The organism is Gillisia xinjiangensis (assembly GCF_046298265.1).
GTDB lineage: Bacteria > Bacteroidota > Bacteroidia > Flavobacteriales > Flavobacteriaceae > Gillisia > Gillisia xinjiangensis.
The window spans coordinates 1-115,343 of the sequence record NZ_JBKAHK010000002.1; the positions used below are offsets into that span (position 1 = coordinate 1).

99 protein-coding genes, 2 tRNA genes and 1 rRNA gene are annotated in these 115,343 nt (G+C 39.1%); 41 read left to right on the forward strand and 61 right to left on the reverse strand.

What is annotated here, in order from left to right; translation table 11 throughout:
* Positions 1 to 37 precede the first annotated feature (37 nt).
* From ACKGJN_RS01075 to ACKGJN_RS01115, 9 genes are all read right to left on the reverse strand, one after another.
* Positions 38 to 1,557, reverse strand: a 16S ribosomal RNA gene (locus tag ACKGJN_RS01075).
* A 1,135-nt stretch (positions 1,558 to 2,692) separates the two neighbouring features.
* Positions 2,693 to 4,612: a putative porin gene (locus ACKGJN_RS01080; RefSeq protein ID WP_409537565.1), complete on the reverse strand. Its 1,920-nt coding sequence runs from the start codon at positions 4,610 to 4,612 to the stop codon at positions 2,693 to 2,695.
* Positions 4,613 to 4,720: 108 nt separating this feature from the next.
* A complete protein-coding gene (locus tag ACKGJN_RS01085) occupies positions 4,721 to 4,969 on the reverse strand; it encodes a hypothetical protein (protein ID WP_409537566.1) in 249 nt (82 codons plus the stop codon).
* Between the two features lie 272 nt (positions 4,970 to 5,241).
* Entirely contained in the window at positions 5,242 to 5,388 is a 147-nt protein-coding gene (locus ACKGJN_RS01090; protein WP_409537567.1) for a hypothetical protein, read from the reverse strand.
* Positions 5,389 to 5,466: 78 nt separating this feature from the next.
* Complete coding sequence (locus ACKGJN_RS01095) at positions 5,467 to 6,972, reverse strand: RagB/SusD family nutrient uptake outer membrane protein (RefSeq protein WP_409537568.1); 1,506 nt, start codon at positions 6,970 to 6,972, stop codon at positions 5,467 to 5,469.
* A 10-nt stretch (positions 6,973 to 6,982) separates the two neighbouring features.
* Positions 6,983 to 10,228 carry a SusC/RagA family TonB-linked outer membrane protein gene (locus tag ACKGJN_RS01100; RefSeq protein ID WP_409537569.1) on the reverse strand — a complete coding sequence of 1,082 codons (3,246 nt, stop codon included), beginning with the start codon at positions 10,226 to 10,228 and terminating at the stop codon, positions 6,983 to 6,985.
* Positions 10,229 to 10,624: 396 nt separating this feature from the next.
* Positions 10,625 to 11,488: a hypothetical protein gene (locus ACKGJN_RS01105; protein WP_409537570.1), complete on the reverse strand. Its 864-nt coding sequence runs from the start codon at positions 11,486 to 11,488 to the stop codon at positions 10,625 to 10,627.
* Positions 11,489 to 11,508: 20 nt separating this feature from the next.
* Entirely contained in the window at positions 11,509 to 12,912 is a 1,404-nt protein-coding gene (locus tag ACKGJN_RS01110) for a SusD/RagB family nutrient-binding outer membrane lipoprotein (protein ID WP_409537571.1), read from the reverse strand.
* A gap of 21 nt (positions 12,913 to 12,933) precedes the next feature.
* Positions 12,934 to 16,140: a SusC/RagA family TonB-linked outer membrane protein gene (locus tag ACKGJN_RS01115; RefSeq protein ID WP_409537572.1), complete on the reverse strand. Its 3,207-nt coding sequence runs from the start codon at positions 16,138 to 16,140 to the stop codon at positions 12,934 to 12,936.
* Between the two features lie 550 nt (positions 16,141 to 16,690).
* Here ACKGJN_RS01115 and ACKGJN_RS01120 point away from each other — a divergent pair.
* A complete protein-coding gene (locus tag ACKGJN_RS01120) occupies positions 16,691 to 17,290 on the forward strand; it encodes a ribonuclease HII (protein ID WP_409537573.1) in 600 nt (199 codons plus the stop codon).
* Positions 17,291 to 17,368: 78 nt separating this feature from the next.
* The gene (locus ACKGJN_RS01125) at positions 17,369 to 19,819 is read left to right on the forward strand and encodes a hypothetical protein (protein WP_409537574.1); all 2,451 of its coding nucleotides are present in this window, start codon (positions 17,369 to 17,371) and stop codon (positions 19,817 to 19,819) included.
* 359 nt (positions 19,820 to 20,178) lie between these two features.
* On the opposite strand, the gene lipB is transcribed toward ACKGJN_RS01125, so the two are convergent.
* Both lipB and ACKGJN_RS01135 read right to left on the reverse strand, forming a co-directional pair.
* A complete protein-coding gene (lipB, locus tag ACKGJN_RS01130; protein ID WP_409537575.1) occupies positions 20,179 to 20,883 on the reverse strand; it encodes a lipoyl(octanoyl) transferase LipB in 705 nt (234 codons plus the stop codon).
* A 100-nt stretch (positions 20,884 to 20,983) separates the two neighbouring features.
* Positions 20,984 to 21,139, reverse strand: a complete 156-nt coding sequence (locus ACKGJN_RS01135) for a YqaE/Pmp3 family membrane protein (protein WP_409537576.1) — start codon at positions 21,137 to 21,139, stop codon at positions 20,984 to 20,986.
* A 178-nt stretch (positions 21,140 to 21,317) separates the two neighbouring features.
* On the opposite strand from ACKGJN_RS01135, the gene lysS reads away from it, so the two are divergent.
* Positions 21,318 to 23,015, forward strand: a complete 1,698-nt coding sequence (gene lysS / locus ACKGJN_RS01140; protein WP_409537577.1) for a lysine--tRNA ligase — start codon at positions 21,318 to 21,320, stop codon at positions 23,013 to 23,015.
* 60 nt (positions 23,016 to 23,075) lie between these two features.
* Here lysS and ACKGJN_RS01145 read toward each other — a convergent pair whose 3' ends face one another.
* Positions 23,076 to 23,282, reverse strand: coding sequence for a hypothetical protein (locus tag ACKGJN_RS01145; protein WP_409537578.1), 207 nt, complete (start codon positions 23,280 to 23,282; stop codon positions 23,076 to 23,078).
* A gap of 285 nt (positions 23,283 to 23,567) precedes the next feature.
* Between ACKGJN_RS01145 and ACKGJN_RS01150 the strand changes: the two genes are divergently transcribed.
* Together ACKGJN_RS01150 and ACKGJN_RS01155 are read left to right on the forward strand one after the other, a co-directional pair.
* On the forward strand, positions 23,568 to 26,054 hold the full coding sequence (locus tag ACKGJN_RS01150; RefSeq protein ID WP_409537579.1) for a zinc-dependent metalloprotease: 2,487 nt from the start codon (positions 23,568 to 23,570) through the stop codon (positions 26,052 to 26,054).
* A 337-nt stretch (positions 26,055 to 26,391) separates the two neighbouring features.
* Positions 26,392 to 26,826 carry a hypothetical protein gene (locus ACKGJN_RS01155; protein ID WP_409537580.1) on the forward strand — a complete coding sequence of 145 codons (435 nt, stop codon included), beginning with the start codon at positions 26,392 to 26,394 and terminating at the stop codon, positions 26,824 to 26,826.
* A 427-nt stretch (positions 26,827 to 27,253) separates the two neighbouring features.
* On the opposite strand, the gene ACKGJN_RS01160 is transcribed toward ACKGJN_RS01155, so the two are convergent.
* From ACKGJN_RS01160 to xrtF, 17 genes are all read right to left on the reverse strand, one after another.
* On the reverse strand, positions 27,254 to 30,058 hold the full coding sequence (locus ACKGJN_RS01160) for a heavy metal translocating P-type ATPase (protein WP_409538370.1): 2,805 nt from the start codon (positions 30,056 to 30,058) through the stop codon (positions 27,254 to 27,256).
* A gap of 142 nt (positions 30,059 to 30,200) precedes the next feature.
* Positions 30,201 to 30,521 carry a four-helix bundle copper-binding protein gene (locus ACKGJN_RS01165; RefSeq protein WP_409537581.1) on the reverse strand — a complete coding sequence of 107 codons (321 nt, stop codon included), beginning with the start codon at positions 30,519 to 30,521 and terminating at the stop codon, positions 30,201 to 30,203.
* A 93-nt stretch (positions 30,522 to 30,614) separates the two neighbouring features.
* Positions 30,615 to 31,184, reverse strand: coding sequence for a helix-turn-helix domain-containing protein (locus ACKGJN_RS01170; protein ID WP_409537582.1), 570 nt, complete (start codon positions 31,182 to 31,184; stop codon positions 30,615 to 30,617).
* A 56-nt stretch (positions 31,185 to 31,240) separates the two neighbouring features.
* The gene (locus tag ACKGJN_RS01175; RefSeq protein WP_409537583.1) at positions 31,241 to 31,834 is read right to left on the reverse strand and encodes a DUF3347 domain-containing protein; all 594 of its coding nucleotides are present in this window, start codon (positions 31,832 to 31,834) and stop codon (positions 31,241 to 31,243) included.
* Between the two features lie 90 nt (positions 31,835 to 31,924).
* Positions 31,925 to 32,467 (reverse strand): hypothetical protein, encoded by a 543-nt coding sequence (locus ACKGJN_RS01180; RefSeq protein ID WP_409537584.1) that lies wholly within the window; start codon positions 32,465 to 32,467, stop codon positions 31,925 to 31,927.
* A gap of 35 nt (positions 32,468 to 32,502) precedes the next feature.
* Complete coding sequence (locus ACKGJN_RS01185; protein ID WP_409538371.1) at positions 32,503 to 34,821, reverse strand: multicopper oxidase domain-containing protein; 2,319 nt, start codon at positions 34,819 to 34,821, stop codon at positions 32,503 to 32,505.
* 114 nt (positions 34,822 to 34,935) lie between these two features.
* On the reverse strand, positions 34,936 to 35,649 hold the full coding sequence (locus tag ACKGJN_RS01190; protein WP_409537585.1) for a PepSY domain-containing protein: 714 nt from the start codon (positions 35,647 to 35,649) through the stop codon (positions 34,936 to 34,938).
* Positions 35,650 to 35,719: 70 nt separating this feature from the next.
* A complete protein-coding gene (locus tag ACKGJN_RS01195) occupies positions 35,720 to 36,142 on the reverse strand; it encodes a DUF305 domain-containing protein (RefSeq protein ID WP_409537586.1) in 423 nt (140 codons plus the stop codon).
* A 91-nt stretch (positions 36,143 to 36,233) separates the two neighbouring features.
* Positions 36,234 to 36,824 (reverse strand): DUF2911 domain-containing protein, encoded by a 591-nt coding sequence (locus tag ACKGJN_RS01200; protein ID WP_409537587.1) that lies wholly within the window; start codon positions 36,822 to 36,824, stop codon positions 36,234 to 36,236.
* A gap of 64 nt (positions 36,825 to 36,888) precedes the next feature.
* On the reverse strand, positions 36,889 to 37,422 hold the full coding sequence (locus ACKGJN_RS01205) for a hypothetical protein (protein ID WP_409537588.1): 534 nt from the start codon (positions 37,420 to 37,422) through the stop codon (positions 36,889 to 36,891).
* 24 nt (positions 37,423 to 37,446) lie between these two features.
* A complete protein-coding gene (locus ACKGJN_RS01210) occupies positions 37,447 to 39,189 on the reverse strand; it encodes an efflux RND transporter periplasmic adaptor subunit (protein ID WP_409537589.1) in 1,743 nt (580 codons plus the stop codon).
* Between the two features lie 47 nt (positions 39,190 to 39,236).
* Positions 39,237 to 39,539: a four helix bundle protein gene (locus ACKGJN_RS01215; RefSeq protein WP_409537590.1), complete on the reverse strand. Its 303-nt coding sequence runs from the start codon at positions 39,537 to 39,539 to the stop codon at positions 39,237 to 39,239.
* Between the two features lie 32 nt (positions 39,540 to 39,571).
* The gene (locus ACKGJN_RS01220; RefSeq protein WP_409537591.1) at positions 39,572 to 40,789 is read right to left on the reverse strand and encodes a TolC family protein; all 1,218 of its coding nucleotides are present in this window, start codon (positions 40,787 to 40,789) and stop codon (positions 39,572 to 39,574) included.
* Positions 40,790 to 40,829: 40 nt separating this feature from the next.
* Entirely contained in the window at positions 40,830 to 44,699 is a 3,870-nt protein-coding gene (locus ACKGJN_RS01225; RefSeq protein WP_409537592.1) for an efflux RND transporter permease subunit, read from the reverse strand.
* 121 nt (positions 44,700 to 44,820) lie between these two features.
* The gene (locus ACKGJN_RS01230) at positions 44,821 to 45,222 is read right to left on the reverse strand and encodes an HYC_CC_PP family protein (RefSeq protein WP_409537593.1); all 402 of its coding nucleotides are present in this window, start codon (positions 45,220 to 45,222) and stop codon (positions 44,821 to 44,823) included.
* Positions 45,223 to 45,341: 119 nt separating this feature from the next.
* Entirely contained in the window at positions 45,342 to 45,794 is a 453-nt protein-coding gene (locus tag ACKGJN_RS01235) for an exosortase F system-associated membrane protein (protein WP_409537594.1), read from the reverse strand.
* Positions 45,778 to 46,335 carry an exosortase family protein XrtF gene (gene xrtF / locus ACKGJN_RS01240; RefSeq protein ID WP_409537595.1) on the reverse strand — a complete coding sequence of 186 codons (558 nt, stop codon included), beginning with the start codon at positions 46,333 to 46,335 and terminating at the stop codon, positions 45,778 to 45,780. Before xrtF ends, ACKGJN_RS01235 begins: the two co-directional genes overlap by 17 nt.
* An 86-nt stretch (positions 46,336 to 46,421) precedes the next feature.
* Here xrtF and ACKGJN_RS01245 point away from each other — a divergent pair, with 86 nt between their 5' ends.
* Positions 46,422 to 46,877, forward strand: coding sequence for a GAF domain-containing protein (locus tag ACKGJN_RS01245; RefSeq protein WP_409537596.1), 456 nt, complete (start codon positions 46,422 to 46,424; stop codon positions 46,875 to 46,877).
* Positions 46,878 to 47,140: 263 nt separating this feature from the next.
* Here the strand turns inward: ACKGJN_RS01245 and ACKGJN_RS01250 are convergent, their stop codons facing one another.
* Positions 47,141 to 48,394 carry an ABC transporter permease gene (locus ACKGJN_RS01250; protein WP_409537597.1) on the reverse strand — a complete coding sequence of 418 codons (1,254 nt, stop codon included), beginning with the start codon at positions 48,392 to 48,394 and terminating at the stop codon, positions 47,141 to 47,143.
* 142 nt (positions 48,395 to 48,536) lie between these two features.
* On the opposite strand from ACKGJN_RS01250, the gene purH reads away from it, so the two are divergent.
* From purH to rodA, 6 genes are read left to right on the forward strand one after another with little or no spacing between them, the layout of a single operon-like run.
* Positions 48,537 to 50,063, forward strand: a complete 1,527-nt coding sequence (gene purH, locus ACKGJN_RS01255; protein WP_409537598.1) for a bifunctional phosphoribosylaminoimidazolecarboxamide formyltransferase/IMP cyclohydrolase — start codon at positions 48,537 to 48,539, stop codon at positions 50,061 to 50,063.
* A gap of 35 nt (positions 50,064 to 50,098) precedes the next feature.
* On the forward strand, positions 50,099 to 51,127 hold the full coding sequence (locus ACKGJN_RS01260; protein ID WP_006988644.1) for a rod shape-determining protein: 1,029 nt from the start codon (positions 50,099 to 50,101) through the stop codon (positions 51,125 to 51,127).
* A 10-nt stretch (positions 51,128 to 51,137) separates the two neighbouring features.
* Complete coding sequence (mreC, locus tag ACKGJN_RS01265; RefSeq protein ID WP_409537599.1) at positions 51,138 to 51,959, forward strand: rod shape-determining protein MreC; 822 nt, start codon at positions 51,138 to 51,140, stop codon at positions 51,957 to 51,959.
* The gene (locus tag ACKGJN_RS01270; RefSeq protein WP_409537600.1) at positions 51,952 to 52,458 is read left to right on the forward strand and encodes a rod shape-determining protein MreD; all 507 of its coding nucleotides are present in this window, start codon (positions 51,952 to 51,954) and stop codon (positions 52,456 to 52,458) included. The genes mreC and ACKGJN_RS01270 overlap by 8 nt, the downstream gene beginning before the upstream one ends.
* Entirely contained in the window at positions 52,455 to 54,323 is a 1,869-nt protein-coding gene (gene mrdA / locus ACKGJN_RS01275; protein ID WP_409537602.1) for a penicillin-binding protein 2, read from the forward strand. The genes ACKGJN_RS01270 and mrdA overlap by 4 nt, the downstream gene beginning before the upstream one ends.
* Positions 54,323 to 55,573 carry a rod shape-determining protein RodA gene (gene rodA / locus ACKGJN_RS01280; protein ID WP_409537603.1) on the forward strand — a complete coding sequence of 417 codons (1,251 nt, stop codon included), beginning with the start codon at positions 54,323 to 54,325 and terminating at the stop codon, positions 55,571 to 55,573. Before mrdA ends, rodA begins: the two co-directional genes overlap by 1 nt.
* A 479-nt stretch (positions 55,574 to 56,052) precedes the next feature.
* On the opposite strand, the gene ACKGJN_RS01285 is transcribed toward rodA, so the two are convergent.
* Positions 56,053 to 58,188 carry a carboxy terminal-processing peptidase gene (locus ACKGJN_RS01285; protein ID WP_409537604.1) on the reverse strand — a complete coding sequence of 712 codons (2,136 nt, stop codon included), beginning with the start codon at positions 58,186 to 58,188 and terminating at the stop codon, positions 56,053 to 56,055.
* A 147-nt stretch (positions 58,189 to 58,335) separates the two neighbouring features.
* On the opposite strand from ACKGJN_RS01285, the gene surE reads away from it, so the two are divergent.
* From surE to ACKGJN_RS01310, 5 genes are all read left to right on the forward strand, one after another.
* Positions 58,336 to 59,118 (forward strand): 5'/3'-nucleotidase SurE, encoded by a 783-nt coding sequence (surE, locus tag ACKGJN_RS01290; RefSeq protein ID WP_409537605.1) that lies wholly within the window; start codon positions 58,336 to 58,338, stop codon positions 59,116 to 59,118.
* Positions 59,111 to 59,392 (forward strand): hypothetical protein, encoded by a 282-nt coding sequence (locus ACKGJN_RS01295; protein ID WP_409537606.1) that lies wholly within the window; start codon positions 59,111 to 59,113, stop codon positions 59,390 to 59,392. Before surE ends, ACKGJN_RS01295 begins: the two co-directional genes overlap by 8 nt.
* A gap of 96 nt (positions 59,393 to 59,488) precedes the next feature.
* On the forward strand, positions 59,489 to 60,604 hold the full coding sequence (lpxB, locus tag ACKGJN_RS01300) for a lipid-A-disaccharide synthase (RefSeq protein WP_409537607.1): 1,116 nt from the start codon (positions 59,489 to 59,491) through the stop codon (positions 60,602 to 60,604).
* 7 nt (positions 60,605 to 60,611) lie between these two features.
* Positions 60,612 to 61,181, forward strand: coding sequence for a C40 family peptidase (locus ACKGJN_RS01305; RefSeq protein WP_409537608.1), 570 nt, complete (start codon positions 60,612 to 60,614; stop codon positions 61,179 to 61,181).
* 43 nt (positions 61,182 to 61,224) lie between these two features.
* Entirely contained in the window at positions 61,225 to 63,297 is a 2,073-nt protein-coding gene (locus ACKGJN_RS01310) for a ComEC/Rec2 family competence protein (protein ID WP_409537609.1), read from the forward strand.
* A 26-nt stretch (positions 63,298 to 63,323) separates the two neighbouring features.
* Here the strand turns inward: ACKGJN_RS01310 and ACKGJN_RS01315 are convergent, their stop codons facing one another.
* The 3 genes from ACKGJN_RS01315 to ACKGJN_RS01325 all read right to left on the reverse strand — a co-directional run bounded on the left by ACKGJN_RS01315 (position 63,324) and on the right by ACKGJN_RS01325 (position 67,824).
* Positions 63,324 to 63,875: a thioredoxin family protein gene (locus ACKGJN_RS01315; protein WP_409537611.1), complete on the reverse strand. Its 552-nt coding sequence runs from the start codon at positions 63,873 to 63,875 to the stop codon at positions 63,324 to 63,326.
* Positions 63,876 to 64,049: 174 nt separating this feature from the next.
* A complete protein-coding gene (locus ACKGJN_RS01320) occupies positions 64,050 to 65,624 on the reverse strand; it encodes a peptide MFS transporter (protein ID WP_409537612.1) in 1,575 nt (524 codons plus the stop codon).
* 28 nt (positions 65,625 to 65,652) lie between these two features.
* Positions 65,653 to 67,824 (reverse strand): S9 family peptidase, encoded by a 2,172-nt coding sequence (locus ACKGJN_RS01325; protein ID WP_409537613.1) that lies wholly within the window; start codon positions 67,822 to 67,824, stop codon positions 65,653 to 65,655.
* 188 nt (positions 67,825 to 68,012) lie between these two features.
* Here ACKGJN_RS01325 and ACKGJN_RS01330 point away from each other — a divergent pair, with 188 nt between their 5' ends.
* Positions 68,013 to 69,344, forward strand: coding sequence for a hydroxymethylglutaryl-CoA reductase, degradative (locus tag ACKGJN_RS01330; protein ID WP_409537614.1), 1,332 nt, complete (start codon positions 68,013 to 68,015; stop codon positions 69,342 to 69,344).
* A gap of 52 nt (positions 69,345 to 69,396) precedes the next feature.
* Positions 69,397 to 70,326 carry a GYDIA family GHMP kinase gene (locus ACKGJN_RS01335; RefSeq protein ID WP_409537615.1) on the forward strand — a complete coding sequence of 310 codons (930 nt, stop codon included), beginning with the start codon at positions 69,397 to 69,399 and terminating at the stop codon, positions 70,324 to 70,326.
* Between the two features lie 375 nt (positions 70,327 to 70,701).
* Here the strand turns inward: ACKGJN_RS01335 and ACKGJN_RS01340 are convergent, their stop codons facing one another.
* The 6 genes from ACKGJN_RS01340 to ACKGJN_RS01365 all read right to left on the reverse strand — a co-directional run bounded on the left by ACKGJN_RS01340 (position 70,702) and on the right by ACKGJN_RS01365 (position 78,336).
* Positions 70,702 to 72,822 (reverse strand): peptidylprolyl isomerase, encoded by a 2,121-nt coding sequence (locus tag ACKGJN_RS01340; RefSeq protein ID WP_409537616.1) that lies wholly within the window; start codon positions 72,820 to 72,822, stop codon positions 70,702 to 70,704.
* A gap of 96 nt (positions 72,823 to 72,918) precedes the next feature.
* Positions 72,919 to 74,208, reverse strand: a complete 1,290-nt coding sequence (locus ACKGJN_RS01345; protein ID WP_409537617.1) for a hemolysin family protein — start codon at positions 74,206 to 74,208, stop codon at positions 72,919 to 72,921.
* A 194-nt stretch (positions 74,209 to 74,402) separates the two neighbouring features.
* Entirely contained in the window at positions 74,403 to 74,969 is a 567-nt protein-coding gene (lptC, locus tag ACKGJN_RS01350) for an LPS export ABC transporter periplasmic protein LptC (RefSeq protein WP_409537618.1), read from the reverse strand.
* Between the two features lie 4 nt (positions 74,970 to 74,973).
* A complete protein-coding gene (locus tag ACKGJN_RS01355; protein ID WP_409537619.1) occupies positions 74,974 to 76,341 on the reverse strand; it encodes a tetratricopeptide repeat protein in 1,368 nt (455 codons plus the stop codon).
* Positions 76,342 to 76,360: 19 nt separating this feature from the next.
* Positions 76,361 to 77,608, reverse strand: a complete 1,248-nt coding sequence (locus ACKGJN_RS01360) for a hypothetical protein (RefSeq protein WP_409537620.1) — start codon at positions 77,606 to 77,608, stop codon at positions 76,361 to 76,363.
* Positions 77,605 to 78,336 (reverse strand): type III pantothenate kinase, encoded by a 732-nt coding sequence (locus ACKGJN_RS01365; protein ID WP_409537621.1) that lies wholly within the window; start codon positions 78,334 to 78,336, stop codon positions 77,605 to 77,607. Before ACKGJN_RS01365 ends, ACKGJN_RS01360 begins: the two co-directional genes overlap by 4 nt.
* A gap of 119 nt (positions 78,337 to 78,455) precedes the next feature.
* Between ACKGJN_RS01365 and ACKGJN_RS01370 the strand changes: the two genes are divergently transcribed.
* Positions 78,456 to 78,528, forward strand: a tRNA-Phe gene (locus tag ACKGJN_RS01370).
* A gap of 107 nt (positions 78,529 to 78,635) precedes the next feature.
* Positions 78,636 to 78,917, forward strand: a complete 282-nt coding sequence (locus ACKGJN_RS01375; protein WP_409537622.1) for a GIY-YIG nuclease family protein — start codon at positions 78,636 to 78,638, stop codon at positions 78,915 to 78,917.
* Between the two features lie 114 nt (positions 78,918 to 79,031).
* Here ACKGJN_RS01375 and ACKGJN_RS01380 read toward each other — a convergent pair whose 3' ends face one another.
* From ACKGJN_RS01380 to ACKGJN_RS01390, 3 genes are all read right to left on the reverse strand, one after another.
* Positions 79,032 to 79,415, reverse strand: coding sequence for a response regulator (locus ACKGJN_RS01380; protein ID WP_409537623.1), 384 nt, complete (start codon positions 79,413 to 79,415; stop codon positions 79,032 to 79,034).
* Positions 79,412 to 81,385, reverse strand: a complete 1,974-nt coding sequence (locus ACKGJN_RS01385) for a sensor histidine kinase (RefSeq protein ID WP_409537624.1) — start codon at positions 81,383 to 81,385, stop codon at positions 79,412 to 79,414. The genes ACKGJN_RS01380 and ACKGJN_RS01385 overlap by 4 nt, the downstream gene beginning before the upstream one ends.
* A 206-nt stretch (positions 81,386 to 81,591) precedes the next feature.
* The gene (locus ACKGJN_RS01390) at positions 81,592 to 82,611 is read right to left on the reverse strand and encodes a helix-turn-helix domain-containing protein (protein ID WP_409537625.1); all 1,020 of its coding nucleotides are present in this window, start codon (positions 82,609 to 82,611) and stop codon (positions 81,592 to 81,594) included.
* A 1,040-nt stretch (positions 82,612 to 83,651) separates the two neighbouring features.
* Between ACKGJN_RS01390 and ACKGJN_RS01395 the strand changes: the two genes are divergently transcribed.
* From ACKGJN_RS01395 to arsM, 6 genes are all read left to right on the forward strand, one after another.
* Positions 83,652 to 83,987, forward strand: coding sequence for an arsenosugar biosynthesis-associated peroxidase-like protein (locus tag ACKGJN_RS01395; RefSeq protein WP_409537626.1), 336 nt, complete (start codon positions 83,652 to 83,654; stop codon positions 83,985 to 83,987).
* Positions 83,988 to 84,075: 88 nt separating this feature from the next.
* Positions 84,076 to 85,134, forward strand: coding sequence for an arsenosugar biosynthesis radical SAM (seleno)protein ArsS (arsS, locus tag ACKGJN_RS01400; protein ID WP_409537627.1), 1,059 nt, complete (start codon positions 84,076 to 84,078; stop codon positions 85,132 to 85,134).
* Between the two features lie 10 nt (positions 85,135 to 85,144).
* Positions 85,145 to 85,645, forward strand: a complete 501-nt coding sequence (locus ACKGJN_RS01405; protein ID WP_409537628.1) for a rhodanese-like domain-containing protein — start codon at positions 85,145 to 85,147, stop codon at positions 85,643 to 85,645.
* A 21-nt stretch (positions 85,646 to 85,666) separates the two neighbouring features.
* On the forward strand, positions 85,667 to 86,281 hold the full coding sequence (locus ACKGJN_RS01410) for a TIGR04282 family arsenosugar biosynthesis glycosyltransferase (protein ID WP_409537629.1): 615 nt from the start codon (positions 85,667 to 85,669) through the stop codon (positions 86,279 to 86,281).
* A 3-nt stretch (positions 86,282 to 86,284) separates the two neighbouring features.
* Positions 86,285 to 87,097 (forward strand): purine-nucleoside phosphorylase, encoded by an 813-nt coding sequence (locus ACKGJN_RS01415; RefSeq protein ID WP_409537630.1) that lies wholly within the window; start codon positions 86,285 to 86,287, stop codon positions 87,095 to 87,097.
* Positions 87,098 to 87,165: 68 nt separating this feature from the next.
* Positions 87,166 to 88,134, forward strand: a complete 969-nt coding sequence (gene arsM / locus ACKGJN_RS01420) for an arsenosugar biosynthesis arsenite methyltransferase ArsM (RefSeq protein WP_409537631.1) — start codon at positions 87,166 to 87,168, stop codon at positions 88,132 to 88,134.
* A gap of 109 nt (positions 88,135 to 88,243) precedes the next feature.
* On the opposite strand, the gene ACKGJN_RS01425 is transcribed toward arsM, so the two are convergent.
* On the reverse strand, positions 88,244 to 88,951 hold the full coding sequence (locus tag ACKGJN_RS01425; protein ID WP_409537632.1) for a DUF547 domain-containing protein: 708 nt from the start codon (positions 88,949 to 88,951) through the stop codon (positions 88,244 to 88,246).
* Between the two features lie 116 nt (positions 88,952 to 89,067).
* Between ACKGJN_RS01425 and ACKGJN_RS01430 the strand changes: the two genes are divergently transcribed.
* Complete coding sequence (locus ACKGJN_RS01430) at positions 89,068 to 90,360, forward strand: NAD(P)/FAD-dependent oxidoreductase (RefSeq protein WP_409537633.1); 1,293 nt, start codon at positions 89,068 to 89,070, stop codon at positions 90,358 to 90,360.
* Positions 90,357 to 91,934, forward strand: coding sequence for a 4Fe-4S binding protein (locus ACKGJN_RS01435; RefSeq protein WP_409537634.1), 1,578 nt, complete (start codon positions 90,357 to 90,359; stop codon positions 91,932 to 91,934). Before ACKGJN_RS01430 ends, ACKGJN_RS01435 begins: the two co-directional genes overlap by 4 nt.
* 59 nt (positions 91,935 to 91,993) lie before the next feature.
* Here the strand turns inward: ACKGJN_RS01435 and ACKGJN_RS01440 are convergent, their stop codons facing one another.
* Both ACKGJN_RS01440 and ACKGJN_RS01445 read right to left on the reverse strand, forming a co-directional pair.
* Positions 91,994 to 92,383 (reverse strand): DUF2784 domain-containing protein, encoded by a 390-nt coding sequence (locus ACKGJN_RS01440; RefSeq protein WP_409537635.1) that lies wholly within the window; start codon positions 92,381 to 92,383, stop codon positions 91,994 to 91,996.
* Positions 92,384 to 92,403: 20 nt separating this feature from the next.
* Entirely contained in the window at positions 92,404 to 92,643 is a 240-nt protein-coding gene (locus ACKGJN_RS01445; protein WP_409537636.1) for a hypothetical protein, read from the reverse strand.
* Positions 92,644 to 92,729: 86 nt separating this feature from the next.
* Between ACKGJN_RS01445 and ACKGJN_RS01450 the strand changes: the two genes are divergently transcribed.
* The 5 genes from ACKGJN_RS01450 (at position 92,730) to ACKGJN_RS01470 (ending at position 98,447) form a co-directional block, all read left to right on the forward strand.
* The gene (locus ACKGJN_RS01450) at positions 92,730 to 93,422 is read left to right on the forward strand and encodes a glycosyltransferase family 2 protein (RefSeq protein ID WP_409537637.1); all 693 of its coding nucleotides are present in this window, start codon (positions 92,730 to 92,732) and stop codon (positions 93,420 to 93,422) included.
* Complete coding sequence (locus tag ACKGJN_RS01455; RefSeq protein WP_409537638.1) at positions 93,422 to 94,894, forward strand: cellulose synthase family protein; 1,473 nt, start codon at positions 93,422 to 93,424, stop codon at positions 94,892 to 94,894. Before ACKGJN_RS01450 ends, ACKGJN_RS01455 begins: the two co-directional genes overlap by 1 nt.
* A 66-nt stretch (positions 94,895 to 94,960) precedes the next feature.
* Positions 94,961 to 95,962 carry a metal-dependent hydrolase gene (locus ACKGJN_RS01460; RefSeq protein WP_409537639.1) on the forward strand — a complete coding sequence of 334 codons (1,002 nt, stop codon included), beginning with the start codon at positions 94,961 to 94,963 and terminating at the stop codon, positions 95,960 to 95,962.
* Between the two features lie 97 nt (positions 95,963 to 96,059).
* Positions 96,060 to 97,784: a DUF885 domain-containing protein gene (locus ACKGJN_RS01465; protein WP_409537640.1), complete on the forward strand. Its 1,725-nt coding sequence runs from the start codon at positions 96,060 to 96,062 to the stop codon at positions 97,782 to 97,784.
* Positions 97,785 to 97,871: 87 nt separating this feature from the next.
* Complete coding sequence (locus tag ACKGJN_RS01470; RefSeq protein WP_409537641.1) at positions 97,872 to 98,447, forward strand: PhnA domain-containing protein; 576 nt, start codon at positions 97,872 to 97,874, stop codon at positions 98,445 to 98,447.
* 130 nt (positions 98,448 to 98,577) lie between these two features.
* Here ACKGJN_RS01470 and ACKGJN_RS01475 read toward each other — a convergent pair whose 3' ends face one another.
* Positions 98,578 to 99,972 carry a dipeptidase gene (locus ACKGJN_RS01475; protein ID WP_409537642.1) on the reverse strand — a complete coding sequence of 465 codons (1,395 nt, stop codon included), beginning with the start codon at positions 99,970 to 99,972 and terminating at the stop codon, positions 98,578 to 98,580.
* A 264-nt stretch (positions 99,973 to 100,236) separates the two neighbouring features.
* Between ACKGJN_RS01475 and ACKGJN_RS01480 the strand changes: the two genes are divergently transcribed.
* Together ACKGJN_RS01480 and ACKGJN_RS01485 are read left to right on the forward strand one after the other, a co-directional pair.
* Positions 100,237 to 100,318 (forward strand) — tRNA-Leu (locus ACKGJN_RS01480).
* Positions 100,319 to 100,443: 125 nt separating this feature from the next.
* The gene (locus ACKGJN_RS01485; protein WP_409537643.1) at positions 100,444 to 100,980 is read left to right on the forward strand and encodes an outer membrane beta-barrel protein; all 537 of its coding nucleotides are present in this window, start codon (positions 100,444 to 100,446) and stop codon (positions 100,978 to 100,980) included.
* A gap of 192 nt (positions 100,981 to 101,172) precedes the next feature.
* Here ACKGJN_RS01485 and ACKGJN_RS01490 read toward each other — a convergent pair whose 3' ends face one another.
* Entirely contained in the window at positions 101,173 to 102,378 is a 1,206-nt protein-coding gene (locus ACKGJN_RS01490) for a M20/M25/M40 family metallo-hydrolase (RefSeq protein ID WP_409537644.1), read from the reverse strand.
* 361 nt (positions 102,379 to 102,739) lie between these two features.
* On the opposite strand from ACKGJN_RS01490, the gene ACKGJN_RS01495 reads away from it, so the two are divergent.
* A complete protein-coding gene (locus ACKGJN_RS01495) occupies positions 102,740 to 103,471 on the forward strand; it encodes a flavodoxin family protein (protein WP_409537645.1) in 732 nt (243 codons plus the stop codon).
* A 66-nt stretch (positions 103,472 to 103,537) separates the two neighbouring features.
* Here the strand turns inward: ACKGJN_RS01495 and ACKGJN_RS01500 are convergent, their stop codons facing one another.
* The 3 genes from ACKGJN_RS01500 to ACKGJN_RS01510 form a co-directional block, all read right to left on the reverse strand.
* Positions 103,538 to 104,113, reverse strand: a complete 576-nt coding sequence (locus ACKGJN_RS01500) for a carboxymuconolactone decarboxylase family protein (RefSeq protein WP_409537647.1) — start codon at positions 104,111 to 104,113, stop codon at positions 103,538 to 103,540.
* A gap of 203 nt (positions 104,114 to 104,316) precedes the next feature.
* Complete coding sequence (locus ACKGJN_RS01505; RefSeq protein ID WP_409537648.1) at positions 104,317 to 105,081, reverse strand: haloacid dehalogenase type II; 765 nt, start codon at positions 105,079 to 105,081, stop codon at positions 104,317 to 104,319.
* A 139-nt stretch (positions 105,082 to 105,220) separates the two neighbouring features.
* Complete coding sequence (locus ACKGJN_RS01510; RefSeq protein WP_409537649.1) at positions 105,221 to 105,817, reverse strand: TetR/AcrR family transcriptional regulator; 597 nt, start codon at positions 105,815 to 105,817, stop codon at positions 105,221 to 105,223.
* 329 nt (positions 105,818 to 106,146) lie between these two features.
* Here ACKGJN_RS01510 and ACKGJN_RS01515 point away from each other — a divergent pair, with 329 nt between their 5' ends.
* Positions 106,147 to 106,494, forward strand: coding sequence for a hypothetical protein (locus ACKGJN_RS01515; RefSeq protein ID WP_409537650.1), 348 nt, complete (start codon positions 106,147 to 106,149; stop codon positions 106,492 to 106,494).
* Positions 106,495 to 106,567: 73 nt separating this feature from the next.
* Here ACKGJN_RS01515 and ACKGJN_RS01520 read toward each other — a convergent pair whose 3' ends face one another.
* Both ACKGJN_RS01520 and ACKGJN_RS01525 read right to left on the reverse strand, forming a co-directional pair.
* On the reverse strand, positions 106,568 to 107,302 hold the full coding sequence (locus ACKGJN_RS01520) for an LVIVD repeat-containing protein (protein ID WP_409537651.1): 735 nt from the start codon (positions 107,300 to 107,302) through the stop codon (positions 106,568 to 106,570).
* A 3-nt stretch (positions 107,303 to 107,305) separates the two neighbouring features.
* A complete protein-coding gene (locus ACKGJN_RS01525) occupies positions 107,306 to 107,812 on the reverse strand; it encodes a hypothetical protein (protein WP_409537652.1) in 507 nt (168 codons plus the stop codon).
* Positions 107,813 to 108,018: 206 nt separating this feature from the next.
* Between ACKGJN_RS01525 and ACKGJN_RS01530 the strand changes: the two genes are divergently transcribed.
* The 3 genes from ACKGJN_RS01530 (at position 108,019) to ACKGJN_RS01540 (ending at position 109,978) form a co-directional block, all read left to right on the forward strand.
* Positions 108,019 to 108,813 (forward strand): HipA family kinase, encoded by a 795-nt coding sequence (locus ACKGJN_RS01530; protein ID WP_409537653.1) that lies wholly within the window; start codon positions 108,019 to 108,021, stop codon positions 108,811 to 108,813.
* On the forward strand, positions 108,791 to 109,174 hold the full coding sequence (locus ACKGJN_RS01535) for a DUF3037 domain-containing protein (protein ID WP_409537654.1): 384 nt from the start codon (positions 108,791 to 108,793) through the stop codon (positions 109,172 to 109,174). Before ACKGJN_RS01530 ends, ACKGJN_RS01535 begins: the two co-directional genes overlap by 23 nt.
* Before the next feature lie 87 nt (positions 109,175 to 109,261).
* Entirely contained in the window at positions 109,262 to 109,978 is a 717-nt protein-coding gene (locus ACKGJN_RS01540; RefSeq protein ID WP_409537655.1) for a TerC family protein, read from the forward strand.
* Here the strand turns inward: ACKGJN_RS01540 and ACKGJN_RS01545 are convergent.
* The 8 genes from ACKGJN_RS01545 to ACKGJN_RS01580 all read right to left on the reverse strand — a co-directional run bounded on the left by ACKGJN_RS01545 (position 109,975) and on the right by ACKGJN_RS01580 (position 115,227).
* The gene (locus ACKGJN_RS01545; RefSeq protein WP_409537656.1) at positions 109,975 to 110,562 is read right to left on the reverse strand and encodes a DUF1989 domain-containing protein; all 588 of its coding nucleotides are present in this window, start codon (positions 110,560 to 110,562) and stop codon (positions 109,975 to 109,977) included. The two genes, ACKGJN_RS01540 and ACKGJN_RS01545, sit on opposite strands and share 4 nt — an antisense overlap.
* Before the next feature lie 87 nt (positions 110,563 to 110,649).
* Positions 110,650 to 111,348 carry a guanitoxin biosynthesis heme-dependent pre-guanitoxin N-hydroxylase GntA gene (gene gntA / locus ACKGJN_RS01550; RefSeq protein WP_409537657.1) on the reverse strand — a complete coding sequence of 233 codons (699 nt, stop codon included), beginning with the start codon at positions 111,346 to 111,348 and terminating at the stop codon, positions 110,650 to 110,652.
* A gap of 179 nt (positions 111,349 to 111,527) precedes the next feature.
* Positions 111,528 to 112,049, reverse strand: coding sequence for a DUF421 domain-containing protein (locus ACKGJN_RS01555; RefSeq protein WP_409537658.1), 522 nt, complete (start codon positions 112,047 to 112,049; stop codon positions 111,528 to 111,530).
* 60 nt (positions 112,050 to 112,109) lie between these two features.
* The gene (gene ligD, locus ACKGJN_RS01560; RefSeq protein WP_409537659.1) at positions 112,110 to 113,024 is read right to left on the reverse strand and encodes a non-homologous end-joining DNA ligase; all 915 of its coding nucleotides are present in this window, start codon (positions 113,022 to 113,024) and stop codon (positions 112,110 to 112,112) included.
* A 15-nt stretch (positions 113,025 to 113,039) separates the two neighbouring features.
* The gene (locus ACKGJN_RS01565) at positions 113,040 to 113,645 is read right to left on the reverse strand and encodes a DNA polymerase ligase N-terminal domain-containing protein (RefSeq protein ID WP_409537660.1); all 606 of its coding nucleotides are present in this window, start codon (positions 113,643 to 113,645) and stop codon (positions 113,040 to 113,042) included.
* 30 nt (positions 113,646 to 113,675) lie between these two features.
* Positions 113,676 to 113,855 (reverse strand): zinc finger domain-containing protein, encoded by a 180-nt coding sequence (locus ACKGJN_RS01570; protein ID WP_409537661.1) that lies wholly within the window; start codon positions 113,853 to 113,855, stop codon positions 113,676 to 113,678.
* 17 nt (positions 113,856 to 113,872) lie between these two features.
* On the reverse strand, positions 113,873 to 114,466 hold the full coding sequence (locus ACKGJN_RS01575) for an Fpg/Nei family DNA glycosylase (protein WP_409537662.1): 594 nt from the start codon (positions 114,464 to 114,466) through the stop codon (positions 113,873 to 113,875).
* Positions 114,467 to 114,609: 143 nt separating this feature from the next.
* On the reverse strand, positions 114,610 to 115,227 hold the full coding sequence (locus ACKGJN_RS01580; protein ID WP_409537663.1) for an FMN-binding negative transcriptional regulator: 618 nt from the start codon (positions 115,225 to 115,227) through the stop codon (positions 114,610 to 114,612).
* Positions 115,228 to 115,343 lie beyond the last annotated feature (116 nt).

Below are 115,343 nucleotides of genomic sequence, written 5' to 3' on the forward strand. Positions count from 1 at the left end.
AATTGCGAATGCCCTACTTAAAAAGGCAATTCTCTAGAAAGGAGGTGTTCCAGCCGCACCTTCCGGTACGGCTACCTTGTTACGACTTAGCCCCAGTTACCAGCTTCACCCTAGGCCGCTCCTTGCGGTGACGGACTTCAGGTGCTTCCAGCTTCCATGGCTTGACGGGCGGTGTGTACAAGGCCCGGGAACGTATTCACCGCATCATGGCTGATATGCGATTACTAGCGATTCCAGCTTCACGGAGTCGAGTTGCAGACTCCGATCCGAACTGAGATAGGGTTTATAGATTCGCTCCTGCTTGCGCAGTGGCTGCTCTCTGTCCCTACCATTGTAGCACGTGTGTGGCCCAGGACGTAAGGGCCGTGATGATTTGACGTCATCCCCACCTTCCTCACAGTTTGCACTGGCAGTCTTGTTAGAGTTCCCGACACTACTCGCTGGCAACTAACAACAGGGGTTGCGCTCGTTATAGGACTTAACCTGACACCTCACGGCACGAGCTGACGACAACCATGCAGCACCTTGTAATTTGTCTTGCGAAAGATCTGTTTCCAAATCGGTCAAACTACATTTAAGCCCTGGTAAGGTTCCTCGCGTATCATCGAATTAAACCACATGCTCCACCGCTTGTGCGGGCCCCCGTCAATTCCTTTGAGTTTCATTCTTGCGAACGTACTCCCCAGGTGGGTTACTTATCACTTTCGCTTAGCCACTCAGAATTGCTTCCGAACAGCTAGTAACCATCGTTTACGGCGTAGACTACCAGGGTATCTAATCCTGTTCGCTACCTACGCTTTCGTCCATCAGCGTCAATAAATTATTAGTGATCTGCCTTCGCAATCGGTGTTCTATGTAATATCTATGCATTTCACCGCTACACTACATATTCCAACCACTTCATAAGTATTCAAGAACAACAGTATCAATGGCAATTCTATGGTTGAGCCACAGACTTTCACCGCTGACTGATTGTCCCGCCTACGGACCCTTTAAACCCAATGATTCCGGATAACGCTTGGATCCTCCGTATTACCGCGGCTGCTGGCACGGAGTTAGCCGATCCTTATTCGCAGAGTACCGTCAAGCCCCGACACGTCGGGGGGTTTCTTCCTCTGTAAAAGCAGTTTACAACCCATAGGGCCGTCTTCCTGCACGCGGCATGGCTGGATCAGGCTCTCGCCCATTGTCCAATATTCCTCACTGCTGCCTCCCGTAGGAGTCTGGTCCGTGTCTCAGTACCAGTGTGGGGGATCTCCCTCTCAGGACCCCTACCTATCGCGGTCTTGGTAAGCCGTTACCTTACCAACTAACTAATAGGACGCATACTCATCTTATAGCCATAAATGTTTAATTATTAAATAATGCTATTCAATAATACTATGGGGCATTAATCCAAATTTCTCTGGGCTATTCCCCTCTATAAGGTAGATTGTATACGCGTTACGCACCCGTGCGCCGGTCGTCAGCGGTGCAAGCACCCTGTTACCCCTCGACTTGCATGTGTTAAGCCTGCCGCTAGCGTTCATCCTGAGCCAGGATCAAACTCTTCATCGTTAATCTTTAAATAATGTAACAATTACTAAGGTCGATTTTATAATAACAAATCCGAAGATCCATTATCAACTCAAAATTATTTTCTAGTCTTAATTCGTATTCTTTTGGTTTCTTCCTCATCCTTTCGAATGAGTTGAAACGCGCTGTCAATTCAATATATCAATGAACTTTTCCCATCTGCCTTCTCAGGCATATTCCCAAAGGAACATCTAATGGATTACTTGTCGAAATAAAAGGAGTCGAACCTCTTTTGCTTTGCACCCTGCCCCGGGATTTCTTTTCAGTATGTGTGTGTGAACTTCTTATTCTGTAAACGGCTGCAAATATACAACGCTTTTTCTTTAAACGCCAAACTTATTTTTAAGTTTTTTTTGATCCTTATTTCTTCCGAAATTTAAACCAAATCAGCAATCAAATCAACCTCTTTAAGAACGCCGCCTTCATCTCAAAGCGGCTGCAAATATACAACGCTTTTTTTAATCCCGGCAAAATTATTTGAAGTTTTTTTGAAGCGCTAAAATACGATGAAAACTATCCTACTTCAGCTGCAATCCCAACACTCAATGAACTTCCCTTAACAACTGCATCAACCAATATCCCTGCTAAGCGGGTGCAAATATACACTCCTTTATTTCCTTATGCCTAACATTATTCCGTGTTTTTTTAATAATTATTTTAACCACAGCTTAACACAATGAACACCTGCAGATTAGATTCTGAATTTTTTTTATTACAAAACTTAAATCCATCTCATTAAAATTAAATTTAAGGCAAAAGACCCCCTTAATTGGAAAAGCCCCACTTAAAAAAGCATCAACTCTTTTAAACTTCAAGACCGAAATCGCCCCTACCACAGGGGAGAAAACGAAAAAAGACCGGATTCATTAAAGGGTATTTAAGTCCACAAGTGAAATCAATGCAATCATAATTCAACCAGAACATTTAAAATTCCCCCAATAATCCTTGAAAACGTAAATAAACAAGTATGATGCAGAAATAAAAAGAAGCTTATTAAAACACTCTTATTGCAACAGGGAACTTAAACCACCGGTTAGATAAAGAAAATACGTTTTGAATATAGATAAGTGATCAATAAATCAGCACATATCCCGAACTATAAGATAGAAACATGGATTTAAAGAAAGAAATTCCAAACCAAACCAAAACGAACGAGAAAATCACGGTGAGGATAATCCGGAGCAACAAAATTATTATTCACATTGATAAGTGAATTCACATGTTCCAACTTAAAAAATATACGTGTTTGCCTGATCCTGGCATTTAAAAAGAAATCGACTACGGGATACCCGCCCAGCTCCTGCTCGTTTTGTACGTAAAATTCTGCTAAAACAGGATCATACCCATTCATTTCATAAGGGGTGAAATACTTCAGGGTGAAACCGGTTTGTAGAAAGAGTGCCTTTCGGAACAAATGATCACTAAAATAAAGGGAATTCCTGGTTACAAAAGCAGGAACTTTAAATACTTCGGCTCCGGAAGTGACCGTTTGATACATAAGCGTATTATCCAGCGAAAATTTGCCATAGCTAAATTCCCTTCCCGCTTTAAGCTTTATATAATTAACCGTAGCATCAAACTGGAAGGGTTTCACAGCCCCTTCTTCATTTCGGGAAAAATAGGCATATTGATCTATTTGGGAAATTGCGGCATCCAGCTGCAACAAGTTTTTTGAATCCAGCTTCAGCGTTAAACTACGAAGGCTTTGATTATCGAAATCAGTTTGCCAGTTATAATCAAAGTAATCGCTTTGATTCAACAGAAAATTAAAATTAGGAGCTCTTTCGTTGCTGTTGATCTCGGCTGAAAGGGAATTATTCTCATTTAAGCTATACCCTGCACCAGCGGTAAGGTAATGACCGCTAAAATCCCCCAGGAGGTTCACCATAGCATCACCATAAATTCCAAATCCGCCAAAATTATTGGTATAAGCGACTCCTGCAGAATAGTTTTCTCCTACCAATCGGTTTGTGATGACCTCATTTTCATCCAGAATCAGGATGGAATTATAGCCATAATTATAATAAGACATCCCGGCCTTGGCAGTCAATTTTCCCAAGGTGGAATTTTCATAAGAAACAGCCGCAGTATTATTAATATGTCTGTTTTTAACCTGATCCCTCAAATTTGAGCTTCGGAAAGTTTCGCCAAAAATATCAGAAGCAGCGGAAGACTGTCGGAAAATATATTTCTTATCACTAAAATCCAAAATATGGTGTAGCGTAATCCTGTTCTCTTCTCCTTTAACAAGGTCATATTCCTGATCAAGATAAAAACGTTTTCCAAAAAGCACATTTTCGGCATTTTCAAACTTCACCTCAAGCAGGGATCGATCCTCAAACTCTATCTCCTCATTCACATATTGCTGCAACGCCTGATCATTAAGCCCCCCGTTTTCCTGATTTAACAGATCCTGGGAAACAAAATGCGTTTTTAACCTGTATCGTTCATTAAGGGTATTATAACTTAAAGTTGCCCTAAAATTACCGGTGCTTGTTAATTGATGCTGATATTTCCCGAGAGATCTCAATCCTTTATAGGCCGCAGAAAAGTTAAGCCGGGGCGAAGTATTAATTGTAAAAAAGGCGTCCAGGGTTTGCCCCTGTTCCGGAACGGTTTTAAAATAAGCCTCGGTTAACGGAGTAGGAACTTCATAATAACTGATATCCTCCACCTCCATGAAACTATAGTGCCTGGCCCTGGCTCCAAATTCCGGGATCAAATCCTCACCCTTTATAGTATAAGCCAGGGAATTATAGGTTTGTCCTACATTTGAAAACGGAACCAATTCAAAATTATCTTTTCGCAGATAATTGAATTTATAATGCTTTTGAATAGTGAGAGAAGTATCAACGTAAGTGGTATCCCCCTTATGAGAAATAATTTTGTAGGCGGTGATTGGGGGTTTTTGCGCAGTATCCTGTTGAACATCCGCGCCTCTCCTGTCATCCGTACCACCAGTAAGGCCGACAGGTCTACCTTGTCCAAATGAACAGATTGAAAAAAATAAAAAAAATATTAAGATAAGTTTTCTCATGAAGATCATAATGTATGGCAAAAATAGGATAAATCCTTTAACACAGAGAATGTTTATTAAAACAAAAAACCACCCGGAGTGGGTGGTTTCTATTAGCTTATGAGATGGCTATAAACCTAGATTTATAATAGCTCTGCTCGTTTTTTCATAGGGATAACCCCTCCAGAAAAATCCTTCACCTTTATATTTCCAAACCACTTCCTTACTTTCAGTCACCTCCCAAAATCCAAAAGTTCCCTGGGTAATTAAAGTATTTCCATTAGGCAACCTATAGGCTCCAGATACTTTTGGTGAAAAAAGATCCTGATCATGGAAACTCCATTTAACAGCCAGTTTATTCTCCTGATTTGCTTTCAATTAAAATTTTTCAGGAATTTCCAATTCATAAACTGTAGAATGTAGGTCCTGTGCTGGAAGTCCGTTAGAAAATACAATTAAGGAATTACCACCAGGCACCAACCTAGAACAAAAAAAAGACTGCCATTGCTGGCAGCCTTTTAAAATTCATTTATTACAAATAATTTAGTAACCTGTATTTTGATCGATATTAGCATTTACATCAATTTCAGAAGTTGGAATTGGCATTTTATAGTTATATGCGCTATACTCCACTCCTGTATGTAATTGAATTAAATCGACACTTTGAACATCCATCCCTGTACATCCAAGGTCATGATTCTAAAGCCCTCAAAAGCAAGTTCCTTTCTTCTTTCCAATAAGATATTTTCTTTAGAGATGGCTCCTTCAGCGTCTGCAACTCTATTGGCAGGAATCATATTTACAGAGAGAGAGAGAATAAAAAAAACCGGACGATAAAATAATCGTCCGGTTTCTAAATTCTAACTATTTTGCAATTAATTCTGTCCTCCTAGATTCGAATTAAATAAAATCTCGTTTTGAGGAATTTCATATGTTAATTTCTCGTCGTTATGATCAAAAGACTGACCTGCAAAGTCTAACCAGTTAGCTCCTCTTGTTCTAGTCTCACGTCGTCTCTTCATAATAAAATAAGACTGGCCTTCTGCAAACAACTCCAATCTAGCCTGCAGGGCAGCTTCTTCAGCCAAACCATCATCTGGTAGAGCATCAATATAAGAACTATCATCCAACCTTAAATCTAGCACGGCCTTCAAACTGGTTCTAGCAGCATCAGAATTTCCATTTTCAGCGGCAGCTTCAGCATGCAAAAGATACATCTCGGCAACTCTCAAATAGTGAGAATCTGAATCTATATTCGACTGAGGTCCGGAAAAAAGGCGAAAGCCGTTATTTTGGGCACCTTTATAATAAAACTTACCCCTAGGTCTTAAGCTTGCATCAAATTGGTTTAGTCTAATATCATCTGCTCTGAATTTAGAATGCAAAGTCGCATCCATACCTTTAGCATTTCCTACCGCAGCATAACTATAGCTATAAGGATCCATAAAGCCCCACCAGGAAAATAAGGATGCTAGTCCCTGACCTTCCGGCGTGATGTCTATTCCCCAAATAACACCAGGAATGCTATTAATGTCATTAAATCCTCCTACACTACCATCTTCTCCAGGTAATAATGCAACTTCATCTGCAGTCATAATAGGATAGCCAGCGTCTACCACTTTCTTAGCATATTCTTCTGTTTTGGGCCAGTTGTTTAAAGCACCATAAGTTCTGGCCAACAAACCTCTTACCACATCCTGATTAATCTCAATTTTAGCTTCCCTGGCAAAACCCTCCAATAAAATTTCTGCATCTAAAAAATCTTTGATTGCAAAATCAAAAACTTCTTGCAGAGTGCTTTTTGGCAAATCTACGTCATTAGCACTTTTATAAAGTGGTAAAACCGGTTTTGATAAATTAGAAATATCATTAACATAAGTATGGGCTAGAAAATAATATGCATAACCTCTCAATGCTTTGGCCTGACCAACTGTAAACCTACCTGTCTCTGTTTCAGGCACAACATCATTTCCACCTGCTCCATCTATAACCAAATTAGATAGATTTATGATTCTGTAAAGAAACCTCCAGCCTCTATAATTGTAATCAGATGCAGGATCAATAGTTGCAGTTAATTCAGAGATGGCAACTTGTCTGTTATAACTCTTACCTAAATGAACCAAATCTGCTGAGAAAATATCCAACTGGATGTACTGTGTGGTTATCCCAAAATCTTCCTGACTATTAGTACCACCACTACCCCTACGGTATAAGTTCTCATATATCCCTAACAAGGTACCTTTTGCCACATTAGGATTAATTTCTGCAGCTTCAGACACTTGTTCTTGCGATAAAACTTCTGTTGGATATACCTCTAGAAATTCTTCACTACAGGAAACAAATAAGAGCATAACTCCTACATAAATAAATTTTCTTATCATTTTCATAATTTTATAAAGTTAAATTAACACCAAACACAATAGTAGAGAGTGGATTGTAACGGTAAAAATTAGATGCTCCCGTTACCGAAGTAGATGGATTAAAACCTTTTCTTGCTGACCAAAGCGCAAGGTTATCTCCTGTTACAGATATGCCTAAATTCTCAAGTCCAATATTTTCCGCAAAAGCCTTTGGCATTTCCCATCCTAAACGAATGTTGTTCAATGCTAAGTAATCTGCTTTTGTCAAAAATCTTGTTGAAGTAGAATTTTGCTGAATCTGAAATCTGGCATCTTGTCTCGGAATATCTGTAACATCTCCAGGTGCCATCCAACGATTTCTTATGTCTGTATGGAAATTATTTACTCCTGCATAATTATTGGCCATTAAAGATGCATAAGCCCCGTCATATGAATACCCTCCTATAGAATAGTTAAATAATGTGCTTAGTGAAAAACTACCATATCTTGCATTTAATCTAAAAGATCCACTTACATCAGGTATAGCTGTTTTATCGACAAATTTATCGGTTGCTTCTGAATACACTTCAGTTATGTCCTGAATAATATTGGCATCTGGATTGTCATTAACGTACCCGGTTAAAGATGTAATAATTATATCATCATCTCCAAATTCGCCATTATTATCAACATCATCATAATGCCGCTCCCATTGCGCAGCACCAGTATTTGAATTCACCCCAGCGTACACCGGCATATAAAAATCGTACAATGAACGACCAGCAGCCCGACCATAAATACCAGCCTCATCAAATAATTGTTCCCTTCCAGTTGTTGGGTCAATTGGTAAAGCTACGAGTTCGTTGTTTAACAAAGCCCCGTTAACACCAAAATTTAAACCGAATTTAGGCTTATTAACCAGCTTAAAATCCAAATCAAATTCAACACCTGAATTCAACATCTCACCATCATTTACCCGGTAATTAGCAAATCCGTTAGAAGGACCCACACTTCTAAGAAAGAACATATCTGTGGTGGTTTTCCTATAATATTCTACAGACCCCTCAACAAAATTACCTAATTCAAATTCTAAACCGGTATTAAATTGATTAGAGCTTTCCCAAGTAAGGTCAGGATTACCTCTTGTAGTAAAGGCTAAAGATATATTATTATTAAGGTTGCTTACAGAATATAAGTTATATCCTGGGTATAATCCTATTCCACCAGAATTACCAAGAACACCATAACTAGCTTTCAATTTTAAAAAGTCTATAAAATTTGAATTGTTTAAGAAATTTTCCTCAGACAATATCCATGCAGCTCCCACAGCATAGAAGTTACCCCATTTGTTATTTAAAAACCTTGAGGATGCATCTCTATTAAAAGTAGCGTTCAAGTAGTACTTGTTTAAAAAATCTAAAGTAACATTTCCAATATAACTTTCAGTCGTCTCCTCGTCTGTATAACCATTACTAGGATTATTAACAACACCGTTGGCAATATCTGTTCCAAAAGGAGTTACCAGGTTTGAGCGGTCTGCCAATAAAAAATTAAAGGTATTGGATGTAGCCACGTGTGAAACAAAAGAAGCTAATTTAACATCCCCAAAATTTTTGTTATATCGCAACCCTGTTCTAATTGAGTAATTTTTTGTTTCAGATCTTGATCTAATAATCCTTCCACCTTCTCCTTTTGAAGGACTGTAAAAAGGTTCACTTAAATCAGTATCATCACTCATAAAGTACTGATATGCAAAATTATTTTCTAAAGTTAACCCTTCAAATAAGGTTATTTTTAGGTCATTATTTACATTAACGGAATTGTCTTTAGAATTACTGATATTGATCTGGGAATCGGCAACACCGTTGGTCGCAAAACCGAATCCACGCCCATCTTCTATACCATAATCAAATAAAAACCCTCCATAAATTGGATCTGGAATTCTGTCTCCAGCAGCATCTCTTCTATATAAAGGGTATATTGGCGGCAAGTTATCTATCCACCAAAACTGTGAAGAAGAAGATTCACCGGTACCGTTATTATTAGACTCACTTTGTGAATAGTTTAAAGAAGTAGTCATGTCAACAAAATCCCTAAGTTTATTGTTCGCTGTTACACGTGCATTCACCCTTTGATAATCTGTATTACTAGCATAACCTATATCATCAATAAAACCAACAGATGTATAAATAGATGAATTTTTTCCACTATTGGACAGGGAAACATTAGCCTCTGATCTATTTGAAGATTGCAATGCAAAATCTTCCCAGTTTTCTGGCGTATATCTTCTGGTAACACCTGGTCTAACTGTTCCGGTATTAGGATCAATTAATTCAGATACCCCAAGGGCACCACTATCAGCAATATTCCACATGTTATAAACTGGGGATATATCAGAAACATCTTGATTACTACCTTCAAATAAATTTCTGTTTGCATAGTCAACGGCAGCGGCTTGATCACCATCATTTTCCAATAGGCCTCTTTGATATATTCCTTCCCACGAAGTTCCAATATATTCTTCAGGTGACCTTAAGGTTTCATATCTATCAACACCTTGATAATTTATACCGGTTTTAAAAGAAGCACTTAAACGATCTCCCTGACCTTTTTTAGTTGTGATAACAACCACACCATTAGCACCTCTTGCTCCATACAAAGAAGTTGCAGAAGCATCTTTAAGCACAGTTACAGACTTGATATCATTGGGGTTAATGTCGTTTAAACTGCCCCCAAACGGCGCATCGTCTACAACATACAAAGGCTCTTGGCTTCCATTTATTGAACCAAAACCTCTAATTCTAATTGTAGACACACTACCGGGCTGACCAGAGGTGTTAAACACCTGCACACCAGCTGCCTCCCCTGCTAACGCCTGTGAAACGTTAGTAAAAGATTTTTTAGAAATTAGCTCTCCTGAAACGACCTTTGCAGATCCTGTGTAGGCTGTTTTAGATACATTACCAAAACCTGTAACTATAACCTCCTCCAACGCAGCTGCATCTACAGCTAAAACCGCATCATAATTATTCCCAGCTCCAACAGTAACAATCTGTGTCGCAAATCCAACATAAGAAAAAACTAATCTTTCCCCTGTAGCGACCGAAATCGTGTAATTTCCATCAAAATCTGTTTGAGTACCTCTATTGGTGTTCTGCACCAATACATTCACCCCAGGAAGTGATAGCCCCTGAGAGTCAGTCACCGTACCGGTGACATCCTTTTGTTGTTGCGCAAAGGTTAATTGCACCATGAACACTAAGAATAGTGTTAGAATTCCATTTAATCTTTTTTTCATTATTTTGTTAATTTGAATTAGCCAGCGCCAAAAATGATAAAAATTTCTTAAAAATAAAAATTTAATATCGTACTTGAAGTGTTAAACTCTTAACACAACGCTATGACATAGATGCAGGATTTACTATATGGTTGCGTCAATTTTACATTAAATTGCTAAAAACTTATTATGTGAATAAATTCTTAAATTTAATTTTAAAATAAAAATTGAATCAAACGCGTTTATTTAATGGTTATTTTTTTGTTAAATCATTTACCTACAAGGCTTTAGGTTCATTTTCATGAAAACTCCTAACTTTATAAATAAAAAAACCTGTGAAGATTACTCCACAGGTTCATATCTTAATTATTAAAAAGCGTCAACTTATTTTAGGACGACTCAAAATGTAAAATCTATCTACTCAGAGGCTACTTCTTCCTCTTCTACACAAGCCTGAACGTCAATAGTACCTGCTACACCCTCGCCGGCATTTGCAGAAGCTACTAGAACACCATTAGGATCGTAAATTTCATATTCAATTTCACCCCAATTATCACCTGGGAATGTCCATTTAGCGAACTGGCTGCCTTCGGGAATTGTTACAGTAGTTTCACCACTAGCAAGTTCAGCTGTACAAGTAGGAAATGTAGCTTCATAAGGAGAACACAATCCCACTTCAGCAATTTGAACTCCGTCTACTTCAAGAGTAATTCCAGCTCCACCATTAGCACTTGTGGTTTGCCAACCATCACCATAAGAATCGATCATTACGATTCTATATTCTCCTGGTGTCGGAATACATGGAGGTGTTCTGAAAACATTGTATGTTAAAACTTCCCCTGCAGTTGCAGTATTTGCTCCGGCATCAATGTTTAAAACAAGAGATGATGTTTCATCTACCGGTAACATATCTGAAAAAATTGTCAATGTTGTTGAAGCAGATGTTTCACCAGCAGGAATGACCAAGGAGGTTGTTCCCAATTCGAACATTTCCGAGGTAATATCAGAGGTAGAAGCCAGGCTTAAACCCACGGTGATTGCTTCCGCTTGTGGGAGGCCCAATAGCTTAACCGCCACAGTTGTTTCCACATCTACCGTTCCACCATCCGGATCGAAAGATGTTTCAAACAATTGGGCTGCATCATTAAACTGAATATAGTATGTTGCATTTGGGTTTGGTTCTCCAATTAAGGATTCATAGTTATTTTCATCATAATCACAGGAAACAACTACAATACTTGCCAAAAGAAGGAAAGCTATATATTTTAATTTGTTTTTCATTTTTCTTACTTTTTTACGGTTTATTGATCCCACCAAACTTTGTCTGTTAATTGTCTCGCTGCAGGAACATTATCAGTATTATAATCCAACTCAGATTGTGGGTAAGGAAATCTTACCGGAATTTGAGATAGAACAGCACCTTGAGCTAACGTAAGAGTTGGAAAACCAGTTCTTCTATAATCGTTATAAGGCTGATTGGTTGCATAACCATTAATATACTTTTGGGTAATGATCTGCTCTAAAGTTACGGTTATTACGCTATCGATGTTTGTTACCAACCAATCTGTATTAGCTTCACCAGTAACCATCAAAACAGAGGCTGCTACTGCTTCCTTAAAAGCTTCAGTTGCCAATACCGGTTTCCCAAGACCTAATTGAGCTTCTGCCTCAATAAACTTCAGTTCAGCATAATTCATTAGATATACCGGAGATGCAGGAGCTGCAGCATATGGACCAGGTAAAGAGGCGGTTGCATTTTCACTTCCAGCTACACTTCCAACAAATTCCCCATCTGCATTTTCAGCTACATAAAAAGGCAATCTTGGATCATCTGTAGATTTTAGTAAATCCACAAAAGTTGCACCCATTGTAATGTCACCACGTTGTTCCATAAACTGGAATATTGGGTTTCGGTTAGCGTCTTCAAACGGAACAAAATAGTTATCAGCATTGGAAGCAAAACCTTTTTCCACAGCAGCTAATGCCATAGTATATGCCTGATCTCCCAAAACATTGGATAATTGAAGGTAATGTCTCGCTTTTATTGAATATGCAGCTTTTGTCCATTTGTCCAAATCTCCACCGTAAATAACATCACCTGTTACAGGTAAAACATTATCTGCAGCAGCAACAGCCAGGTTAACAACAGCATTATCCAAAAGTTCAAAAATGGTATCATAAACTTGCTCCTGTGTGTCATACACAGGTCTAAGATTACCCTGATCTCCACCTAAGGCATCGCTAAATGGAATATCCCCAAAAAGATCGGTAGTTATACCAAGCGTGGTAGCCTGCATCACCTGACCTACACCTTCGAAATGCGGAGACACGAAGTTTTCTGCTTTGGATTTTAACACCATACGATCAAGGTTCATTAACATAGCAGTATATGTATTATCCCAAAGGTTTCCAACATCAGCTGAAGTCAACTGATATCTTGCCTCGGTAAAAGACTGCCTGGAAACCCCGTCAAAATGTTGCATCCAGATATTGTTTGTCCTCACATTGTCATTACCTGCCAGGACATATCCCATGGATTGCTGAACACCAGGTAAAATTAAGGCCATTGGAACGTCACCAGGAGAATCCGGATCAATGTTCAAATCGCTGTCTATCCAGTCTGAGTCACAACTGGACAACGAAATTAGCATTAGTGATAAAACTAAAACTAAATTCTTTATTTTATAAGATTCGTTTTTTTTCATAATTCTAGAGTTATTTTTTATTTAAAAAGTGACTTTAACACCTACTAAATAGGTTTTAGTCCCCGGATTGTTAAAATAATCCATCCCCTGTGCATTTGTTGCACCTCCAAGGTTCGTTTCAGGATCGATACCAGAATAAGGAGTATCCAGCCATAAGTTTCTACCCGTGAAATAAAGTTGTAAATTATCAACATTATCCACTATTTCAGGAAAATCATAAGAAAGAGTTACGTTTCTTAATCTTACCCAATCTGCAGGCTCCATTGCAGCAACTGATGGTCCTCCACCAAAATTACTACCCTGACCTCTAAACCATTCGCCATCCTGAACTACAGGAGTAACGTTTGGAACACCTGAAGATACAGGATTTCCATCTGCATCAATACGTCCGTAAACACCTTCCATAACTACAATATTTTCAGCCGGAGTGGCATCAAAGTCAATAGTTCCCTCACTTGTATAAGTAACCTCACGATTTGCAGTACGTCCATGAACACCGAAATAATTCATAGCGAATGCCGTTCCGTTATACATTACACCACCTTTTTTAATATCAAAAAGGAAGGAAAGATTAGCATTCTTATACGTAATATTATTTGTAATGTTAGCAGTCCAGTCTGGATTAAAGTTACCAATTGGACGCAGTTCCCTGTTATCGGCCATTGGATATCCATCCCTGAAGTTATCTGTTGGGTCATCATTGATCAAAACTGCTCCGTTTTCATCCCTGTACCAGTCATTACCAAAAATACTTCGGTACTGCTCTCCTACAACGGCACGAACCTGAGGAACTGTAAAACCACCAAGGAATATGTTGTCCACACCTTCAGCCAAACCAGTAACAATGTTGTCCAGTTTAGTAAAGTTACCAATTATACTCCATTCAAAATCTTCCGTTTTAATCGCTGTTGCTCTAAGGCTTATTTCAATACCTGTGGTCTCCATACTTGCTGCATTTAAAAATACAGAAGAAAATCCAGATGCATCAGAAATTGGCACACTCATTAACAAATCGGTGTTGATGTTTTCAAAATAAGTCAGATCAAGACCCAACCTGTTATTAAAAAATCTTAAATCTGCACCAACTTCCCAGGTTTCCTGGTTTTCGTGCGTTAATTCAGGATTCCCTAAACCTGCACTTAGCGCGAAACTGGTTTGTCCCTGGTATGGAAAATTAACACCATTTGTCCAACCATCCCCAATACCTGCCGCTACAAATGGACTGGAAGTATTATAAGGCCCCGCGATGTTCGCAGTTCTTGCTGCAGAAGCTCTTAATTTACCAAAAGTCAACCATTGGTTTCCTCTCAAGGCTTCCAATTGTGTAAAAACAAAGGATAAACTTGCTGAAGGATAAAACGCTGATTGATTTTGCAGCGGCATTGTGGTAGACCAGTCATTTCTTCCTGTTACTCCAAGGAATAACATTTCTTTGAAAGAAAAGTTTAAATCTCCAAAAACAGCAGCGGTCCTAAACTCAGACTGGCCACCGCTGGTGGTATTATTACTCGAATTGCTCAATTGATAAAAATCTGGTATTTCAAGTCCTGTTGCATTTCCAAACAAAGTTTTTGTGTATTGACGGTAGAGGTTATTTCCTACAGTTAACCTTGCACTGAAATCCTCTGAGAAATCATGACTGAAATTCAACAGTAAATCAGAGTTAAAAATATTGCTGTAAGTCTGACCTTCTGCATAGTAACCGGTTGGGTTTCCACGAGAATTAATTTTAAACTGATCTGTAAATCTTCTTGCATACCAGTCAACACCTCCATTATAAGAAATATTAAACCAGCTTGAAACATCCGCATTTAAGGTAACACTTGCTGTCAATCTGTCAACATCATCCTTAAAAGCAATGTTATTTGCAGTCCAGTAAGGGTTATCATATCCGCCACCGTTTCTATAGTTTCTTTGATCTCCATTCGGAAATTCATAACCTGCACTGTTGTCAAAAGTAGTAGCGGTACGAAGTAAACCAAGCATAATACCAGATACGTTAGATCCTTTCTGGATCAGGTTCCCTCTGGAGCTTGTATATGCCAAATCTGCACCAAAAGTAATTTTTTCTGCAAGTTTGGTACTAGCATTTAAACGCATCGTAGTCCTGTCAAAAGTGTCATTAGGAATAACTCCCTCCTGATCATAATTTGAAATAGAAAAGAAATAGTTACCCATTTCTCCACCATTGGCAATACTAAATCGGTTATTAGTAGTTAAACCTGTTTGGAAAAACTCATAAGGATCGTAATACTGGGCAGGCATTCCATTACCTTCTCCTTGTGGCACAAGCCGGCCGTTTGGATCCCATCTATATGATTCATCTCCATCGTACTCCAACTCATCAATTCTCGCACCCCAGGAAAAAGCATTTCCACCGGCCCAGGCACCATTCAATCCCTGAGAGTATATTTTTTGTCTAGCCGGTAATTGTGAAACCTCATCAAAAGCAATGGAAGAATGAAACTCCATTCTTCTTTCGGTTAAATTCTTACCACTTTTAGTAGTAATAATAATAGCACCGTTGGCAGCACGAACCCCGTAAAGAGCTGTCGCAGCCCCACCTTTTAGAACGGACATTGTAGCAATATCATCCGGGTTGATATCAATAGTACGGCTGGAGGTTTGTACACCACCTGTACCACTATTACCACCACCTGAAGCAACCGGCATTCCGTTGATAATAAACAAAGGCTGGTTATTTCCTGTAATGGAAGCAGACCCCCTGATAGTAATAAAGGTCGCAGCACCTGCTGAACCTGAAGAACTGATAATCTCAACACCAGAGGTCTCCCCTGCGAGGGAGTTTACCACATCGGCATTGGATTTATTCCCAATTTCTTCGGAGCTTACTGTTTGCACGTTGTACCCAAGTTCTTTTTCATCCCTGGAAATACCAATCGCTGTTACTACAACTTCATCAAGCTGAGCAGCATCTGCCGTAAGGATAACATCTATTACAGTATTGTCTCCAATAGCGTACTCGGCGGTTTTTAGACCGACAAAGGAAAATACGAGAACATCTCCTCTTGTTGCGTCAATGGCATAATTTCCATCGAAATCTGTTTGTACCCCTTTGGCTGTACCTTTAACCAAAACATTTACGCCAGGTAAAGGAATCCCATCCTCCCCTGTCACGGTACCGGAGATGGTTCTCCCCTGCGCAAAGCTTAGCTGCACAACTAACGCCAAGAGTAACGTTAAAATCACATGTAATCTTTTTTTCATTGGTTTGTTTTTTAGTTAGCTAGCGCCAAAAATGATAATAAATTCTTAAAAATAAAAATTTATTATTACCCTTGAAGTGTTAAGCTCTTAACACAACGCTATCATTTAGATGCGGAATTTACCAAATGGTTGCGTCAAGTTTCTAATAAATTGCTAAAAACTCTACTAAGTGAATAAATTCTTAGATTTAAAATGAATCAAGCACTGATATACATTAACCTTTTTGGTTAAATTATATACATATTACACTTAGTTCATTTTAACAAAAAACCTAATAACTTAATTCATTCTTTAAAATTATTCACGGATTTTGATTTGATTTGTTCCAACAATAAATTCGCATTTTAATGCATCTGAGGTATTAACCACTAACATCTATTATCTCCATCCGGTAAAGTGAATACATCTGCTACAATATTGGCCGCCAGTTCGATCTAATGAAAGATTCAAACGGTTAAGATTATAAAACCTGAAACCTTATTCCATAATTTAACCCCTACATTGAACAGCAAAATCTTTTTCCAGTTCCATTATTTAATTATTTTTGGCAATGCTTAAAAACTCCTTCAATTATAAACTCACCGAATGTGGAACAGATGAAGCTGGCCGTGGCTGCCTCGCAGGGCCGGTATCAGCGGCTGCTGTAATTTTACCAAAAAGGTTTAAACACGAGCTTATCAATGATTCCAAAATGCTAACAAAAGAAAAGCGGCTGGCTCTTAGGGAGATCATTGAGAAAAAGGCACTGAATTATTCTGTTTCTTTTGTAGATAATTTCAGGATTGATGAAATCAACATTCTTAACGCTTCCATCCTTGCCATGCACCAATGCATAGACGATCTCACACTTTTTCCTCAACATATCCTGGTAGATGGAAACAGGTTTAAGACTTATAAAAATATCCCTCACCTGTGTGTGATTCAGGGAGACGGTAAATATTTGAATATCGCCGCTGCCTCCATCCTGGCAAAAACCTACAGAGATGCCTATATGGAAAAGATCCACGAGGAATTTCCCATGTATAACTGGAAACAAAATAAAGGCTATGGTACGGCAGAACATCGCGCCGCTATTATTAATTACGGTATAACCAAATATCACCGTCTTAGTTTCAGGCTTTATCCGGAAGAGTTGAAACTTGAAATCTAACACAGTACCTTTGACCTGAACAGGTGTTTTTTCAAATCCTGTAATTAGAAAACTAATAGATTGGTAAAATTTATTTCAATGAGGAATACGCTGGCAGCTTTAGTTATTGTTTTAATTTTAATATCCTGCTCTAAAGATGGAAACCAAACCTCAGATCCGGAAAAGTACATTCCTGAAAACGTAAATTTTGTTTTACAGTCAGCGAATCTTTCCAAATTTATTTCTGAAGTAGACAGTACAAGCTTCTTCCGTAAAAACAGCTTTTTATTTGAAGGTCCGGCTTTTGAACATTTAAAAAACCTGAATAAAATATCAGAATCAAAAACTGCATTGGTCTGTTTTGTAAAAAATGAGCAGGGAGAATATGAATATCTCTTAATAAGTAAAAATCAGCCTGAAATTAAAACAGATTCTATTAAAAACAGGTCCCTGGAAACCCTGACATTTGATTCCTTTGAAATCAGGAAAATTGGAACCGAAGAATTTACCACCTATACAGCAAAGCAGGATGCTGTTTTGCTGGCTTCCAATTCCCTGGAATTGCTTAAAAATACAATTGCCAAAGCTGGAAAAGATATAATAAGGAGCGAAAGTTTTAAAATAGCCTGGACCGCTGCCGATAAAAAAAGCACTTCCCTATTTATAAACCACAGCAATCTGGAAGGTTTTTTTACAAGATTAGTTCCGGATTCACCGGTACCGCTGAAGAATTTGGGAGATTGGAGCGTATTGGATCTTGAAATTGAAGGACAGGATCTTTTAATAAATGGAATTATTTCAAGCAATGAAAACTCCCCTAAAACACTGGATATCTTTCAGGAGGTTGAAGTGCAAAAAAATGAGATCGCACAAATCACCCCCACCTCTGCTCAAGGATTTTCATCCTTCACCTATTCCCGAATGGAAAAACTTCACCGGAATCTGAATAAATTCAGGAAGGATTCCCTTGAGCTTTCTCCGAATCATCTTTTAAATTTCACAAAAGAAGCTGGTTTGATCTATAGCGAAGAAAATGTGCTTGTGCTAACAACCACAGATCCTGAACTGGCTAAAGGATCTATTCCCGGCGGCGAACAAGCTGCTGAATTCCGGGGGATTTCGATCATGAAGAATCCTGAACCAGATGAATTTTCAAAGATTTTAGCCCCCTTGATGACAGAGGAAAACTTAAAGTTCTATGCCTTAGTTGAGCATTTTGTGATCTTTTCAGGGTCGGTGAAAACCCTGGAGAATATCATCACAAATTTTCAGAACAATACAACCCTGGAGCAACAGGAATATTACCAAAAAGCCGTTTCAAACCTTGCGGGATCTTCCTCGCTTCTATTTGTGGCCAATACCATAAATTTAAAAAATAGCCTAAAATCTACAGTTTCAGACGAATTTAAAACCCAACTTGAATCTCTTTATTTTGCTGCGTATCCCATTATCGCACTTCAGTTTGTTCAGGAAAAGAATTTTGCACATATCCACGGGGTTTTAAAGGCTTCAATAAACAAACCCAGCCTGGGAATCCGGGAAATTGGATCCATTAAATTAAATTCTACGATCGGAAATCTTCCTGTATTGGTGGAAAACCATACCAATAAGCAATCTGAGATCCTGGTTCAGGATATTGAAAATGTTCTTCATCTATATTCTTCCGCAGGAGATTTGAAATGGAAGAAACAAATGAACATAAGAATCGCCGGAGAGATCCATCAGGTAGATTTGTTTAAAAACGGAAATCTACAGTTGGCCTTCAATACCCCAAATGCTTTTCATGTTTTAGACAGAAACGGAAAGCCGGTAAAACCTTTTCCTTTGGAGTTTAAAGATGAAATCTCCGTGCCTGTAAGCATTTTTGACTATGACAACAACCGAAATTACCGGTTTGTGATCACTCAGAAAAACAATTTTTTAATGTATGACCGCAAAGGAAAGAGTGTAAGCGGATTTGATTTTGAAAAAACAACTTCTGAAATAACCCAGTCTCCAAAGCATTTCCGATTAAAAAACAAGGATTACATTGTATTCCCTGAATCCAATGGTAAGCTAAATATCAATAGCCGACAGGGAAAATCACGGATTAAAGTAAAAGAAAAAATAGATTTTTCTGAAAACGAATGGTATCAAAATAAAGGAAAATTTGTCTCCGTCAATTCAGCCAACAATTTGGTTTTCGTAGATGTAAAAGGAAATGTGGAAGAAAAAAAGGTTGCCTTCAATGTCAACCTTCAACTTGCTGCTACCGAAAACACTCTGGTTACGCTATCTGAAAATGTTTTAGTCATCAACGATACAGAAATCAACCTGGATTACGGACTTTACACCCAACCAAAAATATTTGAATTTGGGAGCAAAACATATATCGCCGTAACCGACACTCAGGCACAACGAATTTTCGTGTTCGATAAAAATGCCGCGTTGCTTCCCGGATTTCCTGTTTACGGAAATTCCGCGATCGATATGCACTTAGAAAACGGAGGTAATGTGGTGCTAACAGTAAAAGGGGAAGAAGATACTATTCTGGTTTACACGAGGATTTGATATTTGAGATTAAAAAATTTCAATTTAAAAATCTTAGGGTATGAACTAAAAATAACTTTTAAAAGCATCAAAGCCCTGAAAGGGTACAATATCTTAACACAGGGTGCAGCCCTGTGTTAAGATATTCATAGATATAGCCCTGAAAGGGTGAGATAATTATGGAACACTTTTCCTCGTTCCCCTTTTATTTCTCCCTTTCAGGGCTTTCTTAAATTAACGTTTTTTATTCGATGGGCGTTGCCCATCGCTTATGTATTTCACCCTTTCAGGGCTTTCTAACACTACTCGTTAGCAGGTTTTGTGCGTCAACATACATTAAATATCTAGCAAATTAAAAGTTTAAATAGTATAATCTAAGATCAGGGATTAAGCAATTCAGCTTCAAAAAGATCGGCGAAATGCTTCAGTAACTTTTCCTGCACTTCGGCTAAAGGAATTTCCCTTTTCCCTAGTTCCATATTAAGGGATGTCACCGCTTTTCCGCTGATCCCGCAGGGAATAATATTGTCAAAATAGCCAAGATCGGCATTTACATTCAAGGCAAATCCGTGCATGGTAACCCAGCGACTGGCTCTTACGCCCAGTGCACATATCTTGCGGGCAAAAGGGGTTCCAACATCCAGCCAAACCCCGGTTTCCCCGGCACTTCTCTCGGGTTTTAGCCCATATTCCTTAAGCGTTAAGATAATTACCTCTTCAAGAAGCCGAAGGTATTTGTGAATATCGGTAAAAAAATTATCCAGGTCTATTATAGGATAGCCTACCAATTGCCCGGGACCGTGATAGGTGATGTCCCCACCGCGGTTAATCTTATAGTATTTCGCGTTTTTCGCCTCCAGCTCATCTTCGGTGAGCAATAAATGTTCTGGTTTTCCACTTTTTCCCAAGGTATACACATGTGGATGTTCCACCATCAACAAATAATTGGGAGTTTCAGCATTTAGATCTTCCCGTCTGTTCCGGATCTTCAAATCAAGGATCTCCTTAAAAAGCTGTTCCTGATAATCCCAGGCCTCTTTAAAATCTTTTAATCCGAGTTGTTGTAGTTGTATTTTTTTGTTCAAAATCGTTGTGTTAATCAGATAAAAGAAAATAGAATAAAGACTATTTCTTTTTTCTTTTATCTCTATTTTTAAGAGTTTCCCCTTCGGGGTTTAGGGGGCTTTACTTCGGCCTATTTAAAATAATAAGCGCTGCAATTACTCCGGGTATCCACCCCAATAATGTTAACAACAAAACGATTAAAATAGATCCGCAACCGCGGTCATAAACCGCAAGTGGAGGAAACAAAACCGATAATATTACACGCCAAACACTCATATTTTTTTTTTGAATTATTCTACAGGATTGCAAAGATAAGATTTATATAATTCCTGAAACAGTCCAATTATTTTAAGGAATTGAGATAGGCTGTAATTCTAATTGATTGGTTGCCCTATTGTCATTATATTTGCAGCTTCTTACCAGTACCGGTAAGTTTTTAAATTTAAAGATCATTATGCATTTATCTGAACAGGAAATAGTACGAAGAGAAAAACTTTCGGCTTTACGTAAATTAGATATCAATCCATATCCGGCAGCTTTATATCCGGTAACCCACGTCACTACTGAGATAAAATCGAATTTTGAAGAAGGGGAAAAAGTAGTTGTTGCAGGAAGACTTATGTCCAGAAGAATTCAGGGAAAGGCTTCCTTTGCTGAAATTCAGGATTCCAGGGGAAAGATTCAGGTTTATTTTAACCGGGATGAGATTTGTACCGGGGAAGATAAAAGCTTGTATAATGATGTTTATAAAAAACTCCTTGATATTGGGGATTTTATAGGAATTGAAGGAGAGTTATTCACGACTCAGGTTGGCGAAAAGACCGTTATGGTGAAAAAATTCACGCTGTTGAGTAAATCCCTTCGCCCGCTTCCTCTTCCAAAAACAGATAAGGAAGGTAAAACCTACGACGAGTTTAATGACCCTGAACACAGGTATCGTCAACGTTATGCAGATTTGGTAGTGAATCCAAAAGTTAAAGAGATCTTTGTAAAACGCACAAAGCTTTTTACCGCGATGCGGAATTTCTTCAATGATAAAGGATATTTTGAGGTGGAAACACCTATCCTTCAGTCCATCCCGGGAGGCGCAGCAGCCAGGCCTTTTATGACACATCACAATGCGTTGGACATCCCTCTATATCTAAGGATCGCAAATGAATTATATTTAAAAAGACTCATCGTGGGTGGTTTTGACGGGGTTTATGAATTTTCCAAAAACTTCAGAAATGAAGGAATGGATCGCACGCATAATCCGGAATTCACCGCAATGGAGATTTATGTGGCCTACAAGGACTACAACTGGATGATGGAATTCACAGAAAATCTTCTGGAATATTGTGCACTGCAGGTAAATGGCACTACCGAAGCCACTTTTGGGGAGAATAACATCAATTTCAAAGCTCCTTACAAACGGGTCACTATGACCGAAGCTATAAAGAACTTTACAGGTTTTGATATCACAGGAAAGTCTGAAAAAGAACTTTTTAAGGCTGCCAGGGAAATGGGTGTAGATGTTGATGAAACGATGGGAAAAGGCAAGCTTATAGATGAAATATTTGGAGAAAAGTGTGAAGGGAAATTTATTCAGCCGACATTTATAATTGACTATCCTAAGGAAATGAGCCCCTTATGTAAGGAGCATCGCGATAACCCGGAATTGACCGAGCGTTTTGAACTTATGGTTTGCGGTAAGGAAATCGCAAATGCCTATACCGAATTGAATGATCCAATAGATCAGCGGGCGCGTTTTGAAGAGCAATTAAAATTATCAGAAAAAGGAGATGATGAAGCGATGTTCATCGACGATGATTTCCTTCGTGCTTTGGAATACGGAATGCCTCCAACCTCCGGACTGGGAATTGGAATGGACCGGTTGATCATGTTTTTAACCAATAAGCAATCCATCCAGGAAGTGCTCTTCTTTCCACAGATGAAGCCGGAGAAAAAAGCAGCTGTTCCAAAACCGGAAGATTTTATAAAAATTGGGGTGCCGCAGGAATGGGTGGATATCGTAATGCACGAATACCTTAGCGTTTCAAAATTAAAGGAGAACAAACCTACCCAGGTACATCAAACCCTGAATGGTTTGCGGAAGAAAAACAAAATACCTGTTGCAGCACTTCAATTGGAAGAAGTTGAGAAATGGTTTTAGTACTGTTGAAACATATAAATGCCGGCCACAAAATGTCCGGCATTTTTTATTTCAAGAAATTTATTTTTTCCCGAACATACCGCCCAGTTTTCCTGCGATTCCACCTTCATCTTTGGAATCTTCACCCTTTAAATAAGCATCCACCTGTGATGCCAAAGCCGGGGGCATTTTATCCTTCAAAAAATTTGCTACGGTGGTTACGGCAGTTTTCGCCTGGGCTTCTGAAATTCCCGCTTTCTCGGCAACCATATTTACTATTTTTTCCATGATAATATATTGTTTTTAATTTATACCTGCTCAAATTACTAATTTAAAAGGGAGTACTAAAAAAAACCTTTAGTTAATTTTTAATCAGAAGAAGTAATTCTGTTGGAGACGAAACCCATTAAAAGCGTTCAAAAAAATTCAACAAGCGTTAAAATTTAGTTTTATTTAACTTTCTTTTAAACCTTTTACGAAATTTGTAGTCCAAAGCTTACCTGCAAGTGTGCTTTTTCGATTTATCCCGATTAAATTCACTTCGGAATTTTTCATTAACCAAAACAAGTTTTCATGACCAAACAATTTTCTTACAAACTACTTCTGGTAGCTTTGTCTTTATCTGTTTCCGGTTGTGCCGTATTTCAGCCAAAAGACAAAAAAGGCACGGCACAAACTTCAGAAAAAGCAGAATCCAAGGACAAAAATGGAATTAAACCCTACAACAAAGTAATTACCAAGGACGCAAAATCTGATAAAGGTTTATTTACCGTCCATAAGGTAGACGACAATTACTTTTATGAAATCCCGGACAGTCTTATTAACCGCGAAATGCTTACCGTAACACGAATCGCAAAAACAGCAACCGGAATTGGTTTTGGTGGTGGAAAGCAAAATACAGAGGTTCATCGCTGGGAAAAGAAAAACAACAATATTTTACTCCGCCTGGTTTCTCACGAGATCTACGCTGCAGATTCCCTTCCGGTTCACGAAGCCGTAATGAATTCAAATTTTGATCCTATTATTCAATCCTTTGCAATTAAAGCGATATCAAAAGATTCCCTAACTTCAAACTACGTGATTGATGTTACAGATCTTTATACCAAGGACGTTCAAACCCTTGGATTGCCTGATCGTGCGCGAAAGCAGTATAAAGTTTCCAGACTTGATGACAGCAGATCTTACATTGACACCATTCGCAGTTACCCGGAAAACATAGAAATACGTCACGTAAAAACTTACAATGCCGGGGAACCACCTTCCAATGCAAGTACCGGATCCATATCACTGGAATTCAGCAATTCGATGATCTTACTTCCTAAAGTGCCTATGGAGCGCCGTTATTTTGACCAGCGTGTTGGATGGTTTGCCAGAGGACAAACAGATTATGGTCTGGATGCTCAGGAATCTAAAATTGTGAGATACCTTGACCGCTGGAGACTCGAAGTGAAAGATGAAGACATTGAAAAGTTTAAGAGAGGCGAATTGGTGGAACCTAAAAAACAAATCGTTTATTATGTAGACAGAGCCACTCCAAAACAATGGATCCCGTTTATCAAGCAGGGTATTAATGACTGGCAGGTAGCTTTTGAAGCTGCCGGATTTAAAAATGCCATCATTGCAAAAGATCCTCCAACTAAGGAAGAGGATCCGGACTGGAGTCCTGAAGATGTACGCTATTCTGTTGTACGCTATTTAGCCTCGCCTATTCCAAATGCAAATGGCCCGCACGTAAGTGACCCCCGTTCAGGTGAAATCCTGGAATCTGATATCAACTGGTATCACAACGTAATGACCTTGTTAAGAAACTGGTTCTTTGTACAAACTGCAGCTATCAACGAAGATGCCCGCGGAGTAAAATTCAAAGACGAAGTGATGGGAAGATTGATACGCTTTGTATCATCCCACGAAGTTGGACACACTCTTGGCTTACCCCATAACATGGGAAGCAGCGTTGCGTATGATGTTGAAGATTTACGTGATCCTGAGTTCACCAAAAAATATGGTACTGCTCCATCCATTATGGATTATGCACGTTTCAACTATGTAGCACAGCCTGGAGATGGTGATGTGGCACTTATGCCGGAAATTGGTGTTTATGACAAATATTCAATTGCCTGGGGATATCGCCCAATTCTGGATAAAACAGGAAAGGAAGAAAAGAAAACTTTAGACCAGTGGATCCTGAAACATGCCGGAGATCCAATGTACCGCTTCGGAAGTCAGCAAAGGACCACTATTGATCCAAGTTCACAAACCGAAGACCTTGGTAGCGATGCCGTACTGGCAAGTCAGTATGGAATTGCAAACCTGAAACGTATTGTTCCAAACCTTATCGAATGGACTTCGGAAGACGGAAAAAATTACGACGATCTTAATACGATGTATGGTCAGGTCCTTGGACAGTATAACCGATATATGGGCCATGTAGCTGCAAATATTGGCGGGGTTTATGAAATGTATAAAACCTACGACCAGGAAGGCGCTGTTTACACTCATGTAGCCGCAGAAAAACAAAAGAACGCGATGAAATTCTTACAAACTGAACTTTTCCAGACTCCGGAATGGTTGATAGATCAGGAAATTTTCAACAAAATAGAATTTGATGGAAATATGGAACGTGTAAGAAACTTTCAGGAAAGAACGCTTTCCAATTTACTTGACTTCGGAAGAATGGCCAGGTTGATGGAAAATTCTTCCATAAATGGAAAGGACGCCTATTCATTAATGAATATGATGACCGATGTACGTACGGGACTATGGAGTGAATTAAATAGAGGAGGCGCTATAAGCAATTACCGAAGAAACCTTCAAAGAGCTTATATTGCAAGAATGGAATATTTAATGACAGAAGAACAAAGTCCGGCAATGAGAAGATTTGGATCATCTGTTGATGTAGCCCAAAGCGATATTCGTCCTATTGTAAGGGGGGAACTTGTTACTTTGCAACGGAATATTAGAAATGCTGCAAACAGATCAAATGATCAACTTACAAGGTATCATCTTTTAGATGCTTTGGAGCGAATTGATCTTATTCTGAATCCTATTGCTAAAGGATAACCTTTTTTGTTGATCGTTGTTTTGATGATCTTTTTTCAGACCCTGCCAGGCCCCACCCCGGCAGGGTCTATTTTTTTTAAAAATTTCAGGGTTATCATCTTTTTATTTTTTCGTTTTTTTAAGTCTTAATGCATTCGCTATTACCGGAACAGAACTAAAACTCATTACTATCCCACGATTAAGTTTGATTATTAACTAGATAATTCAAAATAATTTAAAAAGGCATTGAAAAAGAAATCCGTGCGTTTTTTATTCATTTTCAGCAAGTTAAAGTATCTGGGATTAAACTATTTTATCATTTCATAGTCTTACTACTATAACCTAATAAAGTAAAATCATGAAAAAAGTTAGCCTTATCCTGATATTGATGCTCTCGATATCTGCTTTTGCACAGGATAGAAAACAGGAAAGAAAACAAGACCATAAAATGGACAAAGTTGAAATGTCTGCCGATGAAATGGCAACGCTTCGAACCAAGAAAATGGCCTTAAAACTAGACCTTACCGAGGAGCAGCAAGCCCGGTTAAAAACCCTTTTTACTGAAGAAGCCACCTATCAAAAAACCATGAAGGCCCAGCACAGGGAATTGAGGAAGGATACTGCCACCTGGAACCAGAATAGATTTGCGATCAAAAATGCCCGCCTCGATCACCAAAAAGAGATGCAGGAAAAAATAAGAACCATTCTTACACCGGAGCAATTTGAAACCTGGAAAGCATCTGCCGACAGATCTGGAAAGAAAATGAAAATGAAGCAAAAGAACAAATATTAGCCAAGCTCAATAATGTTAGTTTGTTTAACAAAAAACACCTCCCAGAAAAGAGGTGTTTTTTTCTTTTAGTATCATGTCCCGTCCTGAAATAGCGATACACTTAAAAACAAGTGTTATGGAATTTTTAATAAACAAACCTTACTTTCTGACTTTTTCAATTATACCGATAGCTCAGGTATTCTGAAAAAATAGAGATCATACCTAAATGTTTATCAGTTAAATCAAGCTCGGGGCAAGCCCACGAGGTATGAATTGGAAAATACTTTTAAAAATTCGAGGCCCGCCTGAATGATTCGGGCAGGCCTCGGGGAATTAAACCCTCAAGGAGGCATTAAAATCAAGTCTTTTTTTTGGTTCTTGCAATTACGCCGAAGGCGAAACGATCTTGCCTCTTTACCGGACATTACTGTTTTATTATAAATGTTATCTATATCCTGGCCTTTTTAAGTCTTAATGCATTCGCAATTACAGAAACTGAACTAAAACTCATTGCCAATGCAGCGATCATTGGGGAGAGTAAAATCCCGAAAACCGGATACAATACCCCTGCAGCAATAGGTATTCCTGCAGTATTATAAAACAAGGCGAAAAACAGGTTCTGCTTGATATTCCGCATCACCTTTTTGCTTAATTCTTTTGCCTTTAAAACGCCCTGCAAATCACCCTTAACCAGCGTAATCTTTGCGCTTTCAATAGCAACATCGGTTCCGGTTCCCATCGCGATCCCAATATTGGACTGTGCCAGTGCAGGAGCATCATTTATTCCATCTCCGGCCATCGCCACATTTTTCCCTTCTGCCTGTAAGCGTTTTACCTCATTTAATTTATCTTCCGGCAACATGCCTGCTTTAAATCCTGAAAGGTGCAATTCATCTGCAACTGCAGCGGCGGTAATTTTGTTATCCCCGGTAAGCATATAAACCTCTATTCCCGCATCCATCAATTCCTGAATTGCCTGCCTGCTGGTTTTTTTGATGGGATCTGTTATCGTGATGTATCCAACCACTTTTTTATCGATTGACAAATAAGAAACTGTCTTACCTAATTGTTGCTCTTTTTCAACTTCCACTTTTAAATCCAAAGGAACTTCAGCGGCTACATGTTGCATAAGTTGTTCATTCCCAATTGCAAGATCATGCCCGTCAACATTTCCGGTAACCCCCTTTCCTGTAACCGAATTAAAATTGGAAGCTTCAGTTAGCTTCAGGTTCTTCTCTTTGGCAAATTTGACGGTAGCTTCTGCCAAAGGATGCTCGCTCATCGCATTAAGAGAAGCGATGTATTTTAAAATGGAATCTTCAGAAAAATTTGAATCTGAAGAAACCACTTTTTCTACGGAAGGTTTCCCTTCAGTAATAGTCCCTGTTTTATCGATTATAAGGGTATCTATTTTATCCATGTGCTCCAAAGCCTGGGCATTTTTGATAAGCACCCCGTTTTGCGCACCTTTTCCAACACCTACCATTACAGACATTGGCGTTGCCAATCCCAAAGCGCAGGGACAGGCAATGATTAAAACGGCGATGGCATTAATTAGCGCAAAGACATACGAAGGTTCCGGACCATAAATCGCCCAAACTGCAAAGGTGATTATTGAAATAAGAACTACAATGGGGACAAAATACCCGGAAATTTTATCGGCCAGTTTTTGGATTGGTGCCTGTGAACGGCTGGCATCATTCACCATCTTGATTATCTGAGCCAACAGGGTTTCGTTCCCGACTTTTTGAGCCTTCATTGTAAAACTCCCGTTGCCGTTAATAGTCCCTGAGGTTACTTTATCCCCTTCCTGTTTATCCACAGGAATAGGTTCTCCGGTGATCATGGATTCATCCAGACTACTCCCGCCCTTTTCAATGATACCGTCTACCGGGATCTTATCTCCAGGTTTTACCCTTAAAATATCGCCCACCACAATTTTATCTGTAGCCACGACCTCATCCTGCCCATTTACAACCCGAACAGCAGTGTTGGGGGCAAGCTTCAGCAAGGCTTTAATAGCGCTATTGGTTTGGCTATGTGCACGTGCTTCGAGTAACTGGCCTAATAAAACCAATGTTAAAATTACGGTTGCAGCCTCAAAATAAACATGAACAGAACCCATTTCGGTTTTAAATTGCGCCGGGAAAAAATCCGGGAAAAACAATCCAAAAACACTGAATATCCAGGCAACCCCTGCTCCAATACCTATGAGAGTGAACATGTTCAAATTCCAGGTAATTATGGATCTGTAAGCCCGTTCAAAAAACATCCAGGTAGCATAAAATACCACGGGAATGGAAAGCCCCAGCTGAACCCAGTTCCAGTATTGCATATCCATAACTTGATATAGAGGATTTCCAGGGATCATTTCAGACATTGCAATAAGGAAAATGGGCAGGGTAAAAACAACCGCAATTTTGAATTTTTTGAGAAGTTTTTGATAGGTTTTTTTCTCTGCGGAAACATCTGCTTCCATAGGTACCAGGTCCATTCCGCAGATAGGGCAGGAACCCGGTTCATCCTTTATTACTTCAGGATGCATGGGGCAGGTATATTGTGTTCCTGCTGCTTTTAGGCTCATTTCTTCTACAAGGTCCATCCCGCACACCGGGCAATCTCCCGGTTCATCATAGGTTTTATCGCCTTCGCAATGCATGGGGCAATAAAATGTGCCGGTACCCTGGCTGCGCTCGTGACCTCCTTCAGGCTTATCAACTTTTCCAAAGTTTGAATCTTTGGAAAAGATCTTTTCAACAGCTGCTTCCCCTGGCATTAAAATCTGATAATTTCCTCCGGAATTCTTCAAAGCTTCCTGAAATTTCTCAATTTCGATATGCTTTTCCATTTCAATTATAGCTTCGGCTTTCTCCAGATTTACAGAGGCTTTGCTTACTCCTTCAACTTCACCCAGCGCTTTCTCAACATGGGAACGGCAACCATTGCAGGTCATTCCGGTTATTTTGTAGGTGTGAGCCATTTTGTCTTCAACTTTTCCAAGGTTTGAATCTTTGGAAAAGATCTTTTCAACAGCTGCTTCGCCTGGCATTAAAATCTGATAATTTCCTCCGGAATTCCTCAAAGCTTCCTGAAATTTCTCAATTTCGATATGCTTTTCCATATCAAGAACGGCTTCGGCGTTTTCAAGATCAACCTCAGCTTTTTTTACACCTTCTACCTCATTCAAGGTTTTTTCCACATGCGAACGGCAACCGTTGCAGGTCATTCCCGTAATTTTATATATATGTGTCATCATAATTCTTCCAATTTTATCAAAATTATGGAATATTCCTGCCAAGGGCTTTTAAATTTATAGAAATAACATCTGATTTTTTTGGATAGGTGTACAAAAAAACCCGGAGAACTTCTCCGGGTTTCTTATATAATAAAATCTCTTAAGCTGCATATTGCCCGCAAACTCTTACACATTCCCTACAGGCCTTTGCGCAATCTTTGCAATGCTGATGTTCATGTTTCTCACACTCATCGGCACAGGCATTACATACTGTTATACAATAGTCTATAAGACCCTGAACATCTTTATAGTTGGTAGCAAGAACCTGATTTAAGGCTGCGCAAACTTCAGCACAAACCCGGTCTGTACGTATACATTTAACCATCATTTTTACATTTTCCTCATCCAGGCATGCATCAGCACAATAATTACAGGCGTTGATACAATTTCCTACTGCATGGATCAATTTCTCATTTCTCATAATATTGGTATTTAATTATTTATAACTAAAATTACCACTATACATTAAAATTGACCTTTAAGGAAACTATAAACCTTTAAGAAAGTTTGTTAATCAATGAGAATCCAGCGAACTCCTTTTCTTTACATGATCATGCTTATATTGGGAAGGAGTTAAGCCGGTGCTCTTTTTAAATTGGGTAGAAAGATAAGCGGCACTGCTATAGCCAACTTCCATAGCGATCTCATAGATATTAAGTTCATCATATCCCAGTAACTCCTTGACCCTTTCGGTTTTTATTTCCTGCTGAAATTGCTGAATACTTTTGCCCTCCATCCTGGAAAACAGGGAACTTAAGTGGCTGTAATCCATATTTAATTCGTTGCTAAGAATAACAGAGAGATTGTTGTTGCTGAAGTTCTTATCATCATAAATACCTTTGATAATAACCGATTTTATGCGGTTAACAAGTCGGGAGTTTTTATCTTCTATCATCTCAAAACCTGTGGATAATAGTTCCTGGGAAAGCTCCTCCATTTCCTGAAAGTTTAAAGACTTCAAAAGGGAAACTTCACCCAGCGAAATTGAATTAAAGGGAATTTGCAGGCGTGACAAAATATCGCTTACAGAAAGGATGCAACGGTCGCATACCATATTTTTAATAAAAAGGATGTTTTTTTCCATAATATGAGGATGCCCCAAAAATAAAAACCCGGCGAATGTAAGCCGGGATAATTTATTTACTTAATAGTAGCTTCTATTCTTCCGCATTTCAGCATTTTATCGCCGTAGTAAGGGTTCCTTATTTCCTTGGAATTTGAAAACCAGGAATCTCCTTTTCCTTCAAATGCCATAGGGCAATATTGCTTATAGATTTCTCCCGATTCAATTGCGCCATTCAGCAAAGACTCCATAGTGGCAGTAAGTTGCGAAAATGCTTCCCGTTGCTTATTCACATCATTACTTGTAGAAATATCTCTTGCAGCACGTACAAGCTCAGCATTCGCTTCAGTATTTTCTATCGACCCAATCATCATCTTTGCGTGACCCTGTGCCATAGGTGCATCTGTTTTTACCAAAGCAGATTTTATCGCGATGTAATGATTATAAACTTCCGCTGTTTTGTCGTCTTTAAATTTCGCCGAGGTCGTATCCATGTCCTGGTCATCCATCATAGTATCGTCTCCATCCATATTATGATCCATGTCCTCCTCATGCATTTCATTTTGCATCGGTGGTGCAACCTTGTCCTCAGAGGTTTCCCGACAGGACTGTAGACTTAAACTCCCCACAACTGCTGCCAACATTATTACGTTTTTTATTTGTTTTTTCATTTTTATTGAATTTTAATTATTATGCTTTATTCCAGAATTCCTGTAACTGTTTATTTTTGTTTTTTAACCAATGAGGAATTACTATAATATCTATTGTTTTTCCATGTCTAATTGATGGTCCTTCATTTTTTTCTTCATCATTTCCATCATCTCAGGATTCTCATGCATCATTGTCATCATCTTTTCCATCATCTTTTCCATCATTTCAGGATTCTCCTTCATTCTATTGTGCATTTTTTCCATCATAGCTTCCCTTTCTGCCGGATCTTCCATCATTTTTTTTCTCATCTTTTCCTGCATCTTTTTTTGCATTTCAGGATTATTTTCCATTTTTTCCTGCATCATTTTCTCCATTTTTCCCTTCATCTCCGGATTTTCCTTCATCATCCCCATCATTTTACCGTCCTCCATCATTTTCATATGATCTTTCATCATCAACATACTGGCATTTTTATCGTTATTCGCGATTTCCAAAAATTCAGAAAATTTAACGGGATCTGAAACTATGTTTTTATAAAGTTCCTTCCTGTTTTCATCGCTTTGTAATACCTGTGCGGCATCAAAGGTTGGTTTGCAACTTACTATTAACAAAAATAGTGTTGCTGTCATCGAAAGTTTTAGAATGTTTTTCATAATAGTTTAATTTAAAGTTAGTATACATTGAATTATTAAAACCTGGCTGAAAGTCCTCCCCCGGCACCAAAGCGATTGTCATAACTTCCCATCAAGGAAAAATTCTTAGACAGAAAATATTCAGCTCCAACTGTGATGGTTTCTTCTTTCTGATAGTCTTTACCTTCCGGCAAATCATCTACCCAACCAAAATCCGACTGATATTCATATTCACCAAAAACAGATAATCTGGGAAAGATCATGATCTCCCGACCCAAACTTATTTGAGGCCTTAATTTATTATCCAGGCGCAAATCAAGATTGAACATATAAGGGGTGAAATAGCGAATTCCTGCAATTGCTGTAGTGCTTATTTGATCCATACTATCTTCCATTTCATTTTCCATATTTATCCCTCCAAATACCCGAAACCAGTCATTGAGATAATATTCATAGCTCATTTCCGCTTCAATATTCTCATTCCAACCATATTCGGCAGAAAGATTGAATTGATTTCGGATATTGGATGAAACCAGGTTCAGGCCTGCCATGTGAGAAGCAGCATCTACCATTCCCCAGGTATAAAATTGGTTGGTTTCATGAATTAAATTTGACAACGGATATTCTTTTAACCTTGGATCTCTGGGGGTGTCATAACTAATTACCCGTGCCATTCCGCCCATCATATGATACAAAATATGGCAATGAAAAAACCAGTCGCCATACTCATTACCATAAAATTCGATGGTTATTTCCTGCATTGGTGGCACATTTACCGTGTGCTTCAAGGGAGAATATTCGCCGTTTTTATTGATCACCCTAAAGAAATGCCCGTGAAGGTGCATTGGGTGGTGCATCATGGTAAGATTATTCAAAGTGATCCTGGTAACCTGATTTCCTTTGATCCTGATTTTATCGGTTTCAGCTAAGGGGATCCCGTTTAAACTCCAGATATATCTGGACATATTTCCGGTGAGATTTAAAAGGATTTCATTTACAGGAACATCCTTGGCATAGGTCGTCTTTTCACGAGATTTTAAATAATCATAATTAAATTCAGAAAACATCTGCATCCCCTGCATTTCGCCGTCTTTTTTATTTGCATTCTTTTCAACTGAAGAAATCGAATCTGGCTCCATTTTCATATCCGTCATGGAATCATCCATTTTGGAATGATCCATACCCTCCATTCCTTCCTTTTTAAAAGCTTCCGGGCTTTGATCCATTTCGGAATCGTCCATTCCTTCCATCTCCATTTCTTTATCCATCTTCATTCCCCATTTCGCTTTCATTTTATAGGGTTCATCTTTCCTGGGATTGGATTTTAATGCCGGCGCACCCATTTTCATGTCCATTTTCGCCATTTTTTGCATCATGGCAATTTTATCCGGTTTTGGCACATCCGGAGCTTCAAGGACTTTTCCCTCCCCTAAAAAAGCCGAGGCCGTGCCCGAGCCATCCTGGGCAGTAATCCTGAATTCCATCTTTCCATTTTGCGGAATTGTTGCTATAAAATCATAGGTTTCTGCAACTCCGATAAATGTCTTATTTTTTTTCACAGGCACTACGTCTATCCCATCAGCCGAAACCAGCATGGGGGTTTCCCCGCCAAATGTCATCCAAAAAGAAGTAGAGGCTGCGCCATTTATGATTCTAAGCCTGATTTTTTCTCCCGGGCTAAAATCAGGATATTCCATGGTTTGTTCTCCATTAATGAGAAAAGCGGGGTAATATATGTCGGCAATATCGGCACCTTCCATTCGCTGTCTCCAAAAATCGATTTGTGCGCCTAAAGCTCCCCGGACAATCACCTCGTTTAATGGGGTAGCGGTTCCTTTTTTAATATTATACCACTCTGTACCCCGTTTTAAAAACCGAAGGACATCCGTTGGTTTTTCGTTGGTCCAGTCGGAAAGCATCAGGACCAATTCCTTGTCATACTCGAGGGTTTTTTCCCTTGGCTGGATTACAATTGATCCAAATACACCGCTTTGTTCCTGAAGCATGGTATGGGAATGATACCAATATGTCCCATTTTGCTTAATGGCAAATTCATATTTAAGGGTTTTTCCGGGCTTTATAGGTGGTGTGGAAAGATAAGGCACGCCATCAAAAAAATTAGGCAATATCATTCCATGCCAGTGAATGGAAGTTTCCACACTCATATTGTTTTTTACGTGAATTACAGCGTATTCCCCTTCATTAAATTCCAGGGTAGGTCCGGGAATGCTTCCGTTAATGGTCATTCCCATCACATCTTTACCGGCTTTGTTCACCATTTCTTCGTTAATTTCCAGTTTATATTCACGAACCGGAAGATTGTCAATATTTCCTTCTACAGATTTTTCTTTATGGATTTGTGCCTGAGAACCCATAAAGGCCCATAAAAGAATAAGTGAAAAGCTGATTTTTCTCATAATTTTAAGTTTTGAGGTTACCCATCGCATATCTTTATTGCTGTATCCATTTTGTGTTATGCTCATTTCATATTAATTTCTTTTGATCTTCCTTTTTATTTTAAAAACGGTGGGAGAAGAAATATACCAGAGCACAAATCCGCTAAGAACTGTTATCAGTCCCAGAAGCGAAAAAATACGCAGCACCAGATTATTGAAATCATCCCTGCCCTCATAATCCATTGTATGGGTCATCCAAAGGAAATCGAACCAGCGCCAGTCCCTGTGCCTAATACTTCTAAATGATGCATCTTGTATAGAAATATAGGCTTTTAAATTATTGGGCTGGTTAAAGGAAAGTACATAAGCAGGCAGTGCTCCACTGCGATACTCATGATGATTCCCGGTTTCTTCTATCCTTTCAACTCCCGTAATATTAAGTCCATCAACCATATGTTTCCGGGCTATTAAAACGGCCTCCTCACTGCTTAGTTCATCCTTTATCTCTCCAGTCCTGGCATTTATTAATTTATTCCCATCTACCAGGTAGTATGGAACTCCTCCAATATCTTTCAATTCCAGGGAATTGATGGGAAGATTTGCATTGGCTTCCGCCGGACTTATCAAATTGTTGAAAGACGGGTTTTCAACGTGATGTTTTCTGAAATCATCTCCATGGATCTCATCAATATCTGTCCAACTAAAATAAAGCCCGCTCACCGACCAAATTATAAACTGAATTCCTATAAAAAGACCAAGATACCTGTGGGTCTTTCTTATTTTCAAAGCTGTTTTACGCTTTACCATTTGTATGTTTTAGTACAAATTTTCACAAACTTAAATTTTTTGGCCTACCTGGTTCTTTTCATAAAGCTACCTATTGATTTTCCAGTTTTTTGATCAATTGCTTCATAAGTGCGATCTCCTTCTCCTGAGCTATAATGATCTCTTCTGCCAGTTTTTTCGTTTCAGGATCCCTGAGGTCAGCTTTCTCACTTGTTAAAATGGCCGATGAATGATGCGGTATCATCCCTTTCATATACTGTATGTCTGAGATCCCCGTCTGGTTACGCATCATATAAAAAGTGACTCCAAAAACTACAATAGCTGCGCCTATTATAATACCATTCAGGGTTTTATTCTTATACATACCCCACATGAAGAGCATCATGGCAATTGCCATAGGGGCGATCATGAGGATGGTCATATAGGTCCGCATGGTGCTTAACATTACGTGATCAAATCTTGCTACATTCATAAACATTACCCCATACATTATGATGAATGAAAGTATCATCATTAGGCCAAATTTTAAATAATTATTGGTTTTCATATTAGAGTTGTTTGGTTACTATAATTATTGATGTTTGAATTTAACAAAATTAATTCCTTTAAAGTACTTCAAAGGGAACCTCGGTCTTAATTCTTTCCCATTTCAATGTTAAAACTCCTGACTTTTCCCCAGTTTCCGTTATTTCATATAATAGCGATTCCTGAATTTCTTCCAACTCATTGGGTGTTACTGTAAGGGTAAGGACATTTTCAGCTTCATTAAAATCATCTTTACCGTGCTGGTCCCATCTTGTATTGAACATTACCTTCCATTCTTCTTTTCCCGGAATTACAAAAAATCCATATTTCCCTGCGGAAAGTGTTTTCCCATCTATTAATAGATCCTTATCAGTTTCAATCCATGTGGCTTTATGCGCACCGGCCTGCCAAACAGTATTATAACCTACCAAACCGCCAAATACCACCCTGTCTCTCACCGAAGGAGAGGAATAATCAATATGGATATGGGCGTCATTAATCATGGCCATCGTAGTGGTATGAGGACTCAAGCTTTTAGATGCGGTAGAGGTGTCTGCATTGGAAACAGGGTGTTCATGGGTTTCTTGTGTTTCTTGTGTTTCCTGTTGTTTAGGGTCATTTCCACAACCTATCACTACCATTGAAATAAGTAACATTATAAAATTTTTCATTCTGTTTTTATTTTAAGATTTTGTTTGGTTTTTAGATTAGTAAAATTTGTGCTATTAATTATTGTTATTCCTTTTTCCCCTGAAATTTCAGGTGGTAAGGTGTGTTCCCATCCATCATATTCAGTTGATATCCGAACGTGTGGTTTTGCATATCAAAACCACCAAAATGTTCATCCTCTTCCTGGTGTTCATCCCTTAGGTGATGCGTCCATTCTGTTTCACCCTTTCGCATATCACCCATCATACCTCCGTTGGGATGTCCCTGGCCAAGCATATGACCGTACATGTTTTCAAAGTCATGCCCGTTAAGGCATACCAGCACACTGTTGTTATGTTCATAGTAATTAAGCACAAATGTTGTATCCATCCCATCGCTGTATAAATGCACCTCTATCAGTTCATTCCCGGTTTTTCTTATTTCGGCGATAGCAGCCTCGTCAGTGTTCACCCTGGTTTCACTTTTTGCAGTGTCAAATCCTGTAAGGGTCCCAACATAGGTTCCTTCAATCTCCTGAACAGAAACATTATCTGATTTTTCACAAGCGGCTAAAACAACCACGCTTAAGGCGGTTGCAATAATTAATTGAATCTTTTTCATTTTATTTATTTTTTAGGTTTAAAATTATTGGTTTAATGTTTCAGTAACTTCTCCACATCGCAACATAGAAGCTCCATAATAGGGGTTTTGGATCTCTTTGGAACGGCTTAACCAGTCTGCACCCTTGTCATTATCTGCCATAGGGCAATGTTGTACATACAGACTTCCGTTGGTGATATCAAATGTTTTTACCAGGCCAATCATTGTGGTGGACAATTCGTCAAACCGTTCTCTCATGGTCTCAATTTTGGCCGCGCCAGAGATAATCCCTGCATCGGCTTTTAGTTCCTTTTCATAGCTCTCCCAAACTATTTTAGCTTCTTTATTGAAACCATCTACAGCTCCAATACTTTTTTCAAATGCCTGAGCATCCTTTCTGGCTTGCGAATAATCATCCTTTACCAATGCCTCCTTCAGCCTTAAATAATTATCAACCAACTTATTGAGAACATTCTTTACTTTATCGTTTACATCAACCTTAATTAGGGCTTCCTGCTGCATCTGGCCATGGTCATGGCCGGTACTTGTCTTACCATCCTCCGGGTTCATCATACTTTTTCCACCCGAAAGCTGTACAGCTGCATCTACCGTAAAGGCTCCATTGGAAACTATTTCCTCCCCGGCTTCCAAACCTTCTTGTACTATATAAGAATCCCCCAGGGAAGGGCCTAAAGTTATTTCTCTTAACCTAAATCCGGCTTTCCCCGAAACATCGGTTTTTACATATACAATAGAGCGTTTACCTGTCCATAGCACTGCCGATTTAGGAATGATCAATTCCTGAGCCTGGCCGCCTTCCAAAACGTTCTTTACCAATCCCGATGCAAACATCCCGGGCTTTAACCTGCCATCTTTATTATTAAGCTCCACCCTCGCGGTCGCAACCCGGGTTTGGGAATCCAACAACGGATCAACAAAACTTATAGTTCCTTCAAAAGTTTCTCCCGGGAAAGAATTAATAGTGAATTCTACTTTACTTCCTTCCTTCACCCACGCAACCTGGCCTTCGTAAAGATCAAATAAAACCCAGACTTGGGTAAGGTCTGAAATTTCATAAATGGGCATTCCACGTTCTACATAATCGCCCAGATCCACCATTTTTTTGGTAACAATTCCATTCACATCCGCTCTTATGGAAAACCGCTGAATTGCCTTGCCTCCTGAAAGAATCTGTTCAATTTGAGCATCTCCTATCTTCCAGTTCCTAAGTTTTGTTTTTGCCGCTTCAAATAATTCGGGCTGACTTGCCTTTATCGCTGCAGCCTGCAGCAGTTCTTCCTGTGCGGTAACCAGCTCGGGGGAATAAACGGTTGCAAGGGTTTGACCCCGGTTCACCTTTTCACCGGTAAAATTTATGGCAAGCTGCTCAATCCTTCCGGGAATATGGGTTGACTGGGAGTAGGAAGCTCTTTCATCTACCTGCACTTTCCCGTTCAATCGCATTTCTCTTGATGCCTCTCCTCTTCCAACAACCATAGTTTGAATATTTGCAAGTTTCATCGCATTCTCACTCATCTGGTAAATGCTGGGATCACCACCGTCTCCATTGGTTTCCAGGGGAATAAGATCCATGCCACAAATTGGGCAGGAACCCGGTTCGTTTTGCCGAATTTGAGGGTGCATGGAACAGGTCCATATTTGATCATCTGATGATGCGATGGTTTGATGGTCTGATGTGGTTTTACCTGATGGTTTAAGTAGCCATCCTAGCATTAGCCCTACCATAAGAATCGCTAAAGCAATCAGTATATTTTTTTTATTTTTCATTTTTTCTGTTTTTTATAGATGAAGAAATAATTCTGGAAAGAAGCTTTTTAAATGGACACTATCTTCAAAAGCAATTCCTCAGGATTCGGATAATTTGGGCTCCGTTCACAAAGCATTAACCAATATTCGGTTTCATCTGCCTCCTTCATCGCGATCACACATTTGGAGATAAAATCATTCCGGCTATGCGCATTCTGGGCTTCTTTTATATTCGCTCCAATTGAAGTCCCGGATTTCAATAGTTGTCTGGAAATCACGTACTTTTTATCACTATCCAATAATTCGGAAAATTTAATTATTGTCAAAGCGAAATCAAAACTCAGTTCTAATATTTCATTCTTCTGTTCCATTTTTTAATCTATCCAATCATTAAATCATTATATCATCGTACCATCAAATAATCGAGTTTCGCCTGGGCAATTAACCCATTTTTTAGTGCTTCAATTCTTTGTGTTTGATACATAAGCACATCCTGGTTCATTTGAAGGACCTCATCAAAATCTGTAATAGAATTGCTGTATCCTGAGATCAACAATTTATTAGCCTGGCCGGAACTTGCTATTTGCCGGTCATATAGATCAAGGAGTTTCCTGGCGCTGTTTAATTCATAAAGGGCAGCCTCATATTCATTTTGCAGCTCATTTCTTTGAGCTTCCTGTTGTTCCAGGATACTTTCTCCCATCAACTGCGCTTCTTTTCTCGCTGCATTGATCTTTTTTCTGAAAATGGGAAGAGTTACAGAAACCATTGGCATTATCGCATCCCGCCCGTTCATATCGGGGTTGGCATCCGTTCGTTTTGAGATTATGGAATAATCTATTCCCAGGCCAACCATTGGATTGCCCTCCTTTTGCGCTATTATATCCTGCATCTCATAAGCTTCTTTTTGCTTTTCCAGCCCGGTTAAGCGGGGATGCCCATCAAAGTTCTCATCAGTTTCATTAAAGGCGAGGGCATTTTCTGGCAGAATGCTGTCCTGAAGGACTATTGCCTCCCCTTTCTCGCGTCTTAACATTAGATTAAATCTGGTTTCCAGGGGTTTTCGTTTTTCCTCCAGCAATTCAATTTCGATCATTGCAGCATCCCTTTGAATATCTACCTTCACCACATTCACCATAGGCGAACTTCCACTTCTGAAACGGCTTAGGGCCAGTTCCCTATAAGAATCAAGTATAGAGAAGTTCTCCTTTTTTAGCTGAATGGTTTTTTCAAGCGCATACAATTCGGCATAGACCTGTTTTACATCAAAGAACACCTGGTTCCTTAGATCGAGGTAATTTTGAAAGGAAGCTTCAGCCATTAAATTGGCGGCATCTTCTTTAGCCCGCAGGGTTCCGAACCACGGAAACATCTGCATTAAATTAAATCTGGCTTCCTGGGCTCCCAACCTTGTTTCGATCATTCTGCCAAATGCGCTCATAGTTAAAGTAGGATCCGGCAGGGTAGCAACCTGTGGGGCCCGCTGCATTGCAGCCTCAAATTCGGCATAAGAAGCTTTTACTTTTGGGTTATTTTCTGAAGCCATTTGGAGATACGTCTCCAGATCCTGCGCCTGCAAGGGCTGGTTTATGAAAAATATCAAAAAACAACCTATTAACATTAGAAGGTATTTTGAGGATACTTTATTTTTTATCGATTTCCTATTCATCATTATTGTCATTTGAATTGATCAATCCCAATTCTCCCTCATTCGGTGAATTTTCGGATCTTTTTACAACAGATTCTCTCCAGAAGGCCTGAAGCACCGGTACTACAAATATGGTCATGATCTGAATGATCATACCTCCCACGATAGGAATTGCCATTGGCACCATAATATCGGATCCCTTACCTCTTGATGTAAGGACCGGAAATAGCGCTATAATGGTTACGGCAGTGGTCATCATTGCAGGCCTTACCCGTTTTAATCCAGCTTCCATCACGGCACTGCGTACCTGAGCTACGGTTTGGGGGTTACGCTTTTCAAAGACCTGGTGAATGTAAGTTCCCATAAGTACCCCATCATCTGTAGCAATACCAAATAAGGCAATAAAACCAACCCACACGGCAACGCTCAGGTTAATTGTCCCCATTTGGAACAGCTCCCGCATATTCACACCGTCTACTGCAAAATCCATAAACCAGGGCTGACCATATAACCATATCATTATAAATCCGCCGGCAAAGGCAACAAAAACACCAGAGAAATGAATGGTTGAAGCTATAATGGTTTTAAACTGGAAGTACAACAACATAAAAATAATGATCAAACTTAATGGGATTACAATAGCAAGCCTTTTTACGGCCCTTACCTGATTCTCATAATTTCCGGAAAATTTATAGCTCACTCCTGCCGGCACACTAAGTTCCCCGGCGTCTATCTTATCCTGAATAAATTTCTGGGCATCGTTTACCACATTTACCTCGGCATACCCTGTACGTTTATCAAAAAGCACATAACCCACCAAAAAGGTTTCCTCGCTTCGTATCATTTGCGGTCCCCGGGTATATTTCAATTCGGCCAGTTCTCCCAGCGGGATCTGTGCTCCGGCCGGGGTGGGGATCAAAATTCTTTCCAATGCCGAAGGATCATCTCTTAGTTCCCTTGGGTATCGCACTCTTACAGGATACCTTTCCCTTCCTTCAACTGTAGTGGTAATTTCCATACCACCCACCGCGGTTTCAAGGGTTTGCTGCACATTTTCTATGCTAAGCCCATAACGCGCAATAACATTGCGGTCAATATCTATTTCAAGGTATGGTTTCCCCACGGTCCTTTCTGCAAACACGGCTTCAGCTTTTACCGATGGAACCTGCTTCAAAAGTTCTTCAAGCTCAATTCCAAATTCCTGTATTGTTTGAAGATCGGGCCCGTAAACTTTTATTCCCATAGGGGCCCTCATTCCGGTTTGCAACATTACAAGCCGTGTTTCAATAGGTTGTAATTTTGGGGCCGATGTTACCCCGGGAATATTGGCGCGACTTAGGATCTCAGTCCAGATATCATCGGGGCTTTTAATATGACTCCGCCAGTTCCTGAAATATTCTCCATCTTCATCAACTATTAGATCATTTGAAGAGTATCCGTTGTTTAAGGCATCCTCATTGCTTAAGGTATCCCCGGATTTTAAAATAAACCTGCCATCTATATCAGTTTTATAGGCCACAGGTCTTCCTCCCGGAGTGAGTTCATATTCAGATCTATAATTGATAATGTTTTCATACATAGAAATAGGAGCGGGATCCAGGGCGCTTTCAATCCTTCCAAGTTTTCCTACAACAACCTCAACCTCGGGAATATCGGTAATCGCGATATCCATTCTTTGCAGCGATTCTTTGGAAGATTCTATCCCCGCATGCGGCATAGAGGTGGGCATAAGGAGGAAACTACCTTCATTTAATGAAGGCATGAATTCTTTTCCAACTCCGGGAAAAGTATGACTCAAACCACTCCAAACAAAATTTGTGCGAATGTTCCATCCAACCTTGTCAAATCCATTGGCGGCCGGGCCAAAGATCTTAGGAAAGCCAAGCCAAATCATAATTCCAAAGAAAATGGTGATTACCGGCACTAATAAAAAAGTTCCTTTATTTTCCAGACACCAGTTTAAAATGGGTCTGTAAAATTTTACGATCGCCATTAAAACAAGCAGGGTAACTGCCAGTAAAACAAGCACGAAGATATAATTGGAAAAAAGGGAATTTTGATACCCAAGCGGCACCCATTCCTCGGTGAGGAAAAACAAGGTAACTGCCAGGATTATAAACAAGGTGATCTGGGTAGAATATTTACCGAGAAACTCAGGATTCCGGTCTTCAAGAAGACGCACCAAACCTATTAGCACCAAAGCAAGCGGCAACCAAAAGCTGAAATAAATTGCCAGAAAAAGTCCTCCTATTATCAGCACGATATTCCACATCCTGATCATTCGCGCTTTTTGAAGACGGATATTAAATGCAAAATAGGAAAGCATCGGGAGGATCAAGATTCCCACTAAAAATGCTGCAGCAAGGGCAAAGGTTTTTGTAAAGGCAAGAGGCCGGAACAATTTCCCTTCGGCATTTTCCATAAAGAATACCGGGAGAAAACTTACCACCGTTGTAGCAAGAGCGGTAGTTACCGCGGGAGCAACTTCAATGGTCGCTTTATGAATTATCTTGAGCAACCTTGAATCTCTTGCACCTGAATTTTTCTCCATCTCAAGATGCCGGATGATATTTTCCACAAAAACGATCCCTACATCTACCATTACCCCAATTGCGATAGCGATCCCGGAGAGTGCGACAACATTGGCATCTACCCCAAAATAGCGCATAGCGATAAAGGTGATAAGAACCCCAATGGGCAGTAAACTGGAAATAATAAGAGATGCCCTTAAATTAAGGACCAGAACAATAATTACCAGGATGCTTATAAGGATCTCATGAGAAAGTGCTTTCTCCAGAGTTCCTATAGTTTCATTGATAAGCTGGGTCCGGTCATAAAATGGGACAATGGTAAGTTTGCTTATAGTACCGTCTGCCAGGGTTTTTTGCGGTAATCCGGCAGAGATTTCCTTGATTTTTTCTTTGGTATTCTTGATTACCTGCAAGGGATTTGATCCATAACGGGCAACCACTACTCCACCTACAACCTCTGCCCCGCCTTTGTCTAAAATTCCGCGACGCTCTGCAGGCCCTAAATTAACCACTCCTAAATCTTTTATAAGAATCGGTTTATTATCTACGGCTGTTACCACAGAATTCTCAATATCCTCAATGGATTTTATATAGCCCAGTCCGCGCACAAGGTATTCCACCTTATTGATCTCAAGGGTTTTTGCCCCAATATCGCGGTTGGAATTCTGCACTGCCATCATCACCTGATCTATCCCTATATTAAAGGCTTTAAGGGCATCGGGATCAACATCGATTTGGTATTCCCTTACAAATCCACCTACCGAGGCAACTTCAGAAACCCCTGATGTTCCGCTTAAACCAAGTTTTACATAGTAATCCTGAATGGACCTCAATTCGTGCAAATCCCAACCCCCGGTGACATTCCCCTGGGGATCGCGACCTTCCAAAGTATACCAATATACCTGGCCCAAACCAGTGGCATCCGGCCCTAAGGTTGGTTGCACTTCCTGCGGAAGCAATTTGGAAGGAAGAGAATTGAGTTTTTCCAGCACCCTTGTGCGTGACCAGTAGAATTCCACATCCTCTTCAAAAATGATATAAATTATGGAAAACCCGAACATGGAAGTACTTCTAATGGATTTCACACCGGAAATTCCCAATAAAGCGGTGGTCATGGGATAGGTGATTTGATCCTCAATATCCTGAGGGGATCGTCCCGGCCAGTCGGTAAAAACAATTTGTTGGTTCTCTCCAATATCCGGAATGGCATCCACCGGAACAGGATCACTTGGTAAAAAACCTGTATTCCAGTCAAATGGAGCTGTTACAATTCCCCATCCAATGAAAAATGCCAAAAGTAGTATGGTAATAAGCCGGTTATAAAGAAAATATTTTATGACTTTATCAAACATCTCAAATAGTTATTTAATGAAAAAGTTTCTTCAAAACTTCGACGGAAATACCCAGGGTAAGACCAAATCAAAGAAGCTGTTATCAGAAAAATTATCTGAAAACAGGAAAACCATTAAATAATCAAATAAGGAAAACCTGATCAAGAACCAGTAAATCGGTGACCAGTAAGGGTGGGGTGTAATTTTTAAAAGGAATAACCTGTAGCGGTGTACCTTCAAAAAGATTGATGTATGAAAAAGTAAATGTAGAAAGGAACACCTGTTGCTCGAAATCCAGGGAGTTAAAGGAAATCTTCAATTCATCCTGACCTTCCACCGAAGTTTTTTCATTGGTGCAGCAGGAATCTTCAGAATTGGTTGCATCTGAATGCATTTCCATTCCGCAGGTTTTTGCTTCAGAAAAGATGGCTTTATCCACTAATAAACTTCCACAAAAATGCTTATCTACCGTAAATGAAAACGTAGAGAAGAGCACTAAAAGCGCCAGAATTGTAGAAAGGGATTTTTGAACAGCCTTTTTCATCGTCGTCAAATATAAACAATATTTAGTTACCTGTTGTAACTGTCCTAAAAATCAATAGGTTTTAAATCCCATTTATGGCTATAAATCAGCGATTCACAAGAATTGCACATTCACAATTCTCACCTGTTCCTGTTCAATTTAGTGGAATTTTTAAGTCGGAAATAGTAAAATGCAGGTAAAAGAATGATCACAAATATGGGATGTATCAAAAATCTACGAATATAAAACAGCGCCATAAAATTTTCATTTTCAATGGTGAGGATCAAAAACACGAAACCAGGGAAGCAAGCTGCAAAAAGTAAAACATAGAGCAAAAAGGAGAATTTCAGGATGTTTTTATCCAGAAAAGCCACATATACTATTGCAAGAGATATTCCCATATTCAACAAGAACCTTAGAAAAACATTCGCAAGAAGCTTCCACGTGATAAAATTGGGAACCTTATCATTGAGATAATCTGATTGATAAAATTCAATAAGCGGATCATAAAACAGGCTGTGTTCAAAAAACCTGATTAACACCAGTAAGCCTACTAAAAGGCTGATTATAGCAATTCTATATTTGAGTTCCATAGGTGGTAGCTTTGGAGAAAATACGAACCCAGACGATCCATAAAATAAAAACAGTTCCATAAATAATCAATGGAAAAACAATGCTATGAAGGAACTCTGCGTGCTGCGGATATTCATAGATCCCTATGGTTAAAATCGCGATCCGGATAACATTCATCACATATATTATTACCGCTCCAGCAAAAAGAAATAAAAGCGTGGTTTTTAATTTGGAAACAAAAGCCAGCACAAAGGAAACGAACAGGATAATGATACTTATAGAATTACAGCCTTCCACCACCCTGGCCAAAAAAAGATCGTTCACATAGAGGTTCATGGAAGGCTCGTTAGGATTGGGCGAAATTCTGGCGGGATATCCAAAAGTTTCGATTACCGCTTCACTTTGAATTGCAACAAGATGCGTAAAAAAATCCGGGTAATATTTTTGAGAAACCGAAAGATCGAGATAGGTGTTGTAAAAAATAGAGAGCAAAAAATAACTCCCCAGAAATATGAGAATAAACCGTAAAACCGATTTGTACTTTTTAAATAGCTGTAGCAATGAAAATACCTGTTTGAACAAATTTATAGAAAAATGAAAGGTAAGAAACCCAAACTTTAAATACTTTTACAAAAAAATTAAAAGCTATGCCTTTTCAGAAATTAAAACCACAGATAAAAGCTATTCTAAAAACCGAAGAATTATCTGTTGAGCACCGGTTATTAGATGTTTGTGAATTGCTGAAAGAGAATATTTCCTATTATAATTGGGTAGGATTTTATTTTAAAAATGGGGATAAAGAAGAACTCAAATTAAGCTCTTATGCCGGGGATCCAACAGATCATACTATCATTCCTTTTGGAAAGGGAATTTGCGGACAGGTAGCGGTTTCCAATAAGAATTTTGTGGTTCCCGATGTTCAGGCACAGGATAATTACATCGCCTGCAGCATTCATGTAAAAGCTGAGATCGTGGTGCCTTTGTTTGTAAACGGTGAAAATTTTGGCCAGATTGATATTGATTCCAATACCCCCGATCCTTTTACTGAAGAAGATGAACGGTTTTTGGAATGGGTGAATGAGCAAGTGGCGGAAATTCTTTAAAAGGAAGCAAGAGACAAGATTCAAGACGATAGACTAAATAAATCTCAATGAACTTCCCTGATTAGTGTTGCCCTTTTTAAACATTAATTTTCAATAGTACATTTATTTTATCTCCCACTGATCTCAGAAATCAATCTTCACTGTTTTTTTGCCACGAATACACGAATGTTTTTTTGTCTTGTTTCCTGGTTCTTGTCTCTTGAATCGTAGCTTCCAACTTTATTTCTGTCTCAATACTAAAATCTCAAGTCTTACACCTAACATTACATTCCGGTACGTATCGCTTCCACCGGATCCAGTTTAGAAGCGGAAATAGCAGGAATTATCCCGGAGATCAATCCTATAATTGCTGAAACAGCAGTTCCAAGGAACATATTCCAGGGAGAAAGCACAAATTCAAATTCTCCTGTAAATTGTGATGCGCCCATAGAGATAAGCCATACCAGAAACAATCCTACCAAGCCACCTATCACTGCCAGGATTACTGCTTCAAAAAGGAACTGGAACAGGATGAATTTATTTTTTGCGCCAAGGGATTTCTGAATACCAATAAGATTAGTTCTTTCCTTTACACTTACAAACATAATATTTGCGATCCCGAATCCTCCCACCAAAAGCGAAAACCCGCTTATGATAAGGCCAATGAAATTCAACTGGCCGGTGATATTATCGACAAAATCTGCAAAACCCTGTAATTGATTTACAAAAAAATTGCTTACTTCCTCGGGTTTCAATCCCCGGTAATTTCTTAGTTGCTGAGTTAGTACCGCAATAAATTCGGCATTATCCACATCAGCTTCAGGTTTGATTATTATTTGCGGAAAAGTAGATTTATTATTGTCCCCAAAGATCCTGCGAACCACATTTACCGGAACTAAAACTGCTCCGTCTTTTGAATTTCCCAGAAAATTTGCACCTTCCTTTTTCAGAACACCAATAACAGAAAACTTTTGGCCGTATAAACGAAGTTGTTTTCCCATAGGGTCACTTTCTCCAAAAAGATTTTGAGCGATTTCATGACCAATTATAATCACCTGCGATCCACTTACCGCTTCCGATTCATTAAAAAATCTTCCCTCGGCGAGTTCCAGGGCTTCTATATCGTAATATTCTTGTGTAACCGCACCAATCCCAACACCGGTTACCGTAGTTTCTTCATATTTTATTGATTCCTGAGGAACATTTAAAGTATAACTAACAGCTTCAAGGCCGGGCAGGTTTCTCTTTAGATACTGGTATTCATCATAGCTAACATCCGGGAATTGTTGTCTTTTCCAACTGGGAATTTCAGAAGGGCCAAAGGAAAACCGCATTATAATAATGGTGCTGTTGTCCAGGGAACTCAAAGAACCTTTAATTTCCCTTTCAAGGGAATCAACGGCTGCGAGGACCGCGATAATTGAAAAAATCCCAATAGTTACACCAAGAAGGGATAAAAAAGTCCGCAGCTTGTTGTTCCTTAATGCGTTGATAGCAAAATTGAAACTTTCCTTTAGAACCCTAAGATAGATTAGCATAGTAAAAACAGGTGTTTTGCATCGATACTGGATAAGACGCAGCCAAATGAATTTCGTTACATTTTTTTTAAGAAATAAAAGTCCAGATACTTAGATTTTATAGTGATTTAATTACTTTTGCAACCATAACAAACACAACACAATGAGCGAATTAAAATCGGTGAAATCGGCCCTTATTTCTGTATTTGATAAAAAAGGGCTGGCTCCTATAGTACAAAAACTTAATGACCTTGGAATTAAAATTTACTCTACGGGCGGTACCGAAAAGTTTATAAAAGACCTTGGCATTGAAGTTACCGCAGTGGAAGATCTTACCTCCTATCCATCTATTTTAGGCGGAAGAGTAAAAACCCTTCACCCAAAAGTCTTCGGCGGAATTTTAAACCGTCAGGAAAATGCAAGTGATGTTGCAGAGATGAAGGAATATGAGATCCCGCAAATAGATATCGTAATCGTGGATCTTTACCCGTTTGAAAAAACCGTGGCTTCGGGAGCTTCCGAGGAAGATATCGTAGAAAAAATCGATATTGGCGGAATTTCTTTGATTCGCGCAGCAGCAAAAAATTTCAAAGATGTGCTCTGTGTTGCTTCGGTAGAGTATTATTCAGAATTTTTAAACCTTATTTCAGAAAACGGCGGAAAGACCAGTTTGGAAGATCGCAAAAAATTTGCAGCAAAAGCATTTCAGGTCTCTTCGCATTACGATACTGCCATTTTCAACTTTTTTAATTCTGAAGAAAAAGTTTTTAAACAGAGTTTTTCAAAAGGAAAGGAATTGCGCTATGGGGAAAATCCTCACCAAAAAGGGACTTTCTACGGAGATTTTGAGACGGTTTTCAACCAGGTACATGGAAAGGAACTTTCGTACAATAATTTGCTTGATGTGGATGCTGCGGTAAACCTTATGGGTGAATTTAAAGATGATGCACCCACATTTGCAATTCTGAAACACAACAATGCCTGCGGGTTGGCACAACGGGAAACCCTTCACCAGGCATATATGGATGCATTGGCAGGAGATCCAGTTTCAGCTTTTGGAGGAGTTCTTATTAGCAACACCGAAATTGATAAAGCAACCGCTGAAGAGATCCATGAATTATTTTGTGAAGTGGTAATTGCGCCTTCCTATTCAACCGATGCCCTGGAAATTTTAAAAGGAAAGAAGAACAGGATTATCCTGGTTCAAAAAGTTCAGGAGTTTACACAGGAACTTGTAAGAACCTGTTTAAACGGAATTTTAGTTCAGGACAGGGATCATAAAACAGATTCTGTTGAAGATTTAAGCTATGCAACCAACAATAAACCCGCAGAAAACGAGTTAAATGATTTGATTTTCGCATCTAAAATTTGCAAACACACCAAATCCAATACCATCGTTTTAGCAAAAAACAAACAACTACTCGCCAGTGGAACAGGACAAACCTCCCGGGTAGATGCCTTAACCCACAGTATAGAGAAAGCAAATTCCTTTAAGTTTAACCTGAAAGGAGCTGTTATGGCGAGCGATGCTTTTTTTCCTTTTCCAGATTGTGTTGAAATTGCAGGAAATGCGGGAATAACAGCCGTAATTCAACCAGGAGGTTCAATAAAAGACCAATTGAGTATTGATTATTGCAACAAAAATAATATTGCCATGGTGATGACCGGGACACGGCATTTTAAACATTAATTTCACTACATTTACCTAACCTCAACAGATAGAATATGGGATTTTTTGACTTTCTCATTGAAGAAATAGCAATAGATTTAGGAACCGCAAATACTTTGATAATTCATAACGACAAAGTAGTTGTGGATAGTCCTTCCATTGTGGCCCGGGACAGAACCACCGGGAAAATTATAGCCGTGGGAAAAGAAGCTGCCATGATGCAGGGAAAAACCCATGAAAACATAAAAACGATAAGACCTTTGAAAGATGGTGTTATTGCCGATTTTGATGCCAGCGAAAAGATGATAAACATGTTTATCAAGGAAATCCCTGCATTGAAAAAGAGAATGTTTACTCCGGCCTTAAGAATGGTAATTTGTATTCCATCCGGAATTACCGAAGTTGAAATGCGCGCCGTTAAAGAAAGTGCAGAAAGGGTAAATGGAAAAGAAGTATATCTTATTCACGAGCCAATGGCCGCTGCTATTGGAATTGGGGTAGATATCATGCAGCCTAAAGGAAATATGATCGTGGATATAGGTGGTGGAACTACCGAAATTGCAGTGATTGCTTTAGGTGGTATCGTATGTGACAAGTCTATCAAAATCGCAGGAGATGTATTTACCAATGACATCGTTTATTATATGCGCACTCAGCACAATTTATATGTTGGAGAGCGAACTGCTGAAAAAATAAAAATTCAAATTGGAGCCGCTACCGAAGATCTGGAAATTCCACCGGAAGAAATGAGCGTTCAGGGTCGTGATTTACTAACAGGAAAACCAAAACAGGTACAAATCTCGTACAGGGAGATTGCTAAAGCACTGGATAAATCAATTTTAAGAATTGAGGATGCCGTAATGGAAACCTTATCTCAAACCCCGCCGGAACTAGCCGCCGATATTTATAATACCGGGATCTATCTTGCCGGAGGTGGATCTATGTTGAGAGGACTGGATAAGAGATTATCCCTGAAAACCGATCTTCCTGTTTATATCGCCGAAGACCCCCTAAGAGCTGTTGTACGCGGTACCGGAATATGCCTTAAAAACCTGAGCCGATATAAGGGAATATTGATAAAGTAGGAGCCGACTTATGCAGCAGATATTTAATTTTCTTATCCGCAATAAGAATAATATTTTATTCCTGTTGCTGCTGGGGATTTCCTTATTTTTAACAATCCAGTCACATTCATTTCATAAAAGCAAATTTATAAGTTCCGCGAATTTTATCACCGGGGGCGTCTATAACTGGTCCAATAATATTCAAACCTATTTCCACCTTGAAGAATACAATAAAAGGCTGGTGGAAGAAAATAAATACCTGAGAAGCAAACTCACCAATATCCAGGACACTATTTCCGCAGAAAATTTTCTGGATTCCATATCGTACGAAGGAATTTACCAAATTAGAACTGCTACCGTTATAAACAACAACTATTCAAAAACCAATAATTTTATCACGCTTAACAGGGGCAAAAATTCCAATATTGCAACAGAGCAAGGAGTTATAACCAGCCAGGGAATTGTTGGGATCATCGATCAGGTCTCGGCAAACTACTCCAGGGTAATCTCTATTTTAAACAGCAATTCCAGGATCAATGCACAGCTTAAAAAGACCAACCATTTTGGCTCCCTGGTTTGGGATGGCAAAGATCCTAATATAGTCCAATTGATAGATGTCCCAAGACAAGCCCCGGTAAAAAAAGGCGATACCATTATAACCGGTGGAAGATCCCTTATATTTCCTCAGGGAATCCCTATAGGAAATATTACCGATTTTAAACTCGATGTAAGTGAGAGTTACTTTACCATCAACATCAGGCTATTTAATGACATGACCAATATTGGGTATGTGTATATCATAGAAAACAAAGATAAAGCCGAAATAAAAGCTCTGAAAAACAGCGATGACTAGCGCAATAACAGCAAATATAATCCGCTTTATAATTTTGGTACTGTTACAGGTTTTACTCCTTAACAATATCAACTTTCTTGGTTATATCAACCCTTATCTTTATGTATTGTTTTTGGTTTTATATCCCTTTAACACTTCACAAACTTTATTTTTGCTGGTAGCATTTTTATTGGGAATAACTATTGATACCTTTGAGGATAGCGGGGGAATAAATGCAGCTGCCTGTGTTGTTGTTGCTTTTATAAGGCCGGCGGTTTTAAGGTTCTCCTTTGGAGTAAGTTATGACTATCAAACCGTTAAGTTGGCGAATACTCCCTTTGGAGCAAGATTGAGTTATATTTTAATCCTGGTTTTTGTTCACCATTTTATTTTATTCACCCTGGAAATGTTTGATTTTTCCCATATCTTTTTGATTGCGAAAAAGACCTTATTTTCAGGAATTTTCACTGTAATATTGATCCTGATTAGCTTAACGCTTTTCAAACCGAAACGAAGATGAGAAGAATATTACTATATATAATTATTATAACTACCGGAATCATTTTTCTGGCAAGACTCTTTTATTTACAGGTCATCGATGAATCTTTTGTGCGCTTATCTGAAGATAATGCCATTAAAGTTGTCTATGATTATCCGCAGCGGGGCTACATTTTTGACAGGAATGGGGAATTGCTGGTATCCAATCAACCTTCCTACGATGTAATGGCAATTCCGCGCAATGTAAAGGTATTCGATACAGCCGAATTTTGCAGGATTTTAAAGATTACCCCGGAAGCATTGGCCTCAAAACTGGATAATGCAAAAATCTATTCCCCAAGACTTCCTTCCATTATAGTTCCCCAGTTAACCAAATCTGAATACGCCTATTTACAGGAAAAAATGCGTAATTATGAGGGGTTTTATATTCAAAAGCGTTCTTTAAGGGATTATCAAACTCATAACGGATCTAATGTTTTAGGTTATATAGCCGAAGTAAACAGGAAGATCATTGAGGGAAATCCGTATTATATATCCGGGGATTTAATAGGAAAGCAGGGAATAGAAGGTTATTACGAAGAATTGCTCCGCGGGGTAAAAGGGGTGAAATATATTCAAAAAGATAGATTTAACCGTGATATTGGAGCATTTAAAGATGGGATTTATGATACACTTCCAAAAAAAGGAAAAGATGTCACCATAACAATTGATGGCGTTTTACAGGCATACGGAGAGAAATTAATGAAAAACAAATGGGGTGGTATAGTTGCACTTGAACCGGCAACGGGCGAAATACTGGCCTTGGTTACGGCACCATCCTATGATCCGGCTTTACTGGTTGGAAGACAGCGTTCCAGTAATTTTACCGAACTCTATTATGACACCATCGCCCGCCCGCTTTATGACCGTGGATTACAGGCAGAATATCCTCCCGGGTCTCCTTTTAAAACCATCAATGCACTCATAGCCTTGCAGGAAGAAGTGGTAACTACCCAGGACAGGGTTTCCTGCAGTATGGGATATGTTTTTGGCCGGGGAAGGAAAATGGGATGTCACGCACACCCTTCTCCTTTGAATATGGTTCCCGGGATCGCCCAATCCTGTAATGCATATTTTGCTACTGTGTACCGCCGCATAATTGAAAAATTCCCAACTCCACAGGAAGGAATAGATACCTGGGCAAATCACCTTAAAAGTTTTGGTTTGGGAAATTATCTGGGTTCCGATCTAAGTACAGGAAGACCAGGAAAAATTCCAACCGCCGATTATTATAACAGGATTTATGATTATCCCACCTATAAATGGTATTCCACAGCTACTATATCCAATGCGATAGGACAGGGAGAAGTTTTGATGACTCCTATTCAACTGGCCAACATGACCGCCGCAATTTCAAATAAAGGCTGGTTCTACACACCTCATATTTTAAAGGAAATTGAAGGAAATCCAATAAAAGACAAGGAATTTACAGAGAAAAAATATACCACCATAGATCCTAAACATTTTGAACCTGTAGTAGAAGGAATGCACCAGGTTTATAAAAGTGGAACTGCCTCCTCACTTAGGATACCCGGCATTGAAATCGCAGGAAAGACAGGAACGGCTGAGAATTTCACGAAAATTGGAACAAAACGGGTTCAGCTAACAGATCATTCAATTTTTATAGCTTTTGCACCGGTAGACAATCCTAAGATCGCCATTGCAGTTTTTGTGGAAAATGGATATTGGGGAGGAAGATATGCAGGAAGGATCGCAGGTTTAATGATCGAGAAATATCTTAAAGGGACTATTAGCAGAACCGATATGGAAAACTGGATCCTAACCCATAGCCTGGAGGAGGAATATAAAAAACCATATTCCGGAGAACCTTTTACAATTAATAAATAATGTCAAAAAGTTCTGTTTCTTTTGACTGGTTAACTATTTTGATCTATTTGCTACTGGTAAGTTTTGGATGGATCAATATCTATTCTGCCTCTCTGGGAGATAATCCTTCCTCGATTTTTGACTTTAGTCAGGTTTATGGAAAGCAAGCCGTCTGGATCCTGCTTAGCTTTTTTATGATTGTAGTACTGCTTTCTATTGAAGCAAGGTTCTATATGCGGTTTTCCAGTGTCATCTATATAATATCCCTAATTTCAATTTTAGGCTTATTTGCATTTGGTAAAACCATTAATGGCGCGACTTCCTGGTATGTATTTGGAGGAATAAGCATTCAGCCTGCAGAATTTGCAAAAGTGGCTACAGCACTCGCATTAGCCAAATATATTGGGGATATTCAAACCAATATTAAGATCTTTTCAAATCAAATCAAGGCATTTCTTATAATCATCCTTCCCGCATTAATTATTTTACCTCAACCCGATGCAGGTAGTGCTTTGGTGTATTCCGCATTTCTATTTCCGCTTTACCGGGAAGGTTTATCCGGGGTTTATCTTTTCCTGGGTTTTGCTGCGATAGCCGTTTTTGTTTTCACCTTATTGTTTGGCCCTTTATATGTAGCCATTGCAATTGGGGTTATTGCGCTTATTAGTTTATTTCAAAAACGCAGGAATCGCCCGGGTTACTTGCTTTTACTTGGCACGATAGTTTTAGCCATAGGCTATTCCTATTCTGTGGATTATATTTTTGAAAACATGTTTGAACAGCGTCATAGAGACCGGTTTAATATTGTCCTTGGCCAGGAAGTAGATGCAAAGGGAATAGGATATAACACCAATCAAAGTGAAATTGCTATTGGTAGCGGAGGCTGGTTAGGAAAAGGCTGGACAGAAGGAACTCAAACAAAAGGCCAGTTTGTTCCAGAACAGCATACAGATTACATATTCAGCACAGTAGGAGAAGAATGGGGATTTCTGGGCACTTCGCTGGTTACTCTTCTTTTTGTGTTATTAATGCTGCGGATTCTATTTCTGGCGGAAAGGCAAAAATCGCAGTTCAACAGGGTTTACGGTTATAGCGTTGTAGGGATCCTGTTCATTCATTTCCTTGTAAATATAGCTATGGTAATAGGCATATTCCCTACAGTAGGAATCCCGCTTCCCTTCTTCAGTTATGGAGGTTCGGGCCTATGGGGCTTTACCATCCTTCTGTTTATATTTATTAAACTGGATTCTGAAAGAATGTCTTTTTCATAAGTTTATGTAAAACAACAACAAACTTTTTGAGTAGCCGCTGAAAGGAGAATTCGTACAAGTACACCCGGTATTTTTACATCAGTTTATCTCTTTATTTCACAGGGTCCATTAAAGACTTTAAGTTCCTGCCAACCTTCAAAAAAAAGAGGTTATGTTTTAGAGCATTGGGGATTAATTTATAGATCTCAATTAGGATTTGCCGTTTTTGCTTCATTCCAAATTTGACTACAAAGTACACCAAGAGAAAACCCGCCGAGTACACAAAGAAAAAATGAGGATTTAAATTGAACCGCATGGATAATCATTGAATTGCAAATAATAAAAAGGGACTACCTGACAAAAGAACCCCATGAATTGCAAGACTTTGTGGTCTTTGGGGAACCTTTGTGCACTTTGTGGTTAAAAACAGAACCAAAAAAGAAAACCCTTCAAAAGCAAATTTTACTTATGAAGGGTTTTAGGATTGATTTTATATTTTGCTAATTTTTAATGGTAGCAAACTTTCTTTTTTTAATGTTGTTAAGCTGAATATCATCCAATACATTAATGGCTTCCTCCACATACACATCACCGGTTAAGCTGGTATGCCAGCGGTCTCTTTTCTCCTTAAGAATGGTATCGCTTTTATACATTTCCATTTCATAGGGCAAGGAATTATATGTTAGGTTGGAAGTGTAATTTGAAATTGCATCATATTTCTTTGCCTCATCTTCGAGATTTTCCCTCTGGGCCTGATAATTGTTAAAATTTAGCGAATAAACTTCATTATTTCGTTGCTCTTTTACCCATTTGGCATTTTCAGCAATAAGATTTAACTGTTGATTATCCTTCATTCTTTCCCTGCTGTTTTCAATGGTTACATTAAAATCCACATAACCATTCCAGGGCTTATATTTTGCAGCAGCAATTTGATCCCAGGGTAATGGATTATCGTAATCCTTTTCTCCTATGTCTATATAACTGTACCTGTCTGGAATTACGATATCGCTTTTAACACCTTCCAACTGTGTAGAACCTCCATTTACACGGTAAAATTTTTGAGTGGTCAATTTTAGTGCTCCTAAATCTCCATACTCGTTGCTTCTCACGGTAGTATTTAGATCGATTACATTTTGCACCGTTCCTTTACCATAGGTTTGTTTACTTCCAATAATAATTGCTCTTTTATAATCCTGCATTGCAGCCGCAAGAATTTCTGAAGCTGAAGCCGAAAGTTCATTTACCAAAATTACCAGTGGCCCGTCCCAAACAATGCTGGGGTCTCTATCTTCCAGGACTTCCTGTCCTTCCATTTTTGATTTCACTTGTACGATAGGGCCTTTCTCGATAAATAAGCCTGCGATATCCACAACTGTTTTTAAAGACCCACCTCCATTATTCCTTAGGTCCAGAACCAGTCCTTCCATTCCTTCTTTTTTAAGCCGAATGATCTCTTCCTTAACATCAGATGCAGCATTACGCTCGGAATAATCTTCCATGTTGAAATAAAATTTTGGAAGATTTATCAGGCCGAAAGTTTTTCCGTCCTTCTCTACTTTTGCCGATTTAGCATAAGTTTCTTCCAGTTCAACCACATCGCGGGTAATGGTAACATCTTCAATATTTCCTAACACTTTTTTCTTTAATGTTAAGGTTACTTTAGAACCCTTTGGTCCCTTTATTAAATTAACCGCATCATCAAGACGCATCCCAATAATACTCACAGGTTCTTTTTCATTCTCCTGTTTCACTTTTATAATAACATCCCCTTCGTGCAGCTTATCGCTTAACCAGGCCGGACCACCGGAAATTACTTCCATAATAGTAATATCATCGCTCTTCTTTTGTAAACGAGCTCCAATTCCTTCCAGTTTACCAGACATTGCTATATCAAACCTATCTTTATCCTGTGGTGCAAAATAGAATGTGTGAGGATCAAATTCTTCAACAATTGCATTGATATAGACGGTAAAATAATCCTTCCGCTCCAAATCCTCACTAAAATCAAAATATTCATCCATTGAAGTCAATACAGAATTTCTTGCTTCCACTTCTAGTTCGGTATCGGTTTTAACTTCCATGTCTGGAGTATTCTCCAACTGTTTTTTCTGATCATTTTTTAGATCGTAAAAATTCCCAAGGCTACTAAATTTAAGTTGCTTTCTCCATCGTTCTTTCAAATCGGCGCGGGAATCAACATATTCTACCTCCTCGTAATTGGTATTTATATCTTCCTCTTCTGAAAAATCAAAAGGTTCGGCCAATATTTCCTTGTAAATACCTCTTACTTCAGCCATTCTTTCCTGAAGTCTTGAATGGGTAATATCAAAAAAACTGAGTTCTTTATTCTTGATCTGGTCATCTATCTGATCTTCAAATTTTGAAAATTCAGCAAAATCTTCCGCATAAAAAAACCGTTTCAAAGGATCTATCGCAGCCAAATAATCTTTATAAACCTCTTTGGAAAAGCTGTCATCAATAGTTTTAGCATCATAATGCCCCTTTTCAAGTACATAGGTAATTAAATCTATAAGAAGCTTATCCTTGTTGGGATCGTTAAACTGTTTGGCAGTAAAACTACAGGAGGTCACTGCCATAAGCAGCACCAAAAACAAAATTTTATAATTCCTTTTCATAAATCGGTTAATTTTCATCATTAATTTTCAAACAAATTACATAAAAAATTGTGCCAAGAGTAACGATTTGCATAAATAATTTGTTGAACGCCTAAGATATACTTTCCTTTGAAAAGTATTATTTTAGCAAATCATAAAAAAAACTAAATGCCCCAAAAAAAACCTTTGATTTTAGTGACCAATGACGATGGAATTACAGCACCTGGAATCCGGGCTCTTATTGAGGTGATGAAAACCCTTGGGGATGTAATCGTAGTTGCGCCAGATAGTCCACAAAGCGCGATGGGACATGCAATTACCCTTAACGATACTTTATATTGCGATCCCGTGATGATAAAAGAAAGTTATAACCATAAGGAATACAGTTGTTCGGGAACGCCTGCCGATTGCGTAAAAATAGCCACACAGGAAATCCTGCATCGCAAGCCGGATCTATGCGTTAGCGGAATCAATCACGGATCAAATTCCTCCATAAATGTAATTTACTCCGGTACCATGAGTGCCGCGGTAGAAGCCGGGATAGAAGGGATTCCCGCAATTGGATTTTCCCTTACCGATTATTCCCTCAACGCCAATTTTGAGCCTTGTAAGAAATTCGTAAAGTCTATCACCAAAAATGTTTTAAAAAATGGCCTGCCAAAAGGGGTTGTCTTAAATGTTAACTTGCCTAAATTGAAGGAAGAAGACATTAAAGGCATCAAAATATGCCGACAGGCAAAAGCATATTGGGTTGAAGAATTTGATAAGCGAACCAACCCTCAGGGAAGAGATTACTATTGGCTTACCGGCAAATTCGTAAATGAAGACAATGGCCAGGACACCGATGAATGGGCACTGGAAAATGGATATGTATCTGTGGTTCCGGTTCAGTTTGATCTAACAGCTCATCATTTTATTCAGGATTTAAACAGCTGGAAGTTAAATGATTAAAAGGAAAATATTGATAGGATTCCTAACAGGAATCTTTGCCAATTCGGCAGGGATCTTTCTTTACATCTCATTTTTTTCAGAAATGAATTTAGCATCCACTATTAAGGATGCTGTTAAGAACGACTATTTAGGAAAGGTGATCGCTTTGGGTGCCGCTTTAAATTTTCTTCCGTTTTTTATATTTTTAAAAAAGGATCAAATATACCAGGCCCGCGGAGTTATTCTTGCAAGCTTACTTTCCGCCATTACAATTGCTGTTATTAAATTTTTATAAAGCTTATGAAATGAGCATACCGGAAACTCGTTAGCAATCACCAATGAAGATATGCCAATTGCATATAACCTTTAAAAAAACAATAGATATTTACAGATGAAATATTACATCATAGCCGGAGAGGCATCGGGAGATCTTCACGCCTCCAATCTTATGAAAGCTTTGTTAAAGGAGGACCCAAATGCCGATTTTCGGTTTTGGGGTGGGGATTTAATGCAAAAGGTTGGCGGGGTTCTGGTTAAACATTACCGGGAACTGGCTTTTATGGGTTTTGTGGAAGTGCTTTTCAATTTAAAAACCATCTTCAGGAATATTTCTCTATGTAAGGAAGACATTACCTCATATCAACCAGATGCCATCATTTTTATAGATTATCCCGGGTTTAATCTCAGGATCGCAAAATGGGCCAGGGAACAGGGGTTTGCCACACATTTCTATATTTCTCCACAAATATGGGCCTGGAAGGAAAACAGGATCGCAGAAATAAAGAGGGATATAGACCACATGTATGTGATCCTTCCTTTTGAAAAGGACTTTTACGAGAAAAAACATAATTTCCCCGTTCATTTTGTAGGCCATCCCCTGCTCGATGCCATCGCACATCAGGAACTGGTTATTCCAAAAGATTTCAAAAAGGAGCATAACCTGGATAGCCGGCCTGTTATAGCGTTACTTCCGGGAAGCAGAAAACAGGAAATATCGAAAATGTTGGAAACTATGCTCAGCATTACCGACGATTTCAAGGAGTATCAGTTTGTAATTGCAGGAGCCCCAAGCCAGGAACCTGAATTTTATAAGCCGTTTATCAAGAAGAAGAATGTGCATTTGGTGATGAACAAAACCTATGATGTTTTAAGTCTTTCCACCGCTGCCCTGGTAACTTCTGGAACGGCGACCCTGGAAACGGCATTGTTCAAGGTTCCGGAAGTAGTTTGTTATAAGGGAAGCAGTATTTCCTACCAAATCGCAAAACGTATTATTAAATTAGACTATATTTCCCTGGTTAATTTGATCATGGAAAAAGAAGTGGTCAAGGAATTAATTCAAAATGAGTTCAATACAAAATCCCTGAAGAGAGAATTGGAAAAAATACTGATTTTTGAAAACCGGAAAACAATTTTTGGAGGCTATTTTGAGTTAGAAAGAAAGTTGGGTGGCGCTGGTGCCAGTGAGAAAACCGCCCGATTGATCCATAATTCTCTTAAAAACTGATTTTCTGATGGGTTTTAATCTCCCCCGAACAATTTTATTCCTGGTCCTTGGCAGTTTCTTAACCTCCTGCGGAACCTCCAAATCCCGAACCTCCAAACGATCGGAAAAATCGATTGTTACAGAATGGAAAACCGAATTGGCCCCACCTCAAAACAAGATGAATACCGCTCCTCCTGAAGCAAAACCGGAAGATACCCGGGTTTACAATATCACCTCCTATGCCCTGGATTTTAAAGGGACCAAATATAAATACGGCGGGACAACGCGCGATGGAATGGACTGTTCGGGATTGGTTTATACCTCATTTTTGCAGGAAAATATCGCTTTGCCACGGTCTTCACGAGCTATGTCCTTGCAAGGGGAACGACTTTCCCTGGTAGATGTAAATATTGGAGATCTGTTGTTTTTTGAAACAAATAAGAATAAAAAAGTGATCAACCACGTAGGCCTTGTGGTAGAGATCCAACCGGGACATATTTTATTTATTCACTCCAGCAGCTCCCGCGGAGTGATAATTTCTTCCCTTGCAGATAATTATTGGTTTGAGCATTTTGTCATGGCACGCCGGGTGATCTAATTTTTGTAGTACCTTGATGTAGAAAAACCGTCAAAAACAAAAATTGATCAATTTTACACTCATAAAAATTGCAATTTCCCTAATCGCGGGAATCGTCCTGGGATTTTATTTTAAATTCCCGGTTTCCTCCTTATTACCCTTTGGCCTGGTAGTGTTCATCAGTTTTATCTTTAGTTTTTTCAGAGCCCGAAAACTATTTTTTCAGGATGTTTTCTTCGGAATAAATTGTGCGCTGATATTCCTGTTCCTTGGTTTCCTGGGCGCTTCTCTGCAGCTTCCGGAAAACGACCCCGATCATTACATCCATCAAATTTCTGAAAATTCTAAGGTATCCGGTCAAATTTTCATTGCCGAAGTCACCGAAAAATTGAAACCGGGATTATTTCAGGATAAATACATTGTTTCGGTAAAAAGTATTCAGGATAAAGAAGCAACCGGCAAAATCCTTTTAAATATCACAAGAACTCCGGAGATGCAGGAATTCCAACCCGGAAACCTGCTGGCCTTGCCATTTCTCGTATCAAATATAAATACACCCCTAAATCCGCATCAGTTCAATTACAGGGAATATATGGCTAATCTGGGAGTTTCAGGACAGCTTAATCTTAGCAGGAATGAAGTTCTGCAAATGCAGGTTTCCAATTCGGGAATAAGACCTCTGGCGGGGCAGGTTCGCAACAAAATAATCACCGAATTACGGCAGCACGAATTTGCTCCCCAGGAACTTGCTATTGTACAGGCGCTCCTGTTAGGACAACGACAGGATATAAGCCCTGAAATTTACAGCAATTATGCCGCCGCCGGAGTGATTCACATCCTGGCGGTATCTGGATTGCATGTTGGGATCATCCTGCTTTTATTAAACCATTTCTTAAAACCTGTAGAACGAATTCGTTATGGAAAACACCTAAAAACAATACTTCTCATTTTTTTACTGTGGGGATTTGCGGTGCTGGCAGGTTTGTCTCCTTCTGTAGTTCGGGCTGTGAGCATGTTTTCCTTTATTGCCATAGCAATGCAACTCAACAGGCGCAGCAGCATACTCAACGCGCTCTTCACCTCCCTCATCTTTTTGCTGCTCATAAACCCGTATTTTATATTCCAGGTTGGATTTCAACTGAGTTATGCGGCAGTGCTTAGCATTGTTCTAATTCAACCACACCTGTTTGGTTTATTCACCCCCAGGTTTCGCCTCTTTAAATATATGTGGGGAATTTTAACAGTAACCGGTGCCGCGCAAATTGGGGTTTTGCCGCTAAGTCTGTTTTACTTCCATCAGTTCCCGGGCTTGTTCTTTATTTCAAATTTAGTGATTCTACCTTTTTTAGGTTTGCTGCTGGGGTTGGGAATCATGGTTATGCTGCTTGCTGTTGTTGGTCTTTTACCAGAACTTTTGACCCTCGTTTATGCAGAAATGATTCAGCTTTTAAACGATTTCGTCTCTTTTATAGCTTCAAAAGAGGACTTCATATTTCAGGAAATTTACTCTTCAGCCTTGCTACTTATGGCTTCTTATCTCCTTGTATTTTCGTTTGTTTTTCTTCTGAAGAAGTTCAATTATCAAAATATAGTGTTCCTGCTTATAGCAACCGGGATTCTACAAACCGTATTTATTTACGAAAAGAATTCAGCTAATAGTGAAGAAGGGATCATTTTTCATAAAAGCAGAAATTCCATATTGGGAGAAAAAACCGGAAATCAACTGGTTTTACATCACAACCTGGATACAACTGCCATTTCTCAAACCCTGATAAGGAGTTTTAAAACCGGTAAGAATATTAAGCATCTCGAGGAAATTCCACTTAAAAACCTTTATCAAATAGCCGGGAAAACTATTTTCGTTATCGACAGCAGTGGGATTTTTGATATTCCTGGGTTAAAACCCCAGGTTATTTTACTGATTAACTCCCCCAAGATAAATTTAGACCGGCTATTAACCCAAATGAATCCTGAAATGCTGGTGGCCGATGGAAGCAATTATCCCAGTTATATAAGCCGATGGCAAAAAACAGGGCAACAAAAAAAAGTCCCTTTTCACGCTACTGGCGAAAAGGGAGCTTTTATATTTTATAATTCCCAGGAAATTTTGGGAGGAACATCAGTTAACCCGGAATAAACCGGAGGGCACGATAGGATTAAGTTTTAGTCTTTAAAACTGCCTTTAAAATTCTTTTCGTATGCCTGCCAGGCTTCAGGGGAATTCAACTTCATATAATCGTTATTGGCGATCATTTTTAGATAGATCTCAAGTTGTTGGGGAGTTCGATATCCCGTTACCGGGGCGATCACATTGGATTTTTCATCAAAAAACACAAGACTTGGATATCCTGAGATTTTCAGGGCATTTGCAAAAAAGTGCTGGCTATTCCTCCCCTTTCTTTCAGGATCGAAATTAGGATTTGTATACTTGAAATCTTTATAGGTAATTTCTTCAGTCCCTTCAGCATTAAACTTTACTGCATAAAAATGTTTATTGATGAAATTGATCACATCTTTATTTGTGAACGTGTTTTTATCAAGGAGTTTGCATGGGCCACACCAGGTGGTATAAGCATCCATGAATATTTTCTTTGGTGCTTTTTTCTGTGCAGCCAAAGCTTCATTCATACTCATCCAATTGATCTCCTGCGCCTGGAATTCGGCTACGGAAAAAGTAAACAAAAGGATTCCAATTAGTAATTTTATATGCTTCATATGTTCGGAGTTTAAAGTTTCGTGAACCTATGCAACTTTCATAGAATGAATTTTGCTATTTCAGCAATCCCCTTCATTGAATGTTTCATTCACTAAAAATATCAGTGAACAGGGGAAATTCAAATATCATTCCGTTTTTACAAATGAAAGTCCGGTATTCAATAAACTATAAAATTACCTTTTTATTTCTGTATCTGCAAGCTCATAAGGTTCCTGTTCCATCATTTCCCGCTCATTGTCTTCTGCGCCGTGGGTAAGCCTTTTAAGAGGCTTCAGCATAATTAAAACTATAGATGCAAAGGTTACAGTAAAAATTGTTATTCCGGAGAAAATTGCGATATCTCCAGCTTCTGCAGCAAAAGCTCCCAGTTCTCCTGCCACTTTATTTCCTAAACCGGTGGCTGCAAAATAAACCCCCATCATTAAAGATGCATATTTTACCGGCGCCAGCTTGGTTATAAAAGATAAGGCTACAGGAGAGGAACATAATTCCCCTATGGTATGGAAAAGGTATGCAAATACCAGCCAGTACATTGCAGAAGATCCATTTGTTTCAAACTGAAGGGCTGCAAATACCATAAATACGAAACCAAATCCCATAATAATAACCCCAATGGCCATTTTAAAGATGGAAGAAGCTTCCTTGCTTTTAAGTTTTCGTTTTGCCCAGAAATTGGCAACAAGAACTCCAAATATTATTATGAACATCGCATTTAATGACTGAAACCAGGAAGCAGGAATTTCATTTCCAATCCCCAAAGGCAAATTAAATGGTATCGTTCTGTTTGTATTATCCAGGGCGTAGATATTCATCAACCCACCAGCTTGTTCAAAAGCACCCCAGAATACGATCACGAGGATAAAGGAAAGCAGCATAACCACATACCTGTCCTTCATAACCTGTGTGGTAAGGTCTTTATAAACCATCATCATCATAGCCACAACCAGGGTTAGAAAAATAAATAAAACCCCGTAGGCGATGCCCATTGTAAACATACCCCAAATGGAACCTCCAAAGAGGATTAAAGTAATTACCAATTGCATAGGAGAATTAAACAAATCTGCAAACAACTTCCCTAAAGAAGCACCTTCATCCCGTTCTACTTTCGATAGAAGATTTCCTACATTGGTAAGGTATTTTTGTCCCCATAGGTAAACCAGCAATCCAAGTGCCATTGCAATACCTGCAAGTCCAAAACCATAATGCCATCCATAAACCTCCCCAACGGTTCCTACTATAATACTGGATAGAAAAGCACCTACATTAATCCCTATATAGAAAATTGTAAATCCTTTGTCCCTTCTAATATCACCTTCCCTGTAAAGGCCGCCAACCATGGTAGAGATATTGGGTTTTAAAAGACCAACTCCGGCAATGATCAACCCTAAACCTGTATAAAAGGCCCACATTTCTTCAACAGCAAGAATTCCGTGGCCAATAACCAGGATTATTCCACCTATTAAAACGGCCTTCTTTTGCCCAAAAACCTTATCGGCTAAAATACCTCCGGGAATGGAAACCACATATACAAGCATGGTATACCAGCCATAAAGCGCAAGTGCTTCCACCTGAGTCCAACCTAATCCCGCATTTCCTTCGGTGGTGGCACTTACAAGATATAAAACCAAAATAGCGCGCATCCCATAATAGGAAAAGCGTTCCCACATTTCTGTGAAAAATAAAATAAACAAACCAATCGGATGTCCGAATAATTCTTTTTGATTAACTGGAGGTGCAGTATTAGCCATTTATAGTTGATTTATTAGTGTTTGGTTATTATAAATTTTCCTTGATAAAATTTGTCATTTTTGTGTAAAGATGTAAGCGGGTATTACCGCCATAGATCCCGTGATTCTTATCTGGATAAAGGGCCCAGTCAAACTGTTTGTTTTCCTGTACCAGGGCTTCTATAAGCCGCATCGTATTTTGAACGTGCACATTATCATCGGCTGTTCCATGAACCAATAAGTAATCTCCTTTCAATTTTTCCACGTGATTAATCGGAGAGTTTTCATCATACCCTGAAGGGTTTTCCTGAGGTGTGGTCATATAACGTTCGGTATAGATGGAATCATAAAATCTCCAGCTGGTAACCGGCGCTACTGCTATGGCCATAGAAAACACGTCATTACCTTTAAGGATGGCATTTGTAGACATAAATCCTCCATAACTCCATCCCCAGATACCTATTCGCTCTTCATCTATAAAATCTAAACTGCCAAATTTTTTGGCGGCCTCTATTTGATCTTCCAGTTCGTATTTCCCAAGTTCATTCTGAGTCACTTTTTTAAAGGCCGCACCTTTAAAGCCGGTACCTCTTCCATCGACCGTAGCGATGATATAACCTTCGTTTGCAAGCATTTGATACCAGTAATCATTTGTTCCGAAGTAGGTATTGGAAACTTGCTGTGAACCGGGTCCGGAATACTGAAACATCAAAAGCGGATATTTTTTAGACGGATCAAAATCTGAAGGTCTAATCATCCACATATTCAGTTCATTTCCGTTAATCTCTATGGTTGAAAGTTCTTTTGGAGAAAAACCGTAGGCTTTTTCCTTTTCAAGCAATTCCGTATTGTCTTTTATCTTCCTTATAAGTTTTCCGTTTTTGGCATCGTGCAGCGTAAAAACGTAAGGCGTTTTGGTATTTGTAAAGGAATTGATAAAATAGGTATAATCTGCGCTAAAATCTGCGCGGTTGGTTCCTTCTTTTTCGGTTAAGCGTTTTTTGTTTTTCCCATTGGCACTTATGGAATAAACAGTTCTGTTCACGCTTCCATCCTCTGTGCTTTGGTAAAAAACCATTTTTGATTTAGGATCAAATCCGTAATAATTGGTCACTTCCCAGTTTCCTTTGGTAATCTGGTTGATGAGTTTTCCGTTTTTATCGTAGTGATAAATGTGATTCCATCCATCTTTTTCACTGGTCCAGATAAAACTGTTATCCGCAAGAAAAGTAAGATTGTCGGTAATATCAACATACGCCTTATCAACTTCCTGCAAAACCACCTTAACTTCACCTTTTTGAGTATTCACAAAAATAAGGTCAAGCTCGTTCTGATGACGATTTAGAACCTGAACGCTCAATATATCCGGGTGGTTGGTCCATTTTATCCTTGGAATATAAAAATCTTCATAATCTCCAAGAGCGATATCTTTTGTTTCAGCAGCGTTTAGCTCGTAGATATGCAAAGATACTTTTGCATTCTCTTCTCCCGCTTTAGGATATTTAAAAACATCTGCTCCGGGATAGAGTTCATCTCCATATACATCCATAGAAAATTCGGGAACACTGGCTTCGTCGAATTTTAAAAATGCGATCTTCGATCCGTTCCCATTCCAGGCGAAGGCACGAACAAAAGCAAATTCCTCTTCATACACCCAATCTGTAATCCCATTGATGATTTCATTTTTTTTCCCATCGGAAGTAATTTGAATTTCTTCTTCTGAAGCAAGGTCCTTCACATACAAATTATTGTTGTGTACATAGACTATTCTAGTGCCGTTTGGGGAGAAGGTTGGTTCCTGTATTTTTTTATCGGTTAATTTTTTTAATGTTTTGGAGGTGATATCATACACAAAATAGATGCCGCGGGAAGAATGCCTGTAGATTTGCTCCACCTGGGTTCCAAGCAGGATCTTACTCTCATCATCGCTTAACTCATATCCCTGAAACTTTGAGATTTCTTCGAGAGCTGCAGAATTCACCAAAGTGCCTGTTTTTTCACCAGATTTATATGCATACACATCTATACTGGAAGTTCCGGCATCGCGATCCTGATTAAGAACAATATATTCCTTTCCATTTTTTAAGGAATTAAGGGATTCCAATCGCTCCTGACTGAATGTCCCGCCCCAGATCTCTTCCAGAGTAATCTCTTTTTGCTGGGCAAAAACAGCGGTTGTTGTGATAAAAAAAAGACTGAAAATAAATTTTGATAATTTCATTTGTAAGGAAATAAATTTTTCAGGCCAAGTTTACTAAAAATTCAGCAAAAAATGGCGTATTTGATTGTTAAATACTAATAATTCGTTAAACACAAATAGCAGAAATTATTATGCAATACTCTTTGTGAAAGATAAAGCTTTCGCGAATCAACCCAGTAATTGTATCTTTGAAATCCAAATTTTTTATAATGATCGACCCCATAAGCGGTTTTTCCAAATTGACCAAGGCACAAAAAATCACCTGGTTATCTAAAACATATCTCAACAATTCCAGGGAATCGGAGAACGTTCTGCGCCAATATTGGAACGAAAACCTACAACTTCAAACCCTTCACGATGAGTTTACCGAAAATACCCTGAGCAACTTTTATTTGCCCTTTGGAATCGCTCCCAATTTCTTAATTAACGGAAACTTGTACGCCATTCCCATGGCTATCGAGGAAAGTTCTGTAATTGCTGCGGCAAGTAAGGCGGCCAAATACTGGTTTACCCGCGGCGGTTTTAAGGTAGAAGTATTGAATACCACCAAGGTAGGTCAGGTGCATTTTAAATATAAAGGAGATTTTGAAAAGCTGGAACGCTTTTTTGAGTTTTGTAAACCAGAATTGCTGAAAGCTGTTAGCGGGATTACAAAAAATATGGAAAAACGCGGCGGAGGTGTTCTTGATATTGAACTTCGAAATAAAACAGACCTTATGGAAAACTATTTCCAGCTGCACTGTAAGTTCGAAACCAAGGATTCCATGGGCGCTAATTTTATAAACTCCTGTTTAGAAAAATTTGCCGAAACACTTCGCTCAGAAGCCAGTTCCTATCCTGAATTTACTACGGAAGAAAAAAACCTGGAAGTAATTATGAGTATTCTCTCCAATTATGTCCCCGAATGTATCGTAAGGGCTGAAGTTTCCTGCCCGGTTCATGAACTTGCCGATGTGAAATATGAAGATGCTACAGGTTTTGCCGAAAAGTTCCTTACTGCTATAAAAATAGCGGAGGTGGAACCTTACCGGGCTGTTACACATAATAAAGGAATTATGAACGGAATTGATGCAGTTGTACTGGCCACCGGAAATGATTTTAGGGCGGTAGAAGCCGGGGTGCACGCCTATGCCTCCAAAGATGGAACATACAGCAGCTTAACACAGGCCAGCGTAGATAATGGAATTTTCAAATTCTGGATGGAAATCCCATTGGCTTTGGGAACCGTTGGCGGTTTAACCAACCTGCATCCCCTTGTAAAAGTGGCCCTGGAAATTTTGCAACAACCTTCTGCAAAAAATTTAATGGAGGTTGTTGCAGTAGCAGGCCTTGCACAAAATTTTGCCGCCATCAGGTCGCTTGTAACCACCGGAATCCAGCAGGGTCATATGAAAATGCATCTTATGAATATTTTGAATCAACAAAATGCCAGTAAAGAGGAAAAAGATGAACTTCTGGATTACTTCAGGCACCATACGGTTACCCATAGCAGTGTGGCAGATAAATTAGAACACATGCGGGGTTCGAATTCTGTAAAATAATCAGCTTTAAAACCGCTGATTAAATAAAAAACATGATAAAAAAAGTACTTTGATGAAATTCCATAGCAACGGCAAACTTTTAATCACAGGAGAATATGCAGTACTGGATGGAGCTTTGGCCCTGGCCGTCCCTGCAAGATTTGGACAAAGCCTGGAAATCCAACCCAGGCAAGATGCCGTGATCGTATGGAAAAGTCTGGACAATAAAAACCAAGTTTGGTTTGAAACAGAATTTCAAATAAGTGAGATCAAAGATGCAGGCAATATAAATTTAGGCAAATCGGAAAATGAACAAAAGAACATTTCTGAGAGGCTCAAACACATCTTCCAGCAGGCACATTTATTAAATCCCGGGATATTTGCAGAAAATCGCGGATTTACGATGACCTCCAGACTTGAATTTCCACGGGAATGGGGATTAGGAAGCTCTTCAACACTCATCAATAACATTGCGCAATTTTTCCGGATAGACGCCTATGCGCTGCTTAAAACCACCTTTGGAGGCAGCGGATATGATATTGCCGCCGCACAAAATGATCATCCAATAACCTATCAGTTAACCAAAACTAAAAGAAGTGTGCTATCGGTAGATTTCAACCCGGATTTTATGGACAAATTGTTTTTTGTTCATCTTAACCGGAAACAGAACAGCAGGGATTCCATTAAGCACTATAAACAACAACCAGGGAAATTCCTGGAAGAAAACATCGCAAAGATCAATGCTTTAACCCAGAGCTTTATTTATTGCGAAACGCTTGAAGAGTTTAAATTACTCATGACCATTCACGAAACACTGATCTCAAAACTCATAAATACTCCAAAGATCAAATCGGAGTTATTTCCGGATTTTCCGGGAGCCATAAAAAGTTTGGGCGGCTGGGGCGGAGACTTCATCCTCGCAACAGGAGGAAAGACTGAAAAAGGCTATTTTAAGGAAAAGGGATACCAAACCCTGCTTTCCTATACTGAAATGGTTATATAATTTTTGGCTAAAAAGGCTGCCGGGATTTATTCTCCTAATCTCCTTCCAATTTAATACTAATCAGCAATATCCGGTAAAGAGACAAGATCGTTCCGCCTTCGCGAAACTGCAAGAACCAAGAAAAAAGACTTGATTTTAATTAACTGACAAACATTTAGTTATGATTTCTATTTTTTCAGAACACTTTAATTATCGATAAATTGAAAAATTCAGAAAAATAAGGTTTGTTTATTAAAAATCCCATTGGAATGCCCAATGAATATGCGCTTTCAGCTTTCACAAAAATGTTTACCGGACAAAATGAATTTTAATAAAAAACACCCCGCAGTTTTGAAACTGCGGGGTGTTTACTTTTATTTCACGAACTGAGGTCTACTAGTAAAACTTAGCTCTGTTATCCTCAATTTTAGCGCTTCCCTTAAGAGCTTCAAAAACTCTTGTAGTTACTTCCTGTCTTCTCACTGCAGTTTCCTGATTTGCAAAACTCCTGTAAGATTCCATTGCAGGAGCCTTATTGATTGCAACCAATTCCACTACATAAACACCTTTTTCACCGGTAATTGGTTTACTAACCTCTCCTGGCTCCAATGAAAATACAGTACCCACTACTTCCGGCTCACTCCCGGCGCCTGCAAGGGTTGGGTTTTTAAGGTTAACCGCACTGGCATTTTGTACACTGGCATTCTGATTTTTGGCAATTTCAGCAAGATTGGATCCGCTTATCTTTTCTTTGATAAGCGCTGCCTTCTTTTCTTTAAGCAAAATAGGCGTTACCACCGCAGATGCATTTTCAGCTGTCATTACACCTTCTTTCTTTACTGCAGTAACCTGGGCAAGTACATAGCCCCCTGGGATTTCAAACCTGTTGATATCGCCGGATTTTACGCCATCTTCGAAAGCCCATTGAACGATCCTTCTTTGTGGTCCCAAGCCGGGGATATTTTCTTCCAGCGGCTTTATATCCTTTACCGTTTTTACTTCAAGATTCTCGGTTTTTGCAACATCTGCAAAACCTTTATCCTTTGCAGCCATTTCAAAAGAAGTAACCTGGGTATACAAATCGTTTAAAGACTGTTCTGAAGGTTCAATTTCACGGGCGATCGTAGCAATTTTTACTGCACGCTCCTCGTCGGTTTTTTCTCCTATGGATATCACGTGAAATCCAAAGTCGGTTTCTACCACCCCAATTGCACCTGGATTATTTTCAAAAACGAAATCATTAAATCCGCCTATCATTTGTCCCGGTCCAAAATAACCAAGATCCCCGCCTGTTTCTTTGGTAGCGGCATCATCTGAATACTGAGCTGTCAAAGCTTCAAATTTTGCTTTATCCTTTCTTACAACACCGGCAAGACTATCTGCAAGTGCTTTTGCTGCATCTTTGGTTCTGGTAGTTCCACCGGCAGTAGGCAAACCCTCCCAGGCGATCATAATGTGACTTGCTTTAGCAGAATCTGCCATTTGGCGGGCTTCTACAAGCTTGCTCACTTTCCAGTAACCAGCTTCTTTATAAGGACCATAAAGTTCTCCTTTTTCCAAATTGAAGATCTGATCGGCAAAATCACTGTTTAACTGCTCTCTGAAAATGAAACGGTCCTGATATGGAATATCTGAATTTTGATTTACAAAAGCTGCTATATCAGTAGCGTTTTTAAAACCTGAAATGGTATCATTGGCATTGGTTTCAGCATTAAACTGAACCCTGCTGGTTAATACTTCCTCTACAGCTTGTTTTGCTTCAGCTTCATCTTCAGTTGAAGCCGTTTCAGGAAAAAATACAAATTGAATATCCCTTGATTTCTCTACTTTAAATCTTTTTGAATGTGATTTTATGTAATCACGAATCTCATCTTTAGAAACGCTTACTTCAGAATCCGGAATGGATGTATAAGGAACTTGTACAAATTTCAGGTCTATATTATCATTTGCAAATCTATAGGCCTGTTCTCCTTCCAAAGAAGTTGCTCCTACACCGGCACGAATCATATTATAATAAATATTTTCGCGGGCGCTTTCAGCGATATTATCTTCGTATGCCACCCATTGCTGATAAGCCTGTGGGGAGGTAGCCTTTAAATTGGCAACATATTCCTGCAACCGGTTATCATCGACTAAACCGGCTTCATTGGTGAAGTTAGGATTGCCAGCGAGTTGACTTCTCAAGAGTTGTTTTACCTGGGCTTCCCCTACATTTATTCCTAGCTTTTCAAATTCTTCCTTTAAAATCACTTCCCGCAATTTAAATTCCCAAACCTGGTTTACTACCTGTGAAGTAGTGGCATTAGGTCCCATATTGCGTTGCATGGCTTCCACCTGTCTTGCGAAATCTTCCCTGCTTATCTCCTCTCCATTTACTTCAGCAATCACATTTTGTGATTTTTGTGAACTCATTCCTCCATTACGAATAACATCGGCAAGGACAAAAGCGAACAATGCCAATGCGATAATTATGATTAGGAAAACAGAACGTTGTCTTATTTTATTTAATACTGCCATGTGTAGTTGTTATTTATCTTGTATAGTGGGCGAAAATAGTGTTTTTAACCAAACTATAAAACTTAAAATTTGCAAAATATTAACTCATTGAGAGAATTAGTCCTTGGCTCTTACTTCCAGCTCCACCAATTCAATTTTTGTATTGGAAACTTCAAGAATTCTGATAAGGAAATTTTCGATCTTTACCTCTTCCAACTGTTGTGGAATTTCCTCGGTATGATTGGTTATAAAACCTCCCAGGGTTTCATAATTTTCTCCTTCCGGGATATCCAGTTTATAGACTTCATTTAAATAATCCACTTCCAGCCTGGCAGAAAACTTAAAATGATCCTCTCCAAGTTTTTCTTCTATAAGGATTACAGCATCGTGTTCATCTTCAATTTCGCCAAAGAGTTCTTCCACAATATCTTCAACGGTAATCATTCCGCTGGTGCCTCCGTATTCATCGATCACTACCGCAATACTTTTACCCTTTTTAATAAGAATATTGAGCACATCCTTCACCCACATGGTTTCGGGAACAAAAACCACAGGCAACAAAATAGATTTCAGGGTTTCCGGTTTCTTGAAAAGTTCAAAGGAGTGAATATATCCTATAATATCGTCTATACTTTCATTATAGATCAGGATTTTGGAAAGCCCGGTATCTGTAAAAGTCTGGACCAAGTCGCGGGGTGCAACATCGTGATTTACCCCTACAATTTCGGTTCGTGGGATCATTACTTCCCTGGCTTTTATTTCTGAAAACTCCAGCGCATTCTGAAAGATCTGGATTTCAGAATCCACATCGTCATCAGATTCTACTGTTTCCATTTGTTCGCTTATAAAATTTCCCAGTTCCACCTTGCTGAAAGCGAGCTGCACTTCATCCCCTTCAGTTTTAAAAAACCGTTTTAAGATAAAATCGGAAATCCAAATCACAAAAGCGGAAATAAAACTGAACAGCAAATAAAAGAAGTATGCGGGAACTGCAAAAAATTTCAGAAGAGAGTTCGCATAGATCTGAAAAAACACCTTCGGAAGAAATTCTGCGGTAAAAAGGATGACAAGGGTAGAGATCACCGTTTGGGTAAACAAACTAAAATCCACTATAAAAAAATTAGCCAATCCGCTTTCAACCGGTTGAAAACCATAGAGCCAATTCATTATCAAATCTCCCATAAAAAAGCCGTAAACCACCAGGGCGATATTATTCCCCACCAGCATGGTAGCGATAAATTTGGAAGGTTTTTTTGTGAGTCGTTTTAAAACTGTAGATAAAAATCCGGATTGTCTTTTTTCTATTTCAATAAAGATCTTATTGGAGGAAATATAGGCGATCTCCATCCCAGAAAAAAAGGCCGAAAAAATTAAAGCGAGTACAATGATAAGAATTTCTGCTTCCATGTTGTATTAGCGGTTCCGTTCTTCCAGTTTTTTCCGGAACCTTCTCTTGAAGAAAAACATAAAGATCGCGACCCCCACAAAGATGAGGAAAAGATACGCTCTGTTTCGCTCCAGGTTCCAGATCCTAACGGATTCAAAAAGGAAAAAAGCGGCTATAAACAGATACGCGAACTCAAAGTATTTAAAAAATTTTGTCATTTCTTTTTCTCTTCAATTACCTGTATTCCCACGTTTGTGCGGGAACGAAAATTAGTGAAATTTAAGTCGGAATCAAAGCCCTCCCCTTTATTTAGCGCTCCGTTTGCGAAACGTATCGTGTTCTCTTTATCGGTAAAAACCCATCCCTGGCTTTGATCCCAGTAAAGCTGACTTGCTTCCAGCCTTGTGCTGTCACTTGTAACCAGAATAACATCTCCCCGCAGGTCTATAAGCCCGGTGGCATCATAAATAATGGCATAATTGGCTGCCACCGTATTTTTATTTTGTTCTTCATCAAAAAATTCTACCAGCACGCCATCCGGAAATTCCCGGTAAGGAAATTTAAGGTTGGTATAATCCAGCATTTTATCGCTTTTCAAGGTTGCCACAACCCTTCCGGAATCTGTATATTTCAAATTCAGGTTTTTACCAATTGCCTGAGGGTTTTCTCCCGAAAGTTCCATGGCTCTCACCCTGTCCAGATTGCCCTCACATGAAAAAAGCATTGTCACAGCGCTAGCTATGACAATGCCTGAAATTATTTTTTGATATGTTAAAATCATAGTATTACAATGCCGGAACTTTTACGCTCTCTCCAATCCAACAAGAAATTCTTATTGTTTGTCCTTGTTTTCCTTCCTGAAAAACATCTGCTTTTTGAGGCGCTCTTCCTTTATATGCAGCAACAGATTCATTTGCTATTCTGCTTAGCGAAGGATCAACACGTCCTGCTCTTGCAGCATAATCTGCAGCCAACCAGTAAACTGCTCTTTTCTCGAAAGTGGTTTCCCCACAATTGTTGGCACTCTGTGCATACATACTTGCAATTTGTAAGTAAGCCCTACCGGCAGATGGTTGTGCCGCTAAAGCATTTCTGTAAAAACTTCTGGCCTGGCTAAAGTTACCCTGCTTTTTGTAGTTCTCGGCTATCTTCATATAAACCCTTGACTTATCGGAAGCATTGGTTTCAAGATTAGCAGATTCGTTATAATATTTCATCGCCTGAGAAGATTTTCCTTCAGCCTCAGCAAGTTGCCCTAAATAAAGTGCAGATTTTGCAGAAGGTTCGGCTCTGTGTAAAGCTTCAGATAATTTAAAGAAGATAGGATCCTCGGTACAATCTTTCTGAGACAATCTTTCAGAAGCGATCTTTAACCATTTAACATCGGTTTTCTTTTCTTCAAAATCTTTATTGTATAAAGGAATCAGGTTATCACAATCTGCTCTTTGCCCTAATTTACCATTTACACTACTTTTTACGGTGCTGTAAGCATTAAGATTGATCTCTGCATTATCAACCAACTGCTTTTCTTTACCTGTTAAGTCGGTTCCGGCTTCTTGCTTTTCCAATAATGGTGCAAGCATTTCAGCAAGTTTATTTTCTTCTGACTCAATTTTACCGATTACTTCTTCATAAAGTTCGAAAACATCCTGAAGGGATTTTTTTCCTTGGTCCTGAAGATCTACAAGTAATGAAAAGTATGCATAGATACGCTTTGGACTTGTAAAGCTTTCCGGACTTTCTTTAAAAGCTTCATCAAATGCGTTAAACTGAGTTTCCTTGGTTCCAATTCCATTTTCATATTTCAACCAGGCAACATCTCCTTTTACTTCAGCAGCGTTGGTTTTATCTGGAAAATGCTTAAGACGCTCATTCATCAATTGGATCATCTCTTCTAATAAAGCCTCTTTTTGAGCTCCCTGTGCATTTGCCATTTTATGACTGATCGCACGATCCAGGTACTGAAAAGTTGCAAGGCTGTAGGTAGGACATTTTTCCTTTACCTCCATTAAAGCAGGATATGCCTGTTCGTAGCGTTGGGCTTTGGCATCATCGTAAGCCAGTGCCGCTTTTGTAGCACAATCTGCCTGAGCGAAAAGTGCACCGGTAGCGAACAGTAAACCTGAAAAGGCAATGATAATTTTCGTTTTCATTTTTTTATTTTTATAGTGGTTAATCAAATCTTCGTTGCACGAACCATTTATCGTTTAAGGACAAACTTATAGATAATTTAAAAAAGTTCTCTTTAATTAAACCGGAATTTGTTGTACCGCGCTGACCATAATCAAGCCCAAGGTTTACATTCGAGAAATTCGTTCCTGCTGGTAGTCCTAAACCAAAAGATATGCCAAACTCATCTATACCTTCATTATTGACGTATAAACCGGTTTCTTCAAACCTTGCTCCTGCCCGGTAAACCACACGGTTAAAATAACCTGAGAGCGAATTGTAAACAGGAATATAATACCCTCCAACCTTAAATTTCGACGCGTCCCGGTATTGGGAATTTTGTGAGCTTGTTCCCGAATTAAAATTAAAAGCACTGGCCTGCAAACTTGTGTATTCTGCACCCATAAACCATTTGTTGGGCCTTCCCAAACCTGCTCCAATTGTAAATTGTGCGGGAAGGGTAAGATCTTCGTCGGCAAAATTTACATTCACATCCGGGGGGATTACCTGTTCCCTGCCATCTGTAGCAAATGTTATTGTAGATACATTTCTCATTCTATTCGCGGTGATATTCATTTCCGGTGCATAGGTGGCGGCGGAATATAATCTAAGGTTATTCCCAAGATCACGTTGATAATCCACTCCAAAATTGAAATTAAATCCACTAAGATCTGTTCGGTTAATGATCCTGCTCCCCAGAGGAATGCCTTCCTGGAATATTACCGTTTTATTTTGAAAGTTTCCGAAGTTGTAATTCGCATCTACCCCTATGCTCAAATCATTTGTAATGGCATACCCGGCGGTTAAAAAAACCTTGTTTAATCCACCTCTGCCAGTAAGTTTGCTTAAGGTTTGATCGGTTCTATTTTCAGTTTGATAGCCTACACTTGAATACGGAATAAGACCCAATCCAAAATTCAATTTTCCCGTTGGAATCCCTATTGCGAGATAATCCAGGGAAGTGTTGTTGGTGTTTTCTGAAAGATTATCATTTTTCAGGGTTGTTCGTTGCTGACTTCCACCAACCGCGAAGGTGGTTAACTTCAATCTCCCGTATGCAGCTGGATTTCTTAGATTGAGATGTATACTGTCAGAAAATAACTGCAATCCTCCCATCGACTGGTTTTCTACCGTTCCTTTAAATTTTGTTAAACCTATCCCATAATAAGAATATGGAGAAGAGGTTCCTTCCTGCGCAGCCGAAAACACGGTAGATAATAAGGCTACGATTATTATAAATCGTTTAATCATTGAGATTTGTTAAATTCTAATATGTAATTCAATCCTTCGAGGAGGAAACTTGAGTTGGCAAATATGCTATTTTTAAATCGTTTACACAAAAATTGAGCATCCCCACCTGTGAAAATTATTGTTAAATCTTTATATAAGGCCTCATATTGCGCGATGACCCCCTCAATTTCAGCCGTCAAGCCAAAGATCACTCCAGATTGTATGCAGGTTTTTGTGGAATCTCCCACCAGTTTCACTTCATCTTCAGGTTCCAATAACGGTAAATTTTCTGTAAACGTGTGCAAAGCCCGGAAACGCATTTGTAAACCCGGGGAAATCGCCCCTCCAAAATAAGCCTCCTTGTCATTTTTGAAATCGTAGGTTACACAAGTCCCGGCATCTATTACCAGCACATTTTTGCCGGAAAACTTTTTACAGGCAGCAGAGACCAATGCGATCCTGTCATTTCCCAAAGTAGTTGGGGTAGCATATAAATTATTAAAAAGTTGTGGCAGCTGTTGATCCAAAATAAACAATTGATACTGCTTTTTAAGTCTTTCTATCCAGCCGGAAGGTGTTTTTGAGACCGAAGAAAGCATCGCAAAGCTTATTTCAGGGAATTTTTGACTGAGCTCTTCCAAATTTTTTAAAAAATCCTGCCTCAGGCTAATTTTCTTTTTCAGCAATATATCTTCCTGAAATACAGCCATTTTAACAAGCGAATTTCCAATATCAACAACCAGGTTCATAGCTTTATTTTAAAAAAACGAAGATACAAAAGCAATTTTTCAATTTTTCCTTTGTGGGTTAATAAAAATGAAATTATATTTGCACCCGCTTGAAAGGCATATCGCTAATTAAAGCAACTGGTGCCTTAGCTCAGTTGGTAGAGCAAAGGACTGAAAATCCTTGTGTCCCTGGTTCGATTCCTGGAGGCACCACTTAAAAACCCGAGACGAAAGTCTTGGGTTTTTTGGTTTATATTTATATTCTTCCCGACTAAAATTTTAATTATTTTTCTTAGTTACGAGCTTTTAATAATTATTAGATGCATTTTCTTTATATCATACATAGCCCAACCACTGAAAAATTTTATATCGGTGAGACAAATGATTTTCCAGCAAGACTGCATCTTCATAATAGCCATAAAAACATAAAAGCCTTCACAAAGGTTGCCTCAGACTGGAAACCAAAACTAATTTTCAACTGCAAAACAAGAGAAGAAGCTATTTACCTGGAGCGTTTCATTAAAAGAATGAAAAGCAGAAAATTTTTTTTAAAGATTGTCGAAAATTCCAGTATTCTTGAAGGTATTTTAAGTAAAAAATAGTCCCAGGTTCCCCCGAAGCTTCGGGGCTGGAGGCACCACTTAAAAACCCGAGACGAAAGTCTTGGGTTTTTTGGTTTTATAGAATTTCTGTTAACCCTGTAATACTGCAAAAATTTACAATTTACCCCCTATTTCCCTGAGTTTCCCAACGGTTAAAGGCTTGCTTATAAATCCTGAAATCTCGGGCAGGGCCAGGGCTTTGTCCCTGTCTGAAAACGCGATGGAGGAGGTTACCATATAAATGGTGGTTTCCCTGCCTAGGTTAGGACGATATTTTTTGAGGTTGCTCAGGAATTCCCAGCCATCCATCCCGGGCATATTGATGTCCAGCAGGATCAAATGGGGAAATGGGATTGCAAGATCCTTAAGATCTTCCAGGGCCGTGTAGCCATTTTCATAACAATGTACCTTTTCAAAATTTCCGGCCTTGAAAATGATCTTTTTTATAATGATCTGGTAGATCTTGTCATCATCTATTACACAAATATTTTTCATCATTTAAAATACACTTTAATGTTAGTGCCCTCTCCCGGTTCACTTTCCACCGCTATGCTTCCATCCATGGCATCAATTTGATTCTTGGTAATAAAGAGGCCAACCCCTCTAGCGTTGGGTTTGTTTGAAAATGTTTTATACAACCCGAATAATTTATCCCGGTTCTTTTTCAGGTCTATGCCTATCCCGTTATCTTTTACCTCCAGCATCCACTTTTCCCCAACCTTTATCCCGGCGATATGAATTTCGGGAATACGGTTTGGGCTGCTGTACCTTAGCGAATTGGTTACCAGGTTTAACAAAACACTTTCCATATAGCCTGCATTGAATTTTACCTGCATAGCTTCGGGCACATCGGTGTAAATTTTTGCCTGCTTTTCCGCGATTTCAACCTTGAGCATTCCCAGAGTGCCATCCAGGTAATCTTTCAGTTTTAAATATTGCACGTTAAGTTCCAAATTAGATTGAATAGAAACCACTTCATTTAGATCGGACAAGGTCTGGTTAAGCGCCGCCGAAACTTTTTCCAGCATGCTTATGTAATTTTCCCTTTCTTCGGAATCATCGCAGTCCTCATAAAGGCCCAGGATAGAATCGATATTGCTGGAATGGGAGCGCAAATTGTGTGATACTATATAGGAAAAGTTAAGCAGCCGTTTATTTTGCTCCATAACCGTTTCATAGGAATCTTTTAAATGGGTTTCGGCCATCTTCTTATCGTGAATATCTTCGATAAGGGCGATATGGGTGGTGGGCGATTCCCCTTCACTCCATAAAGGTGAAACTGTTAAATTTACCCACACCAGATCCCCATTCTTCTTTTTTATCCTTTTTTGCATACTAAACTCCCGAATTTTGCCTTTTCGGAGTTGCTTCATTTTATCGATATGCTCCTGAAGATCATCCGGATGCGTAACATCCATTACATTGAGTTCTGCTATTTCTGCAGGGGTATATCCTAAAAGTTCCTGAAATCGAAAATTGGTTTCAAGGATTCTCCCTTTAACCGAATTCACCCGTGCCATCCCTATTGCAGCCTGGTTGAATATGGTACGGAATTTTATTTCACTAAGAATGAGCTCTCCTGCCTGCAATTGAACCAAGGCCTGTAATTTCGCAGGTTGTTTCAATAAATTATAAATGATCCATCCAAGCCAGGCAGAAAGCAGCAGAGCTAAAATGGCCACAGGCAGCATTAAAAATAAAACAGCGGAGGTATTCCTGGGCGCTATATAGAATTTCCAGTCACCATCCGGCAGCACCACCGCTTTTGAGAAGGACCTGTCCATATCCAATTTTTCCGGAAGAAAAAAGACCTCCTCCCCGGAAGCTTCATCTAATTTGGAAAACTGAAACAGAAATTTGTCCTCAGCCATTTCTCTAATCCCAGCCTGCTCCAGGAGATTATCCAGTTTTATGATCACTGCGGAAAATCCCCAGAATTCATTTTTAATAAAAACCGGCAATCTCCCCACCACAGCCATTCCTCCCTGTTTGAGTTCGAGGGGTCCTGCAAAGTACATTTTACGGGAGTCAATCGTCTTGCGTGCTGCTTTGCTATGAATACTATCTTTAAGAATATTGAAAAACATGGCCTCCTTGTTTCTCTCCATCGGATAGATATGGGTAATCACTCCGTTTGGCACCAGTTGGACCGCATCAATAGTTGGATTTCGTTCCACCAGCTGAAGGGCAAATTCCTCAAAGTTAGTAATGGTGCCGTTATTATCTATAAGCAGCGCCAGGGATAAAACCACCGAATAACTGTTTTGTAGGGATTGTTCGATATTATTCTCAACAAGACCAAGAATGTTGGACATTTCCTGCCGCTCCCCTTCATTTAAAATTTGATAGCGTTGCCAAAGCAGTAAAAAACTCAGAAGGAGGAAAAAAAGAAAGGAGATAAAACCAGCCACAGCGGGTTTCCCAATAATTCTCCGAATAATATTAAAACTGCTTTTTTTTTGCTTCATGAAAATCTGGAAAAATTTCTAAAGTTAAAAAAACTATTTGCTTTTAATGAGGTGAAAATTACAATTGTATTGTAGGTATATGGACTACAAATCCAGATTATACAGCTGGTATAGCTTCGGGATCAGAATAAATTTGTACTTCAAGGATTTATTGAGAATTGATGACCGAAAAGGAATTAAGAAAAAACAGCACTACCCTGGTCTTTCTAATCTTCAAGGCTTCTTGTTTTCAAAAAATACTTCGGATTAACCCCGTATTTCTCCTTGAATATCTTGGAAAAATAACTTCGGTTATTTAGTCCTATGGCTAAAACGATCTCTGAAATATTTTTTTCAGAAGCCATCAGCATTTCCTTGGCCGCCTCCAGTTTTTTATGCTGAATGTATTTGTTCACCGTAAGATCATACACATATTTAAAACCTTCCTGGAGCTTGTTTACATTGGTACCTGCCTCTTTTGCCAAACTTTCCACAGTTAGATTTGTTCCCAGATCCCCCTGAATTCTTTTGGCGACATAATCCACTTTTTGAATGTCTGATTTACGTAAAATTTTAGGCAATTTTTCCTGGGTTTCGTCATCCTGGTATTGCGCGATCTGGATAACCAGCATTTGATAGGATTTCCCTTCCAGGTAAACCGATCTCAGGAAACCGGTAAATTCTTTGGTGTTGATATCGTCCATAATATCTGCCGCTTTCAAACTATAATTCCCCTGGTAGAAAAATTGTTTCCTGGATACTTCATCCTTAAACAATTCCTGCAAGGTTGGATCCAGATCCTTGAAATTATAATTGGTGCGGTGCGAAAAGGAAGACCTTACTATTTCCAGACTGGAAACATGTGTTTGAACATTTGCACTAAAACGCAGCACATGTCCGTTATAACCACTGCTGGAAACTATTATATTTTGAAAAGGATCTATGGGATGCAAAATCTCATCCTCCAGAAAGTAATGAGTTACCGTTCCTTCTGAACAAAAAATGAATTTAAGCGGATGCACCGTGTTTAAAGAAAAATGGATCTCCACATCTTCTTTAAACCTGCAAAAATAAGAGATAATGCCTATTCCGGAGTCGAAGCTTGAACCTCTAATAAAACCCTCCCCAAATTCTTCAGGGATACTAATTGAAAGTTCTCCGCCTTCGTCCCTAACAGGGGTGTCGAGTTTTTCTGATATATCCTGAATAATATCTTTAACGGGCAAGGTTTTTACATCAATTCGCATAGAAATAAATTTCTTAGTTCAAACAAACAGTATTGCTTTCAATTATAATATTTTCCAAAATTACACTCTCTTTTGTCATAATTAAATTTTTAACAGGATTTAAATCACAATATAAAGAAACAAAATGCGCAGAAGGCATCTTTATTTTTGAACTATTATAATTCCCTTGGATTTTGAAACAGGTCCAGATTTTTTTAATAAGCGTAAGATAAATTTGAATAGCGGCAAACCAAATGGATTAATATTTAGTTATTTGCCATTCGGAATTTAGGCGGGATTGTGTCTCAATTTGGAGATCAATAACCTCTTTGCAAGCTCATTAAGTTTGTGAAAACAGGAACCTCCTAAATCTTAATGAAGGCATCGGGGAATTCAATCTACCGATGGGATTAAAAGTATTAGTCATGGAAATTTTATTTATCGCATTGGGACTGGAGATCATTCTGGTTGTTTTTCTTGGAATCTTTTTTTTCCGAAAACTTAACAAGATCCGCAAAAACCGAAAATTTTAATTCCAATTTCCCGGCAACCGCTTTCACCTAAATACCTGTTTTTGTTTTTTTAAATGATCTTTTTTAATTTCTTAATTTTACTACCAGGATATTAAAATTGAATTTTGAGCAAAGAAAAGCGACAAATCGTCTCCGGTTCCAACTCCACATGAGAAAGAACATCGCAGAAATCAAACTACAGAAACAAAAAGGTAAAGGCTAAAATTTAATCTTTTTGTTATAATCGTCATTATACTGGTTGCCCTGGTTCTTATTAAATTTTATGCAGGTTTGCTGTAAGCTTAAATAATCCCACCCATGAAAATGCCTTTTTAAAACTTTTGGCCATAGTTCTCCTGTGTACAATTTTTCCAACACCTCTTATGGCACAAAAATAAGCCGCCCAAGGTGTATTATTTGTAATTTAATACCAACCTGCTTTTAATAACTTTCTATTATTTTACCTTTAGCCTCATTTTAAAATCAAAACCTCCTTTACAACGTAAGTTTTGTCAAGGTGAACCGATTAACCATAATTAAAACCTTACTATGTCTAAACCATATTATGACCCTGCCGATCTTAGAAAATTTGGAAATATCACCGAATGGAGTGAAGAACTTGGAACTAAATTTTTTGATTATTACGGAAAAGTATTTGAAGAAGGAGCGCTAAGTGCCCGCGAAAAATCCCTGATAGCTTTAGCCGTTTCCCATGTGGTGCAGTGTCCTTATTGTATAGATGCCTATACCAAAGATGGATTACAACGCGGGATTGACAAGGAAGAGATGATGGAGGCAGTGCATGTAGGTGCAGCCATAAAAAGTGGCGCAACCCTGGTACATGGGGTTCAAATGATGAATAAATATGAAAAGCTATCGATGTAAGCAGCTGCCAAAAGATGTGAAGCAAAAAAAACAGCAGTCGCTTAGCGGTATTCATACCCGGATACCCAATAAAATTTGAATAAAAAATATGGCATTATTAAAATCTTTGGCAGCGAGGAAAGATGATCTTTCCAAACCTGCCAACCAACTTAAATTTTTAAGCAATGGGATATTTAAGGAAGGCGGACTTCCTTTTTTCAAAGACAAGATCGCCCAAACCGGGAACTTTCCGTTAAAACCCAAAAAGCTTGAGATCCTTCAGTTAAATCTTGGTTATATGTGCAACCAGGTTTGTTCGCATTGCCATGTAGATGCCGGCCCGGACAGGAAGGAGATCATGACAATGGAAACCATGCAGCAATGCCTGGAAGTGATCAAAAATACCGGTGCCCATACCCTGGATCTTACAGGAGGAGCTCCGGAGATGAACCCTAATTTCAGATGGTTTGTGGAAGAAGCTTCCAATGCCGGAATAAAAGATTTTATCGTTCGTTCCAACCTCACCATTATTTTAGCCAATAAAAAATACCACGATCTTCCCCATTTTTTTAAAAAACACAATGTTCATGTCGCCTCTTCCCTGCCCTATTACAAACGGGAAAAAACCGATAAACAGCGTGGAACAGGCGTTTTTGATAAATCCATAAAGGCACTACAAATGCTGAATGATGTAGGCTATGCCCAGGAAGGTACAGGTCTAAAACTGGATTTGGTGTACAACCCCGCAGGCGCGTTTTTGCCAACGAATCAGGCAGAGTTGGAACAGGATTTTAAAGTTGCTTTAAAAGAGGATTTCAATATTGATTTTAATAAGCTTTTTGCTATTACAAATTTGCCCATTAGCAGGTTTCTGGAATATTTGATCGCTTCTGAAAATTATGAGGATTATATGTATTCTCTTGTAGAGGCTTACAATCCTGCCGCGGTGGAAAATGTGATGTGCACCAATACCATTTCCATAAGCTGGGATGGGTGGTTGTATGATTGCGATTTTAACCAGATGCTGGGATTAAAAGTGGATAGCAAAGTGCAACATATTAGCCAATACAATGAGGACCTTGTAAACAACCGGAATATTATTATCTCACAACATTGTTACGGTTGTACCGCAGGCGCAGGAAGCAGCTGCCAGGGAACAGTAGCTTAATAAAAGCATCGTGAAAAAGAGCATTTTATTCATATTTGTATTCCTGCTTGCATTTTCCGCAACGGGCCAGAATTCCCTGGATCAATTGCTTTCCAGATACAACACTCACAGCATTCCCTATATTTCTGTTGAAGAATTAAAAATGCTTCAGCAATACAGGAATCTGGTGCTTCTGGATGCCAGGGAACCGGAAGAATTCCAGGTAAGCCATATCAGAGATGCTGTTTTTTCAGGGTTTTCCGGTTTTTCTGCGGAAGAGATCTCCCGATCGATTCAAGACAAATCTGACTTAATCGTAGTATATTGTTCCCTCGGAATTCGTTCCGAAAAAATTTCAGAAAAACTCAAAGCAGAAGGCTATTCGAATGTCCGGAATTTATACGGCGGAATTTTCGAATGGAAAAATAAAGGTTTTGCAGTCTTTGATTCTGAAGGAAAGGAAACCGATAAAGTTCATGCCTATTCCAAAAGCTGGTCTAAATGGCTCACAAATGGAGAGAGAATTTATTAAAACTCAACTAAAAATAAAAATATGGAAACTAAAACCAAAGACTTGCTTATAATATTTACCAAAAATCCTGAAACAGGCAAGGTAAAAACCAGGCTTGCAAAAGATGTAGGAGATGAGGCAGCACTGGAGATTTATAAATTTTTACTAAAACATACCATTTCGGTAACCAAAGATCTGGATGTTCAAAAAGAAGTATGGTTTTCTGAAGGAATTGAGGAGGACCAGCTTTGGGACTCTTCGGTATATTCTAAAAAACTTCAAAAAGGAAAAGATCTTGGTGCCAGGATGCAATATGCATTTGAAGAAGGTTTTGAGAACGGATTCCGGAATATAATTATAATTGGCAGCGACATGTACGACCTGGAAACCAGCGACCTCGAAAATGCCTTCATTCTTCTGAAGAACAAGGAATATGTTATTGGGCCGGCAGCCGATGGAGGCTATTATTTACTGGGAATGCGCACTTTAGAACCAAATATCTTTCAGAATAAAGAATGGGGAACCTCAACTGTACTCCACGAAACCTTAAATGACCTGAAAGGAAAAAATATCGCTTTAACCGATTTGCGCAATGATGTTGATCTTTTTACAGACATTAAAGATCACGAAGATTTTCAGAAATTTCTCAAAAAATAAAAAATGCTGAACGAATTACAGGAAACCACCAAATATCTCAAAGCGAAGGGTTTTGACAAGCCCGAAATAGGTATTATCCTGGGAACCGGCCTTGGAAAGTTAATAGAGGAAGTTGAAATTGAAGCTGAAATTAGCTACAACCATATACCCTACTTCCCTACTGCCACGGTGGAATTTCATAAAGGCAAACTCGTTTTTGGAACCCTGGCAGGAAAAAAAGTGATCGTAATGCAGGGCCGTTTTCATGTGTATGAAGGTTATTCGATGCAGGATGTAACCTATCCTGTAAGGGTCATGCACCAATTGGGAATTAAAAAACTGTTGGTTTCCAACGCTTCCGGCTCTGTAAACCTTGATTACAAAAAAGGAGAATTGATGCTTCTTGATGACCATATTAATTTAATTGGAGATTCGCCTTTGGCTTTTAAAGGGGTGGAACATATGGGAGAACGATTTGTGGATATGAGCGCCCCGTATGATAAGCCTATGAATGATCTTTTTGAAAAAATAGCCAAAAAGCAAAATATTAGGTTGCATAAAGGTGTGTATGCGGCGGTGTTGGGACCTCAGCTGGAAACCCGGGCAGAATACAGGTATCTCAAAATAATTGGTGCAGATGCCGTAGGAATGAGCACCGTGCCGGAGGTAATTGTGGCGAATCATTTAAAGATTCCCGTTGCCGCGGTTTCTGTAATTACCGATGAAGGAAACCCGGATGACCTAAAACCTGTAAATATCCAGGAGATTATCGCAATAGCTCAAAAGGCCGAACCGCAAATGATCACTCTTTTTAAGGAATTGATTAAACAGATTTAAGACCTCACAGGTTTTATAAGACATCACAGGTATCAAAAACCTGTGAGGTCTATTTTAAACAAAGAAATATGAGTTATTTAGATACCACTTACGATGTATATAAAGACGCGGCCCTTACTCCTGATGTTGGGCTTTGTTGCACCACGAATCCTATTTGGGAATTGCCCGGCCTTAAAATTCCGAAAATAATGCAGGAAATGAATTATGGCTGCGGAAGTACGGTGCATGCGCGTGATCTTTCCAACAATCCAAAAATGCTGTATGTAGGTGTTGGCGGAGGAATGGAATTATTGCAATTCGCTTATTTCAACAGGCAAAAAGGCGGGGTAATTGGCATCGATATGGTAGATGAAATGCTGGAAGCTTCCCGTAAAAACTTTACCGAGGCCGAAGCCCAGAACCCTTGGTTTCAAAGTGATTTTGTTAGCCTGAAAAAAGGCGATGCACTCCATTTGCCGGTTGAGGATAATTCGGTTGATGTGGCTGCCCAAAATTGTCTTTTTAATATTTTTAAGGCCGAAGACTTAAAGAAAGCCATCGAAGAAATGTACCGGGTACTAAAACCCCACGGAAAACTGGTGATGAGTGACCCTATCTGTGAGCAACCTATGAACGAAAGCCTTCGCAATGATGATCGTTTGCGTGCTTTGTGCCTTAGCGGAAGCCTGCCAATAGCCGATTATGTGAAAGCCCTTACCGATGCCGGTTTTGGAACCATTGAAATCCGGGCCAGAAAACCATACCGGATCCTCGATCCAAAAAATTATCCAACCGATGAGCTCATTTACATCGAGTCTATTGAAGTAGCTGCCATCAAAGACCCAATGCCTGCAGACGGCCCTTGTATCTTTACCGGAAAAGCCGCTATTTACTTTGGAGACCAGCCTTTTCTGGACGATAAAAACGGACATATTCTATTGAAAAATCAGCCGCTGGCCATTTGTGATAAAACCGCGGGTGCGTTAAAGGATTTGGGCAGAGATGATATTTTTATAAGTGAATCCACATTTCACTATGACGGTGGCGGGTGTTGTTAAAAACTTAAAATATGATCCTGATTCTTGTTTTTATGTCTGTTTTTTATTACCGACAAAACTCAATTCCTAAGCAGGCTGTATTATAAAAAATGAGCTGTGGAACAGGTTTCTAAAAATCATTTAACTCCCAGTTATATTCATAAAACCCAATCTCCATAGTTTCAGGAATTGGTGTTTTTCTGTGTTGATTTACATAGTCTATCAATGATTTTACGCCTTTGGTGAAATCATCCTTAAACCATTTCATAATTTCAGAAAAAAGGACCTTATCCTTTTTAAGTTGAATAAATTCAGGATTATTGAGTGCTATTTCTGTTTGACGATGCATTTGATCTTCGACAGTATCTGGTTTATAAGCTTCCGAGATTAAAGGAGGGCAACTTCTTGCTGCACATACCAAAACAAAATGAAACCGGGATTCTTCAGGGAAATTTCCAAAAAGGATCTTATGCTCAATTTCATCTAAAGTTACAGACTGCTGACCCAGACTATGCTTCTGCACATCAAAAAACCCCTTTATATCCAAAGGAGACTTTACGGGATAATTCTTTATAATACCATCAATAACGGCCAGGTTGTAGGCATTGATCCAAAAGGCCTTAAATACTTTCGGGTTTTCAGGAGAAACTTTCATCTTTTTTGTTTCGGTTAACAAATCACTAAGCAACTTGGGATTCTGCTTAATTTCAGCGTACTTTACTTTCCCGTTTTCAATATAGGTTTTGAAAAATTCATCGGCCTTTTCAAAATAGGAACTGTTGTTTTGAGCCGAAAGAAATGTATAAGAAAACATCAGAAGAACCAGTAATTGCCGCATTATATCATTTTTTTAAGGTACTATGCAAATTGTCGACCAAAAAACAGCATTAGCTATGTTGGAAGAAGAATTCCTTTGTTGAGGTTACAGAATAATTTACTAAAATATAGAAATATATGGAGCATATTGTCATAATTGGCAACGGAATATCCGGAATTACGGCAGCCAGGCATATCCGGAAACATTCCGATAAAAAGATCACCGTAATTTCTGCAGAAAGCGACTATTTCTTTTCCCGTACAGCCCTTATGTATGTATATATGGGCCATATGCAATGGGATCATCTTAAACCCTATGAAGACTGGTTTTGGAATAAAAACAGGATCGAACTCAAAAAAGCCTGGGTTAAAGCTATAGATTTCGATACCAAAACGCTTTCCTTCTCCTCGGGGGAGTCTATGAACTACGACAAACTTGTTCTTGCAACCGGTTCCCTTCCCAATAAATTTGGATGGGAAGGCGAAAATCTAAAAGGAGTTCAGGGTCTGGTAACTAAACAGGATCTTGAATTGCTGGAAGAAAACACCAAAAACTGCAAAAGTGCAGTGATTATAGGCGGCGGATTGATTGGGGTTGAAATGGCTGAAATGCTTCGAACCCGAAAGATTAAGGTAACTTTGCTCGTTCGGGAAACCGGATTTTGGGGCAACATCCTTCCGGAAAATGATGCGAAATTAATCTCGGCCCATATTGTTTCTCACGGAGTAGATCTAAGACATGAGACCGAACTGGATAAAATCCTTTCTGATGAAAACGGTCGGGTTCGGGCTGTGCGCACAAAAGCGGGTGAAGAAATCGAATGTCAGTTGGTTGGATTGAGCGTTGGGGTGCATCCCAACATAGAATTTTTAAAAAATACAGCTCTGGAGACCAATATCGGGATCCTGGTAGATCGCTACCTTCAAACCAATATTCCCGATGTTTATGCCATTGGCGATTGTGTGCAGCAACGCGAAGCCATTGGGCAACGAAAACCCGTGGAGGCTGTTTGGTACACGGGAAGAATGATGGGAGAAACCATCGCCCGAACATTAACCAAAGATAAAACCCAATACAATCCCGGAAACTGGTTTAACAGCGCTAAATTTTTTGATATTGAATATCAAACCTATGGCTGGGTTTTCAACAACCCAAGGGAAAACGAGCTCCACATTCACTGGGCACATAAGGATAAGAAGAAGTTTATCACTATAGCTTTTGATAAAAACGACAAAAGGTTCCTGGGCATAAACACCTTCGGAATAAGAATGCGGCACGAAGTTTTTGACCGATGGCTTACAGAAAAAAGATCTGTTTCATTTGTACTGGCAAATCTAAAAGAAGCCAATTTTGATCCCGAGTTTTATAAACATTACGAAAAAGAGATTTTTAATAGTTTTAAGGAAAATCTTCAACAGCCCCAGCTATGAGTAAAATAGAACATAATATGTCCATGACCGGGGATACCCCGGCTTCGATTTCCACCACCCAAAAAATAGCTTCGGCATTGGGCCTGTTGGGATTATTTATTCTCGTACTGGCGCTTGCCAATGTTAATTTTCCAAATAAAACACTGTTTCTCAGTCTGTCACTGGGGCTGATTGCCGTAGGAACCATCGTTTTTGCAAACGATGCCTACAGGGGAAAACATGCGGGGATCAAGAATGATGGGGTCTGGTTTAAATCCCTTACCAACCGTGGATTATGGGCCTGGTTTTTAGGGATTGGGCTTACGCTTTTTTATATAGTCCTTTATTGGTTTCCGGAGTATTTGGGTTTAAGAAGCGAAGGAGAAAACACCGGTATCATTTCCCTTTTCGACCCCCTGAGCAAACTTATAAATGGGGCTCCTGCCAGCCAGTGGTTTGTTTACGGAACGCTTTACACGCTTGCCATCCTGGCATTTGGCTATAAATTTATTTTGAAATACCGCCATAATAACTACGAGATATTACGGACATTTTCCGTGATGTTTTTTCAGCTGGGATTTGCATTTTTAATTCCGGAAATCCTTATCCGGTTAAATCAGCCGTATTTCAATCCCGCCAATCTCTGGCCGTTGAACTATGACCTGTTTGCAGGGTATAAATTGGATGAATTCTTTTCTGCCGGTACGGTAGGCTTACTGATGTTCGCATTTGGAATAATTTCAATTTTTGTAATCTCCCCTATTTTAACCTATAAATATGGAAAACGCTGGTACTGTTCCTGGGTTTGCGGTTGTGGCGGACTTGCAGAAACCGCCGGGGATCCATACAGGCATTTATCAGATAAATCGCAGTTTGCCTGGAAAGTAGAGCGATGGGTGATCCATAGTGTACTTGTTTTTGTTGTGGTCATGACCATCGCAGTGGTATATTCCTTTCTGGGAGACGACTCCAAAACTACCTGGTTAACGCAGGACGTTTTCCTGTGGGGATCTGGAGGGTTCCTAACTTTGTTTTTTGCACTTGTAATGATCTTTAAGCGGCAGGAACTTGCTAAAGATGCCAAATATGGAGCCATTGGATATTTTGTGGTTATTATGGCAATTATTGGGATCAACTATTTTAGCGGAAACTATAAAATTTTCTTTTTCGAGGGATACCAATTACGACAGTGGTACGGATTTTTAATAGGGGCAGCATTTTCCGGAGTGATTGGCGTTGGTTTCTACCCTATCTTTGGCAATAGGGTTTGGTGTAGGTTTGGATGCCCAATGGCTGCCGTTTTAGGAATGCAGCAACGTTTATTTTCAAAATTCAGGATCACTACCAACGGCGGACAATGTATTTCTTGTGGAAACTGCTCCACCTATTGTGAAATGGGAATAGATGTACGGGCCTATGCCCAAAAAGGAGAAAATATAATTCGTTCCAGTTGCGTTGGTTGCGGAATATGTTCAGCGGTTTGTCCGCGGGGTGTATTAAAGCTCGAGAATGGATCCCGGGATAACAGGATCAATTCTGAAGAAGTTCTGCTGGGAAATGATGTGGATCTTATGGATTTTTTGAACCAAAAATAAAACAACTTAAAAATCAAGGTTAAAAATTCAAAAATCCTGAATCCTGAATTTTGAATTTTTCACTCTTTTGAAGTTGATCCTGATAAAAAGAAGTTCACACAAATTGAACAGACCAAAGCGACAAGGGTAAGGATTAAAGTCAGGTTTTCAACCAAATTTTCATTTGGCAGCCAACCGGAGAAGCTTTCAACTAAAAAAGCAATATAACTATTTGGCATGCCGGTTTCACCCAGTTTCCTTAGAACTTCGTAATGCCAATCGGTGAGAAAACAATAGCCAAAGCCTTTCCAAAACCCCAACACAACCCAGGAAAAAAGGGTGATGATCAGGCTAAAAAAATGCAGTTTCCTGGTTTTTGGAAAGATCCATCCGAACAAATTGAACAGCACAAGCAGGCTGTGAAAAACAAAAAAGAAATAATTAAGAAATTTGAGCAGAAAGATGTCCATTTGCAAAAGTGCTTAAAACACTAAAAGATAGTCAAAATCAAAATATCCTGCCCGGGAATATTTTGATAAAAAGACGGAAGGGATTCTTCCTCGCCCAAAAGCTCGTTCAGAAAGATAAAATAGAGAAATTCCTCGTTCAGATGACAAAAACATGGAAATTGCTCATTGAGGATGTCCATAGCCAAAATTTCCACTGCAAGCTTTTCATCGCTTAATGTTTGTATGCCTGGAAAATAACGTCTTACATTTGATAGTTTCAAAAGCAAATAAATTAATTTCGCAAAGTGCAATGATCTGCTCTTTTTTCCGAAGAAAATAAATCCAAATAGCCCAAGATAAAATTTTAATGAGTTTTCTAATCAAAGTCATAATTCCAGCTTTTAACGAAGAAGCATCCATAGGAAAAGTTGTAAAGGAAATACCTTCATTTGTTTCAGAAATCATTGTAGTTAGCAATAATTCTACCGATAAAACCGCCCAGGTTGCCCAGGAAGCCGGCGCAACCGTTTTACATGAATCACAAAAAGGATATGGCTATGCCTGCCTGAAAGGAATGCAGCACATAGCAGACCAAGATTCCAGGCCGGAGATCATTGTTTTTCTGGATGGCGATTACAGCGATTATCCTTCAGAAATGGAAAAAATAATCGCCCCAATTATAGAAGATGATATGGATCTTGTCATTGGAGCAAGGGTGAAACAGCTGCGGGAAAAAGGATCCATGACCTTGCCTCAGATATTTGGAAACTGGCTGGCTACGTCCCTGATGAAATTGTTTTTTAATGCCAATTTTACCGATCTCGGGCCTTTTCGTGCAATCAAATACGAAAAGCTGCTCGCCTTGAATATGGAAGACAAAACATACGGCTGGACGGTGGAAATGCAATTAAAAGCGATCAAAAAAAAATACAAATACATAGAAGTTCCCGTGCATTACAAAAACAGGATCGGGACTTCAAAAGTTTCAGGAACAGTAAAAGGGGCTATCTTTGCCGGAGTGAAAATTTTAAGTTGGATTTTTAAATATAGTTTTAAATAATGGATCTTGCGATTATCATCATTTACACCCTCGCACTACTGCTGATTTTCATTTACAGTATCTCTCAATTGAACCTTCTTATTAACTACCTGCGCTCGAAAAAGCAGGAAGACACTTCGGTTAAATACAATCTCGATAATCCCAGGGAAATCCCTTTGGTCACAATTCAATTACCCTTATACAATGAACTCTATGTCACGGAGCGCCTTCTGGAAAATATTTCCAAAATGGAGTATCCACGCGAAAAACTCGAAATCCAGGTACTTGACGATTCTACAGATGAATCCCTGGGAAATACCGCTGCACAGATACTGAAATTACAAAAAGCGGGGTTGGACATACAGCATATTTGCCGCACGAACCGCCAGGGGTTTAAAGCCGGCGCCCTGAAAGAAGGTTTAAAAACAGCAAAAGGTGAATTCGTCGCTGTTTTTGATTCGGATTTTCTTCCGAAGAAAGACTGGCTGTTACAAACGGTTCCGTATTTTAAAGATCCTGAAATAGGCGTAGTTCAAACCCGCTGGGGGCATATCAACCGAAACTATTCCCTGCTTACAAAAATTCAGGCTTTTGCGCTGGATTTCCACTTTATCCTGGAACAAACCGGAAGGAATTTCGGAAAGCATTTCATCAATTTTAACGGCACCGCGGGGATCTGGAGAAAAGAATGCATTTTGAATGCCGGTAATTGGAGCGGAGATACTTTAACCGAAGATCTGGATTTGAGCTATCGTGCCCAGATGAAAAAATGGAAATTTAAATACCTGGAAGATGTGGAAACCCCTGCAGAACTTCCGGTGGTGATGAGCGCGGCCAGATCTCAGCAATTTAGATGGAATAAAGGCGCTGCAGAGAATTTTCAGAAAAATTACTCCCGAGTTTTATTTGATAACTCCCTGACTTCAGGAACCAAATTTCACGGTTTTTTTCATCTTTTAAATTCCAGCATGTTCCTGCTTATCCTGCTTTTAGCAGTATTAAGCGTTCCTGTACTGTATATTAAAAACACCAATCCGCAGTTTAACGGGTATTTCAAAATAGTCGCCTTTTTCGCGATAAGCACGCTGATCTTCTTTTTATGTTATTGGGTTACCTATAAAAAAATTCACGGCAAGGGAGTAAAAAATTTCTTTGAATTTATTTTGATGTTCGTCACCTTTTTCTCTGTAGCGATGGGATTTTCAGTACATAATTCCCTGGCAGTTTTGGAAGGGCATTTTGGAAAAAAGAGCGACTTTATTCGCACCCCAAAATTCAATATTCACGGCTTGAAAGATTCCTGGAAGGGCAATAAATACCTCACAAAAAATCTGTCTTTCAGTATCCTTATAGAAAGCGCCCTATGGCTGTACTTTGGTTTTGCCATTTATAGTGCCTTTTTACTAAAGGATTTTGGCTTAATGATATTTCACCTGATGCTGTTCGCAGGTTTTGGATTTGTGGTGGTAAAATCCCTGAGTGCAAAAGCTTGAAAAAAATCAAAATAACCAAACCTCACAGGTTTTAAAACCCTGTAAGGTTTAAGTTAAAAACACCCCATGGATTCACTTACACAAATAGTATTAGGAGCGGCAGTTGGAGAAGCTGTATTAGGACGAAAAGTGGGAAATAAGGCTATGCTTTATGGAGCGATAGCCGGAACAATTCCAGATCTGGACACGTTTGCACGACTTTTTACCGATACGGTTACCGCCATAGAAATCCATCGTGGATTCACGCATTCCATCGTATTTTCCATTCTTTTTGCACCTGTGTTTGGCTGGCTTATTTCAAAACTGGAAAAAAGATCGGTTGCGGGATGGAAAGATTGGTCATGGTTGATTTTTTGGGCTTTTTTCACTCATCCTATCCTGGATTCCTTTACTACCTGGGGCACCCAGCTTTTCTGGCCATTTGATCTACGAATAGCCTTTAAAAATATCTTTGTGATAGACCCGCTTTACACCCTTCCTTTCCTCGTTTTCCTTATCCTGGCTATGCGCTCCAAAAGAGGTAGTGAAAGAAGAAGAAAATTCAACAATCTCGGACTTATAATAAGCAGCTCCTATCTTGTTATCACTCTTATTTTAAAGGGAGTTACCTATTATCAATTTAAAAATGCATTGGAAGAACAAGGCTATGATTATAGCCAGATTGAAACCAAACCGGCTCCGTTCAATACCATTCTTTGGACCGCGAATGTAGCCCTGGAAGATGCATATTTAATTGGAGATTATTCCTTATTCGATTCGAAACCCATCGAATTTAAACGCTACCCCAAAAATCATGAGTTGCTGGACGAATTAAGAAATGGGGATAAAATAAACAGGCTGATCGATATTTCAAATGGTTGGTTTATCATTTCTGAAGAAAAAGGCATGCTGTATTTTAATGATCTGCGGTTTGGGGTTCTGGACATTTCTGCTGAAAATCCCAATTTTGTATTCAGCTATAAATTACTTCCAACAAAGGATGGCCTTATTTTGGAAGAGGTAGAAAGAAATCCTGAAGAAGCTAAAAAACTGCTGATGGGATTAGGAAGCAGGGTCCTCGGGAATTGAAACTGAAGAAGTAAGGTATTCTGAAATTCTCAAAAGCTTCAGAAACCTTTGTGTTTATTAATAATCTTATCTTTATAACCCAACAAAAAACATTTCTATGAATTCCAGCAAAACCCTCCTTCTGATATTGATAAGTCTCTTCTCAATCAACATCAGTTCAGCTCAAAACGAATCGGCAAAACTTCAAGAAGTGATCACCCAGGTTCAGGATCATAAATCCTATGACAGGGAAAAATTTCCGCTTGGTTTATATACCCCAGAATTTTACCGGCGCGAAGCTCTTTTTGCAAAGGAAAGGTCGAAAGAACTTGAAGCTATTCAGAAAGACAGTTTAAATCCATCGGAAAAAATATCGGCAGAACTTTTAAAATTCAAATTAAAAGAAACCGTAGATTTTTATGAATATGATGCTTACTTGAATCCGCTGCTGTCTGATGCCGGCTTTCACGTAAGCCTGCCTTATCATGTTCGCGATCTTGCAAATTACGATCAGGTAAAAACCTACCTTGATAAACTTAACGCGATCCCGGTTTATGTAGAACAGCATCTTGTGCTTTTAAGGGAAGGCATTCAAAAAGGAATCACTCAGCCCCGGGTGATCTTTAAAGGCTATGAGGCCACATATAACGACCAAATAGTAAAAGATCCAAAAGATAGTTATTACTATTCCCCTTTAAAAAATTTGCCTTCTTCGCTCACCGCTCAACAAAAGGATTCGGTTTTAGCAGCTGGAGAACGTGCAGTAAAAGAAAATGTTATTCCGCAGTTTAAGCGCATCAAAAATTTCTTTGACACCGAATATTTACCAAAAGCCAGAGAAAGTGTAGGTGTTTCTGAAATTCCAAACGGCAGGAATTATTACCAAAACCGACTGGACTATTACACCACCCTGAATCTTACCGCGGAAGAGGTGCATCAAATAGGATTGGATGAAGTAAGCCGAATCAATTCTGAAATGAAAAAGATCATTGCCGAAGTGGAATTTGAAGGCAGTTTTGAAGATTTTATTCAGTTCCTGCGAACCGATGAGCAGTTTTATGCCACTACTGCAGAAGAATTACTGAAGGAAGCCCGCAATATTTCCAAGAAAATTGACGCACAACTTCCAAGATATTTCAAGAAGTTACCCCGAAAACCATACGGAGTTGCCCCGGTTCCCGATGCCATCGCCCCAAAATACACCACGGGAAGGTATATCTCCGCACAAAATGAAACCCAACCCGGGTATTACTGGGTGAATACGTACGATTTACCCAGCCGGCCGTTGTATGTTTTACCCTCCCTCACTGCCCATGAAGCAGTGCCTGGGCATCATCTTCAGATTTCGCTTAATGGAGAGCTGGGAGACAGCATCCCTGCTTTCCGAAGGAACTTTTACCTGTCGGCATTTGGGGAAGGCTGGGGATTGTATTCAGAATTTTTAGCGGAAGAAATGGGGATTTATACCACTCCCTATGAATTATTTGGAAAGCTCACCTATGAACAATGGCGTGCTTGCAGATTGGTGGTAGACACCGGAATGCACGCATTGGGATGGACCAGGGAAGAAGCCGTGGAATTTCTAAGGTCCAATACCGCGCTTTCCCTGCACGAAATAAACACCGAAATCGATCGCTATATTTCCTGGCCGGGACAGGCGGTTTCCTATAAAATTGGAGAAATAAAAATACGGGAACTTCGCAAAAAAGCTGAAAAGGAGCTGGGAGACAAATTTGATATTCGGGATTTTCACGAGGTGATCCTGAAGCGAGGAACTGTTACGCTTACAATAATGGAGGAGCTTGTTGAGAAATATATAAATAGTAGCAGCAGTCCAGATTAAAAATCCGCGTTAACGAGGGCATAGATTAACGATCAATAATACGTGACAAATAAATGTACCTTCGCATTTTTAAATCAATTATTCAAAATGAGCCTGGAACAAGATTTATTTCAAAGAAGCAACTCTCAATGTGAACTATGTACCTCAAACGAGGATTTACACGTTTTTGAAGTGCCTGAATCTCCAAAAGATGCTGATAGCCATATTTTAATTTGCGCAAATTGTAAAGAGCAAATTGAAGATCCGGAAAAAATCAATTCCAACCACTGGCGTTGTTTAAATGACAGTATGTGGAGTCCCGTTCCGGCAGTGCAGGTAATGGCATGGAGAATGCTGAACCAATTAAAAGCTGAAGGCTGGCCACAGGATCTGCTGGATATGATGTATATGGAAGATGACGTGAAAGCCTGGGCTAACGCTAACCAGGTTGCAGATCCTTCTGCAAAAACAGTTGTACACAGGGACAGCAATGGCGTTATTCTGCAAGCTGGTGATAATGTTGTTTTAATAAAAGATCTTAAGGTAAAAGGAAGCAGCATGGTGGCCAAACAAGGAACGGCCGTGAGACGTATTTCCCTTGATCATGAAAATGAAGAATATATAGAAGGGAAAGTTGATGGTCAACAAATTGTGATCATTACAAAATATGTGAAGAAAATATAGCAGCACGGATTGCAAATCCGTGATAAAGCCGTGCTATGGCTATGCGCGTTACGAGAAGAAAATATACGTTAAAAAAAACTTCGCAAGTTATAGTACCTGCGAGGTTTTTTCAATTATAACAAAAACAGTTTTACTCCTGTTTTTTTAATTTGGTGAAATGTTTATAGAACAAAGGAATGGTCTCAATTCCCTTGAGATAATTCCATATCCCGAAATGCTCGTTTGGCGAATGTATCGCATCACTATCCAGACCAAAGCCCATTAAAATGGTTTTGCTTTTCAGTTCCTTTTCAAAAAGAGAAACAATTGGGATACTTCCTCCGCTGCGTTGCGGGATTGGGGCTTTTCCAAAAGATTCTTCATAAGCATCATTTGCAGCCTGATATTCCAAAGTGTCGATTGGTGTAACATATGCCTGTCCGCCGTGATGAGGTTTCACGTTCACCTTCACACCTTTAGGTGCCAAATTTTCGAAATGTTTCTTAAAAAGCGCTGTAATCTCTTGCCAGTCCTGATCCGGAACTAACCGCATAGAGATTTTTGCATAGGCTTTACTGGCAATTACAGTTTTTGCTCCTTCCCCTATATAACCACCCCAAATTCCATTGACATCCAAAGTTGGACGAATAGAATTCCGTTCGTTGGTAGAATAGCCTTTTTCACCATACACAGCTTCAATATCGAGCGCTTCTTTATAGTTTTCCAGCGAAAAGGGAGCTTCTGCCATCTTGGATCGTTCGATATCACTGGCTTCTTCAACCTTATCATAAAAACCAGGAATGGTGATATGATTATTTTCATCGTGCAGAGCAGCGATCATTTTCGCCAGCACATTGATAGGGTTTGCTACCGCACCTCCATACAATCCACTGTGCAAATCACGATTTGGCCCGGTTACTTCCACTTCCACATAGCTGAGTCCGCGCAATCCGGTTGTGATGGAAGGAACTTCTTTTGCGATCATTCCGGTATCAGATATCAGAATCACATCATTGGAAAGTTTTTCCCTGTTTCGCTCAAGAAACCACCCAAGGCTTACACTTCCTATCTCTTCTTCTCCTTCGATCATGAATTTTACATTGCAGGGTAGCGCATCATTCTTGATCATATATTCCAAAGCCTTCACATGCATATACATTTGCCCTTTATCATCACAGGCACCACGGGCAAAAATAGCGCCCTCAGGATGTATCTTTGTCTCTTTAATCACCGGATTAAAGGGTGGACTGGTCCAAAGATCCAACGGATCTGGTGGCTGAACATCGTAATGTCCATATACCAAAACCGTAGGAAGGTTTTTATCGACTATCTTTTCACCAAATACAATTGGATTTCCGGGGGTATCGCAAATTTCTACCGTATCACAGCCTGCCTCTTGCAGTCGTTTCATAACGGCATCGGCGGTTTTTAAAACATCGTTTTTATATGCCGGATCGGCACTAATTGAAGGAATTTTTAGCAATTCAACAAGTTCATTGATAAATCTTTCGCGGTTTTCCTCCACATACTTTTTTATATCGCTCATTTTGTTTGATTTGAAAAATTACGTAAAGGTAAGGAAATCAAGTGGTGTCATGAAGCGAACGCGAAAATTCCAAAATATTTAGGCGCCTTAAAACCACGGAAAAGAAAAGGAAGGAAACAAGACAGCTACAGAAAAAATAATAGCAAAAATTAATTAATAATATTTTCGAGAGTTATCTGAAAATTGAAACATTTATGTATATTTGCAGCCGCTAATCAAGGTAAGTAGTTTTACAATGTATCCTAAGAGTTGTAAAATTATAATGCGGGCGTGGTGGAATTGGTAGACACGCTAGACTTAGGATCTAGTGCCGCAAGGTGTGGAGGTTCGAGTCCTCTCGCCCGCACAGAGAAAAAGCTTTCTGGAAACAGGAAGCTTTTTTTGGTTAAAACCCCAAATTTACTATCTTCCCTACAAGTTGTTCTGACACAGAAGCAAACGATTCTTTATTTAACTGTAGATAATGCCAATATGAATATAAAATTATTTCTCGTTGCGATTGGTATTTGCTTTTTATTCAATGCACATGCGCAAACTTTCTTTGTTCAAAAATCAGCTTTTGGGGTAGAAGCCGGATATGTTATGGCAGAATTCACTGAAGAATTTCCGGATGATCCCAAGGATAGGAGCACACAGGGATTTTACGGCGGGATCAATGCTCAGTTCTACATAGAAGATCAAAGTTTTATCAAGGCAGATGTACTTCTTTCGTTTGTGCAGGATTCTTTCTGGCTGCACCTTCCCGTACTTTACAAACATTATATAACGAATCAAGTGAGCCTTTTAGCCGGACCTCAACTTTCTGTGATCGTAGGGCAAAAAACTCCGTACAATTCCTTTGGGATCGATTTTGGCGCAGGTGCTGCTTTTGATATTACCGACAATATCTATCTGCAGGCAAAATATAATTTTGAACTCACCAATACCAGGCTTCAAAGGTCAGCAATTGACACCGGCAGCCGCCACAACACTATTTTTGCGGGAATTGGTTACAGATTTTTGGATTAGAGGTTCTTTCTCTACAATTGCCCTTTGCTTTTTTAGAGAACCCAGTACGCCAGCCTTACCCATTCCAGGCCTTGTTTTGATGATGAAATCATTTGTCTCATCTATATAAGGCCTCAAGGCTATTTTTTTAAAATCAGAGCTGAAGGAAAAAGGTGAAGCCAACAGTATGCTTTCAATTTTCTGCATCAAATTTTATTCGCTGCCGAGGCGATGAATTAAAAGAGCGGCTCTTTCGGTAAGAGGGATAAATGTTTCCAGATTTATAGTTTCATACGGAGAGTGTGCTCCGCTGCCCATAACACCAAGACCGTCTAAACCATCTACATATTGTGCTATAAAAGAAATGTCAGCCGCACCACGGCGTCCGGGATCATAAGCCTCTACTTTTCCATACCCTAAATTTTGACTTATTTCATCCAACACTTCAAGAAGCTCTATATTACCTTTGGTAGGTTCCATGGCTGGGTATGAATCTGAAAAAGTAATGCTAGCAGAAGTTTGGGGTAAATTATTGTTTACAATCTCCTTCATTTTGCTCCGGGCTTTCTCTTTCTGCTCCTCAGAAATGAAACGTAAACCTCCGAAAACTTCAAGTTCACTTGCCACCACATTTGTCTTTCCAAATGCAGTTCCTGCAGATTGATTGGGGTTATAATTCACCTTTGTCCCTCCAAGGATCACGCCCGGATTAAAGGTCAATAATTCATCCCCCTTTACATCGGTGTAAAAAGTATTGAGAATCCTGGCTGCTTCAAAAATAGCACCGGCTCCAGTATTTTTACTAAAGATGCCTGAGGAATGAGCTTGTTTGCCATTAACTTTTAAATTCCATCCACTGGAACCCCTCCGTGCTACAGTCGCGTAATTCATTCCTGAGGCTGTTTCAAAACCCAAAGCTATATCAGCTTTTTTTCCTGCTTCAACAAGATCATGCCGACTTACACTCAGAGGATACCCTGGCTTTTCTTCATCTCCGGTGAAAGCCACAATTATATTCTTTCCCTCCAATTTACCAGCAGCCTTTAGAGCTCTGAGCGCAAAAATTATTACTGCGTTTCCACCTTTCATATCATTTGCAGCAGGCCCTGATGCATTTTTACCTGAACGTGAGAAGGACTGGAATTCATGATCTTCTTCAAAAACCGTATCTAAATGTCCGATTAATAAAATAGTTTTTCCACCGCCTCCATCCAATTCTGCAAAAAGATGACCTGCTCTATTTAGACTGTCTGGCAAGCTAATCCAACGGGTTTTAAAACCTAAAGCGTCTAATTCCTCTTTATACAAAATTCCAACTTCTCGAACTCCATCGAGATTGAGTGTTCCACTATTGATATTGACTGTTTTTTCAAGAAAATTTATTTGCTCCTGCTCATGGTCCTTTAGGTAGTTGACCATTTTTTCTTCTTCTGAAGAAATTTTTTGAGCATGTAAAGTGAATGTGAGAAAAAATAAAAAAATTGAAATTCTATAATCCATTATTTAAAAATTGAGGTTATTCTCAAATATAAATATTTTTTCACCGCAGAAAGTCGGCATTCCTACAAATCTCAATCTTTAAACTTTTACAAAAGGATCACTCCCTAAAACCTTATAAATGCCTTCTTAAGTAGCTTCAATGAGTTGCTAAAGGATTAAAAAGCCTGGTCGTTCTTCAGAAATCAATAAAATAAAAAGATATAAAAACGGCAAATAATTACAAAGTTGGTTATAATTTATGTTTATTTCGACTTAATGTGAAATAATTAACCATCCAACTATGAAAAATGATTTCTCTGGTTTAAAGGCGGTTTATGTAAACTGTACTTTAAAAAAATCGCCTGCAAAAAGTCACACTCGTGATTTAATGAATGTTTCGATAAAAATTATGGAATCTGAAGGTGTAATTGTGGAAACAATACGTTTAGCAGATTTTGATGTGCCTGTGGGAGTACAACCCGATATGACCACAGAAGGGGAAGCAGGCGATGATTGGCCAAAACTCTATGAAAAAATAATCACTGCCGATATCCTGATAATCGGCACTCCCATTTGGTTGGGTGAGCGTTCTTCTATAGCTTCTAAGTTAATAGAGCGTTTATATGCAATGAGCGGATATCAAAATGATAAAGGCCAGTATGTATATTACGGGAAAGTGGGTGGTTGCATAATAACAGGAAATGAAGATGGGGTTAAGCATTGCGCTATGGGCATTCTCTATGCGCTGCAACATTTAGGGTACAGTATTCCTCCGCAAGCCGATGCCGGCTGGATTGGAGCAGTTGGTCCCGGCCCAAGTTATGGAGACACCCAATGGAAGGAGGAAAAAATCGATCCGCCTGTTGGGTATAATTCTAATTTCACAAACAGGAATACCACATTTATGACCTACAATTTACTCCATCTTGCAAAAATTTTAAAAGATAATGGCGGTTACCCTTCCTACGGAAATTCCAGAACGGCCTGGGATGACGGAACCACATGGAATTTTGAAAACCCTGAATACCGCTAGTTTGGAATTTTTCTGTTTCTGAAGTTAAAAACAAAAAAAGGGAAGCAATTTGCTTCCCTTTTTTTGCTAAGCCCCTTGCAGTTTGTTTTCTGAGAAAGCCTCGTCAACTTCGGTATGGAATATATGGTTGGAATAATTACTTATGGTTTTAACCGCCTGTGCAAGGATAATGGCAAGGATCTGTTTTTCAGAATAGCCAGCATCCAGGAATTCTCTGGCTTCTTCTGGTGTGGGGTTTCCTCTGCTTTCATTCATCACTTTGGTGAATTCGTGCAAAGCTTTTAATTTATCACCCTCAATTTCTTCCCCCTGCCTTATGGCTTCAATAACATCTTTGGGTGTTTTTGAAACATTTTCAGCTAAATAGCTATGGGCAGCCGTGCAATATCCACAGGAATTCGCGATACTGATGGTAAGCAATACTACCTCCTGTTCTGCAGGGGTAAATCCGCTGTCTTTTCTAAACTGCGAATATCCCGAATCATACGTATTTTGCAAAGCAGGTAGATTTACCATGTTTTTATACATGTTGGGAATCATCCCATTTGCTTTTTTGGCATTTTCAAGGATCTCTTTTTGTTGCTCACTGGCATTTTCTAATTCAACCGGATCTAAGCCGATTTTGTACGTTTGGTTTGACATAATTTAAAAATTTAAGATTAAACATTAATTAAAAAGCGCTACAGGAGTGGTCTTAAGCCTTAAAGTCCGAAAAGCGCCCCTTGATAAAAGATTCCATATACTCCTGCAATTATGAGCAGGATAGCGGTAATCTTTTCCATATTGGGAAGTAATTTCCTCAGATTTTTAAGAAGGAATTTTTTGGTGAAAATGGCTTCATGATTTTATATTTCTTTCTCTATTGCAATTAATTTTTCTGAAATGATTTTTAAATCGGGTGCTACAATTTCCGATGTTGGTGCAAGAGGATATTGTTGTTGCCCTGGCCTGCCAACAAATGCGGCCCGCCAACCTGCCCAGAGCGCCCCGGCCACATCCCAACCATGTGCGGCAATAAGCATAGCTTCCTCCGGTTTTACCCCCATTTTTCTTGCTGCCCAGTTATAAGTATCGGCGTGGGGTTTGAATTTGCCCAAATCTTCAATACTCAAACGCTCTTCAAAGAAATCCAGCAGTCTGGCATTGGTAAATTGCTTTTTAACAGCTGCATTGGAACCATTAGTAAGGGAAACAAGCCTGTAACCATCTTCTTTTAACCTGCCCAGCGCATCTTTAACCTCGGGGTGTGGAGGAAGATACAGAATTGGTGAAATAGCTTCTTTTGCTTCATCATGGCTGAGTTTGATGTTATTGTTAGCGGCTACCATCATTAAAGTTGCGGCACCAATTTCTCCAAAATCCTCGTAATGATTTCCGACAGTGGCAACCAAAGAATACTGAAGCATCGTGGTAAACCATACAGGAAGCAACTCACTTTTTCCATTTAAAGCATTTCCAACACTTTCTTTCATTTTAGTGAGATCCAGAAGCGTTTCATTTACATCGAAGAACAAGATCTTTGGGCGTTCTTTTTTGAAATTATCCATTGGGTTTATTTTTGAATTTACCATCCCGGCGGCATAAAATGACATTCCTGCTATACCTGCCAAACCGGTTTTTTTAATCCCTCATTGAGGGTATAATTCCCCAAGGCTTAGCTCGAATTTTTAAAAGTATTCTCCAATCTATACCTTGTGGGCTTAACCCAAGGTTTCTGATTAATTTCTCCTTGAAGTACTCATACTATTTTTAAAGCTGGTCTATGTAATTTTCCAGGGCTGCACTATAGGCGTTCCAGTTTGTATCATCCTGATAAAGCTTGCGGATACCTCGCATCCCTTCAAAAGAACTCACCAAATAAATGGCAGCCTGTTGCGGATTCGTTTCCGGTTTTATAGAACCATCTGAATGTCCCCTTTCAATAATCTGAATCACTGCTTTCACCCAGGTATCTATGAGACCTTTTAAGGCTTCGTTCAGCAAATTTGGTGACCCGCCTATTTCATTGATTAAATTATTCACCGGGCAACCCATCAATTTTTCATCATTGGTAAAAGCTTGAAATTTATTTAAAAAAGTGTTTTTTAAAATTGTCTTCGCTTCCCCTTTTTCTAATAAAGGAGTGATCATAGCCTCATAAATAATACTGCTTAATTCTGCCTTAACGACCAATACACCCAGTTCATCTTTATTCTTGAAATTGTGATAGAACGCACCCTTTGAAAGACCGGTAGCCTTCATGATTTCGTTTATACTGGTAGCCTTAAATCCGTTTTTGTAGAATTGCTGGAAGGCTGTTTCAGTAATTAAAATTCGGGTGGCTTCTGTTTTTAAATCCTGTTCCATACTGCAAAGCTGCTAAAAACATTCTGATTAGAATGTTTTTAGTCTGCATTTAACATTAAAATAACGAGGTTGCTGATCTACGTTGGCGTATTTCATGCTGTAAGTGAAAATGAAAAACCTCCAGGCAAGCCCTCCTAAATAATTCGGGCAGGCCTCGGGGAATTAAACTATGAAGGATTGATAAAAAAAACATTTCGGAAGCCCTGTCTTTTAAAGGAAACGAAAAGCCCTTCAGAAATTAAATGCATTTTTAGTTTTATAAATTTTCCTTAAGGCCTGAATCTGCTAAACATTATTGTCCTAGATTTGTTTTTAGATACAGAAAACAAATGGAAGAAGAAAAAAAGGATATCTACAAAATCGCTGATGTGATCTTACTCATCATAAAATATGAAGGTGAAATCGAAGATATCATTGAATATCCTATAGAATTTGACGATGCTTATAAGGAACTACTTGAGTACAGGATCATCAAAAAAGGAGAGGAAAAATACCTGCCCGATCTTAATTTTAATAAAGCCTGTGAACTTGGTTTTAGAAAGTATGTCGAAAAGATCAACAAACCTTCAAAATTCAAACAATACATCACCAGTAAGCCTGCATTGGGCGTGATGGTGGGTGCAGTTTTACTCACAGCCGGGTATTTAATGAAACCTGAAAAAAAGTTCAACCACTAGAGCTACTCCTTTCTACTACTTTTCGTACGCAGCTGAAATCAACAGAAAGCAGCATTTAAAACTACTGCGGGGATTAAAATTCGATTCTGCTTCTAAAAATATATTCCTCCATTGCAATCGGGTTTAACTCATACTGGGTAAGTCCGCTTTTACCTATAAGGAATAAATCATTATTCCGGATGATGAGGTCAAAAGCATCTTCCTCTATTCCTCCTACCAAATCTGGTTGAGCCGGGTTGGTTACATCAAAGATCCGCACTACATTCTTATCGGTTACCAATAGGTAATTCCCGTAAAGGCCTAAACCTATTGGACGATCCAAGGTAAGCGTAACCAAAAGTTCCGGTCTTAAAAGGTCCTTGGTGTCATAAATTTCCAGCTGGTTCACATTTCCCAAACAATTGGTGTCGGTATGAAGCGTAACGTAGGTAAAATCGCCTGAGGAAACTACAGGATCACAACTCCGCACGTGTTCTACCTTTGAAAGTTGTAGCGGGAATTTGGGATCGGAAATATCAAAAATATACATCCCAAGGCGGCTTCCTACAAATAAGTATTGATCCAGGGAATACAAGGTTTCAATATCAAAACCAATAAATTTTTCTCCTGTAAAAGTTGGTACAGCTGGATTGGAAATATCAAAAATGCGAAGGGATTGATCATCCACGGTATATAAATAATCTCCTACAAGGGAGAAACGTGCAAGCGAGCCTCCAATTCCATCTACGGAATTAAAATTTGAGGAATCACTATCGGTATTGCAACCGGCCATGACACCTATTAGGAATATTACTATTAACTTTTTCATAATCTAATTTTCAAGTTGATAGCCCAAAACAATTACTCCTTCGGAAACCCCGTAATGATCCGGACTAAAACCATCCGGAGATTGCAGTTCGGGAAAAACATTCCGCTCCCTGTGCAAAATAACCAGGCGGTTATTGGAAACAGAATAAGAAAAAGAGACCAGATCTACCGCATGATGGACATACAATATATTACCCCGGACAGCGAGATCTGTGGCCAGTGGAATTTCCAGAAATGCAAGGGGTTCAGGATTTTCGGGATCTGAATTATTTAAAATATGAAATCCTTTTCCCAACTCGTTAAGATAGATAAGATCATCCTTCACATAAATTTTCCCCGAAGTCATAATTGGTTGGGCTTCCTTTAAAACAATGGTTTTCTCAAAATCTGCCCTGTTTTGAGTAATTGGTTTATACATACTTCTGTATGGCTGATCACCATCATCTACCCCAGTGTACCAGCAGGACTGAAATAGAAAAATCAGGATTAAATAAAAGGCAGCTTTTTTCATTTAAAAAATTTTATCAGAGAATAGAACATATTGTAAAAATTACAATTATTCTTGTTAATTGCTATATTATTGATCAATTTATAAAATTAGCAACAAAAATGGCTTAAACAGAATTTTTTTTAACGGTTTCCCAGAACCGCGTTTTAAACGGAAGCTTCCGGCACTCTTAATTATTAGCTTAAATTTGTTTGCGATATAGATTACCTATGGAAGAAAAAAATGAGTTACGCCGCGTAACGGTTACGAGGTACATCACTCCTCTTCGGGAAGGAGGTTCCCTCCCGGCCCTGGCCGAAGCGAATGATGATTTTAAATATGTGCTTAAATTCAAAGGTGCGGGTCATGGGGTAAAAGCCCTGATAGCAGAATTGATAGGTTCTGAAATAGCCCGGGCACTGGGAATGAAAGTTCCGGAACTTGTATTTGCCGACCTGGACGAGGCATTTGGAAGAACCGAAGCCGATGAGGAAATTCAGGATTTACTAAAGACAAGTCAGGGATTGAACCTGGCATTGCATTTTTTATCGGGAGCAATCAATTTTGATCCGGTGGTAACGCAGGTAGAGCCATTGCTCGCTTCAAAAATTGTATGGCTCGATTCCCTGATCACCAATGTGGACAGAACCTTCAGAAACACCAATATGTTGATTTGGAATAAGAAATTATGGCTTATCGACCACGGGGCTTCCTTTTATTTCCACCATTCCTGGACAAATATGGAAAAACAGGCCAAAACATCTTTCAGCCTAATAAAAGATCACGTTTTATTGCCGGTGGCATCCCAACTTGAAGAAGCCGATATGATTTGTAAAAGCCTTCTTACAGAAGAAAAAATACGCGGGATCGCTGCCTTAATTCCCGAGGAATGGCTTGATTGGGAAGGAAATGAAGAAAGTTTTGAAGAACTAAGAGAAACCTATGTTCAGTTTTTACTGGTAAGGCTGGCGAATTCAAAAATATTTATAAAAGAAGCACAAAATGCAAGACAAACACTTATATGAATATGCGGTAATCCGGGTTTTGCCAAGGGTAGAACGGGAAGAATTCCTTAATGTAGGCATTATCCTGTTTTGCAAAAAAGAGAAATTCCTGAAGGTGTTGTATCAACTAGATGAAAGCCGTTTAAAATGTCTTGCTGAAGATTTTGACCTTGAGCAAATTCGAAAAAACCTGGAATCCTTCAAGAAAATTTGCCTTGGCCAAAAGGATGGTGGGCCAATTGCTCAACTGGATGTGCCTTCAAGATTTCGTTGGCTTACTGCGGTGCGAAGTTCGGTGATACAAACTTCCAGACCTCATCCAGGAATGTGTTGTAATCTTGATGAAACATTGACAAGATTATTTAAGGAACTGGTACAATAAAAAAGCTTGAAAAATTTAGGACAACAAAATTTTACATACTTTTAAAGGCTTTTTCAACCAAACTTTAATCAGAAAAAATAAATTAAATTGGAAATATTTCTTCATCTCGACACCTGGATAGCCCTGCTCACATTAACCTTTATGGAGATTGTTTTGGGGATAGACAACATCATATTTATTTCCATTGTGGCCGGAAAACTCCCAAAACACCAGCAAAAAAAGGCCCGAATAACCGGGTTGTCCCTTGCCTTGATCATGAGAATTTTGCTTTTGCTAAGCATTACCTGGATTATTGGATTAACAGAGCCTGTTTTAAATATCTTTGATTTTGAACTTAGCTGGCGGGATATAATTCTGGCCGCTGGAGGTGGATTTTTATTGGTGAAATCCATTTTGGAAATCCATCATAAAGTTGAAGGTGATGAACAGGAAATGGTGGCTAAAAATGTACGCACATTTGGTTATGCGATCATGCAAATTGTGCTCTTGGACATTATTTTTTCCTTTGATTCAATTCTTACCGCAATAGGTCTTACAAACGAACTTATATTAATGATAATAGCTGTTATTGTTTCTATTATCATAATGATGATTTTCGCAAGGGCCGTTAGCGATTTTGTGAATAAATATCCAACAGTTCAAATCCTGGCATTATCCTTTTTAATCCTAATTGGGTTTATGCTTATTATTGAAGGATTTCATTATCATGTGCCTAAAGGCTATATCTATTTCGCGGTATTCTTTTCACTGATAATTGAAATGCTGAATATTAGATACAGAAGCAAACGAACAAAAACAACTTAAAATCCCTCAAGGATCTCATAATGAATAGGTTTAAAACTACCGTTATTACTATCCTCGGCAGAGCAAGCGGTCAATGCAGCTATGAGATCCATTTGGGCTTCAAACAGCACATAATCCCCTGCCTTACTTTGCGGGGGATCTACAGATAATTTCCCATTCTGACTAAACTGCACATTCATAAAAATATTGAAAGCTGTTGGAACATCATCCGGTTCAATCCCATGAGGCGCCAAATTTGTGTAGAGATTTTCAAAGCAACTGGGATGATAGGCGGGATTTTTATACATTATTTGAAAAGTTTCCGGACTACAGGGAGCGAGCAAAAAATCGTTTCTCCCGTTTGTATCCTCCAGAATCTCCATCATTTTTCTGCTTCGGTTACTCCACAAAAAATTTCCCTTGGTGATTAGCAGGTTCTCCTCAAAATCCAATGTTTTCCCAGATGATATCTTCTCCCGAATATCTTCCGCATTAAATAAAACCATATCACTTACCTGCTCTCCAAGTGGATCAATAACTTTTAATTTCTGCCCTTTTTTCAGGATAAATGCAACTCCAGATTGTTTTTCTATTTTGTTGACCATATTTTTAATTTTTTCAACTTAGCATTCGGATTTTGGTTGAAATTGGTTTTTTTTAAGCTTCAAACCATAATCAGATTTTACTTCCTGTTATTTCCCCGAATGAAATGGACATTGCCACTCTTCTCCAGAGTTATTACCGCTATATTGCCTGGCTTCACTTTTTTCTCCAAAATCTTCCAGCATAGGGTTATTGCTTCCCTGTAATTCAAGATCCCTTTCACGTATCTTTCCCTTTACATTGGCATAGGCCCCCATCTCACGCAATTTCTCAAACTGCCAATGAAGATTAAATGCAATAGTTGGTAACGGACTTTGCCGAGCTTTTCTGGAACTGTTAGGATGTAAGCCCACTAAATAAAAAGCTTTCCCACCAATACTGAAACTAAAATCAGGGTTTGCCGGATCGCTGCTTACCGTGGGATCCCAAGGCTGATCATCTGCTTCATGCAAAAACTGTAATTGGCTCCATAACAAAGCTTCAAATTGTTCCTCTGTAAAATTCTTTCTACCCTCAAAAGTGGCTATAAAAGTGAAGAAATCAGGTGAATCAAAATCGTATTTGGCAATATAGGATCTAAGGTCGCTTAACAACTCTTTTGCAGTTTGCCTGGAACCAAAATTTTCATAAACACGAAAGTCTACTTTATCCATGCTAAAAACAGTTTGTGCCATAACACAAGGGTGATTTTGACCGACGATAAACTCCTTAAATTCCATTTTCCTTTTGGTGTTTTTTGAAGCTTGCTTCGGAAGATTTTCTGAAATTCTTTTTTTGGTAGCCTGCATAACAGCGATTTTTCCGCAAAACTAACCGCTGTAAAGTCCTTATAAATAAGTATTAAGAATTAATTAATCAAAATTTAGTCAAGATTAACAAGCTAAGAAGGAGGGTTCTTTTTATAAAATTATACTGCAATAAACAGATGTTTTGGGCCACTAGTGGATTCCCCTTGGATTTTCTTATTTTATTGGTGTACATCTTTCAGCAACCAATCATCAAGTTTTTTTTCTTCACCTGCTCCATGTAATACGGAAATGTCTCCGGTGGTTTCAAAAACTACCGCCCGCACCTGAGATAAATCAAGAACGTTGGCCGCTCTAAGTTTCGAGCGAAGATCGTCATTTGTAACCCTGGCCTTTTTTAGGTTATGTTGTAAAATAGTAGGCCCGTCCATTAATAACAATGGCTTGTTATCAATGAGGTTGCTAAAAGCATTAAACCGTCTAAAAAAAGCCGCATATATTTGAAGAAAATAAACCGCGGCCAGCCCCACAACTCCCTGCAATAAAGTAACAGATGAACTGAGTATGGTACTTGCTAAAATTGACCCTATCGCCACCGTCATTGCAAAATCAAAACTGGACATTTTTGAAAAACTGCGTTTTCCGGAAATTCTAGTAAATAGTATAACAGCCGCATATATTCCAACAGCATTTATACAAATAACCAGCAAAGATTGAAAGGATGCATCAAAGTAATTTTCCATAACTTAAAATTATTAATATTTTAATCAAAACTAAATCAATTTAGCCTCCTACCACAATATTTAATCCTGGCCCACGTCTTTAATCTCATTGAATTTTCTAAACGCTTTATCCATAGAAACTGCGGCGTCTTCAATTTTTCTCCAGGGATCTTTTTTGCTTCCCAGCCTCTTGAATATATTCTGAATAGTATAAGATTGCGAGTGAAGATCCTGCTTCTCCAGTTCATTCCAATCCAATGGAGTCGCCACCGGAGCTCCATTTAAAGGCCTAACCGCATAAGGGGCGACGGTAGTTTGTGCAAAAGCATTTCGGGCTACATCCAGATAAATTTTATCGCCGCGTTTATTTTTTCTAATTGCTGTAGTTAAATCATCCGGATTCTTGTTTTCAAGGTAAACCGAAATTTGTTGGGCAAAGTGCCTTACCTCATCGAATGATTTTTCTCTTTTTAAAGGAACCACTATGTGAAGACCCTTAGATCCCGTTGTCATGAGAAAAGCGGGTAAGCTTAATTGATCCTGAAGCAATTTTTTAAGTGTTACCGCAGCCCATTTTACTTTGGAAAAATCTTTATCGGCCGGATCAAGATCAAAGATCATCCTGTCCGGAAAATTGAGCTTGTCTTTTTTGCTTAACCAGATATGTGGCGTAATACAGGCTTGATTGGCGAGATAGACAAGACTTGCCTTATCATTACAAATCACGTAATTTGTGGTGGTGTCATCCTGATTTTTGACCTGCTTTTTTTCGATCCAATCGGGAAAATAATCAGGGGCATCCTTTTGGTAGAATTTCTTGCCGTTTATGCCATCCGGAAACCGGATCATTGTTAAAGGCCGGCTTTCAATATGTGGCAGAATAACATCCGCTATTTTTTCATAATAATCGATAAGATCTCCTTTTGTATATTTCTGCTCTGGGAAAAACATCTTTTCCCTATTGCTTATTTCAATATCAAGGTTCCCTATTTTCATTTCTGAATATTTTAATCAATCCTCTTTTTCTGAATCCTTTTTGATTTGGTTCATGGTCCTGCCGGTTAACACCGATTTATTTTCGGTGCTTGTAGGATTTTTCCTTGCATCTGCGTCCTCATCATTATCTTTCTTCAACAACCATTTTTCATCCTTTCCTTTTTCAAATCGAATCAACGAAAAACCTCCCTTAAGTTTTTTCCCATTCAAGTTAAATTTAAGATGTCCATGTTCAAGCTGGTTCTCCAGTGGGATCAGGTTTCCTTCTTCATCCTTTTTAGTATTCTTATAGGTTCCCGCGTCCCACAACATCACCGTGCCACCTCCATATTGATCTTTTGGGATTACACCTTCAAAATCGGCATATTCCATTGGATGATCTTCGGTTGGAATTGCAAGTCTTTTGTCAGCAGGGTTGGTGGAAGGGCCTTTTGGCACCGCCCAGCTTTTTAAAACCCCGTCTACCGAAAGCCTGAAATCATAATGAAGGTTCCTTGCCGAATGCTTTTGAATGACAAAGATCTCTTTCTTCTTTTTACCTTTAGATTCGCCAAAAGGTTCCGATGACATATCAAAATCCCTTTTCTTATGATAAGTTTCCAGAAATTCTTTATTCGCCATTTTTCAGGGTTTTACCATGTTAATTTTGCTCTATTTTGATTGATGGCTTTCGCAGAAATAAGAAGATCTTCCCGAATATTTTTCCCTTTTTATCCTCCCACCACATAAGAAGCACTTTTCACCATCCTTTCTATTTAAAAGAAGAAAATTCGCAGGATAATTTTCTTCCTCAACCTTCGCCTGTATAGCTATATCAAATACCCATTTCATCTTCTCAAACACACTTTTTAGTTCCTTTTTGAAAGTTCATCAATTTTGGTAAAAGGATAAATTTTTGAATGATAAAGAATCTCGTCTGAATACACATTCCCAATTCCGGCCAAAACTTTTTGATCCATCAAAGTGGTTTTTATATTTCCGCGTTTTTCAGATATTATTTCCTTGAATTCCTCCCATTTAAAATCATCAGAATAGGGATCAGGGCCAAGTTCGTGTTCCTCTATAAAATCGGCTTCATCTTCAATCAACCCTATTTTTCCCAGTTTCCGGGGACAAACGAAGGAGAGTTTATAGCCGTTGTTTAAGTTGAAAATAACCCTGGAAAAGTCTGGTTTTTCATCCCCATTTTGATAATATTTCAAACTCCCGGTCATTCCAAAGTGCATCATCAGGGTTTCTTCCCTGTCCAACTCGATGAACAAATACTTCCCGTGCCTGTGAGTTGCCTGGAAGATTTCGCCTTTCATCCGCATTTGAAAAGATCGCGAACTCATATTTTCAAGAATTTCTTCATCAGGCACATCAACATTAACCACTTTTTTATTTAATGCAGTCGTATTGAAATAGCGTCTAAAAACCTCAACATCGGGCAATTCAGGCATAAGAAATCCAATAAAATTGAAGCGATAAATTTTACCTCCTTTACCTAAAGTTAAATGTTATTTAACTGCTATTCAAAACCTTATCGTTTTTTTAACCCTGCTAAAATGGCTAACCCTAACCTAATTGTAGATTTAAAAGGCACTTATGGTATTTCATTTTCACGTTTTATATCCTCACTCAATGCTGAAGCCATAGGGCATTGTTGATTTTCCAAATGCTTTACAACTTCGGAAATGTCTTCTTTTCCATATCCCTGATTAAACTTTGCGATCGCCTCAATTTTAAAGGGCTCACACCAAAATCCGGTAATAAGAGGCAAATGTTCCTCCAGCATTTTTTGGGGAATATCCTTGTAATACAAAGGCTGTTGCTGATCTTTTTCAAAATTTTCAACCAGATTTTGAAGAGCGGTTTCCAGTTCCTTTTCGGACTGAATTTTCAATTTCACATTGATATGCACTGCGGAATAATCCCAGGTGCTGATATCCTTTTCCTTATACCACGAGGAAGAAATATACCCGTGAGCGCCCTGAAAAATAAGCAAAGCTTCTGCGCCATCTTTAAGATGGGAAAACTGTTCATTGTGATTGGCAATGTGGGAATACAACCTGAATTCCTTCGCATTTCCCTCAATAAGTACAGGAATATGCGTTGCCAGGATCCTGCTTCCATTTAAAATGAAGGTTGCAAATGGATGCGCTTTTATAAAATCATAGATATACTGAGGGTCCTTCTTTTTGTATTTCTTAGGCTGATACATAGATCACAATTTCTCCTAAAGAAACGGACATTTCATTTCTCATCCAACTATTCTTAAGTTTGATTGCACTGCACCAATTTCCGAAGAACTTTTTCTGAAAAAATTTCATTTGCTTT

What these genes read in the sequence shown, in the direction of transcription:
- ACKGJN_RS01080 (WP_409537565.1), bottom strand. Translation starts at nt 4,612, where the DNA reads ATGAGAAAACTTATCTTAATATTTTTTTTATTTTTTTCAATCTGTTCA.
- ACKGJN_RS01090 (WP_409537567.1), bottom strand. Translation starts at nt 5,388, where the DNA reads ATGATTCCTGCCAATAGAGTTGCAGACGCTGAAGGAGCCATCTCTAAA.
- ACKGJN_RS01095 (WP_409537568.1), bottom strand. Translation starts at nt 6,972, where the DNA reads ATGATAAGAAAATTTATTTATGTAGGAGTTATGCTCTTATTTGTTTCC.
- ACKGJN_RS01100 (WP_409537569.1), bottom strand. Translation starts at nt 10,228, where the DNA reads ATGAAAAAAAGATTAAATGGAATTCTAACACTATTCTTAGTGTTCATG.
- ACKGJN_RS01105 (WP_409537570.1), bottom strand. Translation starts at nt 11,488, where the DNA reads ATGAAAAACAAATTAAAATATATAGCTTTCCTTCTTTTGGCAAGTATT.
- ACKGJN_RS01110 (WP_409537571.1), bottom strand. Translation starts at nt 12,912, where the DNA reads ATGAAAAAAAACGAATCTTATAAAATAAAGAATTTAGTTTTAGTTTTA.
- ACKGJN_RS01115 (WP_409537572.1), bottom strand. Translation starts at nt 16,140, where the DNA reads ATGAAAAAAAGATTACATGTGATTTTAACGTTACTCTTGGCGTTAGTT.
- ACKGJN_RS01120 (WP_409537573.1), top strand. Translation starts at nt 16,691, where the DNA reads ATGCTTAAAAACTCCTTCAATTATAAACTCACCGAATGTGGAACAGAT.
- ACKGJN_RS01125 (WP_409537574.1), top strand. Translation starts at nt 17,369, where the DNA reads ATGAGGAATACGCTGGCAGCTTTAGTTATTGTTTTAATTTTAATATCC.
- ACKGJN_RS01135 (WP_409537576.1), bottom strand. Translation starts at nt 21,139, where the DNA reads ATGAGTGTTTGGCGTGTAATATTATCGGTTTTGTTTCCTCCACTTGCG.
- lysS (WP_409537577.1), top strand. Translation starts at nt 21,318, where the DNA reads ATGCATTTATCTGAACAGGAAATAGTACGAAGAGAAAAACTTTCGGCT.
- ACKGJN_RS01145 (WP_409537578.1), bottom strand. Translation starts at nt 23,282, where the DNA reads ATGGAAAAAATAGTAAATATGGTTGCCGAGAAAGCGGGAATTTCAGAA.
- ACKGJN_RS01150 (WP_409537579.1), top strand. Translation starts at nt 23,568, where the DNA reads ATGACCAAACAATTTTCTTACAAACTACTTCTGGTAGCTTTGTCTTTA.
- ACKGJN_RS01155 (WP_409537580.1), top strand. Translation starts at nt 26,392, where the DNA reads ATGAAAAAAGTTAGCCTTATCCTGATATTGATGCTCTCGATATCTGCT.
- ACKGJN_RS01160 (WP_409538370.1), bottom strand. Translation starts at nt 30,058, where the DNA reads ATGACACATATATATAAAATTACGGGAATGACCTGCAACGGTTGCCGT.
- ACKGJN_RS01165 (WP_409537581.1), bottom strand. Translation starts at nt 30,521, where the DNA reads ATGAGAAATGAGAAATTGATCCATGCAGTAGGAAATTGTATCAACGCC.
- ACKGJN_RS01170 (WP_409537582.1), bottom strand. Translation starts at nt 31,184, where the DNA reads ATGGAAAAAAACATCCTTTTTATTAAAAATATGGTATGCGACCGTTGC.
- ACKGJN_RS01175 (WP_409537583.1), bottom strand. Translation starts at nt 31,834, where the DNA reads ATGAAAAAACAAATAAAAAACGTAATAATGTTGGCAGCAGTTGTGGGG.
- ACKGJN_RS01180 (WP_409537584.1), bottom strand. Translation starts at nt 32,467, where the DNA reads ATGAAAAACATTCTAAAACTTTCGATGACAGCAACACTATTTTTGTTA.
- ACKGJN_RS01185 (WP_409538371.1), bottom strand. Translation starts at nt 34,821, where the DNA reads ATGGGTTCTCAGGCACAAATCCATAAAGAAAAATCTGTAGAAGGAAAT.
- ACKGJN_RS01190 (WP_409537585.1), bottom strand. Translation starts at nt 35,649, where the DNA reads ATGGTAAAGCGTAAAACAGCTTTGAAAATAAGAAAGACCCACAGGTAT.
- ACKGJN_RS01195 (WP_409537586.1), bottom strand. Translation starts at nt 36,142, where the DNA reads ATGATGATACTTTCATTCATCATAATGTATGGGGTAATGTTTATGAAT.
- ACKGJN_RS01200 (WP_409537587.1), bottom strand. Translation starts at nt 36,824, where the DNA reads ATGAAAAATTTTATAATGTTACTTATTTCAATGGTAGTGATAGGTTGT.
- ACKGJN_RS01205 (WP_409537588.1), bottom strand. Translation starts at nt 37,422, where the DNA reads ATGAAAAAGATTCAATTAATTATTGCAACCGCCTTAAGCGTGGTTGTT.
- ACKGJN_RS01210 (WP_409537589.1), bottom strand. Translation starts at nt 39,189, where the DNA reads ATGAAAAATAAAAAAAATATACTGATTGCTTTAGCGATTCTTATGGTA.
- ACKGJN_RS01215 (WP_409537590.1), bottom strand. Translation starts at nt 39,539, where the DNA reads ATGGAACAGAAGAATGAAATATTAGAACTGAGTTTTGATTTCGCTTTG.
- ACKGJN_RS01220 (WP_409537591.1), bottom strand. Translation starts at nt 40,789, where the DNA reads ATGTTAATAGGTTGTTTTTTGATATTTTTCATAAACCAGCCCTTGCAG.
- ACKGJN_RS01225 (WP_409537592.1), bottom strand. Translation starts at nt 44,699, where the DNA reads ATGTTTGATAAAGTCATAAAATATTTTCTTTATAACCGGCTTATTACC.
- ACKGJN_RS01230 (WP_409537593.1), bottom strand. Translation starts at nt 45,222, where the DNA reads ATGAAAAAGGCTGTTCAAAAATCCCTTTCTACAATTCTGGCGCTTTTA.
- ACKGJN_RS01235 (WP_409537594.1), bottom strand. Translation starts at nt 45,794, where the DNA reads ATGGAACTCAAATATAGAATTGCTATAATCAGCCTTTTAGTAGGCTTA.
- ACKGJN_RS01245 (WP_409537596.1), top strand. Translation starts at nt 46,422, where the DNA reads ATGCCTTTTCAGAAATTAAAACCACAGATAAAAGCTATTCTAAAAACC.
- ACKGJN_RS01250 (WP_409537597.1), bottom strand. Translation starts at nt 48,394, where the DNA reads ATGCTAATCTATCTTAGGGTTCTAAAGGAAAGTTTCAATTTTGCTATC.
- purH (WP_409537598.1), top strand. Translation starts at nt 48,537, where the DNA reads ATGAGCGAATTAAAATCGGTGAAATCGGCCCTTATTTCTGTATTTGAT.
- ACKGJN_RS01260 (WP_006988644.1), top strand. Translation starts at nt 50,099, where the DNA reads ATGGGATTTTTTGACTTTCTCATTGAAGAAATAGCAATAGATTTAGGA.
- mreC (WP_409537599.1), top strand. Translation starts at nt 51,138, where the DNA reads ATGCAGCAGATATTTAATTTTCTTATCCGCAATAAGAATAATATTTTA.
- ACKGJN_RS01270 (WP_409537600.1), top strand. Translation starts at nt 51,952, where the DNA reads ATGACTAGCGCAATAACAGCAAATATAATCCGCTTTATAATTTTGGTA.
- mrdA (WP_409537602.1), top strand. Translation starts at nt 52,455, where the DNA reads ATGAGAAGAATATTACTATATATAATTATTATAACTACCGGAATCATT.
- rodA (WP_409537603.1), top strand. Translation starts at nt 54,323, where the DNA reads ATGTCAAAAAGTTCTGTTTCTTTTGACTGGTTAACTATTTTGATCTAT.
- ACKGJN_RS01285 (WP_409537604.1), bottom strand. Translation starts at nt 58,188, where the DNA reads ATGAAAAGGAATTATAAAATTTTGTTTTTGGTGCTGCTTATGGCAGTG.
- surE (WP_409537605.1), top strand. Translation starts at nt 58,336, where the DNA reads ATGCCCCAAAAAAAACCTTTGATTTTAGTGACCAATGACGATGGAATT.
- ACKGJN_RS01295 (WP_409537606.1), top strand. Translation starts at nt 59,111, where the DNA reads ATGATTAAAAGGAAAATATTGATAGGATTCCTAACAGGAATCTTTGCC.
- lpxB (WP_409537607.1), top strand. Translation starts at nt 59,489, where the DNA reads ATGAAATATTACATCATAGCCGGAGAGGCATCGGGAGATCTTCACGCC.
- ACKGJN_RS01305 (WP_409537608.1), top strand. Translation starts at nt 60,612, where the DNA reads ATGGGTTTTAATCTCCCCCGAACAATTTTATTCCTGGTCCTTGGCAGT.
- ACKGJN_RS01315 (WP_409537611.1), bottom strand. Translation starts at nt 63,875, where the DNA reads ATGAAGCATATAAAATTACTAATTGGAATCCTTTTGTTTACTTTTTCC.
- ACKGJN_RS01320 (WP_409537612.1), bottom strand. Translation starts at nt 65,624, where the DNA reads ATGGCTAATACTGCACCTCCAGTTAATCAAAAAGAATTATTCGGACAT.
- ACKGJN_RS01325 (WP_409537613.1), bottom strand. Translation starts at nt 67,824, where the DNA reads ATGAAATTATCAAAATTTATTTTCAGTCTTTTTTTTATCACAACAACC.
- ACKGJN_RS01330 (WP_409537614.1), top strand. Translation starts at nt 68,013, where the DNA reads ATGATCGACCCCATAAGCGGTTTTTCCAAATTGACCAAGGCACAAAAA.
- ACKGJN_RS01335 (WP_409537615.1), top strand. Translation starts at nt 69,397, where the DNA reads ATGAAATTCCATAGCAACGGCAAACTTTTAATCACAGGAGAATATGCA.
- ACKGJN_RS01340 (WP_409537616.1), bottom strand. Translation starts at nt 72,822, where the DNA reads ATGGCAGTATTAAATAAAATAAGACAACGTTCTGTTTTCCTAATCATA.
- ACKGJN_RS01345 (WP_409537617.1), bottom strand. Translation starts at nt 74,208, where the DNA reads ATGGAAGCAGAAATTCTTATCATTGTACTCGCTTTAATTTTTTCGGCC.
- lptC (WP_409537618.1), bottom strand. Translation starts at nt 74,969, where the DNA reads ATGATTTTAACATATCAAAAAATAATTTCAGGCATTGTCATAGCTAGC.
- ACKGJN_RS01355 (WP_409537619.1), bottom strand. Translation starts at nt 76,341, where the DNA reads ATGAAAACGAAAATTATCATTGCCTTTTCAGGTTTACTGTTCGCTACC.
- ACKGJN_RS01360 (WP_409537620.1), bottom strand. Translation starts at nt 77,608, where the DNA reads ATGATTAAACGATTTATAATAATCGTAGCCTTATTATCTACCGTGTTT.
- ACKGJN_RS01365 (WP_409537621.1), bottom strand. Translation starts at nt 78,336, where the DNA reads ATGAACCTGGTTGTTGATATTGGAAATTCGCTTGTTAAAATGGCTGTA.
- ACKGJN_RS01375 (WP_409537622.1), top strand. Translation starts at nt 78,636, where the DNA reads ATGCATTTTCTTTATATCATACATAGCCCAACCACTGAAAAATTTTAT.
- ACKGJN_RS01380 (WP_409537623.1), bottom strand. Translation starts at nt 79,415, where the DNA reads ATGATGAAAAATATTTGTGTAATAGATGATGACAAGATCTACCAGATC.
- ACKGJN_RS01385 (WP_409537624.1), bottom strand. Translation starts at nt 81,385, where the DNA reads ATGAAGCAAAAAAAAAGCAGTTTTAATATTATTCGGAGAATTATTGGG.
- ACKGJN_RS01390 (WP_409537625.1), bottom strand. Translation starts at nt 82,611, where the DNA reads ATGCGAATTGATGTAAAAACCTTGCCCGTTAAAGATATTATTCAGGAT.
- ACKGJN_RS01395 (WP_409537626.1), top strand. Translation starts at nt 83,652, where the DNA reads ATGTCTAAACCATATTATGACCCTGCCGATCTTAGAAAATTTGGAAAT.
- arsS (WP_409537627.1), top strand. Translation starts at nt 84,076, where the DNA reads ATGGCATTATTAAAATCTTTGGCAGCGAGGAAAGATGATCTTTCCAAA.
- ACKGJN_RS01410 (WP_409537629.1), top strand. Translation starts at nt 85,667, where the DNA reads ATGGAAACTAAAACCAAAGACTTGCTTATAATATTTACCAAAAATCCT.
- ACKGJN_RS01415 (WP_409537630.1), top strand. Translation starts at nt 86,285, where the DNA reads ATGCTGAACGAATTACAGGAAACCACCAAATATCTCAAAGCGAAGGGT.
- arsM (WP_409537631.1), top strand. Translation starts at nt 87,166, where the DNA reads ATGAGTTATTTAGATACCACTTACGATGTATATAAAGACGCGGCCCTT.
- ACKGJN_RS01425 (WP_409537632.1), bottom strand. Translation starts at nt 88,951, where the DNA reads ATGCGGCAATTACTGGTTCTTCTGATGTTTTCTTATACATTTCTTTCG.
- ACKGJN_RS01430 (WP_409537633.1), top strand. Translation starts at nt 89,068, where the DNA reads ATGGAGCATATTGTCATAATTGGCAACGGAATATCCGGAATTACGGCA.
- ACKGJN_RS01435 (WP_409537634.1), top strand. Translation starts at nt 90,357, where the DNA reads ATGAGTAAAATAGAACATAATATGTCCATGACCGGGGATACCCCGGCT.
- ACKGJN_RS01440 (WP_409537635.1), bottom strand. Translation starts at nt 92,383, where the DNA reads ATGGACATCTTTCTGCTCAAATTTCTTAATTATTTCTTTTTTGTTTTT.
- ACKGJN_RS01450 (WP_409537637.1), top strand. Translation starts at nt 92,730, where the DNA reads ATGAGTTTTCTAATCAAAGTCATAATTCCAGCTTTTAACGAAGAAGCA.
- ACKGJN_RS01455 (WP_409537638.1), top strand. Translation starts at nt 93,422, where the DNA reads ATGGATCTTGCGATTATCATCATTTACACCCTCGCACTACTGCTGATT.
- ACKGJN_RS01460 (WP_409537639.1), top strand. Translation starts at nt 94,961, where the DNA reads ATGGATTCACTTACACAAATAGTATTAGGAGCGGCAGTTGGAGAAGCT.
- ACKGJN_RS01465 (WP_409537640.1), top strand. Translation starts at nt 96,060, where the DNA reads ATGAATTCCAGCAAAACCCTCCTTCTGATATTGATAAGTCTCTTCTCA.
- ACKGJN_RS01470 (WP_409537641.1), top strand. Translation starts at nt 97,872, where the DNA reads ATGAGCCTGGAACAAGATTTATTTCAAAGAAGCAACTCTCAATGTGAA.
- ACKGJN_RS01475 (WP_409537642.1), bottom strand. Translation starts at nt 99,972, where the DNA reads ATGAGCGATATAAAAAAGTATGTGGAGGAAAACCGCGAAAGATTTATC.
- ACKGJN_RS01485 (WP_409537643.1), top strand. Translation starts at nt 100,444, where the DNA reads ATGAATATAAAATTATTTCTCGTTGCGATTGGTATTTGCTTTTTATTC.
- ACKGJN_RS01490 (WP_409537644.1), bottom strand. Translation starts at nt 102,378, where the DNA reads ATGGTCAACTACCTAAAGGACCATGAGCAGGAGCAAATAAATTTTCTT.
- ACKGJN_RS01495 (WP_409537645.1), top strand. Translation starts at nt 102,740, where the DNA reads ATGAAAAATGATTTCTCTGGTTTAAAGGCGGTTTATGTAAACTGTACT.
- ACKGJN_RS01500 (WP_409537647.1), bottom strand. Translation starts at nt 104,113, where the DNA reads ATGTCAAACCAAACGTACAAAATCGGCTTAGATCCGGTTGAATTAGAA.
- ACKGJN_RS01510 (WP_409537649.1), bottom strand. Translation starts at nt 105,817, where the DNA reads ATGGAACAGGATTTAAAAACAGAAGCCACCCGAATTTTAATTACTGAA.
- ACKGJN_RS01515 (WP_409537650.1), top strand. Translation starts at nt 106,147, where the DNA reads ATGGAAGAAGAAAAAAAGGATATCTACAAAATCGCTGATGTGATCTTA.
- ACKGJN_RS01520 (WP_409537651.1), bottom strand. Translation starts at nt 107,302, where the DNA reads ATGAAAAAGTTAATAGTAATATTCCTAATAGGTGTCATGGCCGGTTGC.
- ACKGJN_RS01525 (WP_409537652.1), bottom strand. Translation starts at nt 107,812, where the DNA reads ATGAAAAAAGCTGCCTTTTATTTAATCCTGATTTTTCTATTTCAGTCC.
- ACKGJN_RS01530 (WP_409537653.1), top strand. Translation starts at nt 108,019, where the DNA reads ATGGAAGAAAAAAATGAGTTACGCCGCGTAACGGTTACGAGGTACATC.
- ACKGJN_RS01535 (WP_409537654.1), top strand. Translation starts at nt 108,791, where the DNA reads ATGCAAGACAAACACTTATATGAATATGCGGTAATCCGGGTTTTGCCA.
- ACKGJN_RS01545 (WP_409537656.1), bottom strand. Translation starts at nt 110,562, where the DNA reads ATGGTCAACAAAATAGAAAAACAATCTGGAGTTGCATTTATCCTGAAA.
- gntA (WP_409537657.1), bottom strand. Translation starts at nt 111,348, where the DNA reads ATGCAGGCTACCAAAAAAAGAATTTCAGAAAATCTTCCGAAGCAAGCT.
- ACKGJN_RS01555 (WP_409537658.1), bottom strand. Translation starts at nt 112,049, where the DNA reads ATGGAAAATTACTTTGATGCATCCTTTCAATCTTTGCTGGTTATTTGT.
- ligD (WP_409537659.1), bottom strand. Translation starts at nt 113,024, where the DNA reads ATGAAAATAGGGAACCTTGATATTGAAATAAGCAATAGGGAAAAGATG.
- ACKGJN_RS01565 (WP_409537660.1), bottom strand. Translation starts at nt 113,645, where the DNA reads ATGGCGAATAAAGAATTTCTGGAAACTTATCATAAGAAAAGGGATTTT.
- ACKGJN_RS01570 (WP_409537661.1), bottom strand. Translation starts at nt 113,855, where the DNA reads ATGAAATGGGTATTTGATATAGCTATACAGGCGAAGGTTGAGGAAGAA.
- ACKGJN_RS01575 (WP_409537662.1), bottom strand. Translation starts at nt 114,466, where the DNA reads ATGCCTGAATTGCCCGATGTTGAGGTTTTTAGACGCTATTTCAATACG.
- ACKGJN_RS01580 (WP_409537663.1), bottom strand. Translation starts at nt 115,227, where the DNA reads ATGTATCAGCCTAAGAAATACAAAAAGAAGGACCCTCAGTATATCTAT.